100 protein-coding genes (2 of these 100 cut by a window edge) are annotated in these 113,652 nt (G+C 65.2%); 52 read left to right on the forward strand and 48 right to left on the reverse strand.

Annotation, left to right across the window (positions count from 1 at the left end; genetic code table 11):
• The 4 genes from CIT40_RS03600 to CIT40_RS03615 all read left to right on the forward strand — a co-directional run.
• Window positions 1–1,337 carry the 3' portion of an FAD-dependent oxidoreductase gene (locus CIT40_RS03600; protein ID WP_094890872.1) on the forward strand. 28 nt of this gene lie to the left of the window's left edge, so 1,337 of the gene's 1,365 nt are visible here — the last part of the coding sequence; the start codon falls outside the window, past its left edge; its stop codon occupies window positions 1,335–1,337.
• A 35-nt stretch (window positions 1,338–1,372) separates the two neighbouring features.
• Window positions 1,373–2,377 (forward strand): ABC transporter substrate-binding protein, encoded by a 1,005-nt coding sequence (locus CIT40_RS03605; RefSeq protein ID WP_094890871.1) that lies wholly within the window; start codon window positions 1,373–1,375, stop codon window positions 2,375–2,377.
• 181 nt (window positions 2,378–2,558) lie between these two features.
• Entirely contained in the window at window positions 2,559–3,332 is a 774-nt protein-coding gene (locus CIT40_RS03610) for an ABC transporter ATP-binding protein (protein WP_094890870.1), read from the forward strand.
• A complete protein-coding gene (locus tag CIT40_RS03615; RefSeq protein ID WP_162307334.1) occupies window positions 3,325–4,146 on the forward strand; it encodes an ABC transporter permease in 822 nt (273 codons plus the stop codon). The genes CIT40_RS03610 and CIT40_RS03615 overlap by 8 nt, the downstream gene beginning before the upstream one ends.
• A 113-nt stretch (window positions 4,147–4,259) precedes the next feature.
• On the opposite strand, the gene gtdA is transcribed toward CIT40_RS03615, so the two are convergent.
• Entirely contained in the window at window positions 4,260–5,300 is a 1,041-nt protein-coding gene (gtdA, locus tag CIT40_RS03620; protein WP_094890868.1) for a gentisate 1,2-dioxygenase, read from the reverse strand.
• 92 nt (window positions 5,301–5,392) lie between these two features.
• Between gtdA and maiA the strand changes: the two genes are divergently transcribed.
• Together maiA and CIT40_RS03630 are read left to right on the forward strand one after the other, a co-directional pair.
• Window positions 5,393–6,022 (forward strand): maleylacetoacetate isomerase, encoded by a 630-nt coding sequence (gene maiA, locus CIT40_RS03625; protein ID WP_094890867.1) that lies wholly within the window; start codon window positions 5,393–5,395, stop codon window positions 6,020–6,022.
• Entirely contained in the window at window positions 6,012–6,524 is a 513-nt protein-coding gene (locus CIT40_RS03630; protein ID WP_162307335.1) for a MarR family winged helix-turn-helix transcriptional regulator, read from the forward strand. The genes maiA and CIT40_RS03630 overlap by 11 nt, the downstream gene beginning before the upstream one ends.
• 185 nt (window positions 6,525–6,709) lie before the next feature.
• Here CIT40_RS03630 and CIT40_RS03635 read toward each other — a convergent pair whose 3' ends face one another.
• The 5 genes from CIT40_RS03635 to CIT40_RS03655 form a co-directional block, all read right to left on the reverse strand.
• Window positions 6,710–8,323, reverse strand: a complete 1,614-nt coding sequence (locus CIT40_RS03635; protein ID WP_094890865.1) for a benzoate-CoA ligase family protein — start codon at window positions 8,321–8,323, stop codon at window positions 6,710–6,712.
• Window positions 8,320–9,459 (reverse strand): FAD-dependent monooxygenase, encoded by a 1,140-nt coding sequence (locus tag CIT40_RS03640; RefSeq protein ID WP_162307336.1) that lies wholly within the window; start codon window positions 9,457–9,459, stop codon window positions 8,320–8,322. The genes CIT40_RS03635 and CIT40_RS03640 overlap by 4 nt, the downstream gene beginning before the upstream one ends.
• 187 nt (window positions 9,460–9,646) lie before the next feature.
• A complete protein-coding gene (locus tag CIT40_RS03645) occupies window positions 9,647–9,862 on the reverse strand; it encodes a hypothetical protein (RefSeq protein ID WP_094890864.1) in 216 nt (71 codons plus the stop codon).
• 109 nt (window positions 9,863–9,971) lie between these two features.
• Window positions 9,972–10,847 (reverse strand): cysteine rich repeat-containing protein, encoded by an 876-nt coding sequence (locus CIT40_RS03650; RefSeq protein WP_094890863.1) that lies wholly within the window; start codon window positions 10,845–10,847, stop codon window positions 9,972–9,974.
• 155 nt (window positions 10,848–11,002) lie between these two features.
• Entirely contained in the window at window positions 11,003–12,004 is a 1,002-nt protein-coding gene (locus tag CIT40_RS03655) for an NADP-dependent oxidoreductase (protein ID WP_094890862.1), read from the reverse strand.
• A gap of 212 nt (window positions 12,005–12,216) precedes the next feature.
• Between CIT40_RS03655 and CIT40_RS03660 the strand changes: the two genes are divergently transcribed.
• Complete coding sequence (locus CIT40_RS03660) at window positions 12,217–13,515, forward strand: dicarboxylate/amino acid:cation symporter (protein WP_094890861.1); 1,299 nt, start codon at window positions 12,217–12,219, stop codon at window positions 13,513–13,515.
• Window positions 13,516–13,524: 9 nt separating this feature from the next.
• The gene (locus CIT40_RS03665) at window positions 13,525–14,466 is read left to right on the forward strand and encodes an amino acid ABC transporter substrate-binding protein (RefSeq protein WP_094890860.1); all 942 of its coding nucleotides are present in this window, start codon (window positions 13,525–13,527) and stop codon (window positions 14,464–14,466) included.
• Window positions 14,467–14,645: 179 nt separating this feature from the next.
• Here CIT40_RS03665 and CIT40_RS03670 read toward each other — a convergent pair whose 3' ends face one another.
• Window positions 14,646–15,461 (reverse strand): ATP-grasp domain-containing protein, encoded by an 816-nt coding sequence (locus tag CIT40_RS03670; RefSeq protein ID WP_094890859.1) that lies wholly within the window; start codon window positions 15,459–15,461, stop codon window positions 14,646–14,648.
• A 385-nt stretch (window positions 15,462–15,846) separates the two neighbouring features.
• Between CIT40_RS03670 and CIT40_RS03675 the strand changes: the two genes are divergently transcribed.
• The 3 genes from CIT40_RS03675 (at window position 15,847) to CIT40_RS03685 (ending at window position 19,057) form a co-directional block, all read left to right on the forward strand.
• Window positions 15,847–16,620, forward strand: a complete 774-nt coding sequence (locus CIT40_RS03675; RefSeq protein WP_091959787.1) for a ferredoxin--NADP reductase — start codon at window positions 15,847–15,849, stop codon at window positions 16,618–16,620.
• Between the two features lie 380 nt (window positions 16,621–17,000).
• Window positions 17,001–18,713: an FMN-binding glutamate synthase family protein gene (locus CIT40_RS03680; RefSeq protein ID WP_193550901.1), complete on the forward strand. Its 1,713-nt coding sequence runs from the start codon at window positions 17,001–17,003 to the stop codon at window positions 18,711–18,713.
• A gap of 104 nt (window positions 18,714–18,817) precedes the next feature.
• Window positions 18,818–19,057, forward strand: coding sequence for a PilZ domain-containing protein (locus CIT40_RS03685; RefSeq protein ID WP_094890858.1), 240 nt, complete (start codon window positions 18,818–18,820; stop codon window positions 19,055–19,057).
• A 33-nt stretch (window positions 19,058–19,090) separates the two neighbouring features.
• On the opposite strand, the gene CIT40_RS03690 is transcribed toward CIT40_RS03685, so the two are convergent.
• Window positions 19,091–20,386, reverse strand: coding sequence for a hemolysin family protein (locus CIT40_RS03690; RefSeq protein ID WP_094890857.1), 1,296 nt, complete (start codon window positions 20,384–20,386; stop codon window positions 19,091–19,093).
• A 240-nt stretch (window positions 20,387–20,626) separates the two neighbouring features.
• On the opposite strand from CIT40_RS03690, the gene CIT40_RS03695 reads away from it, so the two are divergent.
• On the forward strand, window positions 20,627–22,702 hold the full coding sequence (locus CIT40_RS03695) for a methyl-accepting chemotaxis protein (protein ID WP_094890856.1): 2,076 nt from the start codon (window positions 20,627–20,629) through the stop codon (window positions 22,700–22,702).
• 32 nt (window positions 22,703–22,734) lie between these two features.
• Here the strand turns inward: CIT40_RS03695 and CIT40_RS03700 are convergent, their stop codons facing one another.
• The 5 genes from CIT40_RS03700 to CIT40_RS03720 all read right to left on the reverse strand — a co-directional run bounded on the left by CIT40_RS03700 (window position 22,735) and on the right by CIT40_RS03720 (window position 29,418).
• On the reverse strand, window positions 22,735–24,045 hold the full coding sequence (locus tag CIT40_RS03700; RefSeq protein WP_094890855.1) for an ABC transporter ATP-binding protein: 1,311 nt from the start codon (window positions 24,043–24,045) through the stop codon (window positions 22,735–22,737).
• A gap of 15 nt (window positions 24,046–24,060) precedes the next feature.
• Window positions 24,061–25,797 (reverse strand): ABC transporter permease, encoded by a 1,737-nt coding sequence (locus tag CIT40_RS03705; protein ID WP_094890854.1) that lies wholly within the window; start codon window positions 25,795–25,797, stop codon window positions 24,061–24,063.
• 39 nt (window positions 25,798–25,836) lie between these two features.
• Window positions 25,837–27,867: a carbohydrate porin gene (locus CIT40_RS03710; RefSeq protein ID WP_094890853.1), complete on the reverse strand. Its 2,031-nt coding sequence runs from the start codon at window positions 27,865–27,867 to the stop codon at window positions 25,837–25,839.
• 340 nt (window positions 27,868–28,207) lie between these two features.
• Entirely contained in the window at window positions 28,208–28,471 is a 264-nt protein-coding gene (locus CIT40_RS03715; protein WP_162307337.1) for a hypothetical protein, read from the reverse strand.
• 140 nt (window positions 28,472–28,611) lie between these two features.
• Window positions 28,612–29,418 (reverse strand): creatininase family protein, encoded by an 807-nt coding sequence (locus CIT40_RS03720; protein ID WP_094890851.1) that lies wholly within the window; start codon window positions 29,416–29,418, stop codon window positions 28,612–28,614.
• Between the two features lie 164 nt (window positions 29,419–29,582).
• Between CIT40_RS03720 and CIT40_RS03725 the strand changes: the two genes are divergently transcribed.
• From CIT40_RS03725 to CIT40_RS03755, 7 genes are all read left to right on the forward strand, one after another.
• Window positions 29,583–30,605 carry an ABC transporter substrate-binding protein gene (locus CIT40_RS03725; RefSeq protein WP_094890850.1) on the forward strand — a complete coding sequence of 341 codons (1,023 nt, stop codon included), beginning with the start codon at window positions 29,583–29,585 and terminating at the stop codon, window positions 30,603–30,605.
• 10 nt (window positions 30,606–30,615) lie between these two features.
• Window positions 30,616–31,431, forward strand: a complete 816-nt coding sequence (locus CIT40_RS03730) for an ABC transporter ATP-binding protein (RefSeq protein WP_094890849.1) — start codon at window positions 30,616–30,618, stop codon at window positions 31,429–31,431.
• Window positions 31,428–32,246, forward strand: coding sequence for an ABC transporter permease (locus tag CIT40_RS03735; protein WP_094890848.1), 819 nt, complete (start codon window positions 31,428–31,430; stop codon window positions 32,244–32,246). Before CIT40_RS03730 ends, CIT40_RS03735 begins: the two co-directional genes overlap by 4 nt.
• Window positions 32,246–33,235 (forward strand): 2-hydroxyacid dehydrogenase, encoded by a 990-nt coding sequence (locus CIT40_RS03740; RefSeq protein ID WP_094890847.1) that lies wholly within the window; start codon window positions 32,246–32,248, stop codon window positions 33,233–33,235. The genes CIT40_RS03735 and CIT40_RS03740 overlap by 1 nt, the downstream gene beginning before the upstream one ends.
• On the forward strand, window positions 33,235–33,957 hold the full coding sequence (locus CIT40_RS03745) for an AprI/Inh family metalloprotease inhibitor (protein ID WP_094890846.1): 723 nt from the start codon (window positions 33,235–33,237) through the stop codon (window positions 33,955–33,957). Before CIT40_RS03740 ends, CIT40_RS03745 begins: the two co-directional genes overlap by 1 nt.
• A gap of 26 nt (window positions 33,958–33,983) precedes the next feature.
• A complete protein-coding gene (locus CIT40_RS03750; protein WP_094890845.1) occupies window positions 33,984–34,358 on the forward strand; it encodes a hypothetical protein in 375 nt (124 codons plus the stop codon).
• 230 nt (window positions 34,359–34,588) lie between these two features.
• Complete coding sequence (locus CIT40_RS03755; protein WP_094890844.1) at window positions 34,589–34,900, forward strand: YMGG-like glycine zipper-containing protein; 312 nt, start codon at window positions 34,589–34,591, stop codon at window positions 34,898–34,900.
• 10 nt (window positions 34,901–34,910) lie between these two features.
• Here CIT40_RS03755 and CIT40_RS03760 read toward each other — a convergent pair whose 3' ends face one another.
• From CIT40_RS03760 to CIT40_RS03775, 4 genes are all read right to left on the reverse strand, one after another.
• Window positions 34,911–36,653: a S1/P1 nuclease gene (locus CIT40_RS03760; protein WP_094890843.1), complete on the reverse strand. Its 1,743-nt coding sequence runs from the start codon at window positions 36,651–36,653 to the stop codon at window positions 34,911–34,913.
• 118 nt (window positions 36,654–36,771) lie between these two features.
• Entirely contained in the window at window positions 36,772–37,491 is a 720-nt protein-coding gene (gene radC / locus CIT40_RS03765) for a RadC family protein (protein WP_094891063.1), read from the reverse strand.
• Between the two features lie 91 nt (window positions 37,492–37,582).
• On the reverse strand, window positions 37,583–38,401 hold the full coding sequence (map, locus tag CIT40_RS03770) for a type I methionyl aminopeptidase (RefSeq protein ID WP_094890842.1): 819 nt from the start codon (window positions 38,399–38,401) through the stop codon (window positions 37,583–37,585).
• Window positions 38,402–38,509: 108 nt separating this feature from the next.
• Window positions 38,510–39,826: a mechanosensitive ion channel family protein gene (locus CIT40_RS03775; RefSeq protein WP_094890841.1), complete on the reverse strand. Its 1,317-nt coding sequence runs from the start codon at window positions 39,824–39,826 to the stop codon at window positions 38,510–38,512.
• Window positions 39,827–40,034: 208 nt separating this feature from the next.
• Between CIT40_RS03775 and CIT40_RS03780 the strand changes: the two genes are divergently transcribed.
• Complete coding sequence (locus CIT40_RS03780) at window positions 40,035–41,828, forward strand: potassium/proton antiporter (RefSeq protein WP_094890840.1); 1,794 nt, start codon at window positions 40,035–40,037, stop codon at window positions 41,826–41,828.
• Between the two features lie 135 nt (window positions 41,829–41,963).
• Here the strand turns inward: CIT40_RS03780 and modC are convergent, their stop codons facing one another.
• The 5 genes from modC to mepA all read right to left on the reverse strand — a co-directional run bounded on the left by modC (window position 41,964) and on the right by mepA (window position 45,988).
• On the reverse strand, window positions 41,964–42,626 hold the full coding sequence (gene modC / locus CIT40_RS03785; protein ID WP_094890839.1) for a molybdenum ABC transporter ATP-binding protein: 663 nt from the start codon (window positions 42,624–42,626) through the stop codon (window positions 41,964–41,966).
• A 2-nt stretch (window positions 42,627–42,628) separates the two neighbouring features.
• Window positions 42,629–43,324, reverse strand: coding sequence for a molybdate ABC transporter permease subunit (gene modB / locus CIT40_RS03790; RefSeq protein WP_094890838.1), 696 nt, complete (start codon window positions 43,322–43,324; stop codon window positions 42,629–42,631).
• Between the two features lie 27 nt (window positions 43,325–43,351).
• Window positions 43,352–44,137 carry a molybdate ABC transporter substrate-binding protein gene (gene modA / locus CIT40_RS03795; protein ID WP_094890837.1) on the reverse strand — a complete coding sequence of 262 codons (786 nt, stop codon included), beginning with the start codon at window positions 44,135–44,137 and terminating at the stop codon, window positions 43,352–43,354.
• Between the two features lie 190 nt (window positions 44,138–44,327).
• Window positions 44,328–44,831 (reverse strand): hypothetical protein, encoded by a 504-nt coding sequence (locus tag CIT40_RS03800; RefSeq protein ID WP_244611907.1) that lies wholly within the window; start codon window positions 44,829–44,831, stop codon window positions 44,328–44,330.
• Between the two features lie 212 nt (window positions 44,832–45,043).
• Window positions 45,044–45,988 (reverse strand): penicillin-insensitive murein endopeptidase, encoded by a 945-nt coding sequence (gene mepA / locus CIT40_RS03805; RefSeq protein WP_094890835.1) that lies wholly within the window; start codon window positions 45,986–45,988, stop codon window positions 45,044–45,046.
• 542 nt (window positions 45,989–46,530) lie between these two features.
• On the opposite strand from mepA, the gene CIT40_RS03810 reads away from it, so the two are divergent.
• Window positions 46,531–48,696, forward strand: a complete 2,166-nt coding sequence (locus CIT40_RS03810; RefSeq protein WP_094890834.1) for a putative bifunctional diguanylate cyclase/phosphodiesterase — start codon at window positions 46,531–46,533, stop codon at window positions 48,694–48,696.
• A 190-nt stretch (window positions 48,697–48,886) separates the two neighbouring features.
• Here the strand turns inward: CIT40_RS03810 and CIT40_RS03815 are convergent, their stop codons facing one another.
• Both CIT40_RS03815 and CIT40_RS03820 read right to left on the reverse strand, forming a co-directional pair.
• Complete coding sequence (locus tag CIT40_RS03815) at window positions 48,887–50,851, reverse strand: methyl-accepting chemotaxis protein (protein WP_094890832.1); 1,965 nt, start codon at window positions 50,849–50,851, stop codon at window positions 48,887–48,889.
• Window positions 50,852–51,048: 197 nt separating this feature from the next.
• Complete coding sequence (locus CIT40_RS03820) at window positions 51,049–52,203, reverse strand: acyl-CoA dehydrogenase family protein (RefSeq protein ID WP_094890831.1); 1,155 nt, start codon at window positions 52,201–52,203, stop codon at window positions 51,049–51,051.
• 194 nt (window positions 52,204–52,397) lie between these two features.
• Between CIT40_RS03820 and CIT40_RS03825 the strand changes: the two genes are divergently transcribed.
• Window positions 52,398–53,144: a hypothetical protein gene (locus CIT40_RS03825; RefSeq protein WP_094890830.1), complete on the forward strand. Its 747-nt coding sequence runs from the start codon at window positions 52,398–52,400 to the stop codon at window positions 53,142–53,144.
• Between the two features lie 13 nt (window positions 53,145–53,157).
• Here the strand turns inward: CIT40_RS03825 and CIT40_RS03830 are convergent, their stop codons facing one another.
• Window positions 53,158–54,378 (reverse strand): MFS transporter, encoded by a 1,221-nt coding sequence (locus CIT40_RS03830; protein ID WP_094890829.1) that lies wholly within the window; start codon window positions 54,376–54,378, stop codon window positions 53,158–53,160.
• Window positions 54,379–54,608: 230 nt separating this feature from the next.
• Here CIT40_RS03830 and CIT40_RS03835 point away from each other — a divergent pair, with 230 nt between their 5' ends.
• Together CIT40_RS03835 and CIT40_RS03840 are read left to right on the forward strand one after the other, a co-directional pair.
• Window positions 54,609–55,862, forward strand: a complete 1,254-nt coding sequence (locus CIT40_RS03835; protein WP_244611908.1) for a serine hydrolase domain-containing protein — start codon at window positions 54,609–54,611, stop codon at window positions 55,860–55,862.
• Window positions 55,863–55,996: 134 nt separating this feature from the next.
• Window positions 55,997–56,446: a GNAT family N-acetyltransferase gene (locus CIT40_RS03840; RefSeq protein WP_094890828.1), complete on the forward strand. Its 450-nt coding sequence runs from the start codon at window positions 55,997–55,999 to the stop codon at window positions 56,444–56,446.
• 297 nt (window positions 56,447–56,743) lie between these two features.
• Here CIT40_RS03840 and lepA read toward each other — a convergent pair whose 3' ends face one another.
• Window positions 56,744–58,555, reverse strand: coding sequence for a translation elongation factor 4 (gene lepA, locus CIT40_RS03845; protein ID WP_094890827.1), 1,812 nt, complete (start codon window positions 58,553–58,555; stop codon window positions 56,744–56,746).
• A gap of 114 nt (window positions 58,556–58,669) precedes the next feature.
• Between lepA and CIT40_RS03850 the strand changes: the two genes are divergently transcribed.
• The gene (locus tag CIT40_RS03850) at window positions 58,670–60,295 is read left to right on the forward strand and encodes a glycosyltransferase family 39 protein (RefSeq protein ID WP_094890826.1); all 1,626 of its coding nucleotides are present in this window, start codon (window positions 58,670–58,672) and stop codon (window positions 60,293–60,295) included.
• Between the two features lie 124 nt (window positions 60,296–60,419).
• Here the strand turns inward: CIT40_RS03850 and CIT40_RS03855 are convergent, their stop codons facing one another.
• The 5 genes from CIT40_RS03855 to CIT40_RS03875 form a co-directional block, all read right to left on the reverse strand.
• Window positions 60,420–60,737 (reverse strand): HPr family phosphocarrier protein, encoded by a 318-nt coding sequence (locus CIT40_RS03855; protein WP_094890825.1) that lies wholly within the window; start codon window positions 60,735–60,737, stop codon window positions 60,420–60,422.
• Window positions 60,734–61,135, reverse strand: a complete 402-nt coding sequence (locus CIT40_RS03860; RefSeq protein ID WP_007597752.1) for a PTS sugar transporter subunit IIA — start codon at window positions 61,133–61,135, stop codon at window positions 60,734–60,736. Before CIT40_RS03860 ends, CIT40_RS03855 begins: the two co-directional genes overlap by 4 nt.
• Before the next feature lie 133 nt (window positions 61,136–61,268).
• Window positions 61,269–61,793 carry an HPr kinase/phosphorylase gene (locus CIT40_RS03865; RefSeq protein ID WP_094890824.1) on the reverse strand — a complete coding sequence of 175 codons (525 nt, stop codon included), beginning with the start codon at window positions 61,791–61,793 and terminating at the stop codon, window positions 61,269–61,271.
• Window positions 61,790–63,586 (reverse strand): sensor histidine kinase, encoded by a 1,797-nt coding sequence (locus CIT40_RS03870; RefSeq protein WP_162307339.1) that lies wholly within the window; start codon window positions 63,584–63,586, stop codon window positions 61,790–61,792. Before CIT40_RS03870 ends, CIT40_RS03865 begins: the two co-directional genes overlap by 4 nt.
• A 120-nt stretch (window positions 63,587–63,706) precedes the next feature.
• Complete coding sequence (locus CIT40_RS03875) at window positions 63,707–64,408, reverse strand: response regulator transcription factor (RefSeq protein ID WP_008542552.1); 702 nt, start codon at window positions 64,406–64,408, stop codon at window positions 63,707–63,709.
• Between the two features lie 240 nt (window positions 64,409–64,648).
• Here CIT40_RS03875 and CIT40_RS03880 point away from each other — a divergent pair, with 240 nt between their 5' ends.
• The 3 genes from CIT40_RS03880 to CIT40_RS03890 all read left to right on the forward strand — a co-directional run bounded on the left by CIT40_RS03880 (window position 64,649) and on the right by CIT40_RS03890 (window position 69,956).
• The gene (locus tag CIT40_RS03880) at window positions 64,649–65,398 is read left to right on the forward strand and encodes a HugZ family pyridoxamine 5'-phosphate oxidase (protein ID WP_094890823.1); all 750 of its coding nucleotides are present in this window, start codon (window positions 64,649–64,651) and stop codon (window positions 65,396–65,398) included.
• A gap of 63 nt (window positions 65,399–65,461) precedes the next feature.
• A complete protein-coding gene (locus CIT40_RS03885; protein ID WP_094890822.1) occupies window positions 65,462–68,056 on the forward strand; it encodes a CHAT domain-containing tetratricopeptide repeat protein in 2,595 nt (864 codons plus the stop codon).
• Between the two features lie 283 nt (window positions 68,057–68,339).
• Complete coding sequence (locus CIT40_RS03890; RefSeq protein WP_094890821.1) at window positions 68,340–69,956, forward strand: phosphoenolpyruvate carboxykinase; 1,617 nt, start codon at window positions 68,340–68,342, stop codon at window positions 69,954–69,956.
• Window positions 69,957–70,132: 176 nt separating this feature from the next.
• Here the strand turns inward: CIT40_RS03890 and CIT40_RS03895 are convergent, their stop codons facing one another.
• The 3 genes from CIT40_RS03895 to CIT40_RS03905 form a co-directional block, all read right to left on the reverse strand.
• The gene (locus tag CIT40_RS03895; RefSeq protein WP_094890820.1) at window positions 70,133–70,948 is read right to left on the reverse strand and encodes an acyl-CoA thioesterase; all 816 of its coding nucleotides are present in this window, start codon (window positions 70,946–70,948) and stop codon (window positions 70,133–70,135) included.
• Window positions 70,949–71,043: 95 nt separating this feature from the next.
• A complete protein-coding gene (locus tag CIT40_RS03900) occupies window positions 71,044–73,560 on the reverse strand; it encodes a glycogen/starch/alpha-glucan phosphorylase (RefSeq protein WP_162307340.1) in 2,517 nt (838 codons plus the stop codon).
• A gap of 223 nt (window positions 73,561–73,783) precedes the next feature.
• Window positions 73,784–74,647: a LysR family transcriptional regulator gene (locus CIT40_RS03905; RefSeq protein ID WP_162307341.1), complete on the reverse strand. Its 864-nt coding sequence runs from the start codon at window positions 74,645–74,647 to the stop codon at window positions 73,784–73,786.
• 96 nt (window positions 74,648–74,743) lie between these two features.
• Here CIT40_RS03905 and CIT40_RS03910 point away from each other — a divergent pair, with 96 nt between their 5' ends.
• Both CIT40_RS03910 and CIT40_RS03915 read left to right on the forward strand, forming a co-directional pair.
• Window positions 74,744–75,652 carry a DMT family transporter gene (locus CIT40_RS03910; protein ID WP_094890817.1) on the forward strand — a complete coding sequence of 303 codons (909 nt, stop codon included), beginning with the start codon at window positions 74,744–74,746 and terminating at the stop codon, window positions 75,650–75,652.
• Window positions 75,653–75,665: 13 nt separating this feature from the next.
• On the forward strand, window positions 75,666–76,439 hold the full coding sequence (locus CIT40_RS03915; RefSeq protein WP_094890816.1) for an MBL fold metallo-hydrolase: 774 nt from the start codon (window positions 75,666–75,668) through the stop codon (window positions 76,437–76,439).
• Window positions 76,440–76,598: 159 nt separating this feature from the next.
• Here the strand turns inward: CIT40_RS03915 and CIT40_RS03920 are convergent, their stop codons facing one another.
• The 3 genes from CIT40_RS03920 to CIT40_RS03930 form a co-directional block, all read right to left on the reverse strand.
• A complete protein-coding gene (locus CIT40_RS03920; protein ID WP_094890815.1) occupies window positions 76,599–77,369 on the reverse strand; it encodes a TIGR02186 family protein in 771 nt (256 codons plus the stop codon).
• Complete coding sequence (locus CIT40_RS03925) at window positions 77,366–78,283, reverse strand: sulfite exporter TauE/SafE family protein (RefSeq protein WP_162307342.1); 918 nt, start codon at window positions 78,281–78,283, stop codon at window positions 77,366–77,368. Before CIT40_RS03925 ends, CIT40_RS03920 begins: the two co-directional genes overlap by 4 nt.
• A gap of 338 nt (window positions 78,284–78,621) precedes the next feature.
• Entirely contained in the window at window positions 78,622–82,092 is a 3,471-nt protein-coding gene (locus tag CIT40_RS03930) for a tetratricopeptide repeat protein (RefSeq protein ID WP_162307343.1), read from the reverse strand.
• A gap of 345 nt (window positions 82,093–82,437) precedes the next feature.
• Between CIT40_RS03930 and CIT40_RS03935 the strand changes: the two genes are divergently transcribed.
• Window positions 82,438–83,043, forward strand: a complete 606-nt coding sequence (locus CIT40_RS03935) for a BrnA antitoxin family protein (RefSeq protein ID WP_094890812.1) — start codon at window positions 82,438–82,440, stop codon at window positions 83,041–83,043.
• Window positions 83,044–83,148: 105 nt separating this feature from the next.
• On the opposite strand, the gene CIT40_RS03940 is transcribed toward CIT40_RS03935, so the two are convergent.
• Window positions 83,149–83,739 (reverse strand): PadR family transcriptional regulator, encoded by a 591-nt coding sequence (locus CIT40_RS03940; protein ID WP_094890811.1) that lies wholly within the window; start codon window positions 83,737–83,739, stop codon window positions 83,149–83,151.
• Window positions 83,740–83,931: 192 nt separating this feature from the next.
• Between CIT40_RS03940 and CIT40_RS03945 the strand changes: the two genes are divergently transcribed.
• The 4 genes from CIT40_RS03945 (at window position 83,932) to CIT40_RS03960 (ending at window position 89,776) form a co-directional block, all read left to right on the forward strand.
• Window positions 83,932–84,318, forward strand: a complete 387-nt coding sequence (locus CIT40_RS03945; RefSeq protein WP_094890810.1) for a nuclear transport factor 2 family protein — start codon at window positions 83,932–83,934, stop codon at window positions 84,316–84,318.
• A gap of 40 nt (window positions 84,319–84,358) precedes the next feature.
• Window positions 84,359–86,149, forward strand: a complete 1,791-nt coding sequence (locus CIT40_RS03950) for an acyl-CoA dehydrogenase C-terminal domain-containing protein (RefSeq protein ID WP_094890809.1) — start codon at window positions 84,359–84,361, stop codon at window positions 86,147–86,149.
• A gap of 48 nt (window positions 86,150–86,197) precedes the next feature.
• Window positions 86,198–87,406, forward strand: a complete 1,209-nt coding sequence (locus tag CIT40_RS03955; protein WP_094890808.1) for an acetyl-CoA C-acetyltransferase — start codon at window positions 86,198–86,200, stop codon at window positions 87,404–87,406.
• A gap of 156 nt (window positions 87,407–87,562) precedes the next feature.
• Window positions 87,563–89,776, forward strand: a complete 2,214-nt coding sequence (locus tag CIT40_RS03960; RefSeq protein WP_094891060.1) for an FAD-dependent oxidoreductase — start codon at window positions 87,563–87,565, stop codon at window positions 89,774–89,776.
• A gap of 70 nt (window positions 89,777–89,846) precedes the next feature.
• Here the strand turns inward: CIT40_RS03960 and gstA are convergent, their stop codons facing one another.
• Window positions 89,847–90,461, reverse strand: a complete 615-nt coding sequence (gene gstA / locus CIT40_RS03965) for a glutathione transferase GstA (protein WP_094890807.1) — start codon at window positions 90,459–90,461, stop codon at window positions 89,847–89,849.
• A gap of 126 nt (window positions 90,462–90,587) precedes the next feature.
• On the opposite strand from gstA, the gene CIT40_RS03970 reads away from it, so the two are divergent.
• The 3 genes from CIT40_RS03970 to CIT40_RS03980 all read left to right on the forward strand — a co-directional run bounded on the left by CIT40_RS03970 (window position 90,588) and on the right by CIT40_RS03980 (window position 93,270).
• Window positions 90,588–91,085, forward strand: coding sequence for a MarR family winged helix-turn-helix transcriptional regulator (locus CIT40_RS03970; protein WP_094890806.1), 498 nt, complete (start codon window positions 90,588–90,590; stop codon window positions 91,083–91,085).
• 99 nt (window positions 91,086–91,184) lie between these two features.
• Window positions 91,185–92,555: a glutamate--cysteine ligase gene (locus tag CIT40_RS03975; RefSeq protein WP_094890805.1), complete on the forward strand. Its 1,371-nt coding sequence runs from the start codon at window positions 91,185–91,187 to the stop codon at window positions 92,553–92,555.
• Window positions 92,556–92,667: 112 nt separating this feature from the next.
• Entirely contained in the window at window positions 92,668–93,270 is a 603-nt protein-coding gene (locus CIT40_RS03980; RefSeq protein ID WP_094890804.1) for a PAN domain-containing protein, read from the forward strand.
• A gap of 128 nt (window positions 93,271–93,398) precedes the next feature.
• Here the strand turns inward: CIT40_RS03980 and lepB are convergent, their stop codons facing one another.
• From lepB to CIT40_RS04000, 4 genes are all read right to left on the reverse strand, one after another.
• A complete protein-coding gene (lepB, locus tag CIT40_RS03985; protein ID WP_094890803.1) occupies window positions 93,399–94,178 on the reverse strand; it encodes a signal peptidase I in 780 nt (259 codons plus the stop codon).
• Complete coding sequence (gene tldD, locus CIT40_RS03990) at window positions 94,175–95,602, reverse strand: metalloprotease TldD (protein WP_094891059.1); 1,428 nt, start codon at window positions 95,600–95,602, stop codon at window positions 94,175–94,177. Before tldD ends, lepB begins: the two co-directional genes overlap by 4 nt.
• 213 nt (window positions 95,603–95,815) lie before the next feature.
• A complete protein-coding gene (locus CIT40_RS03995) occupies window positions 95,816–96,694 on the reverse strand; it encodes an AraC family transcriptional regulator (protein ID WP_094890802.1) in 879 nt (292 codons plus the stop codon).
• Between the two features lie 156 nt (window positions 96,695–96,850).
• Window positions 96,851–97,396: an invasion associated locus B family protein gene (locus tag CIT40_RS04000; RefSeq protein WP_094890801.1), complete on the reverse strand. Its 546-nt coding sequence runs from the start codon at window positions 97,394–97,396 to the stop codon at window positions 96,851–96,853.
• A 460-nt stretch (window positions 97,397–97,856) separates the two neighbouring features.
• Here CIT40_RS04000 and coxB point away from each other — a divergent pair, with 460 nt between their 5' ends.
• The 9 genes from coxB (at window position 97,857) to CIT40_RS04045 (ending at window position 104,948) form a co-directional block, all read left to right on the forward strand.
• Window positions 97,857–98,696 carry a cytochrome c oxidase subunit II gene (gene coxB / locus CIT40_RS04005; protein ID WP_094891058.1) on the forward strand — a complete coding sequence of 280 codons (840 nt, stop codon included), beginning with the start codon at window positions 97,857–97,859 and terminating at the stop codon, window positions 98,694–98,696.
• 87 nt (window positions 98,697–98,783) lie between these two features.
• Window positions 98,784–100,403: a cytochrome c oxidase subunit I gene (gene ctaD, locus CIT40_RS04010; protein ID WP_094890800.1), complete on the forward strand. Its 1,620-nt coding sequence runs from the start codon at window positions 98,784–98,786 to the stop codon at window positions 100,401–100,403.
• 61 nt (window positions 100,404–100,464) lie between these two features.
• Window positions 100,465–101,409: a heme o synthase gene (locus tag CIT40_RS04015; RefSeq protein ID WP_094890799.1), complete on the forward strand. Its 945-nt coding sequence runs from the start codon at window positions 100,465–100,467 to the stop codon at window positions 101,407–101,409.
• Window positions 101,406–101,582, forward strand: a complete 177-nt coding sequence (locus CIT40_RS04020; protein WP_094890798.1) for a CoxF protein — start codon at window positions 101,406–101,408, stop codon at window positions 101,580–101,582. The genes CIT40_RS04015 and CIT40_RS04020 overlap by 4 nt, the downstream gene beginning before the upstream one ends.
• A 4-nt stretch (window positions 101,583–101,586) precedes the next feature.
• Window positions 101,587–102,240 carry a cytochrome c oxidase assembly protein gene (locus CIT40_RS04025; RefSeq protein ID WP_094890797.1) on the forward strand — a complete coding sequence of 218 codons (654 nt, stop codon included), beginning with the start codon at window positions 101,587–101,589 and terminating at the stop codon, window positions 102,238–102,240.
• Between the two features lie 79 nt (window positions 102,241–102,319).
• The gene (locus CIT40_RS04030; RefSeq protein WP_094890796.1) at window positions 102,320–103,216 is read left to right on the forward strand and encodes a cytochrome c oxidase subunit 3; all 897 of its coding nucleotides are present in this window, start codon (window positions 102,320–102,322) and stop codon (window positions 103,214–103,216) included.
• A 98-nt stretch (window positions 103,217–103,314) separates the two neighbouring features.
• Window positions 103,315–103,716, forward strand: coding sequence for a DUF983 domain-containing protein (locus CIT40_RS04035; RefSeq protein ID WP_094890795.1), 402 nt, complete (start codon window positions 103,315–103,317; stop codon window positions 103,714–103,716).
• Complete coding sequence (locus tag CIT40_RS04040) at window positions 103,713–104,465, forward strand: SURF1 family protein (protein ID WP_094890794.1); 753 nt, start codon at window positions 103,713–103,715, stop codon at window positions 104,463–104,465. The genes CIT40_RS04035 and CIT40_RS04040 overlap by 4 nt, the downstream gene beginning before the upstream one ends.
• A 117-nt stretch (window positions 104,466–104,582) precedes the next feature.
• Window positions 104,583–104,948, forward strand: a complete 366-nt coding sequence (locus CIT40_RS04045) for a nuclear transport factor 2 family protein (protein ID WP_094890793.1) — start codon at window positions 104,583–104,585, stop codon at window positions 104,946–104,948.
• Here the strand turns inward: CIT40_RS04045 and CIT40_RS04050 are convergent.
• Entirely contained in the window at window positions 104,945–106,285 is a 1,341-nt protein-coding gene (locus tag CIT40_RS04050; protein ID WP_094890792.1) for an ATP-binding protein, read from the reverse strand. The genes CIT40_RS04045 and CIT40_RS04050 overlap by 4 nt on opposite strands.
• An 86-nt stretch (window positions 106,286–106,371) precedes the next feature.
• Here CIT40_RS04050 and CIT40_RS04055 point away from each other — a divergent pair, with 86 nt between their 5' ends.
• The 5 genes from CIT40_RS04055 (at window position 106,372) to CIT40_RS04075 (ending at window position 111,704) form a co-directional block, all read left to right on the forward strand.
• On the forward strand, window positions 106,372–107,016 hold the full coding sequence (locus tag CIT40_RS04055; RefSeq protein ID WP_094890791.1) for a response regulator transcription factor: 645 nt from the start codon (window positions 106,372–106,374) through the stop codon (window positions 107,014–107,016).
• 582 nt (window positions 107,017–107,598) lie between these two features.
• The gene (gene thrC / locus CIT40_RS04060; RefSeq protein WP_162307344.1) at window positions 107,599–109,017 is read left to right on the forward strand and encodes a threonine synthase; all 1,419 of its coding nucleotides are present in this window, start codon (window positions 107,599–107,601) and stop codon (window positions 109,015–109,017) included.
• Window positions 109,014–110,303: a M16 family metallopeptidase gene (locus tag CIT40_RS04065; RefSeq protein WP_094890789.1), complete on the forward strand. Its 1,290-nt coding sequence runs from the start codon at window positions 109,014–109,016 to the stop codon at window positions 110,301–110,303. The genes thrC and CIT40_RS04065 overlap by 4 nt, the downstream gene beginning before the upstream one ends.
• A 39-nt stretch (window positions 110,304–110,342) precedes the next feature.
• A complete protein-coding gene (locus CIT40_RS04070) occupies window positions 110,343–110,930 on the forward strand; it encodes a GNAT family N-acetyltransferase (protein WP_094890788.1) in 588 nt (195 codons plus the stop codon).
• Window positions 110,931–111,053: 123 nt separating this feature from the next.
• Window positions 111,054–111,704 (forward strand): hypothetical protein, encoded by a 651-nt coding sequence (locus CIT40_RS04075; protein WP_094891057.1) that lies wholly within the window; start codon window positions 111,054–111,056, stop codon window positions 111,702–111,704.
• 210 nt (window positions 111,705–111,914) lie between these two features.
• On the opposite strand, the gene CIT40_RS04080 is transcribed toward CIT40_RS04075, so the two are convergent.
• The 4 genes in view from CIT40_RS04080 to CIT40_RS04095 are tightly spaced (at most 60 nt apart) and all read right to left on the reverse strand, a layout consistent with a single transcriptional unit that may run on beyond the window.
• Entirely contained in the window at window positions 111,915–112,400 is a 486-nt protein-coding gene (locus tag CIT40_RS04080; protein WP_094890787.1) for a F0F1 ATP synthase subunit B family protein, read from the reverse strand.
• Window positions 112,401–112,405: 5 nt separating this feature from the next.
• Window positions 112,406–112,969 (reverse strand): F0F1 ATP synthase subunit B, encoded by a 564-nt coding sequence (locus tag CIT40_RS04085; RefSeq protein ID WP_094890786.1) that lies wholly within the window; start codon window positions 112,967–112,969, stop codon window positions 112,406–112,408.
• A gap of 60 nt (window positions 112,970–113,029) precedes the next feature.
• Window positions 113,030–113,260 carry a F0F1 ATP synthase subunit C gene (locus CIT40_RS04090; protein WP_007599451.1) on the reverse strand — a complete coding sequence of 77 codons (231 nt, stop codon included), beginning with the start codon at window positions 113,258–113,260 and terminating at the stop codon, window positions 113,030–113,032.
• A gap of 53 nt (window positions 113,261–113,313) precedes the next feature.
• On the reverse strand, window positions 113,314–113,652 hold the end of the coding sequence (locus tag CIT40_RS04095; RefSeq protein ID WP_094890785.1) for a F0F1 ATP synthase subunit A. The gene runs 411 nt beyond the window's last position; the window shows 339 of its 750 coding nt (coding positions 412–750); its start codon lies beyond the right edge, outside the window; it ends in the stop codon at window positions 113,314–113,316.

The following is a 113,652-nucleotide window of genomic DNA, read 5'->3' on the forward strand; positions in this document are numbered from 1 at the left end:
CACGACAGGTGCCGCTCTATGGCGAATATGAAGTCGTCGTGCTCGGCGGCGGCCCGGCCGGCATCGTCGCCGCGGCGTCAGCGGCGCGCGCGGGGCGAAAGACGCTTCTGATCGAGCGCTACGGCTTCCTCGGCGGCATGGGCACCGCTGCCGGTGTCACCAATTTCTGCGGCCTGCATGGCAATGTCCATGGCGAGCATCGGCGGCTGGTGCAGGGCATGGCGTCCGAGCTCTTGGCGCGGATCGATCGGTTGGGCGGCCTGAACACGCCGCATCTGATCCTCGGCAAGGTCTTTGCCCAGGCCTATGACACCGCGGCCTACAAGATCGCGGCCGACCAACTGCTGGCGAGCCACAATGTGCATATCCTCTTCCACGCGCTCGGCGCGGGCGTGGTGATGAATGGCGATCGCGGCATCGACGCGCTGATGGTCGAGACCAAAGCCGGCCGGCAGGCGGTGCGATCGGAGATCTTCATCGACTGCTCCGGCGACGGCGACCTCGCGGTCTGGGCCGGTGCGCCGTTCGAGATCGGCGATGAGCACGGCCATCCGATGTATCCCTCGATGATGCTCCGGCTCAACGGTATCGACCCTGACAGGGCCGGCGAGGCCTGGCGCACCATTCCGCAATTGATGGAAAAGGCGCTTGCCGCCGGCACCCACACATTCCCGCGCAAAAGCGCCATCGTGCGACCGCAGAAATCCGGCATCGAGTGGCGGGTGAACTTCACGCAAGTGGCGCGCGAGGACGGCCACGCCATCAACGGCGTCGAGCCCGACGATCTCACCCGCGGCGAGATCGAGGGCCGCAAGCAGGCGCTCGCGGCGTTCGAGTTCCTGCGCACCGTGCCGGGCTTCGAAAAATCCTACATCGTGGACCTGCCGCCGCAGCTCGGCATCCGCGAGACCCGCCGCATCAGGGGCGGCTACCAGCTCAGTGGCGAGGACGTGCTCGGCTGCGCCTCCTTCGAGGACTCCATCGGCGTCAATGGCTGGCCGATCGAGGCTCACGTTCCCGGCGACGTCGTCTTCACTTTTCCGCCGATCCCGGAATCCCGCGGCTATAACGAGCTGCCGTATCGGATGCTGGTGCCCGAAGGTGTCGACAATCTGCTGGTCGCCGGCCGTTGCGCCTCGATGACCCATGAGGGCCAATCTGCGGCGCGGGTCTCCGGTGCCTGTTTCGTGATGGGGGAGGCGGCCGGTTCCGCCGCCGCGCTGGCGCTCTCCGGAAACCGGATTCCACGCGACATCCCCATTGAAAAGTTGCAGGAAACGTTGAAACAACAGGGCGCCTTCATCGGACGGGACCAGCCGGTGCCCGAAGGCCTGTAACGGACTGCAAGATAAACGACGGCGGAGGAAGCAGGATGATCGGAATTGCGCGGCTTGCGGCAGCCAGTCTCTTGGCGATCGCGGCGATGGGGACGGCCCACGCCGAGGATGCGCTGAAGGCCAGGATCGGCGTGCTTCGCCTGTCGTCCTCCGCGCCGGTCTTCATCGCGCAGGACAAGGGCTATTTTCGCGAGGCAGGCCTTGAGGTCGAGCTGAAATTCTTCGACGCGGCGCAGCCGATCGCGGTCGCCACGACCTCGGGCGATGTCGATTTCGGCATCACGGCCTTCACCGCCGGCCTCTACAATCTCGCCGGCAAGGGCGTGCTGAAGGTGATCGGCGGCATGAGCCGCGAGAAGGCCGGCTATCCCCTGATCGGCTATTTTGCCAGCAACAACGCCTACGCGGCCGGATTGAAGACGCCGAAGGACCTCGCGGGCAAACGCGTGGCGATGACGCAGGTCGGCTCCTCCTTCCACTATTCGCTCGGACTGCTCGCCGACAAATACGGCTTCAAGCTCGCGGACGTGAAGATCGTGCCGCTGCAATCGCTGTCCAATGCCGCCGCCGCGCTGAAGGGCGAGACCGTCGATGCGGCCCTGCTGCCGATCTCGACGGCGCGAAAGCTCACGGATGAAGGCGGCGCGAAATTCCTGGGCTGGGTCGGCGACGAGACGCCGTGGCAGCTGGGTGCGGTGTTCGCCTCGCCGAAGACGCTGACCAACAAGGCGCTGGTGACGAAGCTGCTCGGCGCCCTGGCGAAGGCCGACCGCGAATATCACGACGTCATCCTCGCCGCGATGAAGGACGGTGTTGCGCCGATCAACGGGCAGACGAAACCGCTGCTGGAGATCATCGCAAAGTACACCAACCTCCCGGTCGAGCAGGTGGTCGGCAATTGCGCCTATATCGATCCCGACGGCAAGCTCGACGTGAAGAACGTCGACAACCAGATCAAATGGCTGCAGGAGCAGGGCTTCGTCGACAAGGGTTTTGACGCGACCGCGATCGTCGCGAAGGACTATGTGAAGGCGGATTGATGCGACGCGCACCACTCTCTCCCCGTCACCCTGAGGTGCCTGTCTTGCGGCTTGCCGCAAGACAGGCCTCGAAGGGCGAGCGGTCCGGATGCGGCGGGGCCGCCCATCCTTCGAGGCTCGACTTGCGGCAAGCCGCAAGCCGAGCACCTCAGGATGACGAATCGAGAGTTGAAGGTGCCGCGTGGACCTGATCGCCAACCACATCTCCCACCGCTTCGGGGACCTCGCCGTGCTCGACGACGTCTCGTTCACCGTCAGCGCGGGCGAGGTGGTGGCGATTGTCGGGCCCTCCGGCTGCGGCAAGAGCACGCTGCTGTCGATCCTCGGCGGGCTGTTGCAGCCGACATCCGGCGCGCCCGAGCTGCGCGGCGCACCGCCGGCGGGCAGCCTCAATCCGCTCACCTTCGTGTTCCAGGATTTCGCGCTGCTGCCCTGGGCGACGGTCGAGGAGAATGTCGAGTTTCCGCTGCTTCATGCGCAACTCTCCGCAACCCAGCGCCGCGCGCTGGTCGAGGACGCCCTCCGTCGCACCGGGCTGACCGATTTTCGCAAGACCTATCCCAAGCAGCTCTCCGGCGGCATGCGCCAGCGCGTCGGCATCTCGCGCGCGCTTGCGGTGAAGCCGGCCATTCTGCTGATGGACGAGCCGCTGTCGGCGCTGGATTCGCAAACCCGTGAGCTGCTGATGGAGGACTTCATCCGCCTGCTCGCCGACGGCGGCATGGGCGCGGTCTATGTCACCCATAATCTCGAAGAGGCGGCGCGGCTCGCCGACCGCATCGTGGTGCTGTCGCGGCGCCCGGGGCGCATTCGCGAGGTCGTGACCGTGCCGCTGTCGCGCGCCGAACGTGGCGAGTCGGTGGCGCGTGAAAGGCTGCTGGCGCTGCAGAACCAGATCTGGTCGCTGATCCGCAACGAGGCGATCGATGCCGAGCGCGAGGTCCAGCATGCTTGATCGCTCGGCGACTGACATTGCGAAGGACGGAGCGACGCGGCGCGTGCGGTTTCGAGGCGCCGGCTTCGTGCCCGCGAGCAGTCGCTATGGCGGCTGGCTCGCGCTCGCCCTGGTGATCGCGCTCTGGCAGGCGGCGGGCAGCACCGGCCTTGTCAATCCGCTGTTCCTGCCGGCGCCGTCAGCGATCGTGCGGGCGATCTACCAGCTCGCGATCTCAGGCGCGCTCTGGCAGCATCTCTCGGCGTCGCTGCTGCGCATCGGCGTCGGCTGGCTGCTCGGCACCGCAGCCGGTGTGGTGGTCGGCTTTGCCATCGGCCTGTCGCGGCTGGCGCGGAGTGTCGGCATCACCTTCATTTCAGCGCTGTTCCCGATCCCGAAGATCGCGCTGCTGCCGCTGCTCATCCTCTGGCTCGGCATCGGCGAAGAGCCGAAGATCGCGACCATTGCGCTCGGGGTGTTCTTCTCCACGGCGATCTCGGTCTACAGCGGCGTCGACGCCGTGCCGCGTAACCTGATCCGCATGGCACAGAGTTTCAACGTTCCCTTCGCGACCATCGTGCGCAAGGTGATCTGGCCGGGCGCGCTGCCGGCGATCCTCGCCGGCTTCCGCATCACGGCCTCCGTGGCGCTGCTCCTCGTCGTCAGCGCCGAGATGATCGGCGCGCAATACGGCATCGGTGCCTTCGTGCTGCAGGCCGGAAACCTGATGCAGACGGACCAGCTCCTCGCAGGCGTGGTGATCCTGTCGGTGTTCGGGTTGGCGGTCGGCAAGGTGATCAATCTTCTCGAAATCAGGCTGTTGCACTGGCGTTAGCCGCAATCACCGCTGCCGTAGGGTGGGCAAAGCGCAAGCGTGCCCACCATTCCTTCATGAGACGCGAAGACGTGGGCACGGCGCTTTGCGCCTTTGCCCACCCTACGAGACCCTCACGCATTCCCGCGATCTTCCCTGAATAGATCCAGCTTCTGCTGCACCGGGCGATCCGAGAAGCTGAACAGCACGGCATCCTCGTCCGCCTCGTGCGTCACCCATTGCCAGCTCGGCACCACGAACAGATCGCGCGGGCCCCATTCGAACACGGCGTCGCCGATCCGGCTGCGGCCACGGCCTTCGATCGGGCAGAACACGGTGGCGTCGGTCGAACGATAGCGCGCGGTCTTGAATCCTTTGGGCAAGAGCTGGATGAAGGTGCCGATGGTCGGCATCGCGAAGTCGCCGGTCTCGGGGTTGCTGAATTTCAGCTTCAGCCCGTGGCAGGCGTCCCACTCCTGGCTGGTGCGGGCCTTCTCCAGCGCTTCGCGCGTATAGGCGTAGGGATAACTGAAGATCGGCGAGGTCTTCGAACTCCGCTTGACGTCGACCGGCAGCAGATTGTGGCCGTAGCGCGCAAAGCTGTCGCCGACAGGCTTCGTGATCTTCTGCTGGTCGTCCTTCGAGCCTTCCGCAAAGGAGCAGTCGAAAAACTGCACCAGGGGAATGTCGAGGCCGTCGAGCCAGAACATCGGCTGATCGGTCTCGTTGGAATGATCGTGCCAGGTCATCGACGGCGTGATGATGAAGTCGCCTGGCTCCATCGCGGTGCGCTCGCCGTCCACCGCGGTATGGGCGCCCTTGCCCTCGAGCACGAAGCGCAGCGCAGACTGGCTGTGCCGGTGGGCGGGCGCGACGTCGCCGGGCACCACCATCTGCACGCCGGCATAGAGCGAGGTCGTGATTTTCGATTGCCCGCGCAGGCCGGGATTTTCCAGCACCAGCACGCGCCGCTCGGCTTCCTTGGCCGTGATCAGTCGGCCTGCCTCCGTCATGTAGTCGCGGATGACGTCGAATTTCCAGAGGTGCGGCCGGCAGGCGCTCTTCGGTTCCGGCGTGATCAGGTCGCTCATCACCGTCCACAGCGCGGTGAGATTCTCGCCGTCGATCTTCTTGTAGAAGGCCTCGCGTTCCGGCGTCTTGGTCACGGCTTCCATGGCGGCGCTCCCGTTCGTTTTGTTGATTGACAGTATACTGACGATCTAGGTAGCGTCAATGTGACGAACAATAGCGAAAAGGGAGGGTTTCGATGAAGCTGCACGGCTATTTCCGCTCCAGCGCCGCCTATCGGGTGCGGATCGCGCTGAACCTGAAGGGTCTCGGGGCCGAGCATCTGCCGCATCATTTGCGCAAGGGCGAGCAATGCGCGCCCGCCTATCTCGCCATCAACCCGCAAGGCCTTGTACCGGCGCTGGAAAACGGCGGTGCGGTGCTGACGCAATCGGTCGCGATCATCGAGTGGCTCGACGAGACCCACCCCAACCCGCCGCTGCTGCCGAAGGATCCGCTGCGGCGCGCCAAGGTGAGGGCGTTCGCGCTGGCGATCGCCTGCGACACCCATCCAGTGCAAAACCTGAAAGTGCTGGCGCGGCTGCGCGAGATCGGGCTGGCCGAAGAGAAGGTCCAGGACTGGGCGGCGTGGGTCAACCGCGAGGGACTGTCGGCCTGCGAGACGCTGATCAGGGACGAGCCCGGGCCGTTCTGCTTCGGCGATGCGCCGACGCTGGCCGATCTCTGCCTGGTGCCGCAGCTCGCCAATGCCCGTCGTTTCGGCGTCGATGTCTCGGCCTATCCGCGCCTGCTCGCGGCGGAAGCTGCTGCCAAGGTAATCGCCGCGTTTGCCGATGCCGCACCGGAGAAGCAGCCCGATGCCGAGTAAGGCTTCTCCACCCATCACGATCGACGCGGTCTATGCCGCGCCGGGCTATCTGTTCCGGCGCATGCAGCAGATCGCGGTCTCGATCTTCATGGAGGAGTGCAAGGCATTCGATCTCACACCGGTGCAATATGCAGCGCTGATCGCGATCCACACCCATCCCGGCATCGACGCGACACGGCTGTCGGCGGTGATCGCCTTCGACCGCTCCACGCTCGGCAGCGTGATCGAACGTCTCCAGGCCAAGGACTATGTCGAACGCAAGCCGGCCCCCGAGGACAAGCGGATCAAGCTGCTCCATCTGACCAGATCGGGCGCCGCGATCCTGCGCGAGATCATCCCCGCGGTCGAACGCGCCCAGGCGCGCATGCTGGAGCCGCTCAAGCCCGCCGACCGCAAGACGTTGATGGGGCTGATGTCGCAGCTCGTCGATCTCAACAACGAGGCGTCACGTGTGCCGCTGCGGGCCGAGGACGCGCTGGAGCATCTGGGGAAGACGGGGTGAGGGAGGTGAGGAAGGCGCCGCTGTTGCAAGAATTGTGGTGTCATTCCCCGCGGAGGCGGGGAATCCAGTACGCTGCGGCCTGTCAGTTCAATCACAACTGTCTCGGAGTACTGGATCGCCCGCCTTCGCGGGCGATGACCGCGGTTGTGTGGCGGCGTGAGTTGCGCTACTCGCCGCGGCCGTCCTTACATCCGCAGCAACGCCTGTCGATCGATCTTCCCCGTGCCCGTCTTCGGCAGTTCGTCGGTGAAGATCACTTCGCGCGGATATTTGTAGGGCAGGAGCTTGCCCTTGACGTAATCCTGTAACCGCCGCGTCGCATCGTTGTGGTCGATCGCGCGGCTGTTCATCACCACCACCGCCTTCAGCGTCATCCGGCGGTCCGGCAGTTCGGCGGCGAATACCGCGCATTCGCGGATGTCGGGGTGGTCGGCAAGGCACAGCTCGACTTCGAGCGGGTAGACCCACTGTCCCGAGATCTTGATGAGATCGTCGGCGCGGCCGCGGAAGAAGTGGAAGCCGTCGGCATCGCGGATGAAGCGGTCGCCGGTGTAGATCCAGCCGCCTTCGCGAATGGTCTCGGCAGACTTTTCGGGCCGGTTCCAGTACAGCGGCGTGTTGGAATCGCCGCGCACCCACAAGATGCCTTCCTCGTTGTCGCCGACGTTGCGACCATCCTTGTCGCGCAGCGCCAACTCATAGCCGGGCACGCGCAGGCCGGCGGCGCCGAGCTTCTTCTGCTCGGGCCTGTTGGAGAGATAGATGTGCAGCACCTCGGTCGAGCCGAGGCCCTCGACGATCTCCAGGTCCGTGAGCGTCTTCCAGCCGTTGAAGACCTCCGCCGACAGCACTTCCGCAGCCGAAAGCGACATGCGCAGCGACGAGAAATCGGTCTTGTTCGCCCCCTCGGCCTTGGTCAAGGACGTGTAGAGCGTCGGCAGACCGAAGAAGACCGTCGGCTTGTACTGTTCGATCGCCGAGAAGATCGTGGCGGGCTTCGGCTGGCCCGGCAGCAGCAGCGTTGCGGCACCGGCTGAGAACGGGAAGGTGACGGAGTTGCCGAAGCCGTAGGCGAAGAAGATCTTCGGCACGGAGAAGCAGATGTCATCGGGCGTCAGCTTCAGCACGTTCTGCGCAAAGGCGAGCTCACTATAGGCCATGTCGTGCTGGAGATGCACGATGCCCTTGGGGCGGCCGGTCGAGCCGGACGAGTACATCCAGAACGCCATCTCGTTGCGATGGGTGTCCGCTTCCGCCAGATCGGCCGGGAATTGCGCGAGCCAATCCGCCGCCGCAAACGCGCTCGGCGCGGCGTGATTGCCCGCCTCTCCATTGACGACGATCAGCGTCCGCAGGCGCGTGTCCTTGCAAGACTCTGCATTGAAGCGGCCACAGAACTCGGCCTCCGCCACCGCAATCTCAGCTCCGGAATCGGCGAGATAGAATTGCAGCAGGTCCGGCGGCGTCAGCGTGTTGATCAGCAGCGGCACGAAGCCGGCGCGCACCGCGCCGAAGAACGCGGCCGGGTAGGCCGGTGTGTCGTCGAGAAACAGCAGCACACGGTCGCCGCGCTTCAGGCCGAGTGACGCAAAGCCGTTGCCCCAGCGGCAAGCCTCGTCGCAGAGCTCGGCATAGGTCCGCGTGCCGGCCGGACCCATGAGCGCGATCCTGTCGCCACGGCCCTTGGCAAGATTGTCGAACAGCACGCGGCTGGCGTTGTAAGTTTCAGGAACGGCAAAGCCGATCTCGCGCGCGCCCCCGCTGTCGGCGGGCACCTGGTCGAAAATCTGGTTGCTCATGCCTCGTCTCCGCCGTTCCTGGCGGCCTCGTAACGCGCCATGAAGCCCGGCGACATGTGGCGCAGGCGTGCATCGTCGATGCGGCCGGAGCGAGTGATGTAGCTATAGGCGAAGTCCATCAGGCCCTGCTGCATGTGCTGGGCAAATTGCTCGTACCAGAAGGCGCTGGTGCGCGCCGCGTTGACCAGTTTCTGCACCACGGGCTTCCGCGCTGCCTGATAGCGGTGCAGCGCGGTCGCAAGATGTGCATCCGATTCCAGTGCCTTGACCAGCGCAATAGCGTCCTCGATCGCGAGTCGGGTGCCCGAGCCGATCGAGAAATGCGCGGAATGCAGGGCATCGCCGATCAGCACCATGTTCTTGAACGACCAGTGCTCGTTCCAGACCCAGGGAAAGTTGCGCCAGACCGATTTGTTGGAGACGAGGCAATGGCCGCCGAGCGTGTCGGCAAACACCTCTTCGCAGACGCCCTTGGATTGCTCGACGTCCTTGTAGGCGAAACCATAGGCCTGCCAGGTCGCGTGGTCGCATTCGACCAGGAAGGTGCTCATGGCCGGCGAGTAGCGGTAGTGATGCGCGTTGAAGGCGCCGCGATCGGTCTTCACGAAGGTCTGCGACAGCGTGTCGAACCGCTTCGAGGTGCCGTACCAGACGAACTTGTTGGAGGAGTAGGACAGCGAGGTGCCGAAATCACCTTCGAAGGTGCGGCGCACCAGCGAGTTCAAGCCGTCCGCGGCGACGATCAGATCATATCCGTTGAGCTGGTCGACGGCCTGAATCTGCGTATCGAAGCGCGGCGTGACGCCGACGTCGAGCGCGCGCTGCTGCAGGAACCGCAGCAGCTCGAGCCGCCCGATCGAGGAGAAGCCGACCCCGTCGATGGCGACGCTGTCGCCGCCGAGGCTCAGCGTGATGTTCTCCCAGCTCTCCATGTGCGGCGCGATCGCGTCGACCGTCTCGGGGTCGTCGGCGCGCAGGAATTCCAGCGCCTGGTCGGAGAACACGACGCCAAAGCCCCAGGTCGCGTCGGCCGGGTTCTGCTCGAACAGGTCGACCTGATCCTCGGGATGACGCCTCTTCCAGAGATAGGCGAAGTAGAGCCCACCGGGCCCCCCGCCAATCACGGCGATCCGCAAATTCTGCCTCCCTAATTGACAGTATACTTACTATCTAGGGGTAGACTAATGTGCTCCAGCGGCCCGCGCCAGTGGAATTATCGGTCGAGCGCAGGCGCGCCGACCGCATCTTCGGATACGCTTGCGCGTGTCCGAAACCGTCAGATCCGAATCATAGCCAAACCGCGCCGGCTTGGCCATCCTGCCGTCAGACGCAGCGCTTTACGTAGACCCCGTTCACCAGGACCCTGGTGCAGCGGACCACCGGAACCGGCTTGCGGACCACGACGGCCGCGTTCGGCCCGGCGCAGCCGGCGCGATAGACCCCGCGCGCGCACACCACCGCATTGGCGTCGGTGGCCTCGAACGTCATGGTGGTGCCGAAGGCGAGGAGGGCAGAGGCGATGAGCAGCAATGCACGCATGTCTTTCTCCCGGTTTGTCGCAATTGAAATCGGATACGGTAAAAGGCTTGTCGCAGCAGGCGCGCGAGACATCATGACGCGCGACGCAAGGTGTGTCGATGCGCGCCGCCTATCGCACAGTAAAGGGCGCCAGCACGTCCCTGCAGGCGGGTGACAGCGAGGCGGCATTGCTGGCAACGCATTGGATGATCCGGCCGCCACCTGGCGTCACGCTGCCGCACAGCGTGCGGACGTCCTCGCGGCATGCGGACTGGACGATGAACAGCTCTTCGCGTGGCCGCAGCGGCCGCAACACGAGCACGGTGGGCGCTGCGGCAGGCGCTGCTGCTGCACCGGCCGCCGGCGTGGCTGTCGTTACTGCGCCGCCGGATGCCGCGCTCAGCGCACTCTGGCAGGACGGTGAGACCTTGGCCTTGTTCTTCTCCAGGCAGTCGAGCGCGGGGGCGCCGCCCGTCGGCACGCCGGCGCATACTTTGGGGTAGTCGCCACGACATGCACTCTTGATAGCAGCAACCTGCGCGCTGCTCGGCTGCTTGGCCGCCGCGGCTTTCGGCGCCGGTGCAGTTGCCGGCTTTGCCACGGGAGCGGGTTCAGCTTTCGGCGCCGCAGGCGCGGCCTTGGGAGCAGCTTCGGCCTTCGGCGCGGCCGGAGCGGTTTCGGTCTTCGCTGCGGGGGGAGCCGGTTCGGCCTTCGGCGCGGCGGGAGCAGCTTCAGTCTTCGGAGCGGCCGCAGGCTCGACCGCGCGAACCGCGGTCTGGCATCCGCCCGACAGGCTCGACATGTTCTTCTTCAGGCATTGATAGGCTTCGACGCCGCCGGGCGTCACGCTGGCGCAGTGCGCCATGAAGTCCGAGCGGCATGCGGAGCGGATGGCGCTCTTCTGGGCGTCGGTCGGCGCTTGCGCGAATGCGCCTGTTGCAGTTGCGAAGAGCGTTGCCGCCAGCACCGCCGCGCGCGTTGACGCATGTTTCAACGTGTTGAACATCTGAGTGAATTTCTGCCCTGTCGGTAACGCCGAAGCCTTGTCAAAAGTGATGCAAACAATCGTCGCGCGTGGTGGCGCGTGAAGCGGCATCTTTGGCCGCTTCTGCTTCTGCCGCAAGTCAATATTGCCCGCGCAATTGCGATGTAACGACGTCGCTAGAGCCTGACCATCCGCTTGCCGCGATTCTCGCCCGCAAGCAATCCGATCAGCGCCTTCGGCGTGTTCTCCAGGCCGTCGATGATGTCTTCCTGCACCTTCAGTCTGCCGGATCTGACCCAGCCCTGCAGCTCGGCGAGCGCGCGCTGGCTCTCCTTCATGTAATCCATCACGATGAAGCCCTGCATCACCAGCCGCTTCACCACGATCAGACCCGGCACGCCGCGCGGACCGTGAGCGGAAGGCGCGCCGTCATATTGCGAGATCGCGCCGCAGCAGGCGATGCGGCCGTAATTGTTCATCTGCGGCAGGCAGGCCTCCAGAATGTTGCCGCCGACATTGTCGAAATAGACGTCGATGCCCTCAGGCGCCGCGGCGCGGAGCGCCTTGAAGACCGCGCCGTCCTTGTAGTCGACGGCGGCATCGAAGCCGAGCTCGGAGGTCAGCCAGTTGCATTTATCTGCGCCGCCGGCGATGCCGATCACGCGGCACCCCTTGATCCTGGCGATCTGGCCGACGATCGAGCCGACCGAGCCCGCAGCCGCGGAAACGACGACGGTCTCGCCCTCCCGGGGTTTGCCGATCTCCAGCAGGCCGAAATAAGCCGTGAGGCCGGCGATGCCGAACACGCTGAGCAGATGCGTCATCGGCTCGAGCTTCGGCATCTTGGTGAGATGCTTTGCCGGCACCGCGGCAAACTCCTGCCAGCCGGTGTCACCGAACACGATGTCGCCCGCCGCAAGCCCTTCTGCCTTCGAGCTGACGACCTCGGCGATGGCGCCGCCGGCCATCACGCTGTTCGCTTCGACGGCGGAGCGATAGGTCGCGCCATGCATCCAGGCCCGGTTGGCGGCGTCGAGCGAAATGTATCGCACGCGCAGCAGGGCTTCGCCGTCGTTTGGCGCCGGCACTGTGCCTTCCACCATCTTGAAATGTTCGGGGCCAAGCTTGCCGCTGGGCTTTTCGACCAGCAAGATCTGGCGATTGACGTTGCCGCTCATGGCGTTTCCCTCTTTGATCGTCTTGACGATTATTGAAGCAGCCGCCGCAAACAAAACGTGCAGGCCGCGTGCGTTGTGCGCTGCATGAAGGCTAGAGCGCGGCGCTTCATTTCACAACGGGAACATCCTGAAAACGCGATCACACGCAAAGCGTGTTGCGTGGCTGTGATATCTGCGACATCATGAAGCGCCGGTGTACGTAGGGGTAAGCGATGTCGAACAGGTTTACGCAATACATTCTGGCGGCGATGGTGCTCGGGATCGTCATGGGGGCGGCGATCTACAACTTCCTGCCGGATACCCGCGGCGAGTGGGCCTCTGCCATCAACCTGATCGCCATGATGTTCCTGCGCCTGATCAAGATGATCATCGCGCCGCTGGTGTTCGCGACCCTGGTCGGCGGCATCGCCCATATGGGATCGGGCTCCAAGCTCGGCCGCATCTTCGCCAAGACCATGGGTTGGTTCATCAGCGCCTCCTTCATTTCGCTGCTGCTGGGCCTCATCATGGTCAATCTGCTGCAGCCCGGCGCGAATTTCCCCGGCACGCTGCCTGCGGCGGGCCAATCGACCGGCCTGCCGGTCTCGGCCTTCTCGATCGAGAAGTTCCTGACCCATCTGATCCCGACCTCGATCGCGGACGCGATGGCGCAAAACGAGATCCTGCAGATCGTGATCTTTGCGGTGTTCTTCTCGGTGGCAATGGGCGCAATGCCCGAGCGGTCAAAGCCGATCCTGGCGCTGATCGACGACATCGGCCACATCATGCTCAAGGTGACGAGCTACGTGATGCTGTTCGCCCCGCTCGCGGTGTGGGCCGCCATCACCGCGACGGTGGCCAAGAACGGCCTCGCCGTGCTCTGGAAGCTCGTCGTCTTCATGGGCGGCTTCTATCTCTCGCTGATGATCCTGTGGGCCATCCTGGTCGTCGTCGGCTTCATCGTGATCGGGCCGCGCTACAGCCATCTCTTGAAGCTGATCCGCGAACCCCTGATGATCGCGTTCTCCACCGCAAGCTCGGAGGCGGCGTATCCGAAGACGCTGGAGGGGCTCAACCGCTTCGGCGCCTCGTCGCGGATATCGAGCTTCGTGCTGCCGCTCGGTTATTCCTTCAACCTCGACGGCACGATGATGTACTGCACCTTCGCCAGTATCTTCATCGCGCAGAGCTACCACATCGACATGCCGCTCGGCACCCAGCTCGCGATGCTGGCGACGCTGATGATCACCTCGAAGGGCGTCGCCGGCGTGCCGCGCGCCTCGCTGGTCGTGATCGCCTCGACGCTGTCGCAGTTCAACATCCCCGAGGCCGGCCTGTTGATGATCATGGGCATCGACACCTTCCTCGACATGGGCCGCAGCGCCACCAACGTGATCGGCAACACGCTGGCGACCTCGGTCGTGGCCAAGTGGGAAGGCGAGCTCGGGCCGGAGCATGCGATTGGCCCCGGCGACGCCGTGCCTGATGACATGATTCCCGGCGAGGTGCCCGCGATGGCCGGCCATGGATAGGAGCGAACCATGGGCCAGATATCGGCGAGGTCACTGACCTCAGGCGGCTTGCTCCTTGCGGCATCGTTGCTCGCGACCTCCTTGTTCGCCACCTCGGCGTTCGCCCAGACCGGCGGCGAAGGGCTCAGCCCGACGCTGGCGGCCGTCAAGACAGCGCACACCGTGCGGCTCGGCTATCGCGAGAGCTCGCCGCCGTTCTCCTTCCTCGACCCGTCAGGCCGTCCGATCGGCTACAGCCTCGAGCTCTGCGAGGCCATCGTCGAGGAGATCGGCGTCGAGGTCGACGATCCCAGTTTGAAAATCGACTACGTCAAGGTCACCTCGGATGACCGCATCGACGCCGTGCTCCAGAACAAGATCGACCTGGAATGCGGCTCGACCACCGCCAATGCCGAGCGCGGCAAGCGCGTCGCGTTCTCGCCGCTGATGTTCGTCGCCGGCACTAAGCTGATGGTGCCGAAAGCATCCAGCGTCCAGGCGCTGGCCGATCTGAAGGGCAAGACCATCGTGGTGACGAAAGGCACCACGAACGAGCAGGCGATCCAGGCGGCGGACAAGAAATTCTCGCTGGGCCTCAAGATCGTCACCTCTCCCGACCACGAGCAATCCTACCAGATGCTCGCCGACGGCAAGGCCGATGCGTTCGCGACCGACGACATCCTGCTCTCCGGCCTGATCGCGCGTCACAAGGCGCAGGACAAGTTTCGCGTCACCGGCGATTATTTGTCCTACGACCCCTACGGCATCATGTTCAAAAAGGGCGAGCCGCAGCTCGCGGCCGTGGTCGAGCGCGCCTTCCGCAAGCTCGGCTCCAACCGCGACCTGGTCCCGCTCTACAACAAATGGTTCACCGCACGGCTTCCCACCGGCGAACGTCTGAACGTTCCGATCTCGCTGCAGCTGGAAGAGGCGTTCAAGGCGATGGACGATTCAGCGGGGGCGAGTAATTGAGCGGCGGCTGTTCGTCGAAGAGTCGGCGGTGTAAATCCCGTCATCCTGAGGTGCGAGGCCCGCGATGCGAATGCATCGCGGGAAGAGCCTCGAAGGATGTGCGGCCGCGCTGTTGCAGCCGGGCTGTCGCCCTTCGAGGTTCGCCGAAGAGGCGAGCACCTCAGGGTGACGAAGATAGATCAGCGCTCTGATTGAACCTCCCCAAACACCCGATCCAGCGCCGCGTCATACGCTGCCTGCACCAGTTGCGGATACAGCTTCCCCAGCGCCTCCATCATCACGCCGGAGTTGATCTCGAGCACGCGCCACTCGCCATCGACGCGCACCACGTCGATCGACGCGAAGGCGATGCCGATGGCGCGCGCGGCATCGGCCGCGAGCTTGACGCAGGCCGCTCGAACTTCGCCGTCCTCCAGCAACACCGGCTTGGCGCCGGCATCGAGATTATGCCGCCAATCCGTGCCGCGCTGTTTGCTGTAGACGACGAGTGGCAGGCCATCGAGCAGCACGACGCGGACCTCGTCCTCGATCGCCACATAGGGCGAGATGACGAGCCCCGTGCTCATCGAAAACACCTCGCCGGCCGCGTGGTCGAGCTCCGCCTCCGTCGTCGCCTTGAACACCGCGCGCCCCGACGTTCCCTCGTTCGGCTTCACCACCACGCCTTGAAGATTTTCGTGAAGCAGCGCGATCATCGCCTGACGCCAGCCGGCGCCAACGACCTTCTCGCCAAGCTTCGGGTTGAGAAAGAGATGATGCGGAATGCAGGGCACGCCGTCCAGCGCCAGCGCCTCTGATGTCGCCGATTTGTCGTTGGCGAGGCGGTGGGCGATGGCGCTGTTGAGGCCGATGTCGTAGCCGAAGGCGAAGCGCCGCTCGTCGCCGCGGCGCATCGCGATCAGCCAGCCACCGGCGCGGACCTCGACCGCGATGCCATGCTCCGCGCCATAGCGCCTGATCGCCTGGACGAAGATTCGCTCGTCGCTTGTCGCCATACGCGTCTGTCGGGTTTCAGGCGTTCCTGGCGCTAAAAGCCGCAAAAATGCGGGAATCGGCGCCAAACCGAGGTGAAAGTCAGAGCTATTCTTAATGAAATTATCGCGAGCGCGACGGAAATTAAGTGCTGCATTCGAACGCCGCAGGGAAAAGAAATTGCCCGCCGCGCGCGCCCGGCAGCAAATTCATTAACAATATGACCAATTCCGCCGCAAATGCCGATTTGACCGGCATCAATTGCATCTGGAACGAGGTTGATTATTGGTCTCAATCGCGTAGATCACACACGCGAAATCCTCCGCCATGGCAATGGTGTCCGCCCGGTTTACAGGGCCGGGCAACGCTTTTGCCCTAAAACCGCAATTATTCGGAATATCGAAAATCATGAGCGCGTTTTACCGAGAGAAGGTTCTTTCCGTCCAGCACTGGACCGACACGCTGTTCAGCTTCCGCGCCACGCGCGATACCGGCTTCCGTTTCCAGAACGGCCAGTTCGCGATGATCGGCCTCGAGATCGACGGCCGTCCGCTGCTGCGCGCCTACAGCATGGCGAGCGCCAACCACGAGGAAGAGCTCGAGTTCTTCTCGATCAAGGTGCAGGACGGCCCGCTGACCTCGCGCCTGCAGAAGATCAAGGAAGGCGACACCATCCTGGTCGGCCGCAAGGCGACCGGTACGCTGATCACCGACAATCTGCTTCCCGGCAAGCGGCTGATGCTGCTCTCGACCGGGACCGGCCTCGCGCCGTTCGCGAGCCTGATCAAGGACCCCGAGGTCTATGACCAGTTCGAGTCCATCGTGCTGGTGCACGGCTGCCGCCAGGTCTCCGAGCTCGCCTATGGCGAGAAGCTGGTCGCTTCCTTGCGCGAAGACGAACTGTTCGGCGAACTGCTCGCGGACAAGCTGATCTACTACCCGACCGTGACCCGCGAGCCGTTCAGGAATCGCGGCCGCATCACCGACCTCATCAACTCCGAGCAGATCTTCAACGATATCGGGCAATCGCCCCTCGACATCGCCACCGACCGCATCATGATGTGCGGCAGCCCGGGCATGCTCGAAGAGCTGAAGGTGATGTTCGAAGGCCGCGACTTCATCGAAGGCAGCGGCAACAAGCCCGGCCATTTCGTGATCGAGAAGGCGTTCGTCGAGCGGTAAGCATCGCTGTCCCGCTCGCGCGGGACGGCTTCGCCGCACACTCTCTCGTCGTCCCGGACAAGCGCGCCTCGAGCGCGCGCCGATCCGGGATTCACACTCCCAGGACGTGGTTGGGCGAAGACCAGCCGTTCGGTATTGCCACCAACTGCGACCGATATATCACGCGGTCTGGATTCCGGGTCTGCGCTTACGCTTGCCCGGGACGACACCGTTCGTGTGTGGCGACAGCTGATCCTTCCTCCCCGCCTCTTTGCTGCACCGCACCCCACCCATCGGGCTGATTGATTTATCCCGGCCGAATTCGCTAGCCTGAAACAAGGGCCGCGTCATATCCGTATGACAGGCGAAGGCGTATCGTACCGCCTCATGCTGGCGAGAGGATGGGAATCGTGGCCGACGACACCAAGACGCAGGACTCCTCCCAACACGCGTCCCACAAGCGCCTGCCGCTGGCGGAGGAGGGGATCATGGAAACCCTGCTACTGCCATTCTCGCCGCGCTTCATCGTGCTGACGATCTGCGCGGTCGTCACCGCGCTCCTGATCGGCATCGGCATCGCCGACCGCAAGATCTTCGACATCCTGCTGGTGCCGATCCTGATCTTCGGCGCGCTGACGCTGCTCGGTGTCCGCGATCTCTTGCAGAAGAGCCACGCGGTGCTGCGCAACTATCCGATTTCGGCGCATATCCGCTTCCTGCTCGAAGAGATCCGCCCCGAGATGCGGCAATATTTCTTCGAGAGCGAGAAGGACGGCATGCCGTTCTCGCGCGACACCCGCGCGGTGGTCTACCAGCGCGCCAAGATGGAGCTCGACAAGCGTCCGTTCGGCACCCAGGAGGACGTCTACCGCGAGGGCTACGAGTGGATGCATCACTCGGTGTCGCCGAAGACGCATGCCGAGGAGAAGTTCCGCATCAGCATCGGCGGGCCCGACTGCAAGAAGCCCTATTCGGCCTCGGTGTTCAACATTTCCGCGATGAGCTTTGGCGCGCTCAGCCCCAACGCCGTGCGCGCGCTCAATGCCGGCGCGAAGAAGGGCGGTTTCGCGCACGACACCGGCGAAGGCGGCGTCAGCCCCTATCATCGCGAGATGGGCGGCGACATCATCTGGGAAATCGGCTCAGGTTATTTCGGCTGCCGTCATCTCGACGGCACCTTCGATCCCGAGGCGTTCGCGCGCGTCGCCGGCGACGACCAGATCAAGATGGTCGAGCTCAAGGTCAGTCAGGGCGCCAAGCCGGGTCATGGCGGCGTGCTGCCGGCGGCGAAGGTCTCCGAGGAGATCTCCAAGATCCGCGGCGTCGCGATGGGCGAGGACTGCATCTCGCCGGCCTCGCACCGCGCGTTCTCGACCCCTGTCGGCATGATGCAGTTCATCGCCGAGATGCGGCGACTGTCCGGCGGCAAGCCGACCGGCTTCAAGCTGTGCATCGGCCATCCCTGGGAATTCCTGGCGATCTGCAAGGCGATGCTCCAGACCGGCATCTATCCCGATTTCATCGTCGTCGACGGCAACGAAGGCGGCACCGGCGCGGCGCCGCTGGAATTCATGGATCATCTGGGCACGCCGATGCGCGAGGGCGTCAATTTCGTCCACAACGCGCTGATCGGGATCAATGCGCGCGACCGCATCAAAATCGGTGCGTCCGGCAAGATCGCGACCGCCTTCGACATGGCCCGCGCCATGGCGATCGGTGCCGACTATTGCAACTCGGCGCGCGGCTTCATGTTCTCGCTCGGCTGCATCCAGTCGTTGAGCTGCCACACCGACCGCTGCCCGACCGGAGTGGCGACACAGGACCCGACACGTGCGCGAGCGCTTTACGTGCCGCTCAAGATCGACCGCGTGCACAATTATCACCACGCGACGCTGCATTCGCTGACCGAGCTGATCGCCGCGGCGGGCCTCGAGCATCCGCAGCAGCTGCGCCCGATTCACTTCAGCCAACGGACGTCCACGACGCAGGTCCAATCCTTCGCGCGGCTCTATCCGGCGCTGCGTCCTGGCGAACTGCTCGAAGGCACCGAAGACCCGCGCTTCCGCGAGGCCTGGCGGATGGCGCAGACCGACACGTTCCAGCCGGCGCTGTAGGGAGGCGTCCACCGCATGATACCGCCGCGTCTTGCGGCGGCACAAATCATCGCGAGCGCACCGTGTCTTAATGTCTGTGTCAGCTTCGGGTGTAGATTGTCCCTATGGACGAGCGACGCGACAAAGCCAGACACCGTGTGCTGAAGTCCGGAACGATCGAGTTCGGCGGCGGCGCGATCGACTGCACCGTCCGCAATTTCTCGGACACCGGCGCGGCGCTCGACGTCACCAGCCCGGTCGGAATTCCCGAACGTTTCACCCTGTTCATCCCGGCCGACGGAACGCATCTGGCCTGCACCGTGGTCTGGCGCAAGGAGAAGCGGATCGGCGTGAAGTTCGGGTGAGGATGAGTTGGTGCGTGCATAAGCGCGCTCGAACTACCCCGTCTCGACCTCACTCAACCGGCTCGCCAGAATCTTGTCGATCCGCCGCCCGTCGAGATCGACCACCTCGATGTGCCAGCCGCCGAAGTCGAAGGCGTCGCCGGTATCGGGCAGCATGTTGAACTGCTGCAGCACCAGGCCCGCCACCGTATTGTAGCGGTGCGGCGGCAATTCGACACCGAGCAATTCGCCGAATTCGTCGACCGGCATCCAGCCGGCGATCAGGAGCGAATCGTCGGCACGCCTCACAAAGGCCGGCTCCGGCGGTCCCTCCTCCGAATGGAACGCGCCGACGATCGATTCGAGGATGTCGGCGGCCGTCACCATGCCTTCAAAGCCGCCGTATTCGTCGTAGACGAAACCGACATGAACCGGTGCGGCCTTCAGGATGGTCACCACGTCGCGCGCGTCTGCCGACGCCGGGATGCCGGGCGCCTCGCGCACGAGCGCGCGCAGATCCGGCGTCCGTTCGCTCATATAGGCGACCAGCAGGTCCTTGGCCTGGAGCACGCCGATCGGCTTGTCGCGGTCGCCGTCGGAGACGGGAAAGCGCGAATGCGGGCTCTTGGCGATGATCTCCTGGATGGCAGCGGGATCGTCGTTCAGGTCGATCTCGTCGACCTCCGTGCGCGGCGTCATCACCGCGCCGACCGGCCGGTCGCCGAGCCGCATCACGCCGGCGATCATCTCCTTCTCACCGGGTTCGAGCACGCCTGCGCTCTCGGCCTCGTTGACGAGGTGATGGATCTCGTCCTCCGAGACCTTCTCCTCCGCCTTGCCGCCGCGGCCGAGCATGGTGAGGATCAGCTTGCCCGAAAGATCCAGCAGAAAGACCAGCGGCAGCGAGACCTTCGAAAGCACGTGCATGGCGGGCGCGACCCTGACCGCGATGCTTTCGGGGTCGCGCAGCGCCACCTGTTTCGGCACCAGCTCGCCGACGATCAGGGTGGCGTAGGTGATGAGCGTGACGACGATGCCGACGCCGACGATGTCGGCAATGCCTGCGGACAGGCCGAACTCGAGCAGCCATTGCGTCAGCCGCTGCCCGAGCGTCGCGCCGGAGAACGCGCCGGAGAGCACGCCGACCAGTGTAATGCCGATCTGCACCGTCGAGAGGAATTTGCCGGGATCGGCGGCCAGCGTCAGCGCCCGCTCGGCGCCGCGCACGCCCTTGGCGGCGAGCAGCGACAGCCGCGCCGGGCGGGACGAAACCACGGCCAGCTCCGACATGGACAGGAGGCCGTTGATGACGATCAGGACGACGACGATGATGAGTTCGACCGAGAGCATTGACATTCCGAGGTAAGCTAGTGTGGCCAAAAGGCCGCGCAGGCTCTTGATATAGGTATTCGGCGAGGAAGTGCTGGCATTTCTGCGCGTTTGTCGCCCAAGGAACCGCGTGCGGTAGCGTTCCAGGGCCCTCCCGCGACAACCTGGCGCTCCGCGGAACTACGGACCGTTGCTTAACGCCCTCTTAGTGGCCGGCGACTAGGTTTTCGACATTGCAGAAATGTATTCAGGGGACCCAGGATGCGCATCGGGAAACTTTTCGCGCTGTCGATGCTGACGGTGACAGTTTTCGCAGTCATCCTCGGCGCCGAGGTGCTGATACCTCAGACGCGCATCTTCACGAACCGCTCCGACGCGATCAAGACCGTCGATGCCTTTGGTGCCATGCTGACGGTCAGCCAGCACGTCGCCGGACTTCGTGCGCCCTACATCTCTCCCATCTTCCAGGAGGGCGTTGCGACGCAGGCTCAGAGCGAAGCTGCCGGGAAGGCTGCGAAGGCGGCCGATGCCGGCTTCGAGGCCGCCCGGCGCGCCATCACCGCACTCGATGGCAGCGCAGCTATGGTCGAAACCCTGGATCGCGCCGCCCGTCGGCTCAAGGACGTCTATACGGCGGCAGATCGCGCGATGAGCGTGCCCCTGGCGCAGCGCGACGGCGCCGTGGTCAAGGGCTTCCTGCCCGGTGTTGCCGAGGTCATCAGCAATATCGAGCCCATCATGAACCGGCTCGAGGGACAGGTCGTCAATGCCGATTCCTCGCTCGCGGCGTTTCTGGGCCTGGCACGGACGGCGCAGGATCTGCGCGTCTCGGCCGGCAGCCGCGCCGCCACGCTGTCGCCGGCGCTGTCGGCACGCCGTCCGCTGGTGGCGGCCGAATTCTCGCTGATGGATCGCATGCAGGGACGTGTGGAAGCGGACCGCGAGCGTATCGAAGCCGGCATGGAAATGCTCGGCAATCCGCCCCGGATTGCCACCGCGCTGAAGGCGGCGACGGAGTCCTATTTTGGCAAAGCCGCGCTGGTCGTCGAAAAGGAGATGCCTGCGGCGAGGGGTGACGGCAAGTACGGTGTCAACGCCGATGAGCTGGCGAAGGTCATCGTGCCGGCCATCCAGATGTTCTACGGCGTACGCGATGCCGCATTGGCCGAAGCGGCCGACCGTGCCTCGGCGGCGCGCGACGGCGCCCTGGCGATGCTCGCGCTCGCTGCCGTGGTGGTGCTGGCGCTGCTCGGGACGCTCGGTGGCGTGACCATGATGCTGCGCAGGCGTGTGGTGACGCCGCTCGGCCGGCTCGCGGACGTGATTGGAACGCTCGCCGCCGGACAGCACGAGGTCGAGATCCCCGCGACGGGCCGCAATGACGAGATCGGCCAGGTCGCGGGCTCGCTGCAGCACTTCAAGGATTCTCTGCTCGCCAAGAAGGCCGCCGACGAGGCGGCCGCGGTCGAAGCCGAGGCGAAGCTCCGGCGCAGCCAGCGCATGGACCAGATCGCGCGCGAATTCGAAGCCATGATCGGCGACGTCATCAACACGGTGTCATCGGCCTCGTCGGAGCTGGAAGTGTCCGCGGGAACGCTGACGAGCACCGCCGACCAGTCGGAGAAGGTCACCGCAACCGTTGCGGCCGCCTCCGAACAGGCCTCCACCAACGTGCAGACCGTCGCTTCGGCGGCCGAGGAGATGGCCTCGTCGGTCGACGAGATCAGCCGGCAGGTGCAGGACTCCGCGCGCATCGCCGGCGAGGCGGTCCAACAGGCCGGGCGGACCAACGACCATGTCGGGGAGCTCGCCAAGGCCGCGGGGCGGATCGGCGACGTCGTCGAGCTCATCAGCCAGATCGCGGGCCAGACCAATCTTCTGGCTCTCAATGCCACCATCGAGGCGGCGCGCGCCGGCGAGGCCGGGCGCGGCTTCGCCGTCGTCGCCTCCGAGGTCAAGGCACTGGCCGAGCAGACCGCCAAGGCCACCGGCGAGATCAGCCAGCAGATCACGGGTATTCAAAGCGCCACGGAGCAGTCCGTCGGCGCCATCAAGGCGATCGGCGACACCATCACCCGCATGTCCGAGATCGCCTCCGCCATCGCCTCGGCGGTCGAGGAGCAGGGCGCGGCGACGCGGGAGATTTCACGCAACGTGCAGCAGGCCGCGCGCGGCACCCAGCAGGTTTCCGCCAGCATCGTCGACGTGCAGCGCGGCGCCAGCCAGACCGGCTCGGCGTCCTCCAATGTGCTGGCGTCTGCAAGGTCATTGTCGGGCGAGAGCAGCCGTCTCAAGACCGAGGTCGGAAAATTCCTGGACGCAATCCGCGCGGCCTGATCGCGGGTCGCGGCGGGTGCAGGATGACGGCTTCAGCCCGGATTCTCCAGGCTGAACGTCTCCGACTGCTCATCATAGGCAAACAGCTCGGCGTAGCGGCCCCAGGACACGATCGTCTTGATCGTGTCGTCCGCATTCTCCTCGGACATGTAGTCCTCGAGCTCGTTGCGGAATCGGGTTGCAGGCGCGGTGTGCGAAGGACGCTCGTCCAGCACGCGTCGGATCAGTCCCATCACCGGCACGTAGGTGACGAGATGCTCGGCGAACAGCTTCTTGCGTGCGTCGGTCTCGATATTGGCAAAGCGCTTTCCCGCGTCCGTGAGCATCAGGTCGCCTTCGCTGAGCTGCGCAAAGCGCAGGAGCTGGAGCGAATCGCCGAGATGAATGATCTCGTCGGCTTCGAACTGGAGCTGGCTCGCGAGCACGGGCAGGTCGGCGTGTCCATGATAGGGCGGCGCGGCCAGCGTCTCGATCAGGCCCGAAAGAACGTTGGATGAGACGTGGTGCAGGACCATGCCGACGCCGGTGCCGGGAATGCCCTCTATCGAAGCTGCTCTCGGCTCGGCGCGCTGGGTCATGCGCGCGTAGATATTGTCGACGAGCTGCCGGAAATACGGATCGAGCCGGTTGCGCGGATGCTTCAGGTCGACCTTGATCTCGGTCGCGACCCGGCCCGGATTGGACGAGAACACCAGGATGCGATCGCACATCAGGACCGCTTCCTCGATGTTGTGCGTCACCATGAGGATCGACTTGATCGGTAGGCGGCCTTCGATCCAGAGATCGATCAAATCGGTGCGCAGCGTCTCTGCCGTGAGCACGTCGAGCGCAGAGAAGGGTTCGTCCATCAGCAGGAGATCGGGATGCACCACCAGCGCACGGGCGAAGCCAACGCGCTGGCGCATGCCGCCGGACAATTCCTTGGGATAGGCCGATTCGAAACCGTCGAGACCGATCAGGTCGATCGCGGCGAGTGCGCGCTTGCGGCGCTCGGCGGCATCAATTCCGAGCGCTTCCAGGCCGAGTTCGACATTCTGCAGCACTGTCAGCCAGGGAAACAGTGCAAACGACTGGAACACCATCGCGACGCCGTTCGGCGGGCCCACGATGGTCTCGCCGCGGCAGGTGGCGCTCCCCGAGGAAGGCGTGACGAGGCCAGCGATGATCCGGAGCAGGGTCGATTTGCCGGAGCCGGAGCGGCCGAGCAGGCCGACGATCTCACCGGAATGGATCGTGAGATCGACCTTGTCCAGCACCAGAAGCTGTTCGCCGCTGCCCTTGGGGAAGGACCGGCAGACGTCGCGGATGTCGACGAGGGCGGATGGCTTTACCTGGTCGAGCATGATTGTCCCTCCTCATCAGCCGAGACGCAGGCGGCGCTCGCCGAAGGCATAGAGTGGCCGCCAGAGCAGACGATTGAACAGCGTCACCATGATACACATCGTGGCGATTCCGAGCACGACCCGCGGAAAGTCGCCTGCCTCCGTCGCCGCGGCGATATAGGCTCCCAATCCTGTGGCCTGCAAATGCGTCTCGCCCCAGCTTGCGACCTCCGCGACGATGGACGCGTTCCACGAGCCGCCGGACGCCGTGATCGCGCCGGTGATGTAGTAGGGGAAAATGCCGGGCAGGATCACCTTGAACCACCAGCGCCATCCCCGGAGGTGGAAGCTGCCGGCGGCTTCGCGCAGGTCGGTCGGGAACGCGCTCGCACCCGCGATCACGTTGAACAGGATGTACCACTGCGTGCCCAGGATCATCAGCGGGCTCAGCCAGACATTGGCGCTCAACCGATAGTGGACGATGATGAAGACGAAGACGGGGAACGCGAGATTGGCAGGGAACGCCGCCAGGAACTGCGCCAGCGGCTGCACGCGCTCGGCGAGCTTGGGCCGAAGCCCGATCCAGACGCCGATCGGCACCCAGATCAGCGTGGCGATGCTGATCAGCACGATGACGCGCAGCAGGGTGATCATCCCGTCGCGGATTGCGATGAAGACGTCGGACAGGTCGAGGCTGGCCGAGAGGTAGCGATAGGTCAGCCAGGCGGCATAGGCCGTGCCGCTGAGGATCACGGCGACCCAGAACGCGTCGACGAGGCGCGAGGGGCGGCTCCGCTTGTTGCTTGCCGAAGGAGACAGCTTAGGCAGCGATATGCGCAAATTCGAGACCATCCTGTTCGCTGCTGTGAAGCGAAGCGTGAGGGCGCGCAGCGCGCGGGTGCGGCGGAACAGGTCGAGCATCCAGGAGCTCGGCGCCTCGCCGGAGGCGGTCTGCTCGAAGCGGAATTTGTCGGCCCAGGCGACGATCGGCCGGAACAGCAGTTGGTCATAGACGATGATGACGAGCAGCATCGCCAGGATCGCGTAGAAGATCGCGGAGAGGTTCTGCTGCTGGATCGCCATCGCCACATAGGAGCCGATGCCCGGCAGCGTCACCGTGGTGTTGCCGACGGTGATTGCCTCCGACGCCACCACGAAGAACCAGCCGCCCGACATCGACATCATCGCGTTCCAGATCAGGCCGGGCATCGCGAAGGGGACGTCGAGGCGCCAGAAGCGCTGCCAGCCGGAGAGATGGAAGCTTTGCGTTGCCTCCTCCAGATCCTTCGGCACGTTGCGCATCGACTGGTACATGCTGAACGTCATGTTCCAGGCCTGGCTGGTGAAGATCGCGAGCACCGAGGCGAGCTCCGCGCCGAGCACTTGGCCCGGAAACAGATTCATGAAGAAGACGACAGTGAAAGTGAGGAAGCCGAGGATCGGCACCGACTGCAGAATATCGAGCAGCGGGATCATCACCATTTCGGCGCGCCGGCTTTTTGCGGCGATCGCGGCATAGATGAAAGTGAAGATCGTCGAGCAGACGATGGCGAGCAGCATCCGCATCGTGGTGCGTAGCGCATAGAGCGGCAGATGGGACGGATCGAGCGACACCGGCGCGCGCTCGAGGTCGGACAGAGGCGCCGTGGTCTGCTCGCCGCCATAGACGATCAGCACCATGGCGCCGACGACCAGGATCAGTGCGGCTATGTCCCAGACATTGGGACGTAGCGCCTGCCCGATCGCGGCGCTACGAAAATCCTGGAGTCTCATGCGGCCTGCCCTTCTGGAAGGTTGGGCTGAAGTGGTGGGCTAGAACTCGGCGTGCAGGCGCCCCGAGAAGATCGAGACCGGCCCGCGGTCGGCGTTGTAGGCCGGATTTGTGATGAACTGGTAGTCGAACGTCATGGTCGTCCAGGAAGTGAGCTTCCAGGCATAATAGGCTTCGAGGATGCGCTCCGGACTGTAGTTGAGCTGTCCGTCGCCGATCAGCAGGCCGGTGCCGCCGGCAGCAAGGAAGTCGCGGTGCGCGGCGGAAAGCCCGTTGACGGCGCCGCCGATGCCGATCGTATCGTCCGGCCGCCCCCAAAAGCTGCCCTTGATCGACAGGCCGCCCGATACGCTGCGGTCGATATCGGTGAAGGACAGGATCTGGTTCTGGCCGTCATTCCAGCTCCCGCGCGCGAACAGCCCGACGTCCTTGACGATCTGCTGCTCGAGGTTGACGTAGAAGCCGTATTTCGAGCGGTCGCGCTGGTTGGCGACGGTGATGTCGTTGATGTCGAGCGCAGGGTTGGCAGCGGCGATCGCGACCACTTCGCGGTAATTGGCAGTATTGCCGCTGTTGTAGAACGCACCGACCCGCAGCTTGCCCGGCTGCTCGAAGATCGAATGGCGCTCCTCGAACTCGACGACCGCGCCGCCCGTCTTGTAAACCAGCGTATCGCTGTTGGGCGCATCGGGGACCTGGAACAGGCCGCCGCGCACCGCCCAATCCCTGCGATTGAGCTCGACCACGGCGCCGCGAGTGTAGCCCGGCAGATCGGCCGGGAAGTCGTAGGCCCCCGACGACCACATCGCCCAATTCATGAAGTCGGCGCGCGGGTCCTTGGCGTAGGAATTGCCGTCGAAGAAATCGCCGACGGCGAAGCGGCCGACGATCAGCGTGACGCGGTCGATATCGCGCTTGCCGGCAAGCTGGTTGGGGGCGTCCGGCACATCCTCCTGCTCGCCGCCGAGGCCGAAGGTCTGCTTGAAATAGTAACGCTGCGCACGGATTTTCGGGAATGGAGCGCCGGCCTTCTGCGCCTCGCCATTGGAGAAGCCGGCAAGGCCGAGCGTGCCGTTGATGCCAAAGCCCTGCGCCAATTCCGGATTGAAATAGAACTCGCCGCCGTCCCACAGCCGCGCGCCCAGGAAGGCCGTGGTCGTCCACGTCGCCTGAAACTGGCCGCTGCCGGGAAGGCTCTGCGGGCTCGCATAGGGCGAGCGGATCGGCCCGTAGCCTTGCGGCAGCAAAGTCGTCTGGGCGTGGACGTTCCAGTCGTTGGACTCGGGGAGTTTCGTCTTGCCGTTGACCGGCGCCATCCAGGGCGTGTCGCCAAACTGGTAATTCAGGCCAAGCTTGAACAGATGAACGCGCGGCTCGACCTCGACATTGGCAAGGCCGAAGCCGCTGAGATCGTAGGTTCGGCGCGACAGCGCGACGTAATCGTACTCGGCCTTTGCGGTCCAATTGCCGCTGACGGCGAATTCGAGGCCGAGTCCCGCCGTCCACCCGGTCTGATATTTTCCGACCGGAAACAGCTCCGAGACGCCATCGGCATCGTTGACGTTGATGTGCGTATGGCCCCAGGCGAAACCGCCGCTGACGAAGGGCATGAAACGGTCGAACGCGTAACCGATGCGGCCGCGCACGGTGCCGACATAGTCCAGCGTGGTGTTGAAGGGCGCGGGGGACCGTTCATGCGCGACGACGTCGCGAGCACCGCTGAACGTGGAGTCCGCTTCGATGCCGAGCACGACACGGTTGGCGAGCTGGCGATTATAGCCGAGCTGATAGCCGCCGCTGAACCCGGTGGCACTGGGCGGCAGGATCACGCCTTGCAGCGGCAATGAATTGGTGCCGGGTCCGAAGCTCGCATCGCCGTAGCCGAAATGACCGCCGGCATAGAAACCGGTCCAATCGTAAAGGGTCTTTGCTGCGCGCGCCTTCAGCGGCAGGTCAGCTGCCTGGCTTGCACACGGAACAACCAGCGCGCCCGATGCAATCGCCGCGGCCGTCCGCAAGTACCTGTAACGGTGACCTCTCAACGTCAACACACGCCCCCAAAACGCAAACATGCCCCAGCCGCCGACATCCCTGCCGATTCGCGGCGATCCTGTCACCAGGTTTGGGTTGGTCACGCGATCGGCCGAGATGATCTATTCGACGTGACGCCGTCCCAAGTCCCCGCAGCTGTTGCAATGTTTATTGCAATTAATTCGCAATAGCAACTATTGAGCATTGCAGCGGACGCTGGTTCGCATCTCTGTGTGACTGGACGGCAACAAATTTCCGCGGCTCCAAACGAATGACCCCGCCCGGGGGGACAGCCGGGCGGGGTCGGGGGCACGACACGGGGTGGATGAGGCGCCCGTGTCGGACGCAGGATCCACGTAAGATCGGCCTCAGGTACTCAGATCAGTAGCAGGTACGAACGCGGCCCATGTACTGGCCGAAAGCGTTGTACTGGGCGACCCAGCCGCAGCGGTGATAGCCGTAGTAATAGGGATCGTTGTTGGCGGCGATCGCGGAGCCGACGACGGCGGCGGTGGCGAGGCCGGCACCGACACCCCAGACCCAACCGGGCGGCTTGGCTTCGGCCGAGGAGGTGGTGGACACGATGCTGCCGGTGACGGCGAGGGTCGCGAGCGCGAGAGCGGCAATCTTGGTCTTGATCGACATATGAAACTCCATCCGGGTTGAGGCGGTCCGTTGTGGCCCGCGTGCCCAGTTTTGACGGAGGCTCCCCGCGTCCGGTTCGAATGCGGCAAATCCGCTCCCGGAGCGAGGAGTTTTCGTGAGTTAATCCAAGAGGATATGAGCTAACCGAGAGGTCCCTTGACGAGCCTGTTCACGTCGAAGTTATCGACCTCGCCCAGCAGCTCGCAAAAAGCACGGGCGCCCTGATCGATGAGTTGCTCGCCCTTCGCCGCCACGGCCAATGTCGCATTGCCGACGGCGCCGCAGGCGTTGAGATCCTGCGCCTGCCAGGCAAACGGCGCGGGCCGTTGCGTCGACAGCCAGCGATATTGCCGTTCCAGCGCGACGCTGCTCGCGGGAAAATCCGCGATCGCATCCTTGCGAACATGATCGGGATAGCGCGCCAGCATGATCGAGGTCTCGACCGCGCCGCCATGAATGCCGTGGCGCACTTCGTCGGCCGGGAACAGTTTGTCGGCGCCTGACAGGCGCGACCACGACGTCGTCACCACGAACAGTTTTTGATACGCGCGCAGATCCTGCGCGATCAGCATCATGGCCGCGCTGTTGCCACCATGGCTGGTGATGATGACGAGCTTCTTCACGCCGCGCCGCGCGACCTCCTCGCCGATGCCGGTCCATCGCTTCAGGGCGGTTTCGGTCGCCAGAGTCTGCGTGCCCGGATAGTCGATATGCTCGGTGGAAATCCCGACCGGTTCAACGGGAAGGAAAATGGCCGGAACACTCGGAGGCAACAGCTCGCGGACACGTGCGAGATAGGCGTCCGCGATCAGAACGTCGGTCTCGAACGGCAGATGCGGGCCGTGCTGCTCGGTTGCCGCCAGCGGCAGCACCGCGATCCAGCGCGACGTGTCCGCGGGGGGCGCATCGGCCCAGCGGATTTCGGTCCAGTCGCGGGATGGCGTCATTGAGTATTCTTTGGAGGTTTCATTGCCCGAATTTGTCACGTAATTTGGGGTATCAGGGGATGCGGGCCCGGCCGGCTCGCGTCCCCTGATGTCATGCGGTTTTATCGCGTTGCGTTCACATGAGCCAGACGCGATTGGCCGGAAGCGATCGACGGAGTGCCATTATGACCCCCTTCCATCTGCGGCGAGCGCTCATTGCGGGCTTGATGGTGGCTTTCGTCTGGTGCGTCGGGGCGCAGGCCGAGACGCTGGACAAGGTGACTTTCGGCACCAATTGGGTCGCGGAGGCCGAGCACGGCGGCTTCTTCCAGGCGGTCGCCGACGGCACCTACAAGAAATACGGTCTCGACGTCACCATCGTTCCCGGCGGTCCGAATGAGAACAACCGGATGCTGCTGATCGCCGGCAAGATCGATTTCTTCATGGCCGCGAACACGCTGATGTCGTTCGATGCGGTTGCCAACAACGTGCCTGTCGTGACCATCGCCGCGATCTTCCAGAAGGATCCGCAGGTGATGCTGACGCAGCCGGATGCCAAGGTCAGCAAGATCGAGGATCTCAAGCCGCTGACGCTGTTCGTTTCCAAGGAGGGCATGGGCAGCTATTTCCAGTGGCTGAAGTCCGAATACGGTTTCAACGAGAAGAACGTCCGCCCCTATAATTTCAATCCGCAGCCCTTCATCGCCAACCCCAAGAGCGCGATGCAGGGCTACGTCACCTCCGAACCGTTTGCGGTGGAGAAGGCCGCCGGTTTCAAGCCCAATGTGCTGCTGCTGGCCGATTACGGCTTCAATACCTATTCGACCCTGATCGAGACGCGCCGCGACGTCGTCGAGAAGAAGCCCGACCTCGTCCAACGTTTCGTCGATGCCTCCATGATCGGCTGGTACAACTATATCTACGGCGACAATTCCGCCGGCAATGCCATGATCAAGCAGCTCAATCCCGAAATGACCGACGATCTGCTGAAATACTCCGTCGCCAAGATGAAGGAGTACGGCATCGTCGATTCCGGCGACTCCGTGAAGAACGGCATCGGCGCGATGAGCGACGATCGTTACACCTCCTTCTTCAACAAGATGGTCAAGGCCGGTGTCGTGAAGGGCGATCTCGACTTCCGCAAGTCCTATACGCTGCGCTTCGTCAACAAGGGCGTCGGCGTCGAGCTGCGCCCGAGCAAGCCGTAGCGCAAGGTCGATGTCGTCAGTCAAAACCTCGCCCGCAGCCGACGCCGGCCTGACGCATCTTGCCGTCAGCCTGCGCGGCGTGACGAAGACCTATGACAACGGCGTCATGGCGCTCGGGCCGTTCGACCTCACCGTCCGCAAGGGCGAGTTCATCTCGCTGCTGGGCCCGTCCGGTTGCGGCAAGTCGACGGTGTTGCGGTTGATCGCCGAGCTCAGCGCGCCGTCCTCCGGCATCGTGCGGGTGGCCCATCGCGAGGGCGTGGTGCAGCCGGGTCACGGCATCGGCTTCGTGTTTCAGGAGCCGACCCTGATGCCCTGGACCAGCGTGCGCGAGAATGTGCGGCTGCCGCTGAGGCTCGCAGGCGTGCCGAAGGCGGAGGCGCGCGGGCGTGCCGACGCGGCGCTGGCCAGCGTCGGGCTCGCCGATTTCGCCGATGCGTTTCCGCGCGAGCTCTCCGGCGGCATGAAGATGCGGGTGTCGCTGGCGCGCGCGCTGGTCACCGAGCCGGATATCCTTTTGATGGACGAGCCGTTCGCCGCGCTCGACGAGATCACGCGCTTCCGCCTCAACAACGATCTGCTCGCGCTGTGGCGCAGCCTCGGCAAGACCGTCATCTTCGTCACCCATTCGGTGTTCGAATCCGTCTATCTGTCGCAGCGCGTTGTGGTGATGACGGCACGGCCCGGCCGCATCCAGGCCGATATCCGCATCGAGGCGGTCGAGCCGCGCGGCGAGGCGTTTCGCACCTCGACAGCCTATGGCGACTATTGTCGCAAGGTCTCCGACGCGCTTGCGCCGTCTTATTCGGGACAGCCGCTGCTATGAACGCCCAGCCCGCGATCGTTTCACGGCCGCCAGCGGCGCAACGCGCGATGCGCCTGCTGCTTCCGGTCATCGTCTTCGCGATCGGCCTGATCGTCTGGGAACTGGTGGTCCGCCGCAAGGGCATCCCCCCTTACGTGCTGCCGGCCCCCTCCGTGATCATCCTGACATTGATCAAGGACTGGGCGGTGCTGTCGCAATCGCTCGCCACCACGCTTCTGACCACGCTCGAAGGGTTCGTCGCGGCCAGCATCGGCGGCATTGCGCTGGCGCTGCTGTTCAACCAGTCGAAATGGGTGGAATATTCGCTGTTCCCCTATGCCATCGTCCTCCAGGTCACCCCTGTCATCGCGATCGCGCCGCTGCTGCTGATCTACCTGGAACAGCAGACCGCGGTCGTGGTCTGCGCCTTCATCGTCGCCTTTTTCCCGGTGCTGTCCAACACCACGCTCGGGCTCAATTCGGTCGATCGCAATCTCGCCGGCCTGTTTCAGCTTTATGGCGCCTCAAAGCCGCAGACGCTGCGGTTTCTGAAGCTGCCCGCCGCACTGCCCTACATCCTCGGGGGCCTGCGCATCGCCGGCGGCCTGTCGCTGATCGGCGCGGTCGTGGCCGAGATCGCGGCGGGAACGGCAGGCGCCGGCTCCGGCCTCGCCTACAGGATCGCCGAATCCGGCTACCGCTTGAACATACCCCGCATGTTCGCAGCGCTGCTGCTGTTGTCGCTGGCCGGGATTGTCATCTATGGGGTGCTGGCGCTAGTTTCGCACCTCGTTTTACGGCGCTGGCATGAGAGCGCGCTTGGAAAGGAAAACTGATGGCTGCCGGTTCGATTTCGTCCGAAAAGATCGACCTTCTGATCTATGGGCCGGTGCGGCCGATCCTCGAGAACGGGTTTTCCGACCATTTCGTCGTGCACAAGGCCGAGACGCGCGGCGACCTCGAGCGCCTGACCCCGGCGATCCGCGAAAAAATCCGCGGCGTGGCGGTGACCTATCACACCGTCCGCGCCGACAAGGAATCGCTGTCGCAGCTGCCCAAGATCGAGATGGTGGCGAGCTTCGGTGTCGGCTACGACCATATCGACGCCAAATATGCCGCCGAGCATAACATCATTGTCACCAACACGCCCGACGTGCTGACCGAGGAGGTCGCCGACGTCGCGATGGGCCTGCTGATCTCCACCTTGCGTGAATTCGTCAAGGCCGACCGCTACGTGCGCTCCGGCCTCTGGCAGACCCAGAACTATCCGCTCAGCGTCGGCTCGCTGCGCGACCGCAAGGTCGGCATCGTCGGCATGGGCCGGATCGGCCAGGCCATCGCGCGCCGGCTCGACGCCTCGCTGGTGCCGGTGGTCTATCACTCGCGCAACCCGTCCAAGGACGTCTCGTACAAGCATTACCCTGATCTGATCGAGATGGCGAAGGCGGTGGATACGCTGATGGTGATCGTGCCCGGCGGCGCGGCTACCAACAAGATGATCAACGCCGAGGTGTTCAAGGCGCTCGGCCCGCGCGGCGTGCTGATCAACGTCGCGCGCGGCTCGGTGGTCGACGAGCCGGCGCTGGTGCAGGCGCTGAAATCCGGCACCATCCTGGCCGCCGGCCTCGACGTGTTCGCGGCCGAGCCGACCGTGCCGGACGAGCTCAAGGCGATGCAGAACGTCGTGCTGCTGCCGCATATCGGCTCGGCCTCGGTGGTGACGCGCAACGCCATGGACCAGCTCGTGGTCGACAACCTCAAATCATGGTTCTCAGGAAAGGCGCCGTTGACGCCGGTCGCCGAAACGCCGTTCAAGGGGCGCTGATGCGAACTCTTCGGGTCGTCGCATTCTCCGTCGCGGCCCAATTGGCCGTGATCGGCGCCGTCGCGGCCTCCCTGGCCGCGATCGGCATCGCGCATGCGCAGGATGCGACGACGCTGAAGAAGGAGATGCTCGGGCAGTGGGAGCTCTCGACCACCGAACGCAGCAAGACCTGCGTCGTCACGATCAAGGGCGACCCGGTCGCGCTGGGATTCAAGCTCGAACTCGAGCCGGCCTGCAAGACCGCGCTGCCCTTCACCAAGGACATCGTCGCCTGGAGCGTCAGGGGCCTCGATATCGTCCGTCTGCAGGATGCGACCGGTGAAGCCGTGATCGACTTCACCGAGGTCGAGGCCGGCATCTTCGAAGGCCTGCGCCAGGGCGAGGGCGTCTACATCCTGCAGGATCTCGCCGCCGCGCGCTCGATGGCCAAGTCGATGGACCAGATGATCGGCGATTGGGCCATGGTGCGCGGCAACGGCCAGCCGGTCTGCGGGCTGACGCTGACCAACACGGAAGCCGGCCCCGACAATTTCCAGGTCTTCCTCAAGCCGAAATGCGACTCGGCCGTCGCGCAGTTCAACCCGACCCAATGGCGGCTCGAGCGTGGCCAGATCATCCTGATGTCGAAATCGGGCGACGTCTGGCAATTCGAGGCCGACGACAACGCGCAGTGGCGGCGCGTCCCCGATACCGCCGATCCCCTGATCATGCTGCGGCAGTAGGCGGCCCATTTCATTGGGATACCCGCATGGCCAAACGCGTCCTCGCGATCGGCATCGAACCCGGCAGTGTCGACTACAGTGCATTCCCGCAGCTCACGCCGGAGCTCGTGCGCAGCTACATCGAGGCGCAGCTGCTACGCCTGCGTGATCTCGGCTTCGAGGTCACGAGCTGCCTGATCGATCTCGACGCCACCGCGGAAGCCGGCGTCGCGGCGGCGCTGCGCGACCAACACTTCGACTGCATCGTGATCGGCGCCGGACTGCGCGAGCCCAGGGAGCGCCTCGTGCTGTTCGAGAAGGTGCTCAATCTCGTCCACCGCCTCGCGCCGGAGGCCGCGATTTGCTTCAACACCAATCCGGCCGACACCGTCGATGCAGTGCGGCGTTGGATCGAGCCTTGAACAGCGGCCGCGCCCGCCCTTGCGTCTTCGGGCCCGGCGAGCCGTGGTGCTGGCAGGCCCGGTATCGGATCCGTGCTTTCCTTTGCGATGGCTCAATAACGGCGGCCGCCGCCCGGGGTAGGTTTTCTTCGATTATCGTGCCGGCCGCCAGTTCCGAAATTGGGGGATGGCGCCGACTTTACTCTGCCCCAGGCGCGACGCATGTGTGCCGGCAAACTGGAGGATTCGGAATGCTTCGCGGAATTGCTCTTGGAATTGCAGCCTGTCTCGCGGTTGCTGTAACCATGCCGGTTCGTGAGGCGGTAGCCCAGGACGCCATCGGCGGCGCCATCATCGGCGGTATCGGCGGTGCGGTCGTCGGCGGCGCGATTGGGGGAGGCCGCGGCGCTGCCATCGGCGCCGTCGTCGGTGCCGGCACGGGCGCTGCGATCGCCTCCGAAGGCGAGCGTCGCCGCTCCGGCTACTACGCCTATCAGCGGGGCTGCTACATGCAGCGCCCGGACGGATACTACGTCCGGGTCAATCCGAGATATTGCTATTGAGCGATCGGGCTCAATTGCATCGCCCGACGGTGCCGCTGGCGGCGCCGGCCTCGAAATCGCCCGGCGCGATCGCGTGCCCGTCGAAGAGCACGCCGATCTGGTTGCCGATTCCGAATTGCTCGGACCCGCGGCGGCGTTGATTGAGCAGCTGGACGATGTTCCACTCGTCGTGGGACCCGGCGCTGAACGTGACCGCAGCGCGCAGTGCATAGTAGTTGCGGAAGCCGCGTTTGCTGAGCCCGCCGGCATTCACGGTCTTCACCAGATCGGGATCTGATCCAAGCCGCCGGTCGAAATAGGCCTCGATCCTGTCCGCATCGCCCGCGCCGGTAAGTCCGAAAAACTGTGCGAAATCGGTCGGACCGGCGAAGTAGAAGAAGTCGATATCCTCGCCATAGCCTCCGCGCCCTTCGAGGATCTGGGTCCACATATACATGTAGTCCGCGCCTGTGGCCGTCTCCGGCAGATTGCCCTCTGCGCCCGGATTGAGAACCCAGGTCGCTGACGATCCAAATCGCTGCTCGATCCGCTCCTTGGTTTTCTGGGCAACATCCCGGTTCACTCCGAAATAGCCGCCGCCCAGCGTCGACAGCGGGATGCTCAGATAGCCAATCATCCTGCCGGTCGCGCGCTGGTCTGCGAGGAGTTGTCTGACCCTTGCGACATTGGCGGCGATCGCGTCCCGATTTGCCGCCGTGACGCAATAACAGACGTTGGTCAGGGTGCAGGCGGTGGTCTTTTCGACAGGCGTCGGCCATATGCTGTTGAGGATCTGCGCAAGACGCGCGCCGCCCTTGGCGAGCTGATCGTGCTTCAATTCGGCCTGCTTGGTCGCATACGCCGCCTCATCGTCAACACGCACCTCCCATCGGCCGCGATTCGCTGCGGCGAAGCTCAGGCCGGCGAATGCCGCATGCGAGACCATGACCGTCTCGCTTGCCCAGGTCGCCGCAAGCGCGTCGATCGGTCCGGGTGTCTTCCCGACCGCTTTCGCCTTCTTGATCAAATCCGGGCTCGCATTCTCGCCGAGGTCTTCCGCAATCGCGTCCCATTGGCTGTGCAGATTGTTCTCGGCAGGGCCGAGCAGGTTGCCGCCCCGCGTCTCGGTCGCGGGATTGAAGTCGCCCTGGTCCGGATTCACGAGCTGGCCGGACTGATCGAGGTAGACGGCGCCAACATGCAGCGGCTGGTGCAGATCGCCGACGAAATGCGCCAGCAACAGCAACGCTTCCTTCTTGTCGCGGATCGAGAACGGCAGCGGCGCCGGATTTCCGCGAAGGACCGAAATCGCGGCATTGATGGCGCCAACGATATCGTGGTCGCTGGTGCCGACATAGCCGCGCTTGTAATCGTCGTGCTGGATGGCGACGTCGGCGAAATGGTAGGCTTCGCCGCAGCCGTGCCCCTTCGCGGCTTCGCAATCCAGCCAGTTGCGCGAAACATAGTCCTCCATGCGTGCTGTCTCGGCCGGCGTCTCGAAGGCCGTGCAGGGAATCCGGTATTCCGGCTTGGTCGGCGCGTAGCGGAAGGTCCCGTCGGGCAACCGCGCCACGCTGCGGACGCAATCGGCCCAGGGGGCCGCGACGCGGAGCTCGAAGCCGAGAATGTTGGCGACCTGCTGCCGCGCGTTGGGACCGAGCAGTTGATCCGCAATGGCGCCGGTCACCTCGTGGCCCTGATAGGCCCAGGCGAAGGCGCGTTCGCTGAAGCTGATGAAGGCGATCACGGCAATGACAAAAATCCGAGCGGCCATGGAGATCTCCAAAAAAGAGCGATCGGAAAAGTGGCCGCGCCTGACGCGGCCGTCTCTGCAATGATACTACCTTACATCGTGTGATGGAATTATTGCAATCCGAGGCCCCGCGGTCCGGTCATCCCTGGATCAGCCGTAACCCGCGCAGGCTTGCGTGCCCGTTCCGGCCGACGATGATGTGATCATGCACGGCAATGCCCAGCGGCTTGGCGATGTCGATGATCGCCTTCGTCATCTGGATGTCGGCTTGCGACGGTGAGGGATCGCCGGAGGGATGGTTGTGCACCAGGATCAGCGCAGTCGCCGATAATTCCAGCGCGCGTTTGATCACCTCGCGCGGATAGACCGGGGTGTGGTCGACCGTGCCGGTCTGCTGCACCTCGTCGGCGATCAGCTGGTTGCGCTTGTCGAGGAACAGCAGGCGAAACTGTTCCTTGTCGGCAAACGCCATGCTGGAGCGGCAATAATCGATCACCTCGTTCCAGGACGACAGCGCGTTGCGGCTGTTGACCTCGCCTTTGGTCACGCGGCTCGCGGCAGCCGCGATCAATTTGAGCTGGTTGATCGCGGCCTCGCCGACACCGTCGACCTCGCGCAGGCGCGCGACAGGGGCGTGCACGACCTCGGCGAACGAGCCGAAAATCTTGATCAGCGCCTTTGCCAGCGGCTTGGTGTCGCGCCGCGGCAGCGCCGGAAACAGCGCCATCTCCAGCAGTTCGTAATCGCTCAGCGCATCCGCACCCGCGCTGTAGAAGCGCTCGCGCAGCCGCTCGCGATGGCCGAGATAGTGCGGCGCGTCGTCAGGCTTGCTCTTGTCGTGGTCCGGCTTGGCGGGCATCGCCGCCAGCATTGCCGGGGACCCGCGTTTTTGCAACCGTCAATTGCGGGGCGGCGAGATTGGTTAGTACCCAGCGGACGCGCCTAAAAGCTCACCCGACCTGCTTCTCGCCGTGCCGCTCCGACAGCGTGAAAATCTCGACGCCCGTCGCGGTCACGCCGACGGAGTGCTCGAACTGCGCCGACAGCGAGCGGTCGCGGGTGACGGCGGTCCAGCCGTCGGAGAGGATCTTCACATGCGGCTTGCCGAGATTGATCATCGGCTCGATCGTGAAGAACATGCCGGGCTTGAGCTGCACGCCTTCGCCGGGCCGGCCGATATGAATGATGTTCGGCTCGTCGTGGAACATGCGCCCGAGGCCGTGGCCGCAGAAATCGCGCACCACGCTCATGCCCTGCGGCTCGACGAAGCTCTGGATGGCGTGGCCGATGTCGCCGGTGGTGGCGCCGGGCTTCACCGCGGCGATGCCGCGCATCATCGCTTCATAGGTCACCTCGATAAGCCGCTCGGCCTTGCGTGCGATCGGGCCGACCGCATACATCCGGCTTGAATCGCCGTACCAGCCGTCGACGATGAAGGTGACGTCGATGTTGACGATGTCGCCTTCCTTCAGCGGACGGTCGCCGGGCATGCCGTGGCAGACCACGTGGTTGAGCGAGGTGCAGGTCGAGTAGCGATAGCCGCGATACATCAGCGTCGCCGGATAGGCGCCATGGCTGAAGGCGAAGTCGCGGACGAACTGGTCGATGCGCTCGGTCGGGACGCCGGGGCCGACGATGTCGGTGAGCTCGTCGAGGCACTTCGCCACCAGCGCGCCCGCCTTGCGCATGCCGGCAAACGCGCTCGGTCCATGCAGCTTGATCTGTCCGGTCTTGCGCAGGGAGGTATCGGAGGCTTCGACGTAGCTCATGCGGGGCTGGTCTCGATGACGGCGGAAAGGCTTGAATTCAGGCCCCAATCTAATGATTGCGGGCTTTCGTGCAAGCCAAGGTTGGCAGCCCTGCGCCCGAAAGCGGGCCTAATTCGGGACTTCTACGGTGGTTTCCACCGGCAGCGCGCCGCCCCGGATGCGGATCTCGCGGACGGGGTAGGGAACCCGGATGCCCTCGCGCTTGAAGGCGTCCCACAGCGCCAGCATCACGTCGCTCTTGACGTTGTCCATGCCGTCGGGGTCCGCAATCCAGAAGGTCAGCGAGAACTTCATCCCGGCTTCCGCGAACTCGGTCAAAATGCTGTTCGGCGGCTTGCCCTTCTGCGCGCGGGGATGGGCGGCCGCGGTCTCGGCGGCGAGCCTGGTGACCAACCTCGGGTCGGCGTCGTAATTGGTGCCGAAGGCGATCTTCACCAGCGTGTTCTTGTCGGTATAGGTCCAGTTGACGACCTTCTGCGTCACCAGGTCCTCGTTCGGGATCAGGAACTCACGGCCGTCGCCGGCGGCGACGGAAATATAGCGCGTCTTCATCGCGCTGATGCGGCCGGTATTGTCGCCGATGGTGACGAGGTCGCCGGGCTTCACCGATTTGTCGGCGAGCAGGATGATGCCTGAGATGAAGTTGGCGACGATCTTCTGCAGGCCGATACCGATGCCGACGCCAACCGCGCCGGAGAACACCGCGAGCGCCGACAGGTCGATGCCGACCGCGCCGAGCGCAATGACGATTGCGATGGCAAGAAGCCCGATGCGGATGATCTTGACCAGCAGCACCTGCACCGACGGCGTCAGATCGGTGGTTGCGTTGATCCGGCTCTCGGCGAAATTGCTCGCGATGTTGGTGGCCCAGAGCGCGATCAGCAGGAGCGCGCCGGCCTTGAGGACCAGCAGCGGGGTCAGCCTGAGGCCCCCGAGCACGATCGCGTAGGCGTCGAGCAGATCGACGGTCGTATCGAGCTGGCCGAGGATGGACAGCGCGGCGACGAACCACGCCGTGATCGACACCAGGCGGACGATGAAGGCATTGCGCAGCACCGTCGTCACCAGCCGGATCACGAGCCAGGCGAAGCCCAGCTTGGCGGCGACCATCAGCAGATAGGAGCGGCTCGGCCAGGTCGCGTGGTACATCACCACGCGGGAGACGATCACGAGCAGCGTGAACACCGCCGTCGAGGCGCTGGAGACCATCACCCGGGCGAAGTGCCGGAGCGGCAGCGGCCAGCGCATCGCCAGCGAGCTCATGTCGACCCGGTTGCGGATGGCGGTGTCCGCGGCATAGGCGATGCCGGCCGCGGCCAGGATGAGACCGAATTGCAGGTAGAACCAGGGCGAGGAGATTTCCGCCCCGACGCTGCGCGCCGTGGTTTGCACGAACTCCATGAAGTCCTTGAGGTCCATGTCCATCGGTCTCGTCGGCAAACAAGGGAGGAATTGATTCGAGGGAGCCGCAGAATCCCACAAAGGGCGCGGCCGGGCCATCGATACACCGGCATGTGATGGGCGTTAAGGCCGTAAAACGCGGGCAGATTGCCGCGAGCGGGAGAAATGGGTTGGCGTGCCCGGGCCGCAACGATATGGAATGCCCCTCCAGCTGTTTTTGCCCGGAAGGTGGATGGCTTCCCTCGACTCCGTCAGCATCGCCATATTGCTCGGTGCCGTCCTCGTGATGGCCGGTATCCTGTCGAGCCTGCTTGCGCTGCGCTTCGGCGCGCCCTTGCTGCTCGTCTTCCTCTTGATCGGCATGCTCGCCGGCGATTCCGGCCCCGGCCAGCTTCAGTTCGACGACGTCCGCACCACCTATCTGGTCGGCTCCGTCGCGCTGGCCCTGATCCTGTTCGACGGCGGCCTGAAGACGCGCTTTGCCAGCATCCGGACCGTGCTCGCGCCGTCCGTGGTGCTCGCGACCGTCGGCGTGCTCTTGACCGCGCTGATCACGGCGCCGTTCGCCAAATACGCGCTCGACCTCAACTGGACGGAGTCGCTGCTGGTCGGCGCCGTGGTGGCCTCGACCGACGCCGCCGCGGTGTTCCTGCTGGTGCACACCCAGGGCCTGCGTCTGCGCCCGCGCGTCGGTGCGACGCTGGAGGCCGAATCCGGCACCAACGATCCTTTCGCGATCTTCCTGACCCTGATGCTGGTCGAATACATTTCGCTGGGATCGAGCTCCGCAGGCCACGTGCTGATGGAGTTCGTCCAGGAGGCGGTGCTGGGCGCCGTGGTCGGCGTCATCGGCGGGCGTCTGGTCGTGCTCGCGCTCAACAAGGTCGCGCTGCCGCAGGGGCTGCACGCGCCGTTCGTCACGACCGCGGCGCTCGTGATCTTCGGCGGCTCGCAGATCATGCACGCCTCCGGCTTTCTCGCGGTCTATCTGGCCGGCATCATCATCGGCAACCGGCCGACCCGCGCGCATAATTCGGTGGTGACCTTCCTCGATGCCGCGACCTGGTTGGCGCAGATCGTGATGTTCGTGCTGCTCGGCCTGCTGGTCTCGCCGAGCCGGCTCGGCGCCAGCATTTTGCCGGCGGTCGGGGTCGCCTTCGTGCTGATGCTGGTGGCGCGGCCGATCGCGGTATTCGTGTGCCTGGCGCCGTTCCGCTTCAACTGGCGCGAAAAGACCTTCATCGCCTGGACCGGCCTGCGCGGCGCGGTCGCGATCTTCCTGGCCTCGATCCCGATGCTGGTCGGCTTGTCCAAGGCCTATCTCTATTTCGACGTCGCCTTCGTCGTCGTCATCATCTCGCTGTTGCTGCAGGGCTGGACCCTGGCGCCCGCCGCGCGCAAGCTGCACGTGGCGCTGCCGCGCGCCGAGCGCGGCCCGCGGCGTGTCGAGCTGGATCTGCCCGGGCAGCTCGAGCAGCAGCTGGTCGGCTATCCGGTGCGGCCCAAGAGCCTGTATTTCCGCCGCGGCCTGATCCCGTCCTGGTCCAAGCCGACGCTGGTGATCCGCAACGAGAACATCCTGACGCCGCTGGAGGCCGACCCGATCGCGCCCGGCGACTACATCTACCTGCTGGCCCCGCCGGAAAAGGCCGAGTCGCTCGACCGCTTCTTCGTCGACATGCAGCCGAGCTCGGCGCCCGATCCGCATCTGCTCGGCGACTTCCTGGTCTCCGGCGAGCACACGCTGGCCGAGCTTGCCGGCATCTACGGCGTCAAGGTCGGCGAGGACGAGAGCAAGCTGACCCTCGCCGACTATTTCGACGTCCATCTCGACCGCGCCCCGAAAGAGGGCGCCGAGCTGCCGCTGGACGAGATCGTGCTGGTCGCGCGCAGCATCTCCGGCGGCCGCGTCAACGTCGTCGGCCTGCGCCTTCCGGAAGAAGACGAGACGCCGCCGACGCCGACGCGCGCGCAGGCGCTGCGGCGCAAGCTGGCGGATGTATGGATTTCGGTGGCGGGGATTTAGGAACGCCCTCGTGTCCCGGACGCGCTGCAACGCGCAAGCGTTGCTGCGCTGAGCCGGGACCCATGGCGCGGCGTGGGGCCCGGCTCTGCGATGCATCACTGCGTGCTGCATCGCGTCCGGGGCACGACACTCTCTTTACGACAGCATCTTCACCCCGCCGAGACTCGTCACCCGTCCCTGCTTCAGCATCACGATCTGGGTGGCGAGCTGGCGCAGTTCGGCGACGTCGTGGCTGACATAGACCATGGGGACATTGGCCTCGTCGCGCAGCCGCACCAGGTAGGGCAGGATCTCCAGCTTGCGGCCCTCGTCGAGCGCGCCGAGCGGTTCGTCGAGCAACAGCAGCCGCGGCTTTGCCAGCAAAGCGCGTCCGAGCGCGACGCGCTGGCGTTCGCCGCCGGAGAGCTTTCCGGGGCGGCGGTCGAGCAGAGCGCCGATGTCGAGCAGCTCGATGACGCGTGTGTGCTGCGCCGGATCGGGCGCGAGGCGGTTCATGCGCCGTCCATAATCGAGATTCTGCGCGACGCTGAGGTGCGGGAACAGCCGCGCGTCCTGGAACACGTAGCCGATGCGGCGGCGCCAGGTCGGCGCATGGACGCCGGCCGCGGTGTCGTCGACGATCTCGCCGTCGATCACGATGGTGCCGCGGTCGGGCCGCAGCAGGCCGGCGATCATGTTGACCAGCGACGTCTTGCCGGCACCGGATGCGCCGAACAGGCCGATGACACGGCCTTGGCTGGTGAAATCGGCCTGGAGCGAGAATTCGCCGAGCTGTTTTTCGATGTCGACCCGCAGCATGGTCAGTTCCCGTGCAGGCGCGCAGTGGCGCGGCGGGCGAACCATTCGGCGGCGATCAGTGCGCCCAGCGCCAGCACGATCGAGACGATCACGAGCCGGCCTGCCGCAGCGTCGCCGTCGGGGGTCTGGATCAGCGAATAGATCGCCGACGAGATCGTCTGGGTCTCGCCGGGAATGTTGGAGACGAAGGTGATGGTGGCGCCGAACTCGCCGATCGCTTTGGCAAAGCCCAGCACCATGCCGGCGAGCACGCCCGGCAACGCCAGCGGCAGCGTCACCGTAAAGAACACCTTCCACGGCGCGGCACCCAGCGTCTCCGCCGCCTGCTCGAGCCTGCGATCGACCGCCTCGATCGACAGCCGCATCGGGCGCACCAGCAGCGGGAACGACATCACGCCGCAGGCCAGCGCCGCGCCGGTCCAGCGGAACGAGAACACGATGCCGAGATAATCGGCGAGGAAGCCGCCGACGAGGCCGCGGCGGCCGAACGTCAGCAGGAGCAGATAGCCGGTGACGACCGGCGGCAGCACCAGCGGCAGATGCACGACGGCGTCGAGCATCGACTTGCCCCAGAAATCGCGTCGCGCCAGCAGCCATGCCAGCGCGACGCCGAATGGCGTCGCCACCAGCGTTGCGATGATCGCGACCCTGAGCGAGAGCAGGATCGCGGTCCATTCGGCGGGAGAGATGTCTGACATCAAGTGATGAATATCAGGTCGCAAGACTTAAGTGATGGGGCTGACCAGGAACTTGAAGCCGTATTTTTCCAGGATGGTCTTGGCGGCGGAGGAGCGCAGGAAGGCGAGATAGTCGCCGGTCCCGTCCTTCGCAATCGTGGTCGCGGCGACCGGATAGATGATCGCGGGATGCGACTCCGCCGGGAAGGTGCCGACGATCTTGACGCCGGGCTCGACCTTGGCGTCGGTGGAATAGACGATGCCGAGATTGGCCTCGCCGCGCGCGACCAGCGTCAGCGCCGCACGCACGCTCTCGGCCATGGCGAATTTCGGCTCGGCGGCCTGCCATGCCCCGAGGCTCGTAAGCGCCGCCTTGGCGTATTTGCCGACCGGCACCGACTTGACGTCCCCGGTCGCGATCCTGCCGTCGCCGGCGAGTTTGGCCAGGTCGAAACCTTGCGTGATGGTGACGTTGTCCACCTTGGAATCCTTCGGCGCGATCAGCACGATGCTGTTGCCGAGCAGGTTCACTCGGGAAGGCTCGTTGATGGTCTTCCTGGAGATCGCGTAATCCATCCAGTCGGTGTCGGCCGAGACGAACACGTCGGCCGGCGCGCCCTGCTCGATCTGCTTGGCGAGCACCGAGCTTGCGGCATAGCTGACCGAGAACTTGATGCCGGTCTTGGCGGTATAGGCCGCGTCGACCTCGTCGAGCGCGTTCTTCATCGATGCCGCGGCGAACACGGTGATGGTCTTGTCCTCGGCGCTGGCGGGCGAGCGGGCCGCGCTTGCGAGGATCACGAAGGCGGCGAAAAGTCCTGAAATACGTAACATGGGAGCGCTCCGTGCGAGTCCGCGCGCGCAGGATGCACGCACAGGTCTGGCGTTGGTGGGTCAGGTCGCGACGGGTGGAAGCGCTGTCCACGGGGCCCGGCTGCGGCTTACGGCCGGCAGGGATATCGCAATCGCGAAGATAGCAGGCTGGCGCCTGAGGTCAAAGGGCGACTGTTGGTCCGGTCATAGGCTATTGCCCGGGCAGGATCGCGATCGAGACTGAATTCTCCTTGGCGCCGCTGATCTGGAGCACGAAGGGCTGCGCCGACAGCTCGTATTTCACGGTCTTGCGGATGCCGTCGCAATCGGTGGCACCGCTGAAGGCCACGGGTTTGAGGACGTGCCCATCCTGGACCACGTCGATCCAGGCGCCGGTGGACAGGCTGATCGTGTAGAGCCCGGCCTTGGCGGACTTGATGCGCGTGAAGCCGGCAAAGCTGCCGTCCTTGGGCGCGCGCTCCGGCGGCGTCGGCAGTTTTGCATCACTTGAGGCCGCCAGCGCCAATTTGACTGCCGCGGACGGCAACGCCGCCTGCTCGCTGCCCGATGCGAGCGTCGCGCGATCTGGAGCGGTGAGCGCGGCACGCTCCCGCTCGATCGGCCATTTGAACTTGTCGCAGCCGCTGGGCTCCTCAGCAGCAAGAGCGGAGGTCGCGCCGAACGAGAGCGCAGCGAGGACGGCGAGGACGCGCATGTGAAATCCCATCGTTGGCCCTGCGAACGGCGCGAGGCTTGCGGTCAGGTTTGTTTGAATGACGGGATGCGCGTCCCGGGGGCCGCGGGCTTACGGCGGAGCGGCCAGCCAACCCTAGCGCACTATTATGACGTGAACCAACCAACGAGTTCGTCATCCCGGAGGCGCGCTTGCCCGGGGACGACAGCATTGGGTGAGGTGGCAGCCGCGCCTTACGGCTTTGCATCCGCCGCGTGCAGCACCACCTTGCAGGCGGCTGGCATCTGCGCCAGCGTCATCGGCGGCTTCGGTTTTGGCGGCTCCGGCGGCGGCTTGGGGTGCAGCACCGCGTCGGAGAACCAATAGGCGAGATCGGCGGGCTTGCAGCCTTCGTCCTCGGATTGAGACGGCTGGCCCTCGCATTCGCCGGCCCCTGCGGGGCAGCGCATGCGGATGTGGAAGTGGTAGTCGTGGCCCCACCAGGGGCGGATCTTCGACAGCCAGGCGCGGTCGCCCTTGGCCTCGCGGCACAGCGCCTTCTTGATCGCGGCATTGACGAAAATGCGCTGCACCGCCGGCTCCCGCGCCGCGTCGCGCAGCACCAGGACATGGCTCGGGGTGAACACCTTTGGATCGACGTCGAGCCGGTCCTGGCGCACCATCATCACCGCCGACATGTCCTCGCGCTCCTCGCGCGAGAGGCGGTGGTCTGGCGAGGGCGTCAGCCAGATGTCGGCATCGAGACCGATCTGATGGCTGGCATGGCCCGACAGCGCCGGGCCGCCGCGCGGCTGGGCGATGTCGCCGACCAGGATGCCGGGCCATCCCGCGTCCTTGTGCGCCCTGGCCGCGAGCCGCTTGATCAGGGCGATCATGTCGGGGTGGCCATAGCTGCGATTGCGCGACAGCCGCATCACCTGCCAATGGTCGCCGTTGACCGGGATCTGCTCGGCGCCGCCGATGCAGCCCCTGGTGTAGGAACCGATGACATGCGCCGCCCCCTTCGACGGCAGCAGCTTGCGCGCGAACAGCTCCTTGGCGGCGATATCGGGGGCGTTGGGATTGGCGAGCGGCGGCAGCGGCTTCGGATTGACGCTGCCCTTGTCCTGGGCCAGCGCGCCCCCGGCGGCCAGGAGCGTCATGACGAGCAGGAGAGGGGTGAGGCGGCGGAGACTCATGCGCAGCCCTTATAACCCAACACGGCGCCGGGGTTAAGAATCGGTCTGTGCTGAGGTGGACGAGCTCACGGCGTCTCGACGCCGTTGCCCCGCAGCGAAGGCGCTCCCGGCATGATGATTTCGGATCCAACAAGGTTGTCCAAAAGTCGTAGTTATTTCGCGGAGTCAGCCGATTTTTAACGGTGCGATAACCGTATCCTGCATTGACCAAAATTCGTGCGCGGGGCCGGGTTCGTTTCCATCCCGTATGCAATCGGGCCCGCGCCCCGGAAATGATTCATGGAGAGCGCGTGCTTTTGCATTCTCTCTCTCTTCGATTGCGATGACGCCGCGGCTTTGGCGGGCCGCACGGCCTGCCTGCGCCTCGTAAACAGGCACGAGCGCCGGGCTTTCGATGCTCGCAAGACGGTGCCGTGGCTGCCGCGGCCACCCAAGATTACTTTTCTTTCAGACACTTGCCCCAAAACTTGCGCCGTTGGGCGCGACTGGGACGAGTGAAGTTGAGTTTGGGGTCTCGAAAAACAAGAAAGCGAAAGCAACGCGTGCTTGCCCGGGCCGGCCGATCGCCGCGCAAGCCGCGCTTCGCGCGCGCGCCGCGCGCCATTTCGGAACGCGAGGAAGTCTTGCGCAGCCGCGCCGAGGCGGAAGCTGCGATCGCGGACGCGCGCAAATCCCATGAGCGCCTGCGCCAGGCCGTCGACATCCTGCCGCAAGGCATCGTGTTTCTCGACGCCGAAGGCCGCTACGTCCTCTGGAACAAGAAATACGCCGAGATCTACAGCAAGACCGCCGATCTGTTCGAAGAGGGCGCGCGTCTGGAAGACACGCTACGCATCGGCGTTGCCCGCGGCGACTACCCCGAGGCCGTCGGCCACGAGGACGAGTGGATCGCCGACCGCCTGCAGAGGCTTTATCAGCCCGGCGCCCGCCACGAGCAGAAGCTGTCGGACGGCCGCGTCATCCTGATCGACGAGCGCCTGACCGAGGATGGCGGCGTGGTCGGCCTGCGTGTCGACATCACCGAGTTGAAGCAGCGCGAGGCCTCGTTTCGCCTGTTGTTCGACGGCAATCCCGTTCCCATGATCGTCTGCGCGCTGGATGACGAGCGCATCCTCGGCGTCAACGACGCCGCGGTCGCGCATTACGGCTACGCCCGCGCCGAGTTCGAGCGGTTGAATATCCGCGCCCTGCAGGCCTTCGAGAGTGAGCCGCCCTGGATGGCGGACCCGACTTGCGAGGAGCAGGCCGGCCGGACCTGGAAGCATGTCAAGGCCGACGGCGGGCTGATCGACCTTGCGATCTATTCCCGCGAATTGACCTATGCCGAGCGGCCGGCGGTGCTGCTCGCGCTGATGGACATCACCGAACGCAAGCGCGCCGAGGCGCGGCTCGCCTTCATGGCCCAGCACGACACCCTGACCGGCCTGCCCAACCGCAGCCTGCTGCGCCAGCAGGTCGACGAGATGCTGCTGCACACGCGGCGCAGCACCGACAAGGTCGCGCTGCTGATGCTGGGGCTCGACAGCTTCAAATCGGTCAACGACACGCTCGGGCATGCGGTCGGCGACAAGCTGCTGCGCGGCGTTGCCAAGAGGCTGCGCTCGACCTTGCGCGAGGAAGACGCGCTGGCGCGGCTCAACTCCGACGAGTTCGCGATCGTGCAGAGCGGCCTGGCGCGTCCCGAGGACGCGGTGATGCTGGCCAAACGTCTGCTTGCGGCGATCGCCGATCCCTATCTGCTCGACGGCCATTCCGTGGTGATCGGCGCCTCGATCGGCATCGCGATGGCGCCGGGCGACGGCGATGATTCCGAAAAGCTGCTCAAGAGCGCCGACATGGCGCTGTCGCGCGCCAAGCTGGACGCGCGCGGCAGCTTCGCCTTCTTCGAGGCCGCGCTCGACGCGAAAGCGCAAAGCCGGCGCAAGATCGAGGTCGAGCTGCGCGATGCGATCCAGAACGACGTGCTGCGCCCCTATTACCAGCCGCTGATCGACCTCCAGAGCGGCCGCATCACCGGTTTCGAAGCGCTGGTGCGCTGGCCCCATGCCGAGCGCGGCATGATCTCGCCGGCCGAATTCATCCCGGTCGCGGAGGACACCGGCCTGATCAATCCGCTCGGCGGGTTGATGCTGCGCCGGGCGTGCCTCGACGCGGCGAACTGGCCTGACGACGTCCGCGTCGCTGTCAACCTGTCGCCGCTGCAGTTCCGCAGCGGCAATCTGCTATCCATCGTGACGGATGCGCTGAAACATTCCGGCCTGCCGCCGCGGCGGCTCGAGCTCGAGATCACCGAGACGCTGCTGCTGGAGAAGAGCGCGCAGGTGCTGGCGACGCTGCACGCCTTGCGCGCGCTCGGGGTGCGCATCTCGATGGACGATTTCGGCACCGGCTATTCCAGCCTGAGCTATTTGCGCAGTTTTCCGTTCGACAAGATCAAAATCGACCAATCCTTCGTGCGCGATCTCGGCGCCAACCGCGAGGCCCAGGCGATCATTCGCTCCATCGTCAGCCTCGGCAAAGGCTTGGGCGTCACCATCACCGCCGAAGGCGTCGAGACCGAAGCCGAGCTCAGCTGCCTGCGCACCGAGGGCTGCGACGAGGGCCAGGGCTTCCTGTTCAGCAAGGCCCGGCCCAACGCCGAGATCATCGGCCTGCTCGCCGCACAGCGCGGCATTGACGGCGACGAGGACGCCGCGCTGGTGGCGTGAGCTTGCGATAGCCGGCCGCAAAAGCGGTGCGCTCCCTCTCCCGCTTGCGGGAGAGGGTTGGGGAGAGGGTGTCTCCACAATCGAGAACCCCCAAGAGGATAGAACCCTCACCCGGCGCTTCGCGCCGACCTCTCCCGCAGGCGGGAGAGGTGCACCGAGTTTGCGGCTCGACCTTTGAAATCAACTTACACTACGCCGCCCGCAGCCCCGCAAGGAACGTATCCACGCTTCGCATCAGCGCCGAGGCGTGCTGCCCGAGCTCGCCGGAGGCCGCCATCACATTGCCTGCCAGCGCCCGCGATTGATCCGCGGCCTGGCTAGCGCCGGCGACGTTGGCGGAGACGTCGGTGGTGCCTGCCGAGGCCTGCTGCACGCTGCGCGCGATCTCGCGCGTCGCGGAGCCCTGCTCTTCGACCGCGGCGGCGATCGTGGTGGCGATGCCGCTGATCTCGCGGATGGTGTCGCTGATCCCGGAAATCGCGGTGACGCAATTGCCGGTGGCGGCCTGGATCGCGGTGACCTGGCTCGCGATCTCGTCGGTCGCCTTCGCGGTCTGGCTCGCCAGCTCCTTCACCTCTGAGGCGACCACGGCAAAGCCGCGGCCGGCTTCGCCTGCGCGCGCCGCCTCGATCGTGGCGTTGAGCGCAAGCAGATTGGTCTGGCTCGCGATCTCGCTGATCAGACGCAGCACGTCGCCGATGCGCTCGGCGGCGGTGGCAAGGCTCGTGACCATCTCGGTCGTCTCCGCGGCCTTGACCACGGCGTCGCTCGCGACCTTGCTGGAATGGGTGACCTGGCGGCCGATCTCGTTGACCGACGAAGCCAGCTCCTCGGTCGCCGCTGCGACCGCATTCACGCTGGTCGAAGCCTCCTCGGAGGCCGTCGCTGCGGCGGAGGCCCGCTGCGAGGTGCCGTTGACGCTGGTAGTGATGTCGCCGGCGACACTCTGCATGCCCTCGGTCGCCCTGGCCACGGCAGCCACCACGCCCTTGACGTCGGCTTCGAAGCGGTCGGCCATCTGGCGTTGCAGGGCGTGCTTCTCGATCTCTGCCCTGGCCTTGTCGGCCTCCTGCGCCTCGCGCATGGTGCCTGCTTCGAGCATGTTGCGGCGGAACACGTCCACCGCCTTGGCCATGGTGCCGAGTTCGTCCGGGCGCTCGCTGCCGGGAATGGTGACGCTGGTATCGCCGCTCGACAGGGCGTTCATGACCGCGGTGATCGCGGTGAGCGGCCGTGACAGGCCGCGCCCGAGCAGCAGCGCCAGCACGATCGCGACGGCGAGGATGGCAACCGTGCCGAGGATCAAATTGCGCTCGGCCGTGGCGAACGCGGCTTCGTACTCGCTGGTGTCCTTGATGATCTCGATCACGCCGACCGGCGCGCCCGCATAGTTCTTGATCGGCCCGGCATAGACCTCGACCGGATGACCGTCGAGCTCGGCCTCGTGCCGGACCGCAGAACCGTCGATCGCGTTCTTCAGCTGATCCATCGTGGTGACGACCGTGCTGCCGAAGGTCGAAGACAGCTTGTTCAGGGTCTTGCCGTCCAGCGAGTAGACCGCGAGGTCGATGCCGAAGCGCTTCTTGGCACGGTCGACGAACTCCTTGCCGAAGGCGGCGCCGATATCGACGTTGGCGACGGCTTTGCCGTCGCGCATGATCGGGGTCATGCCGAAGATGCCGAGTGCCTCGCGGCCCGGCTCGACGCCGACGATCTGCCGGCCGCCCTTCATCGCCTCGACGACGGTCTCGCGGCGCGCCGAAACGTCATCGCCGAACACTTTGGGAGCGTGCACGCGGTAGAACGCCACCGCAGGCGGAACCTGGAAGGTGATGAGCGGGATACCCTGCGCCTTCAGCGATTTGTTGGCCTCGCCGAGCAGCGCGGCCAGGCTGTCGCGGTCGCCCTTGGCGATGGCGTCGCCGACCGGCGGCAGCGCCGCGATCACGGCGGAGACCGCCAGTGCCGAGCGTCCCTCGTAGTCGATCGCCGCGATCACGCTCTCATATTGCAGCTTGAGCTGCTGATCGAGCGCCATCCGGGTCAGCGCCCGTTGTTGGCTGATTGAGAAGCCTGAGACGATGGCGCATGCCACTGCCACCGTGAGGGCGATCGCGAGAATCAGGCGGGCGGCAATCGACTTGATCTTGAACATCAAAAATTCCCAGGCATTTCCAAATCTTGCTTTGGTGGAAGAGTCCCAGAAATTACTTAACAACCAAGCCGGGTCGGCTCCGTGTTTCCACGGAGCAGCTCCCGTTCTTTTTGCATGACTCGATGCGGTGGGCGCATGGAGAGCGAGTTGTTCGCCGGGCAGCAGGGACAACGCGTCGCAGCCGTGCCTGCCGGCGACTAGCGGGTTTCGGTGAGGATCGCCTTCCCCACATCCTCATAATGCGTGTCGCGCGCCTGGATCTGCTGGGCGATCGCGTGCATGTCGCGAAACCGGCGTTCGAACGGGTTGCTGCGGAACACCGCGGTCGCGCCGGCCATGTGATAGGCGGTGTCGACCACCTTTGCCGATTGATGGATGGTCCAGGTCGCGGCCAGACGCACCGCGCGACGGTGCGCGGCGCTGAACTCGCCCGTCGCGGACAAGTCGCGCCACATCGCCTGTGCGGTGGCATGGAGATAGGCGCGTGCGGCGCGCAAATCGCCCTCGGTGCGGCCGATCAGCCCCTGCACTGCGCCGTTGTCGCGCATCGCGCCGGCCGCCAGCGAGGGATGCTTTCCGCGCGCCAGTGCAATCGCCGCATCCAGCGTCGCGCGTGCCACGCCGAGCGACACCGCGGCAAAGCCGAGGCTGAAGGCTGGGCCGGTGCCGATCCTGTAGAGCGGACCGGCCTCGCGCAAGCCGGACGGCACGTCGCGGAACGCGGTGAAGCGCTCGGGAATGAAGACGTCGTTTACCTCGTAGGAATCGGTGCCGGTGCCGGCGAGCCCGATTGCCTGCCAGACGTCATGCAATGTCGCGCTGGCGGCGGGAAACAGAATCGTGCGCACCTCGGGCGAGCCGTCGGCATTGACGCGCGGCGTGCCGTCAGCCCTGAGGATGCGCACATGCGCGCCCAGCCAGCTCGCCTGCCGCGAGCCCGAGGCGAAATCCCAGCGCGCCGTGACGCGATAGCCGCCCTCGACCGCGCGCGCCTCGTGCGCGATCGCGCCCCAGGCGAGGATGCCGGGCGCCGTGTTGAAGATCTCTTGCGCGGTGTCGTGGTCGAGCGAGGCCGCGATCATCGCGCAGACCGTGCACTGGCCGAGGCACCAGGCCGTGGACGCATCGGCCTTGGCGATCTCCTCCAGCATCTGCATGAAGGCTTCAGGCGCGGCCTCCGCGCCGCCGAGGCTCCGTGGGAGGAGGGCGCGATACAGCCCGTTCTCGATCAGCGCCGCGACGACGGAAGGCGTCAGCCGCCGCGTCCGCTCGATCTCGTCCGCTTCGCGCGCGATCAGCGGCGCGACAGCGCGGGCACGTGCGACGAGACCAGATCCGGGGAGTTCCGACATTCGCGTATCCTCGCCCCTTCTGTCGTGAGCGGTGAGGGGAGGATGGTGGTCTATTTGGCGGAGGGGATCAAGGTGCGGGCACCATCCCCGAGCGGCGCGTGAAGGCGCGTCCGTGAACCTTGGCGCAGCGGTGGGCGACCAACAACCGCCATCGCCGCCAACGGCACCGCGTATCGCGCCGGATGAGATTGCCCATGCCGATCGTTCGAATCCTCATCGTCCTGCTCGCGCTCGCTTCGCCGGCCTTGGCGCAGGACGGCGCCCGTGATGCGGCCGCTGCAAGCGAGGCCGCGCGGATGTTCCGGGCCTATGTCGAAGGCGTGGCAAAGAAAGGCGGGCGACCCGACCTGACCCGGCCGGAGACTACCGCGCTGCTCGGCCGCGTCTTCGATGTCGAAGCCCTGCAGGCGCTGCCGCCGGCGAAAGCGAGCGACATGAGCTGGCTGATGGACTGGATGGACGCCGCCAACGCCACCTCCAAACTGTTCGCGCTGTATGGTGCGAAGCCGGGGGCGCAGCCCGATCTTGCGACGCTCCAGCGCAACATGACCGACTATGGCGACCAGTACGCGGCGGCGATGAACTTCGTCATCCGCGGCATGGCGCGCGAGGCGGTGGCGGGCCAGCTGTTCATGGCGAGTCTCGCGCCGGAGCAGCGCACCCGCATTCGCGAAGAGGGGTTTACGGGCTTCCGCCGCAGCTCCGCCGAATTCATCCTGACCACCGTCTGCGCGGCGATCCAGGGCGCGGGCAAATCCGCCAACGCCCGCCTGGTCGCCGCCGCCATCCGCGACACCAGCGAGGTCTGGGCGAGCTTCCTGCTGCCGCAGGACCGCGCCCGCGTGGTCGAGCAGCTTGCCGACCTTCCCAGATGGGCCCCGGACGAGACGGCGCGAACCGATCTCGCCGCCTTCACGGCCGCGCTGCGGGCGGTGAATTGAGTCGCGTCCCTCCTCACACCGCGACGCGGCCGAGGTCGAGCGACGGCCTTCGCCTGGTCGGGAAGCTCAGCGCCACCGCGACGGCAGCAAGCCCGATCGCGAAGGAGCCGGCGTGCAGCCACGTGTAGCGCTGGAAATTGTCGAACACGAGCCCGCCGGCCCAGGGCCCGAGCGCCATGCCGAGGCTGGCGAAGGCCGACACAGCGCCGAATACGGTGCCCATGATGCGCGCGCCGAAATATTCGCGGACCAGCACCGCATAGAGCGGCATCACGCCGCCATAGGCGAGGCCGAACACCACCGACAGCGCGTAGAATTCGCCGAGCTGCGCCACCGCGAGATAGGTCGCGATGCACATCGCCTGCACGAACAGGCCGCCGACCAGCACCGGCTTCGCGCCGAAGCGATCGGCCGCCGTGCCGAGCAGCAGGCGACCGCCGAGCCCTGAGACGCCGGCGACGCTGTAGACCGTCACCGCCGTGAGCGGGGCGATGCCGCAGACCATCGCATAGGACACCATGTGGAAGATCGGGCCGGAATGCGCGGCGCAGCAGGCGAAATGCGCCGCCGCGAGTGCGATGAATTGCGGCGTGCGCAGCGCCTGCGCCGCGGTCAGTTCGACCTCCGGTGCTGCGTTTGAGGTGCCGGCGCTCGCTGCCACCGGTGCCGGCCGCACCAGGAAGCAGGCGGGGATCAGCAGCGCCCATGCCGCACAGCCGATCACCAGCATCGCGGTGCGCCAGTCATAGGCCGTGATCAGCCAGCTCGCGGTCGGCGCGATCGTCACCGGCGACACGCCCATGCCGGCGGAGACCAGCGCCACCGCGAGGCTTCTGTTCTTGTCGATCCAGGCGCTGGCCAGCGCCATCATCGGCGCGTAGAAGCTGCCGGCCGCAACGCCGATCAGGACGCCGAAGCAAAGCTGGAATTGCCACAGGCTCGTCGCCTGGCTCGCCGTGACCAGACCGAGCCCCAGCAGAACGCTTCCCGCGAGCACCACGATGCGCGTGCCGAACCGGTCCGACAGCGTACCCCAAAGGAACGCGGCAAATCCCATGCAGAGGAAATCCAGCGTCGCCGCCGCCGACACGCCTGCCCGCGACCAACCCATCGCCTCCGAGATCGGCTGCAGGAACACGGCAAGCGACAGCATCGTGCCGAACCCGACACAGGTCATCAGCGCGCCAGCGGCGACCACGACCCAGCCATAGTCGAAGCGTGACGGCTTGCTCATGCGTTTCCTCGCGCTGTTGGTTTTGTTGATGCTGCGCAGCAGGGATGGTGGCGCATCCGACGGCGGAGGGCAAGGCTGGACGGGCGCAATGCTGACACCGTCTGGCTCCGATGCTAGCATGTCTCCGCGAATTTGTTCTCTTGAAGCGCACACGCACAGGAACGCGTGAGGAAGCAAGTCCAATGACATTGGAAGCGCTCTGCAAACTGCGTGCTTGCTGCAGGTTTTTCATGCCTGTCATTTTCGCCGCCGCGGTTGCGGTGCCGCTCGCAAGCGCACAGGACAGCCGAAGCGCTCCCGACGAGCCGGGGCCAGTGTTTTCGGATGGCGGCCCCGATGCCGAACTCTACGGCAAGGCATCCGGCTATCCGGCCGGGGCGCGGGGAACCAGCAACGAGCTCGACAAGCTGGTCGGGGCCTACAGCCATTTCGACGACATTTATCCGTCGCGCCGGGTCGGCCGCGCCGCGACGCCCTGGTCGTTCAAGCGCGCGCCGGAGCCGACGATCGCCTACAGTTTCGATAACCAGCGGCTGAGCATCGCGGACTATCTCAAGCGCAACCCGGTGACGGGATTGTTGATCGCCAAGGACGACACGATCCTCTACGAGCATTATCAATATGCCCGGACCGATCGCGACCGCTTCCTCTCGCAGTCCATGGCCAAGACGCTTGTGGCCATGCTGGTCGGAATCGCGGTCTCGGAGGGGCGGATCAAGTCGATCGACGATACCGTCTCCACCTACGTGTCTGGCCTCGCAGGAACGGAATATGGCAGCACGTCCATCCGCGCCTTGTTGAACATGTCGTCGGGCGTGGAATTCTCTGAAGTCTACGACGGCAAGGACGACATAGCCCGGCTTGGACGCGCGCTGTTCGTCGGTGAGCCGAAAGACCCCGTGTCCGTCGTCGCGCAATTCAACACGCGGTCAACGCCGCCGGGGACCAAATGGCATTACGCCAGCGTCGAGACCGAAATCCTCGGCCTGGTGCTGCGCGTGGCGACCGGCACGCCGCTCGTCGACTATCTCCACGATCGCATCTGGAGCGCCATCGGTACCGAAGCGGATGCGTCGTGGGCGATCGACGGCAGCGGGCAGGAGATTGCATTCTGCTGCTTCAACGCCACCTTGCGCGACTATGCGCGCCTGGGCCGGTTGCTCGCAAATGACGGCGCCTGGGAGGGGCGTCAATTGATCCCCCGGCAGTGGCTGCTCGATGCCACGACCGTCAGACCGGGTGATGATCATCTCGCGCCGCGCGTGGCCACACCCTATTTCGGCTACGGCTATCAGGTGTGGCTCCTTCCGGGTGAGCAGCGCAGATTTGCCCTGCTCGGCATCCGCGGTCAGGTCATCCTGGTCGATCCTGCCTCCAAGATCGTGATGGTGCACACCGCCGTTCGCCAGAAGCCGTCCGAGCCGCGCGCCCTGAGGGAGCCGCTCGCGTTGTGGTTCGCCGTGCTTGAGCAGCTCGGGCGGTGATCTTCTGACGAAGCGTTGAACCCTCGCACATTTGCCTCTGGCAAAGTCCGCGATGCATTGCGCGTCGGCTGGCGAGAACGATTGCCGTTTCCTGATAGGATCGCGAGCGAAACCACAATCCCTGGTGTCAGGACATGACCGAAGCCATCATCCGCGCTGCCGTCGAACAAGATCTGCCCGAGGTGTTGAACCTCTATCGGCACCTTCATCCGCACGATCCTCAGCTGGAAATGACTGATGCCGCGCGCGTCTGGTCGAAATTGCTCGCATCCGGCTTCATGACCGTGATCGTAGCGCAGGCAGCGGAGCAGCTTGTTGCGTCGTGCACGCTGGCGATCGTGCCCAACCTGTCTCGGGGCGGTCGATCATACGGGGTGATTGAGAATGTCGTCACCCACGCCGACTACCGCAGCCGGGGGCTCGGTCGACGGGTTCTTGCTCGTGCGCTGGAAATCGGCTGGGAGGTCGACTGCTACAAAGTTCTATTAGCGACGGGATCGAAGCGAGAGAGCACGCTCCGCTTCTATGAGGGAGCGGGCTTTGAGCGTGGAAGCAAGACCTACTTCGAAGTCCGCCGCCCTTAGCGTCAGTTCGACGCGCGCTGCGATCTCGTCATCATGCCCGTGTTTTGCCCGACGAAGCAAATTGAACTCGCAGAATACGAAAACTTCAATCCAAACAAGCCCTCGCCTACTGTGCATGGGGTTGTTTTCGCAGTTTTTGCTTCGGCCGTGGCTAATAGGTTGGACAGGGCCCATCCAGCTCCATCGTCATGGCCGGGCTTGACCCGGCCATCCACGTCTCCGGCAAGCCGCAAAAAAGAAAATGCCCGGGACGTGCCCGGGCATGAGGGTGACTAGCGATCGATCGAAGGCCTCGCCTCAGCTATCCACCTTCAGCGCGGCAATGAACGCTTCCTGCGGGATGTCGACCTTGCCGAACTGCCGCATCTTCTTCTTGCCTTCCTTCTGCTTCTCCAGAAGCTTGCGTTTGCGCGTGATGTCGCCGCCATAGCATTTGGCGGTGACGTCCTTGCGCAGCGCGCGGACGGTTTCGCGCGCGATCACCTTGCCGCCGATCGCCGCCTGGATCGGGATCTGGAACATGTGCGGCGGGATCAAATCCTTCATCTTCTCGACCATGGCGCGGCCGCGCCCCTCCGCACGGGTGCGGTGGACCAGCATCGAGAGCGCGTCGACCGGCTCGTTGTTGACGAGGATCTGCATCTTGACGAGGTCGGCCGGCTTGTAGTCGGTGAGATGATAGTCGAACGAGGCGTAGCCCTTGGAGACCGATTTGAGGCGGTCGTAGAAGTCGAACACCACTTCGTTGAGCGGCAAATCGTATTTCACCATCGCGCGCGAGCCGACATAGGTCAGCTCCTTCTGCGAGCCGCGGCGGTCCTGGCACAGCTTCAGCACGCTGCCGAGATATTCGTCCGGGGTGAGGATCGTCGCCTCGATCCAGGGCTCTTGGATCTCCGCGATCTTGACCACGTCGGGCATGTCGATCGGATTGTGGATCTCGATCTCGGTGCCGTCGTTGAGCTTCATCTTGTAGATGACGCTCGGCGCGGTCGCGATCAGGTTGAGATCGAACTCGCGCGACAGCCGCTCCTGGATGATCTCCAGATGCAGCAGACCGAGGAAGCCGCAGCGGAAGCCGAAGCCGAGTGCTGCCGAGGTTTCCATCTCGAAGGAGAAGCTGGCGTCGTTGAGACGCAGCTTGCCCATCGCGGCGCGCAGCGTCTCGAAATCGTCGGCATCGACCGGAAACAGGCCGCAGAACACCACGGGGATCGCCGGCTTGAAGCCCGGCAGCATCTCGGTGACGGGCTTGCGGTCGTCGGTGATGGTGTCGCCGACGCGGGTGTCGGCCACTTCCTTGATCGCGGCGGTGATGAAGCCGATCTCGCCGGGGCCGAGCTCGTCGACCTGCGTCATCTTCGGCGTGAAGAAGCCGACACGCTCGATGTCATAGGCCGCACCCGTGCCCATCATGCGGACGCGGCTGCCCTTCTTCATGACGCCGTCGACGACGCGGATCAGGACGACCACGCCGAGATAGACGTCGTACCAGCTGTCGACCAGCAGCGCCTTCAGCGTCGCGTCGCGGTCGCCCTTCGGTGGCGGCAGGCGGGTGACGATGGCCTCCAGCACGTCGGCCACGCCGAGGCCGGTCTTGGCCGAGATCATCACCGCGTCGGAGGCGTCGATGCCGATGACGTCCTCGATCTGCTGCTTGACCTTCTCGGGCTCGGCGGCGGGAAGGTCGACCTTGTTCAGGACCGGCACGATCTCGTGATTGTTGTCGAGCGCCTGGTAGACGTTGGCGAGCGTCTGCGCCTCGACGCCCTGGCTGGCGTCGACCACCAGCAGGGAACCTTCGCACGCCGCCAGCGACCGCGAGACTTCGTAGGCGAAGTCGACATGGCCGGGTGTGTCCATCAGGTTGAAGATGTAGTCCTTGCCGTCCTTGGCGTGGTATTGCAGCCGCACCGTCTGCGCCTTGATGGTGATGCCGCGCTCGCGCTCGATGTCCATGGAATCGAGCACCTGCTCCTTGCCCGCCATCTCGCGGTCGGAGAGGCCGCCGGTCATCTGGATCAGGCGGTCGGCCAGCGTCGATTTGCCATGGTCGATATGGGCGACGATGGAGAAATTGCGGATGTTGGAAATGGGGACGGTCGTCATGGGCGCGGGATACCACTCACATCCCCGTGCGGCAACCATATTGCTGTAATTTCAGGGCCTTTCTTCACGCCAAGCTGATTCCACGCGTGCCCAAAACGCGCTAGGCAAGCGCCCATGTCGACCACTGCATTACCTGCCGCCAGAAAGCGCACGAAGGCCCGCCTGAGCTTTGGCCGCTTCCGGGCCTGGCTGGTGGCCTGCGCGGTCCGCCCCGAGGCGAGATTGTGGCTGGTGATCCAGCTCGCCATCCTGCATGCGGTGCTCTGGACCTTCATCCTGATCAATCTGAAGGCAGCGCAGGACGTTCACATGGACGTCGCGGAAGCCTATGGCTGGGGCCAGAAATTCCTGTGGGGCTACGGCAAGCATCCGCCGCTGTCGGGCTGGGTGGCCGGGCTCTGGTTCACGGTGTTTCCCGCCGCGGACTGGGCGACCTATGCGCTGGCGATGGCGACGGTCAGCGCCGGCATGGTGATCTGCTGGCTGATTGCCTTGCGCGTGGTGGATGCGCGGCGCGCGTTCCTGGTCGTGGTGATGGTCGCGCTCTATCCGATCTTCAATTTCAAGGGCTTCAAGTACAACCCGGATCTGCTCCAGCTCGTCACGCTGCCGCTGCTGGTGCTCGCTTATCTCAACGCGTTCGAGAAGCGGAGCTGGCAGTCCGGACTCCTGCTCGGGCTCGCCGGCGCGCTGGCGCTGATGACCAAATATTGGGTGCTGACCATGATCGGCGCCATCGGGCTCGCCGCGCTGATCCATCCGGAGCGGATGAGATTTCTAGGGTCGCCCGCGCCGTGGGTTGCGATCGCGACGATGGTCTTGGCGATGATCCCGCACGTCGTCTGGCTGGCGGATGCGCATTTCGTGCCGCTGACCTATGCCGGCGACACCTACAGCCTCGCGGACAGCGGCCAGCTGCATCAGCTCGTCATCGGCTACATGCTGCATAATCTCGGACTGCTGGCATTGCCGGTGGCGCTCGCCGCGCTGGCGCTGGCGCTGGTGCCGCCGTGGATGACGTTGCTCGTGCGTGCGCCGCTGCGCATCGTCACGCGGGCCTGGGCGCGCGGCGCCAATCCGGGCGTCAATCGCTCGCAGGCGCTGAACGTGTGGATGATCCAGATCATCGTCGCGTTCGGCCCGCCGCTCGGCGCACTCGTCTTCGGCGTCTACCTGAAGACCGATTGGGGCATCTCGCTGTTCTTCCTGGTGCCGCTCGCGCTGGTCGCGATCCCCGCGCTGCGGGTGCAGAGCGCGGCGCTGTTCAACATCGCCGCGATCTGGCTCGTGCTCAGCGTTGCCACGCTCGCCGCCTCGCCCTGGATCGCCGCGCGCGAGATGACGGCGAATGCCGGCAACACGGCGACCTACGGCGCGCGCTCCGAGCTCGCACGCGAGCTGACCCAGGCCTGGCACGCGCGCTTCGCCTCGCGCTGGGCCGTCGTCGCCGGCTCCATGGAGTCGATCCAGCCGATGGTGTTCTACAGCCCGGATCATCCGGCCGCTTTCACGCCGAACGAAGCCTGGGGTTCCGGGCTGACCTCGCTCGACGACGCCAGGAGATACGGCTTCATCGGCGTGTTCGATGCGACCGACGAGCGCCTGCCCAAGTACGAGAAATGGGTTTCGGAGGTCGCGCCGAACGCCGAGCGCATCGTCATGAGCACGCGCCGCTTCACCCACGGCAAGGCCGGCCCGGCGATGAGCTGGAACGTCTACATCGCGCCGCCGGGGAAGTGAGTGACGGTCGCGTAGGGTGGGCAAAGGCGCGTTAGCGCCGTGCCCACCATCTTTCGGCAATCGTGATACGCGTGGGCACGCTTCGCTTTGCCCACCCTACCGCACTGAGCGCTTGGCGAGGGACCTAAATCCCTTCCTCGTTGAACTTGCTCTCAACGAGTTCGGTGATGGCCGCAAGCGCGGCTGCCGCGTCGGTGCCGGCGGCGGCCACGGTGATCGTGGTGCCTGGTCCTGCAGCAAGCATCATCAGGCCCATGATCGAGGTGCCGCCGACCGTCTCGCCGCCGCGCGTCACCCAGACCTGCGCATCGAAGCGCTCGACCGCCTGGACGAATTTCGCGGAGGCCCGCGCATGCAGGCCGCGCTTGTTGATGATCAGGAGGTCCTTGGAGATCGCGCCCGCGGGCACGCCTGTCCCCGCTTGTGGCGCCTCGTCGCTCATTTGCCGGCGAGCACGCGGCTGGCGATGGTGACGTATTTGCGGCCCGCTTCCTGGGCCATCGCGATCGCATCGGGCAGCGGACGCTCCTCGCGGACCTTGGCGAGCTTGACCAGCATGGGCAGGTTGATGCCCGCGAGCACCTCGACCTTGGGCCGGCTCATGCAGGATATTGCGAGGTTCGACGGCGTGCCGCCGAACATGTCGGTGAGGATCGCGACGCCGTCGCCGGAATCGACGCGGTTAACCGCCTCGATGATGTCGCTTCGGCAAAGATCGGAATCATCTTCGGCGCCGATCGTGATCGCTTCGATTTGCTTTTGTGGGCCCATGACATGTTCAAGCGCTGCCTTGAATTCGTCGGCAAGGCGCCCGTGGGTCACAAGTACTAGACCAATCATCGGAAAACTCCTCGCGGGCGCTTTTGGTGCACCGCACGAACGCGCCACTTTGACCATCCAGAGCCCCCGCGCAAGGGGGGATGTTGCGTATCTCCCTGAATCTAGACGGATGGATGAGGGGAGCTGCGCCGGTCTATTCGGTCGCGATAGTGGGGTTCATATGGTTACCATTTCCCTTCAAACAATCGCCTGAAGGGTTAACGGAAGATGAACTCTTGGTAGTGGTCAAGGCCGCGACAACCAGCGGGAGGGGCAAATGGTCGCGGCCAACCGGAATTCGAGGTATTTCGAGACCGGAAATGCTGGTTTTCAGGGATTCGGCCGCCGGCAGGCGCTCCGCATCGGCGGCATCCAGATCGACCACGAGACCGACGGTCGCATGCTCCACGAAGTCGCAGCGGCGGATGCCGAGCCCCCGGATCTCGATCAGGCCGGCCAGGACCGGTGCGGGGCGGACTTCAATTTCATCGCCGACTGTCGCCAGATGGACACGGTCGTCCCCGACCAGAACGGCCGTCTCGATCACGCCCGAACGTCCCGCCATGATCAAATCAAAGGCCAGGCGCGACTTGCCGGAGCCGGAGGGCCCGCGGATCAGCACCGCCAGACGTCCGACCTTGACTGCAGAGGCGTGAATGCTGGGCCCGCCGTCGATCATAACGCCGGCAGCCTCACCACGAAGCGCGCGCCTGCGACCGTCGGGAGGCCCTCGTCGTCCGGCGGGCCTGCGCGGTTCTCGGCCCAGATCCGCCCGCCATGGGCGTCGACGATCTGTTTCGAGATCGACAGGCCGAGGCCTGAGTTCTGGCCAAAACCCTGATGCGGACGATCGGTGTAGAAGCGCTCGAAGATGCGCTCCAGCGCGTCGTCGCGAATGCCGGGGCCGTCGTCGTCGACCACGATCTCGATCTCGCCGCGCGCGCGGCGGCAGGTGAGGCGCACCTTGTTGCCGGCTTCCGAGAACGACTGCGCGTTGGACAGCAGGTTGGAGACCACTTGCCCGAGCCGTGAATCGTGGCCGGTCACGGCGAAGGAATCGGTCGGGCTGCGGCCTTCGAAGCGGGTCTCGACCGCGACGTCGTGGCCGAGCTTGGTTTCGTTGGCAACCGACACCAGCGTCGTCAGCAGCCGGCGCAAATCGACCGGGATCGCATCCTGGCGCTGCAATTCGGCATCGAGGCGGCTGGCGTCGGAGATGTCGGAGATCAGGCGGTCGAGCCGCTTGACGTCGTGCTCGATCACCTCGAGCAGGCGCGCGCGGCTGGTCTCGTTGCGGGCCAGCGGCAGCGTCTCGACCGCCGAGCGCAGCGAGGTCAGCGGGTTCTTCAATTCGTGGGCGACGTCGGCGGCGAACATCTCGATCGCCTCGATCCGGCTGTACAGCGCGCTGGTCATGTCGCGCAGGGCGCCGGAGAGATGGCCGATCTCGTCGCGGCGGCGGGTGAAATCGGGAATCTCGATGCGCGCCTTGATGCGGCGGCGAACGCTCTCGGCACTGTCGGCGAGCCTACGCACCGGTCCAGCGATCGTACTCGCGAGCAGGAGCGACAGCATGATCATGACGGCGGCTGCGACGCCGCCGACCTTCAGGATGGCGAGGCGCTCGGCCGTGACCATCTGGTCGATGTCGTCGCCTTGGGTCGACAGCATCAGCGCGCCGTGGATCGCGCGCGAGCGCAGCACGGGGACCGCGACTGAGACGATCACCTCGCCGCGGGCATTGACCCGCACCATCGAGCGCTTCTGGCCCTGCAGCGCATCACTCACCTCGGCATAACCGTTGCCGTTCTCGGGGCCGAGCTCGCGATAGAGCGGCAGGTCGCCGCGGTTCAGCCAGGTGCGCACCGCGACCATGCCGCGCTCGACGAAGCCGGGCTTCTCGGCCGGCGGCGGCAGGTCGAGGCGCAGCACGTTTTCGAGGTTGCGGCTGTCGAGCAGCAGGCTGCCGTTCGGATCGTAGATGCGGGCGCGCGTCTTGGTCGGCGAGATCAGCGTGCGCAGCACCGGTGCCACGCGCTCCGGATTGATCGGGAAGTCCAGCTGCGAATACTCGTCCGGACCGCCATAGGTCTCGCCCGGCTTGAGGTCGAGCAGCCGGTCGGGATCGATGGTGATGGCGTTGGTCTGCACCGTGGCGGAGGCCGCGATCGCGCCGGCGATGATCTCGGCCTGCACCAGAAGGCTCTGCGCCCGCGCGTCGATCAGGCCGGCGCGGAATTGCGACAGATAGAGGATGCTGGCGACCAGCGCGACGAGGCCGGCGAGGTTGAGCGAGACGATGCGGCGGGTCAGGCTGGAGAAGGACAGCGCGAAGAAGAATTGCCCGGCGCGCTTGAGCCAGTTCAGCGGCCGGAAGCCACGCGGCTTGTCTTCGACGACGTGCTCCGAAACGCCGTCGGATGCGATATCCCCGGCGCTCTGGTTTTCATCAGGCTGCGTTCGGTCCAGCAATGCTTACGTCCGCGTTAGGACAGCTCGTATGAAAGGGTCCCCGCATCCTAGAGCCATCCCGGTCGTGATGGAATCACTACCGGCGACGCTCTCAGTCTTTCGTGAAGGCGCCTCGCGCCCTCAGGCTTCCTTGAAGCGGTAGCCGACGCCGTACAGCGTCTCGATCATCTCGAACTCGTTGTCGACCACCTTGAACTTCTTGCGCAGCCGCTTGATGTGGCTGTCGATGGTGCGATCGTCGACATAGACCTGATCGTCATAGGCGGCGTCCATCAGGGCGTTGCGGCTCTTCACCACGCCGGGCCGGGTCGCCAGCGCCTGCAGGATCAGGAATTCGGTGACGGTCAGCGTCACCGGCTCGTTCTTCCAGGTGCAGGTATGCCGTTCCGGATCCATGCGGAGCAGGCCGCGGTCGAGCGCCTTGGCGTCGTTCTCCTTGGGCGCGACGGTCGGGTCCTTCGGCGCCGAGCGGCGCAGCACGGCCTTGACGCGCTCGACCAGAAGACGCTGCGAGAACGGTTTGCGGATGAAATCGTCGGCGCCCATCTTGAGGCCGAACAGCTCGTCGATCTCCTCGTCCTTGGAGGTCAGGAAGATCACCGGCAGGTCGGACTTCTGCCTGAGACGGCGGAGCGTCTCCATGCCGTCCATGCGCGGCATCTTGATGTCGAGGATGGCGAGATCGGGCTGGGTGGTGCGAAAACCGTCGAGCGCGGAGGCGCCGTCGGTGTAGGTCATGATGCGGTAGCCTTCGGCCTCCAGCGCGATCGAGACCGATGTGAGAATGTTGCGGTCGTCGTCGACCAAAGCGATTGTGGGCATGAGCCTCTGCTTTCTGCTGTCCGTTTGGGTCGTGGCTTGAAACGGCGAGCAATCCACTGATGCGCCGCATACATGGGTGCCGAATTGGCGTTCGAACCTTGTCACCGAGCAATGCAAGCTGGGCTGAAGTGTGACCAAGTTCCACGAAACACGGCAGATTCGCCGCATGTCGACCCATAACCAAGCCCCCGTTTACCCGAAAAATGGCCTCCCTTGCAACCACCTGGACCGAGAAAGCCGATGCAACCGACCCCCGATTTCGACCCCGCAAAGCTCGCCAAATCCCTGCTGCGGCGATCGCGGCAGGGGGCGCTGGCAACCCTCATGGCCGGCAGCGGCGACCCCTATTGTTCCCTGGTCAATCTGGCCAGCCATCCCGACGGCTCGCCCATTCTGCTGATTTCGGGCCTCGCCGTGCACACCAGGAACATCCTGGCGGACAACCGGGTCTCGCTGATGCTGGACGAGCGGGCGGCGGGCGATCCCTTGGAAGGCGCCCGGATCATGCTGTCCGGCCGGGCCGAGAAGGCTGATGACGAGAGAGAGCTGCTCCAGCGGCGGTATCTCAGTGCGCATCCATCGGCGGAGGGCTTTGTTTCCTTTAAGGACTTTTCCTTCTTCCGTATCCGCCCGACGGGAACCCACCTGGTCGCCGGCTTCGGCCGGATCGTCGATCTCGAGCCCGCACAGTTCCTCACCGACCTCACCGGGGCCGAGGATCTGCTGGCGGCGGAGGAGGGCGCCGTCGCGCATATGAATGCCGACCATCGCGACGCCATGGGCCTCTACGCGACCAAGCTTTTAGGCGCGGCCGCGGGCGACTGGCGCTGTACCGGCTGCGATCCGGAGGGCCTCGACATGCAGGATGGCCAGACCGCGCTGCGGCTCGACTTCCCGGAGCGGGTCACCGACGGCACGTCGCTGCGCAAGATGCTGGTGCGGCTGGCTGGTGAAGCGCGCATGAAGATGGACCAGAACGCAAGGATTTGAACGCCGCGACCCATCGCTGCGACCCAAGACGGTCAGGTCTTAAGGCTCGCAGCGAGAGGGTTCATGACGCGTCGTCGATTGGCATTGGCTGCGGGGCTGGCGCTCGCGATTGGCAATTTGCTTGTCACGCCGGCTCTCGCCCAGAAGGTCGATCTCGCCGCGCAGGGCGCGCGGATCAACGCACTCAACCAGGCCGGCAAATATGCCGAAGCGTTGCCGCTGGCGCAGGCCATGGTGGCGAGCCTGGAGAAGGGCGGCGACGGCCGCGAACTCTCCGCCGCGCTCAACAATCTCGGCCAGGTCCATGCCGGCCAGGGCCGCGATGATCTGGCTGAGCCGGTCTACAAACGGGCCATCGCGCTGATGGAGAAGTCGCTCGGCCTCGACACCGTCCTGATCGCGCCCGAGCTGAACAATCTCGCTGCGCTGTATCAGCGCCAGAGCCGCTTCACGGAAGCCGAACCGCTGTTCAGGCGCGCGCTGGCCATTCGCGAAAAGGCGCTGTCGCGCGAGCATCCCGATGTCGGCCAGGCCCTCAACAATCTCGCCACGCTCTACGTCAAGCAGGAGCATTTTGCCGAGGCCGAGCCGCTGTTTCAGCGTGCGCTCGCGATCTATCAGAAGGTCGCCGGGCCCGAGCATCCCGCGGTCGCCACCGTCCTGAACAACATTGGCCAGGTCGATCGCGACCTCAACCGCGATGCGGATGCCGAGGCGCCGATCAAGCGCTCGCTCGCGATCCGCGAGAAAGCGCTGGGGGCGGATCATCCCGACGTGGCGCGTTCGCTGAACAATCTCGCTGGGCTCTACGAGCATCAGCAGCGCTACGCCGAGGCCGAGCCGCTCTATCGCCGCGCGCTTGCGATCCGCGAGCGGGCGCTTGGACCCGACCATCCCGATGTCGCGACCTCGACCAGCAATCTCGCCAATTTCCTTCAAGTGTCGGGCCGGACCGCCGCCGCCTTGCCGTTCGCGGAGAAGACACTTGCCGGCAATCGGGCGCAGCTGCGCGTCGTGCTGCCAATCCTGTTCGCCGCGCGGCAGCAAGCGCTGCTGGCAAGCGACAAGGCGCTCGACGACGCGCTCGCCGCCATCCAGCGCGGCACGCAATCTTCGGCCGCCTCTGCCGTGAACAAGCTCGCGGTGCGATTGGCCGCCGGCAGCGACCGGCTCGCCGAGCTGGTGCGCCGGGATCAGGATCTTGCCGCCGAGGCCGAGGCGCTCGACAAGGCGATCATCACCGCGGTATCGAAGCAATCGGCGCAGCGCGACGTCGCAGCCGAGCAGCGCAGCCGCGCGCGGATCGCTGCGATCGCGAACGAGCGCGCGGGCCTGCAGAAGACGCTCACGCTCGAGTTTCCCGACTATGCCTCGCTTTCCAACCCGCTGCCGCTGGCGGTGAAGGACATCCAGCCGCTGCTGTCGGCGGACGAGGCGATGGTGATCTATTCCGTCGTCGACAAGCAGAGCTATGTCATCGCGATCACGCGCGACGGTGCGGATTGGAAAGAGATCCCGCTCGGTGCGGACGCGATGGCGCGGAAGGTGTCGGCGTTCCGCAAGGGGCTGGATGTCGGCAAGGCGCGCGATGCCTCCGGCAAATCGGGGCTGTTCGATCTCGCGCTCGCCAACGAGCTCCATGTCGCGCTGCTCGGACCGGTCGAGGCGCTGACAAAGGACAAGCGCAATCTGCTGGTCGTGCCGTCGGCGGCGCTGACCGCCTTGCCGTTTCATCTGCTGGTGACGGAGAAGCCGCAGGCCGCGATTCCGGACAAGATAGAAGGCTATCGCGACGCCGCCTGGTTGCTGCGACGTCAGGCCGTCTCGGTGCTGCCCTCGGTGATCTCCCTGAAGTCGCTGCGTGCCTTCGCCCGGAGGGATCAGGGCGCAAAGCCGATGACCGGCTTCGGCGACCCCGTCTTCAACCCCGCAACCGAAGGCCCCGCTGACCGACGCGGGGCGGGCGGCAAGGTCGCCGCGCGCAGCATCGCGACGATCGCCTACACCGATTTCTGGCGCGGTGCCGGCGTCGATCGCGCGCAGCTTGCGAAAGCGCTGCCGCAACTGCCTGACACCGCCGACGAGCTTAACGCGGTGGCGCGGGATGTCGGCGCTGCCGATGCCGACGTCCACCTCGGACGCGATGCCAGCGAGACGACGCTGAAGCGTGCAGCGCTTGCCCAATACGGCATCATCTACTTCGCCACCCATGGCCTCGTGGCCGGCGACGTCAAGGGACTGGGCGAGCCTTCGCTGGCGCTGTCCATTCCCGATCAACCGTCCGAGCTCGACGACGGTCTTCTGACCGCAAGCGAGGTGGCCCAGCTCAAGCTCAACGCCGATTGGGTGGTGCTGTCCGCCTGCAACACCATCGCCGGCGACAAGCCGGGCGCCGAGGCGCTGTCGGGATTGGCGCGTTCGTTCTTCTACGCAGGAGCCCGCGCGCTGCTGGTCTCGCATTGGGCCGTGGATTCGGAAGCCGCCACCCGCCTCACCACCTCGACTTTCGAGTTGCTCAAGAACGAACCGAAAATCGGTCGGGCCGAAGCCTTGCGCCGCGCGATGTTAACGTTTGTCGACGACACCTCGTCGCCGCGCAACGCCTATCCCGCGATGTGGGGGCCGTTCGCGCTCATCGGGGAAGGCGAGGTACGATAAGCCGGCGGCGGAATTGTGCGTTGCAAAAACCCCAATCAACGCCGAATCCCGTATTTGGTTGCGCGATCATCCGTGATTTTTGATGCAGGTGCTCAGAGCTGACATGCGCGACGTTTGGCGCGGTCCTTGAATAAACCAAAACCTATGGGATCGGCTTGGCAACGCCAGCGTTCATCAGTATTAGGTCGTCCAGCCGAGGCCGGTTGGCCTATAAATCACGGTGACCGCGATGGTGCCGAAGTTTTGGTCGCGCTGAATGTCGCGGGTTCTAGGAGGATTTTTCGTGCAAGAGACGGGCGTGCGCAACGGTGCCTTCGGCGCCGACAAATTCGGCTTAAGGAATCTCAAGCAGGTTCACTGGAACCTCGGTGCGCCGCAGCTCTATCAATACTCGCTCGCTGCGGGTGAGGCGGTGCTGTCCGCTGACGGCGCACTCTGCGCCGACACTGGCGAGTTCACCGGTCGCAGCCCGAAGGACAAGTTCACGGTACGCGACGCCACCACCGACAAGAAGATGTGGTGGGCCGGCAACCAGTCCATCACCGCAGAGCAGTTCGAGACGCTCTATCAGGACTTCCTCAAGCACGCCGAAGGCAAGAAGCTGTTCGCGCAGGATCTCTACGGCGGCGCCGACCCGGCCTACCGGATCAAGACGCGCGTCTTCACCGAACTCGCCTGGCACTCGCTGTTCATTCGCACGCTCCTGATCCGCCCCGAGGCGATCGAGCTGTCGACGTTCACGCCGGAGCTCACCATCATCGACATGCCGAGCTTCCGCGCCGATCCGAAGCGCCATGGCTGCAAGTCGGAGAACGTCGTCGCGATCGATTTCGCCCGCAAGATCGTCCTGATCGGCGGCTCCTATTATGCCGGCGAGATGAAGAAGTCGGTCTTCACCACGCTCAACTACTATCTGCCCGAGCGCGGCGTGATGCCGATGCATTGCTCTGCCAATGTCGGCGCCAAGGGCGACGCGGCGATCTTCTTCGGCCTCTCGGGCACCGGCAAGACCACGCTGTCGGCCGATCCCAACCGCACGCTGATCGGCGACGACGAGCACGGCTGGGGCCCGAACGGCGTCTTCAATTTCGAAGGCGGCTGCTACGCCAAGTGCATCAAGCTGTCGAAGGAAGCCGAGCCGGAGATCTTCGCCGCCTCGACCCGCTTCGGCGCGGTGCTCGAGAACTGCGTGCTCGACGACGACACCCGCGTGGTGGATTTCGACGACGGCTCCAAGACCGAGAACACGCGTTCGGCCTATCCGCTCGACTTCATCCCGAACGCCTCGCGCACCGGGCGCGCGCCGCAGCCGAAGAACGTGGTGATGCTCGCGGCCGACGCCTTCGGCGTGCTGCCGCCGATCGCAAAGCTCTCGCCGGCGCAGGCGATGTATCACTTCCTGTCCGGCTACACCGCCAAGGTCGCCGGCACCGAGCGCGGCTTGGGCTCCGAGCCGCAGCCGGAATTCTCGACCTGCTTCGGCTCGCCCTTCCTGCCGCTCGACCCGTCCGTTTACGGCAACATGCTGCGTGACCTCATCGCCCAGCACAATGTCGATTGCTGGCTGGTCAACACGGGTTGGACCGGCGGCAAGTACGGTGTCGGTTCGCGCATGCCGATCAAGGTGACGCGCGCGCTGCTCACCGCCGCGCTCGACGGCTCGCTTCGCAACGTCGAATTCCGCACCGACAAATATTTCGGCTTCGCGGTCCCGACCGCGCTGCCCGGCGTGCCGGCCGAGATCCTCAACCCGGTCAACACCTGGAAGGACAAGGACGAGTTCGACAAGACCGCCCGCGCGCTGGTCGGCATGTTCCAGAAGAACTTCGCCAAGTTCGAAGCCCAGGTCGATGCCGAAGTCCGCGCCGCCGCGCCGGACGTGAAGCTCGCGGCGGAGTAAGATCTTCGCTCAGTCTTCAATTCAAAGGGCGGCCGCAGGGCCGCCCTTTTTGTTTCGTGAGAGCTCCCTCCACGCGTCATTGCGAGCGCAGCGAAGCAATCCAGGATCCCTCCGTGGAGGCAGTCTGGATTGCTTCGTCGCAAGGGCTCCTCGCAATGACGAGTCTGTGGAAGCGCTCACGCCTTGAAATACGCGATCTGCGTCGTGGTCGCGAGCAGCCGGCCGTTCGGTGACCACAGCTCGGCGTTCTGGTCGGCGTAGCTCTTGTGCATGATCTTGGAATCCGCCGTCGCCAGCACGCGCGTGATGTCCTCGGCCGCGAGCCCGTCGCTGTCGGTGTGGAAATAGGTCGTCAGCGACACTGTGCCGAACGGTACCAGCTCGCGCCGCGCGTGGAAGATGCGGCCGAAGAAGGCGTCCGACATCGACATCAGCGACGGCATGTCGAGCTTGCGCGGCTCGCGATCGCTGATCCAGATCTTCGAATAGGTGCCGGCGAGCTCGGCCTGCGGCGGCCCGATCCGCATCTCGCCCTCGACGAAGCGGAATTCGTACTGGTTGGCCCAGGATGCCTTGATATTCGGAAACGGCAGCGTCTCCTCGAACGGTTTGGCATCCGGATATTGCGCCACCCGGTGCTCCCAGGACGGCCGCCGCTCGGCGAACACTGCGGTGGCGAGCGTAGCGACCTCGCCGCCGCCCTGGCTGAGCTCGACGCTCCAGTGCTGGCTGGAGCGGTTGGCCTTCACCAGCCGCACGTCGAGATCGAACGGCCCTTTGGCGATCGGCGCGCAATAATTGACGGTGAGCGCGAGCGGATCGCCGGCGCGTTGCGGATGCTCGATCAGCGCGCGCAGAATCGTCGCGGCGGTGACGCCGCCGAACGGACCGACGAAGGCCCAGTAATCGTCGCTGGTGTGCCCCTGCCAGCTGGAGTCGCCGGCGGTGACGCGGGTGGCGTCGTCGAAGGGGTGGGGAAGCTTGGCGTGCATTGTCTGATCCGGCTTTCAATGTCGGACGTCATATCACGTCCGACGCCGGTTCGCGCAATGACCTCGCACGTAGCCGCTTCCACGCCGCGGAAAAATCAGCCGGCGGCGTCGCGCAGATTGGGCAGCAGCGGCGTGGTCGGGTTCACCGGCACGTTCCAGATCTCCTCGGCATATTCGCGGATGGTGCGGTCCGAGGAGAACCAGGCCATGCGCGCGACGTTGAGGATGGAGGCGCGGGTCCAGGCCGGCGAGACCAGCCAGCGCGCGTCGACGCTGCGCTGCGCCTCGTAATAGGAATCGAAATCGGCGCTGACCATGTAATGGTCCAGATAGCGCAGCGCATGCGCGATCGATTCGAAGCGCCCGGGATCGCCGGGTGAGAACTCGCCGGCGCCGATCGCGTTGATGGCGCGCGAGAGCTTCGGCGAATTGCGGATCAGGTCGGAGGCGTCCAGCCCCTGCTTGCGCCGGATCATCACGTCGCCGGCTTCCATGCCGAAGATCGCGATGTTCTCCGCGCCGACATGGTCGCGGATCTCGATATTGGCGCCGTCGAGCGTGCCGATGGTGAGGGCGCCGTTCAGTGACAGCTTCATGTTGCCGGTGCCGGACGCCTCCATGCCGGCGGTCGAGATCTGCTCGGACAGATCGGCCGCGGGAATGATCACTTCGGCGAGGCTGACATTGTAGTCCGGCAGGAACACGACCTTGAGCTTGCCGCCGATCGCGGGATCGTTGTTGACGACCTCCGCGACGTCGTTGATCAGCTTGATGATCAGCTTGGCATAGCGATAGCTCGCCGCCGCCTTGCCCGCGAAGATCTTCACGCGCGGCACCCAATTGCCGGTGGGATCGTCCTTGATCGCCTGGTACAGCGCGACGGTCTCGATGACGTTGAGGAGTTGGCGCTTGTATTCGTGGATGCGCTTGATCTGCACGTCGAACAGCGCGGTCGGGTCGACCTTGATGCCGAGCCGTTCGCCGATCAGGCGCGCCAGCGCGGTCTTGTTGTGAAGCTTGACGTTGCGGAACTTCTTCTGGAATTCGACGTCGCTGGCGCGCGCCTCGATCAGGCTGAGCTGGGTGGGATCGTCCAGCACCGCCTCGCCGCAGGTCTCGCGCAACAGGTCGGTCAGCTTCGGGTTCGCCAGCATCAGCCAGCGGCGGAAGGTGATGCCGTTGGTCTTGTTGGTGATGCGGCCGGGATAGAGATGGTTGAGATCGTGGAACACGGTCTCGCGCATCAGGTCCGAATGCATCGCCGAGACGCCGTTGATGCGGTGCGAGCCGACGAAGGCGAGCTGGCCCATGCGGACACGGCGCCCGCTCTTCTCGTCGATCAGCGAGACCGAGGCACGGAAGTCGATGTCGCCGGGGGCGCGCGCTTCGGCCAGCGCCAGATGCTGCACGTTGATGCGGTAGATGATCTCGAGATGCCGCGGCAGCAGCCGCTCGAACAGCTCGACCGGCCAGGTCTCCAGCGCCTCGGGCAGCAGCGTGTGGTTGGTGTAGGACAGCGTGGCGACCGTGACCTTCCAGGCCTCGTCCCAGCGGAAATTGTGGAGGTCGACGAGGATGCGCATCAGCTCGGTGACGGCAAGGCTCGGATGGGTGTCGTTGAGTTGCACCGCGACCTTGCTCGACAGGCTGCGCAGCTGGCCGTCGGAGGCAAGGTGCCGCTTGATCAGATCCTGCAGCGAGGCCGAGACGAAGAAATATTCCTGGCGCAGCCGCAGCTCGCGGCCCGCCGGGCTCTCGTCGTTCGGATAGAGGAATTTGCAGATCGCTTCCGCGCGCGACTGCTCGGCGGTGGCGCTGACATAGTCGCCCTTGTTGAAGGCATCCAGCTTCAGCGGATCGGGCGAGCGCGCCGACCACAGCCGGAGCGCGTTGACGTGCTGGCCGCGCCAGCCGACGATCGGCGTGTCGTAGGCGATCGCCTGCACCGTCTCGCCCGGATGCCAGATCGCGCGGTCGCGACCCTTGTCGTCGACATGCTCGACGCCGCCGCCGAAATTGATGTCGTAGATCACTTCGGGTCGCTGCAATTCCCAGGGATTGCCGAAGCTCAGCCATTCGTCCGGATATTCCTGCTGCCAGCCCTGGTTGATGATCTGGCGGAACAGGCCGTAATCGTAACGGATGCCGTAGCCGATCGCGGGGATCGACAGCGTCGCCATGCTCTCCATGAAGCAGGCGGCAAGCCGCCCAAGGCCGCCATTGCCGAGCGCTGCGTCCGGCTCGCATTTGCGCAGCTCCGGCAGCGAGACGCCGAGATCGCCGAGCGCGACCTCGAAGATCTTGAGCAGGCCCATGTTGTTGAGCCCGTCGCTGAAGAGACGGCCGATCAGGAATTCGAGCGAGAGATAATAGACGCGCTTGCGGCCCGCATCGTAGCTGTGCTTCTCGGCCGTGAGCCAGCGATGCACGACACGGTCGCGCAGCGCCAGCGCTGCGGCCTGGTACCAGTCGTGCTTGGTCGCCATGCCCGCATCCTTGCCGATGGCAAGGCGCAGCTTCGCCAGGATCGTGCCCTTGATCTCGGCCAGCGCGAGTTCGTCGATCGGCTGGCCGGGGGCGGGAAAACTGGGCTGGAACGATTGATCTTGCAAAGCCGTCACTTCCTGGTCGAACACACCACTAAACTTTACGCGTCTTGCCCCTGCACCGGAACTGTCGCCGATGCGGCCTTGCACTGCGCTGGCGTAAATTTATGCAAGGAACGGGCCGATTTGGGAACCCGGGCGAGCACGGAGAAACCGGGATTCGGCGGCAGATTGCCGATCAATTCAGCCATCAGTGTGGAGGAATGGTCTGTGAAACTGCCGAGCGGCTTCACGCCGCCTTGGCCTGCACCGCATCGCAAAATTCGGCGAGACGATCCGCAAGGCGCAGCGTTGCCGGGCTCGCATCGGGCGAGGCCATCAGGGCGACCTCGGTCTTGTTGATCGGCGCAAAACCGTCCTTTGCCGTCAGCACGCGGTGGTCGGACTGGATCGACATTTCCGACAGGATGCTCAGCCCCATGCCGGCGGCGACCGCGGCCTGGATGCCCGACAGGCTCGACGAGGAATAGGCCATGTGCCAAGCGCGCCCGACGCTTTCCAGCGCGTGGATGGCGCCGGCCCGGTAGAGGCAGCCGGCCGGGAAGCCGATCAGCGGCACGGACGCGGCGTGGACATCGACCGGATGGCTCTTGCTGGTGACCCAGTGCACGCGCTCCGGCCAAACCGCGATCGCGCCCTTCTCGCCGGCCGCACGCTTGAACAGCGCAAGGTCGAGTTCGCCGCGTTCGAGATCGCGCGCCAGGTGCTTGCTCTGATCGGCGCGCACGTCGAGCCGCAGGCCCGGATGCGAACGCGAGAACGCCCCCAGTAATTTGGTGAGCCGGTAAGCCGCGAAATCCTCGGGGATGCCGAGCCGGATCGCGCCCTCGCCATCCGGCTGGCGCAGCACGTCGCGCGCTTCCTCGGCGAGCGAGAGCAGCCGCCGGGCATAAGACAGCAGCCGCTCGCCGGCCTCGGTCGGGCGCACGTTCTTGCCGTCGCGATGCAGCAGCACCTGGCCGATATCGTCCTCCAGCCGCTTGATCTGCTGGCTGACGGTCGATTGCGTGCGATGGACGCGCTCGCCGGCGCGGGTGAAGCCGCCGGCCTCGACCACCGAGACGAAGCTGCGCAGCAGCTCGAGATCGAGCATGGCGGCCTCCATTCGAAAATCAACTGACGAGGAGTTAATCATTTAATTTCCAAATGACAAGCGGGGTCCCTAGATCGAGGCTCAGGAGAATGCCCCATGTCGCTCGCCCCCTCGATTTCAGTCCCCAGCCGCCGCTTCAACACGTTGCCGCTCGCCATCGGCCTGTTCTGCCTGCTTTGGAGCTACGCCTTTGTCGCCGGCAAGATCGGCGTCACCCATTGTCCGCCGCTGATCCTGCTCGCGGCGCGCTTTTCGCTCGCCGGCATCTTGATCCTGGGCGCCACGCTGATCCGCGGCGATTGGTCGTTGTCGTGGCGCGATACGGTGATCTTCGCGGTGCTTGGGATTGCCAACAACGCGCTCTATCTCGGCCTCGGCTACACCGGCCTGCAATCGGTCTCGGCCGGTCTCGGCGGCCTGATCGTCTCGGCCAATCCGGTCTTCACCGCCGCGCTCGCCGCGCTGCTGCTCGGCGAAGGCATGACCTGGCGCAAGGCCGGCGGCCTGCTGCTAGGCATCACCGGCGTGACGCTGATCGTCTGGCATCGCCTGTCGGTCGGCACGGATTCCCTGCACGGCATCGTCTTCACGCTGGCCTCGCTGGCCTCGCTCGTCGCCGGCACCATCTTGTTCAAGCTGCTGGCGCCGAAAGGCTCCTTGTGGATCGGCAATGGCGTGCAGAACTTGGCCGCCGGCATCGTGCTGACGCCGGTCGCGTTCACCTTCGCAGACGTGCACGCGATCGATGTCACGCCGGGCCTGATCGGGGCCTTCGCGTTCCTCGTGCTCGGCGGCTCCATCCTCGCCTATTGGCTCTGGTTCCATCTCCTGAAAGTGTGCGGCGCGACCGCCGCCAGCGCGTATCATTTCCTGATGCCGCCGCTCGGCATGCTGTTCGCGTATCTGGTCCTAGGAGAGCACGTCGAGGCCCGTGATCTCCTCGGCATCATTCCGGTCGCGCTCGGCATCTACCTGGTGACCCGTCCCGCAAAGCCCGTCGTGTAAGAGGAGAATTCCCATGCCCATTGCCATCACCCTGATCGGCGGTCCGACGGCGCTGATCGAGATCGACGGTTTCCGCCTGCTCACGGATCCCACATTCGATGCGCCCGGCGCCTATCAATTGCCGCATGTGAAGCTGGAGAAGACCGTCGGCCCAGCCATGAGGCCCGATGCGATCGGCCCGGTCGATGCCGTGCTGCTCAGCCACGACCAGCATTCCGACAATCTCGACAATTCCGGCCGCGACTATCTCCATAAGGTCAAGCGCGTGCTGACGACGGAGGCGGGCGCAAAGCGCCTCGGCGGCCATGTCGAAGGGCTCGCGCCCTGGGCGACCGCGCATCTGAAGGACCGCGACGGCAACACGCTGACGATCACCGCGACGCCGGCACGCCACGGCCCGGCCGGCATCGAGCCGCTGTCGGGCGACGTGGTTGGCTTCGTCGTGCAGTCGAGCCGCAAGGACACCAGCGCGGTCTATATCAGCGGCGACACCACCTGGTTCGACGGCGTCGCCGAAGTCGCGCGCCGCTTCAAATGCGGCGTGGTTCTGCCTTTCGCGGGCGCGGCGCAGACGCGCGGGCCGTTCCATCTCACCATGGACACCAACGACACCATCGAGACCGCACGCGCCTTCCCCGATGCGACGATCGTGCCCGTGCATACCGAAGGCTGGGCGCATTTCCGCCAGAACAGCGAGGATCTGCGCAAGACCTTCGACGTGCTCGGTTTCGGGACGCGATTGCGCCTGCTGGAGCCGGGCGTGCCGACGGTGATCGAGGCGCCGTAATCTCCACTGCCTCCGCTGTCATGCCCCGGCTTGACCGGGGCATCCAGTACGCCGCGGCGGATGTTGCAAGAGTGAGCTCCCTAACGCTGGCCTCTGGAATACTGGATCGCCCGGTCAAGCCGGGCGATGACGAGAGAGAACGGCGCGTGACTGCGCCCCTCAATCCTTCCTGAACACGATCGACGCCATCCATCCCGTCATCAGTGCCATCGCGGCGGTGACGAGGCCGTAGATCAGCCCGTTCTGCCGCGCTGTGGTGGCGACGAACTGCTCGAAGCCGACCTTGACGATCTCGAACGCGGTCTCGGTCTTGCCGATGAACGCGCCGTTCGCAAACAGCCTGATCTCGACCTCGTAGGTGCCGATCGGCACCTCCGCCGGCAGCGGAATGCCGGTGCGGAACAGCGTCGGCGTCAGGAACGTCACGGCGCTCGGATCTTCGCGATAGAGCCCGCGCTGGGTGCGCAGGCGAATGAAGGCCGAGCGGAACGCGTCATTCGGCACCACGTCGGCAAAGTCGCCGCTGACCCGCTGCGTCAGCAGCACGTTGTTCAGCCCGATCTGCTGGCGCCGCGCGATCTCGGGCGAGGTGATCGCGTCGAAGGAGCGGTTGGCGAACAGCGCCAGATAGCTCGGCACCTGCAGGAACTGCCGGTAGTCGGTGTTGATCCAGATGCCGAAGGTGCGTTCCTTGCGCCGCGTCACCATGTCGGCGCGCGGACCCATCACGGTGACGACGAGATCGTAGGCGGTGCGATCGGCGGGCGTCGTCGCGTCTTTCTCGACCGAGCCGAACAGCACCAGCTCCTCGCCGGAATAGTTTGGGGTCACCGTGACGCGGTGGTTGGAGACTGACACGATCAGCCGCTCGGCGCGCGCGGCGGAGCCGAGCAGCAGGATGACACAGAAAATGAGAAGCGCGCGCATCATCCGCTCGCCCCCAACTCGCGGATAGTGAAGAGATCCGAGGGTTGGATCACCAGTTCGACCGCGAAGCGGATCCCGACCGAGAGGATCAGAAGTCCGAGCAGCAGCCGCAGTTGCTCGCCGCGAATCTTCTGTCCGGCACGGACGCCGAACTGCGCGCCGGTGACGCCGCCGACCATCAGGATCAGCGCCAGCACGGCATCGACGAGATGATTGGTCACCGCGTGCAGCATGGTCGCGAACAGCATCGTGACCAGCGTCAGCACCATCGAGGTTCCGATCACCGTCGAGGTCGGCACCCGCAGGAGATAAATCATGATCGGCACCAGGATGAAGCCGCCGCCGATACCCATGATGGCGCCGATGAAGCCGATCATGATGCCGACGATCACCACCGGGATGACCGAGAGATAGATCTTGGAGCGCTTGAACCGCATCTTCAGCGGCAGGCCGTGGATCCAGTTGTGGGTGCGTCGCGGCGGCAGCGCGCCGCGCCGGGTCCGCATCAGGGCGCGCAGTCCTTCCGAAAACATCAGGCTGCCGACGGTGGTGAGCAGCACGACGTAGGAGAGCGCGATCATCAGGTCGAGCTGGCCGAGCGCGCGCAGCTGCGTGAAGGTCCACACCCCCAGCGCCGTGCCGGTCACGCCGCCGGAGAGCAACACGCCCGCCAGCGCCGGATCGATCGCGCGCCGCCGCCAGTAGGACAGCGCGCCGGAAAACGAGGAAGCCGCGATGTGGCTCGCAACCGAGGCGACCGCCACCGCCGGCGTGATGCCGATGAAGATCAGCAGCGGCGTCATCAGGAAGCCGCCGCCGATTCCGAACATGCCCGAGACGAAGCCGACCGCGGCGCCCATCGCCAGCACCAGGAAGACGTTGACCGGAAGATCGGCAATGGGGAGGTAGAGCTGCATCGAGAGACCACGCTCCGGCGGGACGGATCGATTGCGCAATGCCCGCCGGATGGTCGGAACGATTGCCGCGTCCTTCAATAGCGGAATTCGGAGCGGGGAGGGACGGGGAATGTCGGGCGTGGTGAATGGGTGAAGAAAAGAGGAAAAAGAGACTCGATCGTTTCGACACCGGTGGTGCGCTCCCTCCCCCGCCTGCGGGGGAGGGTTGGGGAGAGGGTATTTCAGCAGTGGGACTGCCCAGAGGAGAGAACCCCCACCCGCCGCGCTTCGCGCGTCGACATCCCCCGCAAGCGCGAGAGGTGCACCGAGTGCGCGGCTCGTTTCGTTCTATTTAAAGTTTAATGCGCCGCCGAGGCCGACTTCTTGCTTGCAACCGCCTTCGGTGCCGGCTTGGCGCTTGCCTGCGGCGCGCTGTCCCAGCCGCCGTTCGGGGCCGCAACGTTGACGGCGTCGTCGGGCTGCGGCTCGGCGCTGAAGGTCTGGATCGCAAGCTTGGCCGCGGCGAGCGATTGCGGGTCGAGGCGCTTGGCGACGTCGTCGCGCTTGCCGGACGCGTCAGTATCGCCCTGCGCGGCGGCCAGGCTGAACCATTTGTAGGATTCGGCGAGGTTCTGCTCCACGCCGATGCCGCGGGCATAGAGGATGCCGAGGTTGAACTGGCTGTCGGCGACGCCGCGATCGGCGGCCTTGCGGAACCACTGTGCCGCGCTCTTGTAGTTGGCGCCGCGCCCGCCGCCATCGGCGTCGAGTACCGCAAGATTGTGCATCGCCTTGGCGTTGCCGCGCTCGGCGGCCTGGGTGTAGTAGCGGCGGGCGACGTCGGCGTCCTTCTTCACGCCGAGGCCCTTCTCGTAGAGCGTGCCGAGGCGGAAGGTCGCCGGCACCACGCCGGCCTGCGCCGCGCGGTCGTACCATTTGGCCGCTTCGTCGTAATTCGTGGCAACACCCTTGCCTTCGGCAAAGCGCAGGCCGATCTCGTAGGCCGCGGTCGCATCGCCCTTCATCGCGGCGGTGCGCAGCAGCGGGCCGCCGATGCCGTCGGGCAGCTTTTCGCTCGACGGCACCTGGATCATGCCGAGCTTGGCGCGGCTCGTGCCCGACAGCGCGCCGGTGACGTCGCTGCTCGCGGCAGGCGGCGGCACGGCTGCGGCGGGCGCGGGCGGAATTTCAACCGAGGCCGAGCTGCCCGGGGCCGGAGCGGCGTTGTTCTGGGATTGCCGGCCGATCGGCGTCGGCGAGGTCATCGAGGGCGTGACCTGCTCGGGCGTGGCGGGCTTGTTCTCGATCACCGGCGGCGGCGGAGCCTGCGGCGCGGGCTGGCTCAGCGTATTGTCCATGGCCTGCGGCGCCGGCGGCGGGCTGCCCTCCAGCAGGTTCATCGCCATCTTGAAGGTGCCGAGCACGATCACGACCACGCTCGCGCCGACCAGCAGCGAGCGGATCTTCGAAGTGATGGTCGAGCCGCCGTCCTTGCCCTTGTCCTTGGCGCGATCGGCGCCGGCCTTCGCACTGCCCTTGGCACCGCGGGCCGGCTTTTCCGGCTGCGCGGCGGCGGCCTGAGCGGCACGGCGGGCGGCTGCGATGAAGCTCGACGACGACACCGGCTCCTTCGCGGCGGCGGGAATGTCGCTGATCGCGCTCTCGGAGGCGGCGATGCGTTCCGACGGCGTGGCAACGCGCCCACCGGGCCGTGTGCCCGGCTCGAGCGGATGATCCGGCGGCAATTCCGGCGCGAGCGCGGCGCGCGCGGGCACCGTGTGCGGCTCGAGGATCTCGCTGATCGCGCGCGGCGGGACCGGTGGTGCCGATGGCACCGGCGGCGGCGCGGCGGGGGCCGCGGCATGGAATTCACGCGGCGCGGCGGAGAAGGCGCCTTGTGAGAAGGCGCTTTGGCCGTGTTGCTGCGCGGCGGGGTTCGGCAGCTCGGGCTTCGGATCGTATTTCGGCTGCTGGGCCTGCGGCCGCGGCTCACGCGCCATCGGCGGCGCGGGCTCCATGGGAGCGGCCATCGGCATCGGCTGCACTGCAGGGGCCGGCGGCGCGGTGCGCACCGCGCGCAGATCGCCCTCGATCATGGAAAGGCGGTCGACGACATGGCCGAGCGCACTGTGGACGGCGTCGAGCGAGTCCTGGGTGCTGCGGGTGGTCTCGGCCTGGCTGAAGCGGATGTCGGACAGTTCGCGCTTGACCAGATCGACCATTCCGGAATCGGCCGGGGCCGCGGAACTGCGGCTCTCGGCCAGCGCGGAATAGGTCGCCTGCTGCCGCTCGAGGTGCCTGAGGATGTCGTGCAGCCCGTCCTCGACGCGGCTCAAATTGCCGTTGCGCGGATCGGCGGCGGCTTCGATCCGCTCCAGCAGATACGAGACGCGCTGTTCGAGATGGGCAAAGGTCGAGGCCGAATCGTTGCCGACCTGCATGCGGTCGAAGCGGTCCGACAGCGCGCGGATGGCGGATTCCAGGTGCTCGGTGCTCTCGGTGGCCTGCGGCCGCTCGCGCGTTTCCAGCGCCGCGGTGAGCGCCGCGATGCGCTGCTCCAACACCGCAAAGCTGTCGCCCTGGCCGGAGGCGCGGGTGACCTGGTCGACCTTGGACGACAGCATCTGCACGTCTTCGGACAGGCGTGCGAGCGCTTCGTTGGAGGCGACGTTGGAGACGATGCCGCGCAGCGCTGCGATCGCGCTTTCGAGCTGATGCACCGTCGAGGGATCGTCATTGGCGCGCAGGATCAGGTCGAGCTTGGCGCCGAGATTGCGGATCGCCTCGTCATAGCCGGTGAGCTGCTCCGCCGGCGTCAGCGTGCGCAGCACCTGCTTGATGTCGGACAGCGCGTGCTCGATACCCGACAGCACCTGGCCGTCGGTGCCGTTGGAACGCGTCTCGTCGATCCGTCGGTGCAGCGAGCGGATCTCGTTCTCGATCGACTCGATCGCGCGCCGCGGCATCGCCTCGGTGATGGCATTGCGGATCTCGGCAAGCTCGCTGCGGAACGCATCGATCGCCTGCTCGGTATTGTCGGGGCGCTGCAGCGACTCGATCTGGCTCGTGATCTTGAGCAGATGGCGCTCGAGCGCGGAAAAATCCGGCCCCGGCTGCGGTGGCGGCGGAGCATAGGCTGGCGCGGGCGGCGCCATCGGAGGTGCGACAGGGGCGGCCCAGGGAGCGGCGTTGGGCGCGATCGAGGGCGCGGCACGCGGCGGCATTTGCCGCGGCGTAAAGCCGTCGAGCTCGCTTTGCCGCGCGGTGATCTCGGCGACGGCGACGTCGAACGACGCGGGGCTCAGGGGCGGGGCGTTGCGATAGACCTGCGCTGCCGCGCGCTCGACCGCATCGGCCTGGCGCTGGCGCGCGTCGGCCGGCGCGGGGCGCGGAGCCGGAGGCTGCTGCGGTTGAGGCTGCGGCGGCCTGGAGATTTGCGACAGCCGCGCATCGAGCCGCGAGATCGCATCGTTGAGCTGGCGCGCAACGCCCTGCTCGCGCGCGACGTCTGGCCGCGAAGGGTCCTGCCGCGATGAATCCTGTCGTGACGAATCCCGGCGCTGCGCGGGCTTGGAGATCCGTTCGATCTGCTGGGTGATCGCGTCGAGCCGCTGGTGGATGTCGGCGACTTCGCGGCTTTCCTGGCTCGGAGCGGGCGGAGCTTGCGGCCGCTGGTCGTAAGGTTCGCGAAAGTTCGGGGGAGCAGTCTCGCCGAGGGTGGAGTTCAGCCAATCGTTGAGTGACATGCCGGCACGACGCGCAGCAGCTTCGGCCCGCTCCCTGACGGATGGATCGATGCCGTCAACACTCCACGATACGCGCGAATTCATGACTCTGTCCGGTTCCGACTCCGGCGCCCCACCCGGCGCCTCCAGTCTCCCCACGCGTGCCGATTGCAAGACAATCGGATTTGGCGCGGGTCGTCTGCCTCGAAAACCGACTTTTGTCCGTTACGGTAAATAACGGGTTAAGGAACGCGTTGACGGTGTCTTAAAGTTGGGCGGGGGGAACCGGGGGGGCGTTTTCCAGCCGTGACGGGTAGGCCCCCGAGTACGCTAGAGCTTCTCGGCTTCCGGTGGTTTCTCCGGCATGCTGGCCCGACATGAGACTGCTCTCAGGCAGCCTGTACACACGCGGTTTGCGCGAGCCTCTCAAATTGTGTATACAAATTGCGAATGCTTGATATCGAGTTTGACCTGAAAAAGGACGCGTCCAATCTCGACAAGCACGGGATTAGGCTCGCGCGAGCCCGCGAGTTCAGTCCGGTCAAGATCCTGCAGGACGACCGCAAGAACTACGGCGAGACCCGATATCGCGGCTTTGGATTCATCGGCAAGGGTGCCTTTGTCCTCGCATTCACCGTCACGGAGCTGAGGACGGGTGCAAGAGGGTCCGGGCGATCAGCCTTCGCCCCGCCACCGAAAAGGAGATTGAGCAATATGGTCTCACGAAAAAAGGTCGTTGATGATCCGGAGAACCCGGAGTGGACCGCAGCGGATTTTGCTCGGGCGAAGAACCCGGAAGAGGTGCTGTCGCCAGATGTTTTGTCGGTATTTGGACGAAAGCGAGGGCCTCAGAGAGCGCCTAAGAAAGTTCCGGTATCGATCCGCTTGAGCCCTGAGGTTGTTGGCTTCTTTAGGAAGAAGGGCCGTGGCTGGCAGTCGGAGATCGACACGACCCTCAAAAAGATCGTTCTTCGAAGCGACAAGCGCACCCATAAGGACCCGGTCCCAGCTGGAAAGCGGAAAGCCATCACGCCCAAGCGCGCGGCGGGGCGCTGAGGTCTGTACTGGTCGTACCGGTCCCTAGCGGGCGCCGATGTCACCGCGTCCAGTCCGGCAGAGATAGGTCTCGGGCTCCAAGACCCGCTCGCGCCTCGCGAGCGCCTACCCCTTCCCCTCGCGCTTGCCGTCTTCCAACGGCACCACCGTGCCCCTGCCGGTCATCGCCGACAGCGCATCGAGCGTCTCTTCGCAGAAGTCGGCCACCATCTGCTCATGCCGGGCGCCCAAGCGGAGCAGGAGCAGGTTTCCGAGGTCGAGCCGTCCCTCGGCGGTGCCCTCAGGGAAGCGCTTCTTCAGGATGCGCTCGTAATTGGCGTGGCGGTCGCGGTGGTGTTCCAGGCGGGCCATCAGATCGGTGCGCAATGGCTCGATGTCGATGCTGTCGAGCGCATGGAGGCGGACCAGCAGGTCGTCCTTGGTCGAGGCCGGCGTGCTTGGCCGCGCGGCCCAGTGCCGCAGCGCTGTTCGACCCTCCGGAGTGAGCGTATAAACCAGCTTGTTGGGCTTGCCTGTTTGCACGACCTCGCGGCCCTGGATGTGGCCGCGGTCGCGCAGCTTGGAGAGTTCGCGGTAGATCTGCTGGTGGTCGGCCTTCCAGAAGAAGCCGATCGAGGAGTCGAATGTCTTGGCGAGCTCGTAGCCCGTCATCGGGCGTTCCGTCAGGCATGCGAGGATTGCGTCGCCCAGTGCCATGACCGGCCTCCTTCTCCAGTATCGAACTCGCTTGACTTTATGCGTATCCGCGCATATGCGTCAATGTGCATATGAAGCGTGCAGGGCGGTGTCAAAATCCGGCCTGTAAAAGCTCAACGAAATCAATCAGCTCGCTACTGTGCATGGGGTTGTTTTCGCATTTTGATAAGGCCTTGAGGGAGGCACCCGAGAATGACCGGTCTCGACTCCTGGTACGCCTACATGAAGTCTCACGACCGCGCCGCGCTGTGGGACCTGCTGCACCCCGATGCCGTCTTCGAAAGCCCTGTCGTGCATTCGCCGCAGCGCGGACGCGACATCACCTTCAAATACCTCTCCAGCGCCGAGCAAGTGCTCGGCGGTCCCGGCTTCACCTATGTCGGTGAATGGCGCAGCGACAACGGCGCCGTGCTCGAATTCAAGAATGTCATCGACGGTATCGAGATCAACGGCGTCGACATCATCAGCTTCGATGCCGAGGGACACATCACCCATTTCAAGGTGATGGTGCGTCCGCTCAAGGCGATCAACATGCTGCACCGCCTGATGGCGGAGCAGCTTGCCGCCGCCCAATCATAAGCCCAACATCATCCTTCAAGCCCTCTGCCGGGAGACCGCAATGCCGATCTACAAAGCCCCCGTCGAAGACGTGAACTTCCTGCTCAACGACGTCTTCCAGATCGACCGCTACGACAATCTGGCCGGCTTCTCCGACGCCTCGAGCGACGTGCGCGAAGCCATTCTCGGCGAAGCCGCCAAGCTCGCCGAAGAGGTGCTGCAGCCGCTCAATCGCGTCGGCGATCTTGAAGGCTGCAAGCGCGCCGATGACGGCAGCGTCACCACACCGAAGGGTTTCAAGGAAGCGTTCAAGCAGGTCGCGGAGGGCGGCTGGCTCGGTCTGTCGGCGCCGACCGAGTTCGGCGGCCAGGGCCTGCCGGTGACGCTCTCGCAGGCCGTCAACGAATTCCAGATCTCCGCCAACATGGCGTTCTCGATGTATGGCGGCCTCACCATGGGCGCGACCGCGGCGCTGATCGTTCATGGTTCGCCCGAGCAGAAGCAGACCTACGTGCCCAAGATGGTCGCCGGCGAATGGACCGGCACCATGAACCTGACCGAGCCGCATTGCGGCACCGATCTCGGCATGCTCCGCACCAAGGCGGTGCGGCAGGCCGACGGCAGCTTCAAGATCACGGGCACCAAGATCTTCATCTCGGCCGGCGAGCATGACCTCGCCCCCAACATCATCCACCTCGTGCTCGCGCGCATCGAGGGCGCACCCGCCGGCATCAAGGGCGTGTCGCTGTTCGTGGTGCCCAAGTTCCTTGTGAATCCGGATGGCTCAGTCGGCGCCCGCAACGGCGTCGTCTGCGGCTCGATCGAGCACAAGATGGGCATCCACGGCAATTCGACCTGCGTGATGAACTACGACAACGCCACCGGCTGGCTGATCGGCGAAGAGAACAAGGGCATGCAGGGCATGTTCGTGATGATGAACGAGGCGAGGCTCGGCGTTGCCGTGCAGGGCCTCGCGCAGTCCGAGGTCGCTTATCAGAACGCGGTCGCCTATGCCCGCGAGCGCATCCAGGGCCGTTCGCTGACCGGGGCCAAGGCGCCGGACAAGCAGGCCGATCCGATCATCGTTCACCCCGACGTGCGCCGCACGCTGCTCTCGATCCGTTCCTTCAACGAAGCCGCGCGCGCCTTCGTGATGTGGACCGCGCTGAAGAGCGACGTCGCCCACCGCTCCGAGGACCCCAAAGATCGCCAGGCCGCCGACGATCACATGGGCCTGATGACGCCGGTGCTGAAGGGCTTCCTCACCGATTACGGCTTCGCCAACGCGGTGCAGGCGCAGCAGATGTATGGCGGCCACGGCTACATCGCCGAGCACGGCATGGAGCAGTTCGTGCGCGATGCGCGCATCGCCATGATCTATGAAGGCGCCAACGGCATCCAGGCGCTCGATCTGGTCGGCCGCAAGCTGCCGCGCGACGGCGGCCGCGCCATCATGGCCTTCTTCGGCGAAGTCATGGCCTTCGCCAAGGAGAACGGCGGCGACGAGGCGCTGAAGCCGTTCATCACGCCGCTGTCGACCTCGCTCGGCCATCTCCAGCAGGCCACGACCTGGCTGATGCAGAACGCGATGGCGAAGCCCGACAATGCCGGCGCCGCCGCAACCGATTACCTGAATCTCTTCGGCTTCGTCGCGCTCGGCTACATGTGGGCCAAGATGGCCAAGGTGACGAATGCCAAGATTGCCGAGAGCGGGGCGACGCCCTATCTCTCGACCAAGCTCGTCACCGGCCGTTTCTTCATGGAGCGGATGCTGCCGGAGACCGCCGCCAATCTCGCCCGCATCCAGTCCGGCTGCGCCACCATCATGGAATTGCCGGCGGAAGCGTTCTGAGGCTGCTTCCGCGTCTTCGAAATTCGAACATCACATCAGGAGGGCGTCATGCCTGAGGCATTCATCTACGACCACGTTCGGACCCCCCGCGGCCGCGGCAAGGCGGACGGCGCGCTGCACGAAGTCACCGCGCTCGCGCTCGCGACCGTGCCGCTTAAGGCGCTGAAGGACCGCAACAACCTGCCGCAAGACTCCGTCGACGACGTCATCCTCGGCGTGGTCGATCCGGTCGGCGAAGCCGGCTCCGACATCGCGCGCTTCGCCGCACTGAAGGCCGGTCTCGGCGAAGCCGTGCCCGGCGTGCAGATCAGCCGCTTCTGCGCCTCCGGCCTCGACGCCGTGAACTTTGCGGCCGCGCAGGTGATGAGCGGCCAGCATGAGCTGGTGATCGGCGGCGGCGCCGAATCGATGAGCCGCGTCGGCATCGGCGCCTCCGGCGGCGCCTGGCCGATGGATCCGTCGATGGCCGTGCCGGCCTATTTCATGCCGCAGGGCGTCTCGGCCGATCTGATCGCCACCAAATACGGTTTTTCGCGCGATGACGTCGATGCTTACGCGGTGCAGAGCCAGCAGCGCGCCGCGAAGTCCTGGGAGGAAGGCCGCTTCGACAAATCCGTGGTGCCGGTGAAGGACATCAACGGACTCACCATCCTCGCCAAGGACGAGCACATGCGTCCCTCGACGACGATGCAGTCGCTGGCGCAGCTGCAGCCCTCGTTCACGATGATGGCGCAGATGGGCGGCTTCGACGGCGTCGCGATCCAGTCCCATCCGGAGATCGAGCGCGTCAATTACGTGCATCATGCCGGCAATTCGTCGGGCATCGTCGATGGCGCCGGCGCCGTGCTGCTCGGCAGCAAGGAAGCCGCTAGCAAATACGGCTTGAAGCCGCGCGCAAAAATCCGCGCGTTTGCGAACATCGGCTCCGAGCCGGCGATGATGCTGACCGGTCCGGTCGACGTCACCGAAAAGCTGTTCGCGCGCTCCGGCATGAAGAAGTCGGACATCGACCTGTTCGAGCTCAACGAGGCCTTCGCCTCGGTCGTGCTGCGCTACATCCAGGCCTTCGACATCGACAATGCCAAGATCAACGTCAATGGCGGCGCCATCGCGCTCGGCCATCCGCTCGGGGCGACGGGCGCGATGATCCTCGGCACCGTGCTCGACGAGCTCGAGCGCACCAACAAATCCACCGCCCTGGTCACGCTGTGTATCGGCGGCGGCATGGGCACCGCGACCATCATCGAGCGGGTGTGACGAGCAGGTCCGTAGGGTGGGCAAAGCGAAGCGTGCCCACCATTGATATCTCCGCAAGTGACGGTGGGCACGGCGCTAGAGCGCCTTTGCCCACCCTACGAGATCACCATCAACCGCCGCGCCGAACACTGGCTGCTGGCACCGAGGGAGCACCACATGTCGTACAAGAACTTCAGGGTTGAGACCGACGCAGACGGCATCGCGCTCGTCACCTGGGACATCCCAGGCCGTTCGATGAACGTGCTCGACGAGACCTCGACCAGCGAGCTCGACGCGATCGTCAAGGCGACAACGGCCGACGCCGCGGTGAAGGGCGTCGTCATCACCTCCGCCAAGGACGCGTTCTGCGCCGGCGCCGACCTGTCGATGCTCGAAGGCATGAACCAGGCTTACGCCAAGGTGTTCAAGGAGCAGGGCGAGACCGCGGCGAACCAGATGCTGTTCGACCAGAGCCGCCGCTTCTCGCTGGTGCTGCGCTCGATCGAGACCTCGGGCAAGCCGTGGGCGGCCGCGATCAACGGGCTCGCGCTCGGCGGCGGTTTCGAGATCACGCTGTGCTGCCACTATCGTGTCGCCGCGGAGAATCCCAAGACCCGCCTCGGCCTGCCCGAGGTCAAGGTCGGCCTGTTCCCCGGCGCCGGCGGCACGCAGCGCGTACCGCGCCTGGTGCCGCCGCAGGACGCGATGACGATCCTGCTCAAGGGCGATCCTGTCACGGTCGAGAAGGCCAAGGCGCTGAACCTGATCCACGCCATCGTTCCCGCCGCCGATCTCGTCAAGGCCGCGAAGGACTGGATCAAGGGCGGCGGCAAGGCGGTCGCGCCCTGGGACGAGAAGGGCTTCAAGCTGCCCGGCGGCCCGGTGTTCTCCAAGGCCGGCATGATGATGTTCCCGGCCGGCAACGCGATCTATCGCCGCGAGACCTACGACAATTATCCGGCCGCGCGCGCGATCATGAGCTGCGTCTATGAAGGCCTGCAGTTGCCGATCGACGCCGCGCTGCGCGTGGAGTCGCGCTACTTCACCTCGGTGCTGCGCTCGAAGGAAGCGGCGGCGATGATCCGCAGCCTGTTCCTGTCGATGCAGGAGCTCAACAAGGGAGCGCGCCGGCCCAAGGACGTGCCCGCAACCAAGGTGAAGAAGATCGCCGTGATCGGCGCCGGCTTCATGGGCGCCAGCGTCGGCTATGTCTCGGCCCGCGCCGGGCTCGACGTCGTCCTGATCGACCGCGACCAGGAGAGCGCCGACAAGGGCAAGGCGCATGCGCAGAAGGTGATCGAGGAGCAGATCAAGAAGGGCCGCGCCAAGCCCGCGGATGCCGAAGCGCTGCTCGCGCGTATCACGCCGACCGCGGACTATGCGGCGCTGAAGGACGTCGACCTCGTCATCGAGGCGGTGTTCGAGGACCGCAAGGTCAAGGCTGATACCTTCGCCAAGGCGCAGGAGCACATGAAGCCGGACGTGATCTTCGCGTCGAACACCTCGACGCTGCCGATCACCTCGCTGGCCGAGTCCTTCAAGGACCAGGGTCGTTTCGTCGGCATCCATTTCTTCTCGCCGGTCGAGAAGATGATGCTGGTCGAGATCATCAAGGGCAAGAACACCGGCGACCTCGCGCTTGCGACCGCGCTCGACTACGTCCGGCAGATCGGCAAGACGCCGATCGTCGTCAACGACTCCAGGGGCTTCTTCGCCAACCGCTGCGTCGGCCGCTACGTCGCCGAAGGCAACGAGATGTTCCTGGAGGGCGTGCCGCCCGCGATGATCGAGAACTGCGCCAAGATGGCCGGCATGCCGGTTGGCCCGCTCTCGCTCTCCGACGAAGTCGCGCTCGATCTCGGCCTCAAGATCATGAAGGCGACCGAAGCCGATCTCGGCCCCAACGCCATCAACCCCGACCAGAAGAAGCTGATGGTGGAGATGGTCGAGAAGCAGGGCCGCCTCGGCCGCAAGAACAGCAAGGGCTTCTACGACTATCCCGAGAAGGGCAAGGGCTCGAAGAGCCTGTGGCCGGGCCTGTCGGCGCTGCAGCCGAAGCAGCTCGACCCCGACACGCTCAATATCGAGGAACTGAAGCAGCGCTTCCTGGTCGTGCAGGCGGTGGAGGCCGCGCGCACGGTCGAGGACCACGTCATCACCGATCCGCGCGAGGCCGATGTCGGCTCGATCCTCGGCTTCGGCTTCGCGCCGTTCACCGGCGGCACGCTGTCCTATATCGACTTCATGGGCGCGAAGAAGTTCGTCGAGCTCTGCCGCAAGCTGGAAGCGAAGTATGGCTCGCGCTTCACCCCGCCGAAACTGCTCGAGGAGATGGCGGCGAAGGGCGAAACCTTCTACGGCCGCTTCGCGCCGAAGAAGGCGGCGGCCTGAGAGCGCGCGTCCGCAAGATAAAGAAAGGCCGGATCGTCGATCCGGCCTTTCGCTTTTGGAGGAGCCTTGCTTACTTCGCCTGCGCGAGGCCTTCCTTCTTCAGGGCTTCCTGCACCTGCGGGCGCGCCGCGACGCGGGCCTTGTAGGCGGCAAGGTTCGGCATCGCCGAGAAGTCGAACTTCATCCGGTCGCCCCAGGTCAGCATCGTGAACAGATAGCCGTCGGCGACCGTGAACTGCTTGCCCATGAGGTAGTCGCGGCCGGCAAGCTGGCTGTCGATATATTTCAGCTTGCCCATGACGCGGTCTTTGAAGAAGGCCTTGGCCTCGTCGTTCAGGGCGGGTGCGAACATCGGCCCGAAGCTCTTGTGCACCTCGGAGGTGAGGAAGTTCAGCCACTCCAGCAGCTTGTAGCGCTCGGAACTGCCATGGGCGGGTGCCAGCGCCTTGGCGGCAGCCTGATCGGCGATCATCTGGACAATGACCGGACCTTCGGTCACGATCTCACCGCTGTCGAGGCCCAGCGCAGGGACCTGGCCCTTGGGGTTCAGCTTCAGATAATCCTCACCATTTTCGAGCTTCTTGGCCCGGAGATCGACCTTGACCAGTTCGTAGGGCAGGCCGGCTTCCAGGAGCGCGATGTGGGGGGACAGCGAGCAGGCACCGGGCGAGTAATAGAGTTTCATGGAATTTCCTCCTCTTGACGCTTGGTTGGGGCGAAAGAACGACTACATGCGCTTGCATGAAATAGTCAAGATTGATGCAGCTGCATCAAATGGGGTAAGAGACGGGCGACGAGCTTGAGCGGGACCATGAAACGCAAACCATCGACCGAGGCGACTTCCGCCTGGATCCGCCTCATGCGGGTGCAGAGCCGCGTGCTCGATTGCGTCGAGCAGGATCTGAAGAAGGCCGGCTTCCCGCCGCTGGCATGGTACGACGCCCTGCTCGAATTGTCGCGGGCGCCGTCGGGCGAGCTGAGGCCGGTGGAACTCGAACGGCAGATGCTGATCCCGCAATATTCCACCTCGCGCCTGATCGACCGCCTGGTCGACGAGGGCCTGGCTTCGCGGCGCGAATGCAAGATCGACAAGCGCGGCCAGTTCGTCGAGATCACGGAAGCCGGCCGCGAGTTGCAGAAGCGGATGTGGGGCGCCTATTCGGCCGCGATCGAGAAATATGTCGGTTCGAAACTGTCCGATGCCGATGCCGTCAAGCTCAGCGGTCTGCTCGACCGCCTCGGCTGCTCGTGCGGCGAGATGAAACTGCCGCCAGTCGCCAACCTCAACGAAACCTCGCCGTCGCGATGATCGCGCGGCACACCAGCTCGTCCGTGCGCCCGATGGGTTCGCGGACCATCCCGTCACCCGCGCGCGTTCGATCGAAGCGCCTTTTGATTAGAGTTTGATATGGCGCGAGACCAGATCGATATGACGCCGCTGCAATCGCGCGACGAGCTCGTTTCGTGGTTCGAGGCAGGCTGCAAGCCGCCGTCCGAGTGGCGAATGGGCACCGAGCACGAGAAGACGCCGTTCACGCTCGAAGGCCACCGCCCCGTGCCTTACGAGGGTGCGCGCGGCATCGGCGCGCTGCTCGAAGGCATGAAGCTCCTGCTCGGCTGGGAGCCGATCATGGAGAAGGGCAACATCATCGGCCTCTACGACGTCACCGGCGGCGGGGCGATCTCGCTCGAGCCCGGCGGACAGTTCGAGCTCTCCGGCGCGCCGGTCGAGAACGTGCACCAGACCCAGAGCGAGCTGATGGCGCATCTGGCGCAGGTGCGCGAGATCGCAACGCCGCTCGGCATCGGCTTCCTCGGTCTCGGCATGACGCCGTCCTGGTCGCGCGCCGACATCCCGGTGATGCCCAAGGGCCGCTACAAGATCATGACCAATTACATGCCGAAGGTCGGCCAGTACGGCCTCGACATGATGTACCGGACCTGCACCGTGCAGACCAATCTCGACTTCTCCTCCGAAGCCGACATGGTCAAGAAGCTGCGCGTCTCGCTCGCGCTGCAGCCGGTCGCAACCGCCTTGTTCGCCAATTCGCCGTTCACCGAAGGCAAGCCGAACGGCTTCCTCTCCTTCCGCTCCGAGATCTGGCGCGACACCGACAATGCGCGTGCCGGCATGATGCCGTGGGCGTTCGAGGACGGCATGGGCTTCGAGCGCTATGTCGATTATGCGCTCGACGTGCCCATGTATTTCGTCAAGCGCGACGAGGACTACATCGACGTTTCGGGCTCCTCGTTCCGCGCGTTCTTCGAGGGCCGCAACAACAACCTTCCCGGCGAGCGTCCGACGTTGTCGGACTGGGCCAACCATCTCTCGACGATCTTCCCTGAGGTGCGCCTCAAGCGCTATCTCGAGATGCGCGGTTCCGACGGAGGCCCGTGGGGCCGCCTGCCCGCGCTGTCCGCGTTCTGGGCCGGGCTGCTCTACGACGATGTGTCGCTCGACGCGGCCTGGGATATTGCGAAGCACTGGACCGCGCCCGAGCGTCAGTCGCTGCGCGACGACGTGCCGCGCTTCGGCTTCAAGGCGCGCATCAAGGACCGTTATCTGTTCGAGATCGCCAAGGAATGCCTCGTTCTGGCACATGCCGGCCTGCGCCGGCGCGGCCGGATCGACCAGCTCGGTCGCGACGAAACGCGGCACCTGGAGCCGCTCGACCGCATCATCGACTCAGGCCGGACGCCGGCCGAGGAGATGCTCGAAAAGTTCAACGGTCCCTGGCAGGGCTCGGTGGAACCGGCCTATGCGGAATACGCGTTCTAGGCCGATCGGCTGACGACCACGACCTGAGCCGTTCATCGCCCGTACAGGTTTGCGGCGATCAAATGACCGGCTGAAAAAGCTGAGCGTCGTCAATAACTCGAAAGCTGTTCCGATGTGGAAGGGCCGCCTGTCCGGCGCCGTCATGGCAAAGGTCATGGCAAAGGTCTTGGCAAAAGTCCCGGCAAGCGTCGTGGCATGTGCCACGCTGCTTTCGCTCGCATGCGCGGGCGTGCCGGTGCGCGCCCAGACTGCGTTCGACCGGCCCGGCGGCGACTATTTCAGCTCGCCGGTCGCGTCGGGCGATCCCGAGGATTGTGCGCTGCTGTGCGAGCGCGACCGCCGCTGCCGCTCGTGGAGCTTCAGCTATCCCGACGTCGAAGGCGGCGCAGCGGTGTGCTGGCTGAAGAACACCGTGCCGGCACGGGTGCCCGGCAGTTGCTGCATCTCGGGTGTGCGTGGCGCCGGCGTGATCGAGCCGCGGGTCGAGGGCGTGGAGACCTCGATCGACCGCCCCGGTGGCGATCTGCGCAATTTCGAGCTCAAGAACGGCGAGGGCGAAGAGGCCTGCAAGGCCGCCTGCACCGCCGACAACAAATGCCGCGCCTTCACCTACGCCCGCCCCGGCTACACCGGACGCGAGGCGCGCTGCTTCCTGAAAAAGGAAATCAAGCCGCCGCGACGGAAGGCGGGATTCACGTCGGGCGTGGTGCGGTGATGCCGTCGGTAGGGTGGGTAAGTTAGCAGGCGGCTGCGCAAAGCGCAGACGCCTGCGTAACCCACCATTTTTGGTTGCTGCCGGAAACGACAGAGGTGGATTACGCTTCGCCAATCCACCCTACGACTCTAATGCACGGCGGTGAAGAACCGGCCGAGCCGGAAGCCGGAGAGCCAAGTGTATACCGGCTGGCCGCGCATGCCGAGATCCCAGGAGCCGAGCACCGCATCGGCACGGCCGATCAGATTGTCGATCGGCAACAGGCCGACGCCGCCGGACCGCAGCGACACACGGCTGTCGGCGGAATTGTCGCGGTTGTCGCCGAGCACGAAGAGATGGCCGGCCGGCACCGTCACTTCGGGTGTGTTGTCGAGCGGGCCGTTGTCGCGCATCTTGAAGATCAGGTGCGAGACGCCGTTCGGCAGCGTCTCGACATAGCGATAGGCGGGTTCGCTGCCGCCATTGTCGTCCTCGGCGGCGCCGACGCCGTCCGGCTTGAGCTCGGCGGGGCGGTCGTTGATGAAGAGCTGGCCCTGCCGCATCTGGATGCGATCGCCGGGCAGACCGACGACGCGCTTGACCCAGGCCTGCGAGCGATCGCCGGGCCAGCGGAACACCACGACGTCGCCCTGCTTCGGCGTCTCCGCGAAGACGCGGCCGCTCTCGGGCAGGCTGATCTGGATCGGCAACGACGAGGTACCGTAGCCGTAGGGGAATTTCGAGGCGAGCAGCGCATCGCCGATCAGCAGCGTCGGCTCCATCGAGCCCGACGGCACGTAGAACGGTTCGGCAAGCGCGCCCTTGGCGATGAAGACGGCGGCGACGATGCCGGCGAGCTGTGCGATCTGCCCGGCCCAGCCGCTGCTCTTGCGCTTGGGGGTGACTGAGACCTTTTCTTCCATGCTCATGCGCCGGTTCCACCCACGGTGATGCGCTCCATCAGCAACGACGGCTGGCCGACGCCGACAGGCACGCCCTGTCCGTTCTTGCCGCAGGTGCCGATGCCGGTATCGAGCGCGAGGTCGTTGCCGATCATGCGGATGCGATGCAAATCGGTCGGCCCGTTGCCGATCAGCATGGCGCCCTTCAGCGGCGCACCCAGCTTGCCGTTCTCGATCTTGTAGGCCTCGGTGCACTGGAACACGTACTTGCCCGATGTGATGTCGACCTGGCCGCCGCCGAAATTCGCGGCGAAGACGCCATTCTTCACCGACGCCAGGATCTCGGCCGGATCGCGGTCGCCCGCGAGCATGTAGGTGTTCGTCATGCGCGGCATCGGCACATGGGCATAGCCCTGGCGGCGGCCGTTGCCGGTCGGCTTCATGTTCATCAATCGCGCGTTCTGGCGGTCCTGCATGTAGCCGACCAGGATGCCGTCCTCGATCAGCACGGTGCGGTTGGTCGGCGTGCCCTCGTCGTCGATCGACAGCGAGCCGCGGCGCGAGGCCATGGTGCCGTCGTCGACCACGGTGACGCCCTTGGCCGCGACCTGCTGGCCCATCAGGCCGGCAAATGCAGAGGTCTTCTTGCGGTTGAAGTCGCCTTCGAGGCCGTGGCCGACCGCTTCATGCAGCATCACGCCGGGCCAGCCGGCCCCGAGCACGACGTCCATCTCGCCGGCGGGGGCGGGAATGGATTCCAGATTGACCAGTGCCTCGCGCAGCGCGCCGTCGGCGGCATCGCGCCAGTTCTTGCTTTCGATGAATTCGGCATAGCCGGCGCGGCCGCCATAGCCCTTGCTGCCGCTCTCCTGACGGTCGCCCTGGCCGGCGACCACGGAGACGTTGACGCGCACGAGCGGACGGATGTCGCGATAGCTCTCGCCGTCGGGCCGCAGGATCTCGACCACCTGCCAGGTCGCACCCAGGCTGACGCTGACCTGCCGCACCCGCGGATCCTTGTCGCGCAGGTAGGCGTCGATCTCGGCAAGCAGTTTTACTTTTGTCTCGAAGCCCGGGGCATCGAGCGGGTTGTCATCGCCATAGAGCCGTGCATTGGTATGCGGCGGTGGCGCGGCGAAGCTGCCGGAATAGCCGCCACGCACGGCCGCGACGGCATCGGCAGCGCGAATCAGCGCCGGAAGCGACACGTCGGAGGAATGGGCGTAGCCCACGGCATCGTCCTTGACCGCACGCAAGCCGAAGCCTTGCGAGGTGTCATAGGTCGCCTGCTTCAGCCGCCCATTGTCGAACATCAGCGCTTCGGTCTGGCTGTACTCCAGGAACAGCTCACCGTCGTCGGCACCGGAAAGCCCGCGCGCGATCTCGTGGCGAACCTGGTCGCGGTCGAGATTGGCGCGGTCGAGCAGGGAGGTCGTGGCTGGGTTGGTCATGCGTCCGTCCATTAGCGGAAGATGTGGGGCAAGATAATGGTTTCGGACCGCTTCCGCGAGGGGGCGGGGCGTCACATTACGGAAACGATAGGATGGGGTTGCCCGGCGTGACGACACGAGGCGGGGTGGTGCAAGCGATCAAATGGCCTGACTGGCGTGGACGGCGGCCCGTCCGCGCCCTGCGATCGAAAGGGCGAGCCGCCGTCCGAGGTGCTATTTCAGCGGCAGGAAAACGTCCGCGACCGTCTCATGCTCCGGCACCTCCGGAAAGAAGCTCAGCCGCTGGCAATAGATCGGAAAGTCGCGTGCTTCCTCGCCGCTGGCCGGAAGCCAGTCGCGGTAAAGGTAGAGCGCGGCGGGCTCCAGATTGTCGGTGTAGCCGACGACCCGCAGCACCGCGCAGCGTCCGCCGGGGATCTCGCCGATCTTGATCTCCTCGCCATTCGCCTCGATCGGCCGGTCGGTCCCGACACAGAGATCCGTGCTGTAGGCGGCGGGCGAGGAAGGACGTCGCTCGGACCGCCAGACGTTGAAGGTCGGACTGGTCTTGGGGTGCAGGCCAGCGGCCCTGCGCCATGCGATGAACCGCCGGATGGTGGCGCCCAGCGTCGCCGGGTCGCCCCGATGCTCCATAATCGCCACCTTCGTGGGGGCTACGTCGCGTATCGTCACGTCGTCAGTGGTAAAGGTCTTCATGAGCTTGCTCCTCGCGTTGTCGAGAGGCCCGAAGGCCGCAAGCCACGGTTCCCATTCGGGAGAGTTGCGGAACGACGACGGCGATTGCCCGAACCGTTGCCGAAAGGCGCGGGCGAAGGCATCCGGGGCATCGTAACCGGCATCCATCGCGATGTTCGTGACGCTTTGGGCGTCCGCGTAGGCCAGCAGGTAGGAAGCACGCTTCATGCGGGCCAACTGGACATAGCGATGCACGGACAGCCCGAAGGTCGCGGTGAACTGCCGATGGAAATGAAATTTTGAGAAGGCCGCAACGCCGCTCAGCACTTCCAGGTCCAGATCAGCGTCGAGATGCCGGTCGATGTGATCCAGCACGCGCCGCATCCGGGCATGGTAGTGTTCGAGTGCCGCCTTCATCGTTCCTTCCTCCGTGGCGAGGCCAGTTAGGCGCTCACGGACATCGCGTGCTCGACCGATATTGCGGTTCGGACAGATCAAAGGCGGCTGCCGGCAACCGCTCGCGAGCGGCTCAGGATCACGGGATCGACAACGATTATCCGGAAAAAAAGCGTCCTACGGCAGCTTGTCGTAACCCTCGCCGAGCCCATTCAGGCTGAGCGGGAAGCCGATGCCTTCTTCGGGGGTCTCGAAGATGATGAAGGTCGCGGTCTTGGCGGTGCGGAGCTGGCCGAGCAGCTTGTCGTCCATAACGACTTCGGCGACGCAGCCATTAGGCAGGCAGCGGACGAAGCCGGCGCGGCCGACGTCCTGGTTGTCGAGCTTCAGGCCGAGGCCGGAGGGCAGCAAGACCCCCAAGGGTGCCACCACGCGCATCAGGCGGCTCTTCTGGTCGGCGGTCTTGAGCACGATGACGGTCAGGCCGGCGTTGGAGCGGTCTTCGGCTACCACGCTCTGGATCAGGGCGCATTGCTCGGTCTGGGCGCCCGGCGGGGTGTCGCAACGGATCTGCCAGTCGCCATGGACGGAGCGCACTGCGCCCTGCGCATGGGCGAGGCCGGGAAGTGCCAGAAGGGCGATCGCAGCCAGCAGGCCGGTCAGCGCCGGGAGGCGGGTGCCTTGCCTTCTAGCCAGCCTTGCCATCGATCTCGAAAACCCCATCGGGTCGGTCCCTCTGCTCGCCTTCCTCGCACGCGCTTGGCGAACTAATCTGGCGGACTGATACGGGAATGACGGCGTCTTGAAGGCAATTCCCAAGCAAATTCCACGCCGCCTCGTGCCGCCGCCGCCCGCACGAATCAGGTTCCTGCGCGGCCATCTGCCTGTGCCTACCGCGGGCAATTCCGCTGTCAAGCGGCAGCATCCCGGGAAACGGTATTTTTGTTTGATCTTACTAGGAAATATCTTGCGGGTGATCGCTGGCAGTGCGCACTGAAGACTGCATTGCGATAGATCAAAAATTATGGTTTGAGAGGCTTGATTTCGGCGTTCTCACGATCTGGCCCCAATTCCTCTTAGAGGTATTCTTGCGCGGCGGTTGTCAGGCGGGCGGATCGAATAAGCGTTTCCCGCAAACAGGGGGAACGCACTTGGGGTGATTTCGATGGGGAGCGCGAACGGCATGAAGATGTCGATGGGCCGGGTCGGCCGGCACTTGCTGGGATTGGCCGTGGCGGGTCTGACGCTGGCGACGGGCGGCGCCGCATTTGCCGAGCTCGGGCAGCCGAAGCCTTGGGAGTATACTCTGCAGGAGTCCGGCTCCCCGGTGATGGATAACATCGTCTGGTTCCACAACTTCCTGTTCGTGCTGATCACGCTGATCACGCTGTTCGTCCTGGCGCTGCTCGTGGTCGTGGTCGTCAAGTTCAACGCGCGGGCCAATCCGGTGCCGTCGCGGACCACTCACAACACGCTGATCGAGGTGGCCTGGACGCTGGTTCCGGTGCTGATCCTGGTCGGCATCTCGGTGCCGTCGTTCCGGCTGCTGTTCCTCGAGCTCGACGTGCCGAAGGCGGATATCACCATCAAGGCGACCGGCAAGCAGTGGTACTGGTCCTACGCCTATCCCGATAACGGCAAGTTCGAGTTCGACTCGCTGATGGCGCAGGACAAGCAGCCCCGCCTGCTCGGTGTCGACAACGAGATGGTGGTGCCGGTCAACAAGGTGATTCGCGTCCAGGTCACCGGCGCAGACGTCATTCATGCCTTTGCGTTGCCGGCTTTCGGCGTCAAGATCGACGCCATTCCTGGGCGCCTGAACGAGACCTGGTTCAAGGCTACCAAGACCGGCATGTTCTACGGCCAGTGCTCGGAGCTGTGCGGCAAGGACCACGCCTTCATGCCGATCGCCATACGTGTGGTGAACGACCAGGAGTTCGCCTCCTGGGTCGAGACGGCGAAGAAGAAATTTGCGAGCGGCGGCACCAGCACCTACGCCTCCGCAGCCGGCCCGACGCAGTAAGCGTCGGGTGACGGCTTTCAGGGACTGAAAGCGACATAAGGGCGGGACCTCCAGGGGTCCGAACGGGACGCAAGGCAGGATTTGAAAATGGCAACGAGCGCAGCGGCACACGGCGATCACGCCCACGGACACGAAGAGCATGCCCATCCGACCGGATGGCGGCGCTACGTCTATTCGACCAACCACAAGGACATCGGCACGATGTACCTGATCTTCGCGGTCATCGCCGGCGTCATCGGCGCCGCGATGTCGATCGCGATCCGTGCCGAGCTGATGTATCCGGGCGTGCAGATCTTCCACGAGACGCACACCTATAACGTGTTCGTGACCTCTCACGGCCTGATCATGATCTTCTTCATGGTCATGCCCGCGATGATCGGCGGCTTCGGCAACTGGTTCGTGCCGCTGATGATCGGCGCGCCCGACATGGCGTTCCCGCGCATGAACAACATCTCGTTCTGGCTGCTGCCGGCCTCGTTCGCGCTGCTGCTGATGTCGACCTTCGTCGAAGGCGAGCCGGGCGCGAACGGTGTCGGCGCCGGCTGGACCATGTACGTGCCGCTGTCGGCTTCCGGCCATCCGGGTCCGGCCGTCGACTTCGCGATCCTGTCGCTCCATCTGGCAGGCGCTTCGTCGATCCTCGGCGCCATCAACTTCATCACCACGATCTTCAACATGCGCGCGCCGGGCATGACCCTGCACAAGATGCCGCTGTTCGTTTGGTCGATCCTGGTGACGGTGTTCCTGCTGCTGTTGTCGCTGCCGGTGCTTGCCGGTGCGATCACCATGCTGCTCACCGATCGCAACTTCCACACGACCTTCTTCAACCCCGAAGGCGGCGGCGACCCAGTGCTGTTCCAGCATCTGTTCTGGTTCTTCGGTCACCCCGAGGTTTACATCCTGATCCTGCCCGCCTTCGGCATGATCAGCCAGATCGTCTCGACCTTCTCGCGCAAGCCCGTGTTCGGCTATCTCGGCATGGCCTACGCCATGGTCGCGATCGGCGGCATCGGCTTCGTGGTCTGGGCGCACCACATGTACACGGTCGGCATGTCCTCGGCGACGCAGGCCTATTTCGTCGCGGCCACGATGGTCATCGCGGTTCCGACCGGCGTGAAGATCTTCTCCTGGATCGCCACGATGTGGGGCGGCTCGATCGAATTCCGGGCACCGATGATCTGGGCGGTGGGCTTCATCTTCCTGTTCACCGTCGGCGGCGTCACCGGCGTCGTGCTGGCGAACGCCGGCGTCGACCGCGTGCTGCAGGAGACCTACTACGTCGTCGCGCACTTCCACTACGTGCTGTCGCTGGGTGCGGTGTTCGGCATCTTCGCCGGCTGGTACTACTGGTTCCCGAAGATGTCGGGCTACATGTACAACGAGACGCTCGCGAAGGCGCACTTCTGGGTGACCTTCATCGGCGTCAATCTGGTGTTCTTCCCGCAGCACTTCCTCGGCCTGTCGGGCATGCCGCGCCGCTACGTCGACTATCCCGACGCGTTCGCGGGCTGGAACCTGGTCTCGTCGGTCGGGTCCTACATCTCCGGCTTCGGCGTGCTGATCTTCCTCTACTGCGTGTTCGACGCCTTCATGAAGAAGGTGCCGGCCGGCGACAATCCGTGGGGTGCGGGTGCGACCACGCTGGAGTGGACCTTGCCCTCGCCGCCGCCCTTCCACCAGTTCGAAGTGCTGCCCCGCGTGCAGTGATCGATCTCCCGCGGCGCTCGTGACGGGCGCCGCGGCTTTATAACGAAGCGAGTTGAATTTAGTGTCCGTCCTCGACCACAACGCCATCGACATCAATCCCCGCATCTCCGAAGCGGAGGTCGGCGACTACGTCGCGCTCTTGAAGCCGCGGGTGATGTCGCTGGTGATCTTCACCGCGCTGGTCGGGATGGCAATGGCGCCCGGGCGTTTCCACTGGGTGCTGGCGATCACCTCGCTGCTCTGCATCGCCGTCGGTGCCGGCGCCTCCGGCGCGCTCAACATGGCGCTGGAAGGCGACATCGATTCCAAGATGTCGCGCACCGCGAACCGGCCGATTCCGCGCGGCCGCATCACCCGCCCCGAAGCCATGGCGTTCGGCCTGACGCTGTCCTTCTTCTCGGTGATGACGCTCGGTATCCTCGTCAACTGGATCGCGGGCGCGCTGCTCGCCTTCACCATCTTCTTCTACGTCGTGATCTACACGATGGGCCTGAAGCGCTGGACCGCGCAGAACATCGTGATCGGCGGTGCCGCCGGCGCGCTGCCGCCGGTGGTGGCGTGGGCGGCGGTCACGGGCACGGTCGACGTCGAGCCGCTGCTGTTGTTCGCCATCATCTTTTTCTGGACGCCGCCGCACTTCTGGGCGCTGGCCCTGTTCCGCTCCGACGATTACGCGCGCGCCGGCATTCCGATGCTGCCCAATGTCGCCGGTCCCGACGCGACGCGGCTGCAGATCCTGCTTTACACCGTCGTGCTGATCGCAGTCGCCGCCGCGCCCTGGGCGCTCGGCTATTTCGACGCCGTCTACGGCATCGTCTCGCTGATCCTCGGCGCCGGCATGCTGGTGCTCGCGATCAACGTCTACATGCGCCGCGAGCGAACTGCGTCGCTGCGCGCGACCCGCAAGCTGTTCGCCTTCTCGATCCTCTATCTGTTCGTGCTGTTTGCGACCCTCTTGCTCGAGGTCGTATTCCGCGCGCTGGCTCCTATGGTCTGGGGCGTATGATCACCGCGATGGCCGACAAACCCGAGCTAGATGGAATCGTCCTCACCGAGGCGCAGAAGAAGAGCCGTCGTCAGCGCTCGATCGCGATCGCGCTGGCGCTCGGCGTGCTGGTGGTGCTGTTCTTCGCCGTCACCATGGTCAAGGGGCCGGCAGTTCTCGTGCGGCCGATGTAGGAACATGGATCACGAGCCCACCATATCGCAGGATGTCAGCGTCAAGCCGGCCAATCGTGAGCCGGCCAAGCGCCGCGGGCTCGGCCGCGACGTGGTGGTTGCTTCCATCTGCGGCGGCGTGGTCGCGCTGATGGTCGGCGCCTCCTACGCGGCGGTGCCGTTCTACAACTGGTTCTGCCGTGCCACCGGCTTCAACGGCACGACCCAGGTCGCGACCTCCGCGCCCGCCACCGGCCCGATCGCGCGGAAGATCTCGGTGCGCTTCGATTCCAACGTCGCGCCCGGCCTGCCCTGGAAGTTCGAGCCGGAGCAGAGCGAGATCGAGGTCAATATCGGCCAGGTCGTGACCATCTTCTACACCGTGACCAACCAGGCCGCGCGCACCACGTCCGCGCAGGCCGCCTACAATGTCGCGCCGCTGACGGTCGGCTCCTATTTCCAGAAGATCAACTGCTTCTGCTTCACCGAGCAGACCATGGCGCCGGGCGAGAAGCGCGAGATGCCGGTGGTGTTCTACGTCGATCCGTCGATCGCCGACGATCACGATAACGACGGGCTTAACACCATCACGCTGTCCTACACGTTCTATCCGGTGAAGGATCCCGTGGTGAAGCCGCTGGCATCGGGCGAAGGCGACAAGCGCAAGGGAAATCTCTGACCGCCGGGCTCACGCCCGGAAGGTTGGACACAAGGGGATAAGTGCCCGACAGGCACGGGATTGAGGAGAGAGACCGCAAATGGCAACGGCGCACACCAAACATCACGACTATCACCTGGTCGATCCGTCGCCCTGGCCGGCCGTCGGTTCGGTCTCGGCCTTCATCATGGCGGTCGGTGCGATCACCTGGATGCATCACATGTTCTCGGCTGCGCCGATCGTGTTCGGCGTCGGCACGGTGGGCGTGCTCTACACCATGGCGAGCTGGTGGGGCGACGTGATCAAGGAAGCCCAGTACAAGGGCGATCACACCCGCGTCGTGCAGCTGCACCACCGCTACGGCATGATCCTGTTCATCGCCTCCGAGGTGATGTTCTTCGTCGCCTGGTTCTGGGCCTATTTCAACGCGGCGCTGTTCCCGGCGGACGCGGTCCACGCCACGCGCGATGCAGTGTTCGGCTGCGGCCTCGGCACTGCGGCCGGCGCCTGTGCCGTCCCCGGCACCTGGCCGCCGCATGGCATCGAGACCTTCGATCCCTGGCACCTGCCGCTCCTGAACACGCTGATCCTGCTCACCTCGGGCACCACGGTGACCTGGGCTCACCATGCGCTGCTGGAGAACGACCGCCAGGGCCTGAAATACGGCCTGATCCTCACCGTCGTGCTCGGCGCGCTCTTCACCTGCGTGCAGGCCTATGAGTACAGCCATGCGGCGTTCTCGTTCGGCGGCAACGTCTATGGCGCGACCTTCTTCATGGCGACCGGCTTCCACGGTTTCCACGTGCTGGTCGGCACCATCTTCCTGCTGGTGTGCCTGTTCCGCGCCTATGCCGGGCATTTCACGCCGACGCAGCATCTCGGTTTCGAGTTTGCCGCCTGGTACTGGCACTTCGTCGACGTGGTCTGGCTGTTCCTGTTCCTCTGCATCTATGTCTGGGGACACGGCGCCGAGACCATGGCCCACGGCGCGCACTGAACCGCGACGCTTGGATCAGAAAGGGCGGCCGCCGGGCCGCCCTTTCGCTTTTCGGGCCGCCGGAAAGTTTCGGCGGAAACTATGATAGAGTCACTTTCATGAACGACACCGCCGCCAAGCCCGAGCCTGAAACCACCGTCCTGCAAAGCGCGCTGCGCGGGCTTGCCTGCAGATGTCCGCGCTGCGGCCAGGGCAAGCTCTATGCGGGCTTCCTGACGCTCGCGCCCGCCTGCGACCGCTGCGGTCTGGACTACGCCTTCATCGATACCGGCGACGGGCCGGCGATCTTCATCATCATGCTGGCCGGCGGGATCGTGGTGGCGGCCGCACTCATCGTCGAGGTCAAATACCAGCCGCCTTACTGGCTGCATGCGGCGCTGTGGTTGCCGCTGATCCTGGTCACCACGCTGTTGCCGTTGCGTGCGATGAAGTCGCTGCTGATCGCGCTGCAATTCCATCACAAGGCGGCGCCGGGCCGGTTGGTCGACCGCGCGAAATGAACCAGCCTGCGCGCAAGCCCCGCGTGGCCGGCTTCGCGCTGTTCACGCTGTTCCTCGCGGCCGTCTTCGTCGCGCTCGGTGCCTGGCAATTGCAGCGCCGGACCGCAAAGCACGCGCTGGTCGCAGCCCTCACCGAGCGCCTCGCAGACGTGCCCATCGCGCTGCCGCCGCCTTCGCAATGGGCCGCACTCAATCCCGCGCGCGACGAATTCCGCCGTGTCAGCTTCACCGCGACCTACGCGGCCCTGCCGGATGCGATGGTTTATTCCTCGGGCTCCGCGGTGCGCAAGGACGCCTCCGGCCCCGGCACCTGGGCGTTCCTGCCGGCGCGACTTCCCGGCGGCGAGACGGTCGTGATCGATGCGGGCTTCGTCGAGAACACGATGCAGGATCGCAGCGTCGAGGATCGCGCGGTGAAGAAGCTCGTCACCGGACAGCCAGTCGCGCTCACCGGTTATCTGCGCTTTCCCGAGCCGCCCGGCTGGCTGACGCCGGCGGAGAACCGCGACAAGCGGCTCTGGTTCGTGCGCGATCATCCGGCGATCGCAAACGCGCTCGGCTGGGGCACGGTCGCACCGTTTTATGTCGACCTCGAGCAGCCCGCGCCCGAGAACGGCATTCCGCGCCCGGGGCCGCTCGACGTGCATCTGAAGGACGATCACCTGCAATACGCCGTCACCTGGTTCATGCTCGCAGGCGCCGTGCTGATCGCCTTCGCCGTGTGGGCACGAGGCCGGCGGCAGAGCTGAACTCGTCCGTAGATTCCCCGAGGGAACCCGGTATCGCACGGGGTTTACCATTCAGCACACATTCACGAGTGTGGTCCTAAGCCGCGACCGATTTTCCGCGGCAGACAGGATTGCGGCGTGAGTGATTTCGACCAGATGGGAATTGTCGTCGATTGGGTGGACGCCTGCCGGAAGGGCGACCTTAGGACGTTGCTCGACCTCTATGCGGACGACGCCCAGGTCGAATGCACCTGCAACGGCGCGCAGAGTTATCGCGGCCGCAGCGAGCTCGAGGCCTATTGGGGCCCGCGGCTCACCGCATTCTCCTCGGCGGGCTTCGGCCTTGAGGAGATCAATCCCGTGCCGAACGGCGTTGATCTCGAATATTCCGTCGCGGGCTCACTGCGCATTCACGCCTCGTTTCGCTTCAGTGCGGAAGGCAAGATCGACAGAACTCTGTGCGAGCCGGCGCGACAGAACGCGCACAAGGGCTGCGTGTGTTAGGGCAGGGCTGATGGGTCGTGCGCATCTCCGATGGGCAGGCGGCAGCGCACATAGGTTCGTCCGTCCGCGCGCAGCAGTGACAGCGATCCGCTGAGCGCGCGTGCGCGCTCGTGCATGCCGGTCAGGCCGCGGCCGAAGACGTTGTCGGCGGGAAAGCCGCCGCCGTCGTCGGAGATCTCGATCGCGAGCATATCACCGGTGACGGCCGCCTTCACATCCACGCTGCTCGCTTCGGCATGGCGCAATACGTTGGTCAGCGCCTCCTGGATCACGCGATAGACCGTTTGCGCGAGCGGCCCGTCGACGCCATTGAGGTCGGAACCGATCGTGTCCGTCAGGACGATATGCGGTGCCTGCTTGCGAAAGTTCTGGAGCAGCGTCTGCACGCTGGTCTCCAGCCCCAGATCCTCGATGTAGAGCGGCCGCAGCCGGTCGAGGATGCGGCGGTTGGTCTGCTGGAGCGCTTCGACCGATTGCAGCATCTGCTCGGCCGGATTGCCGAGATTTCCCGCCTGCGGTGCGGCGTCGACCAGTGCGATCGTACTGGCGCGGATGCTGAACAGCAGCGGCCCGAGCTCGTCGTGCAATTCGCGGGCGAGATCGCGCCGCTCGTCGTCCTGCAGCGACACCAGGCGGTGCATCAGATTGCGATTGTCCTGGCTGAGTTGCGCCAGCGTTGCCGCCAAGGCATTTGCTTCCTCACAGCTTTGCCGGATTTCGGGCGGTCCTCCCACCGGGATCGGAGTTGCGTAATCGCCGCGCCGGATGCGGGTGAGCCCGCTGCCGAGATGTTGCAACGGCCGCAAGGCCGAACCGGCGAAGAGATAGGCAATGGTACCGGTAAGCAGCATCAGCGCGGCGACGAGGCTGGCCAGCGCGAGGAAGCCGATCCACTTCTCGAACAGGTCGGCGGAGAGGTCCGGGAGGAACACGAGATTGCCTACATGCTTGCCGTCAATCACGACAGGCGAGGCACTATCCATGTCCGGTATGGTCAACAGGTTGACGAACCAGCCTGGAACCAATTTCAGGTTGCGAATGTCCTCCCTCGGGGAGGGCAACGGACCCTCTTCGACACGACGGAATTGAATATTGGAGGACGTGTCCAGCAACTGGACGAAGGCATCCAGCGTCTTCTGCGGATTGTCCGAGGCGCTCAGCGTGTTGTTGAGCGCGGCGGCGACGATCCCGGTGGAGCGTCGCGCCGGCTCGCTTTCATCGGCCAGCTGAATTGTTGCAAAAAGCTGCAACAATATACCGCCCAGGATCAGCGCGACGAGAAAGCTCGCGCCGAGCGGAAGAAACAGTTGCGTTCTGAACGAGAGTCGTTGCCACATTAGGTCAATTCTAACGCGCATCGGCGGGATTTGCTCTTTCCATTTGTTCCCGCCGGTCTATGAGTCGAAAAACAAGAGAGTGCGCGATGCAAGATACTGCCAAACCGGGGACCCGGGTCCTGATTGTCGACGACCATCCCGTGGTGCTGTCCGGTTGCCGCACCCTGTTCGCTTCGGACCATTCGATCCGTATCGATGAGGCGACCGACGCCAAATCCGGCCATCGCGCCTATGTCAGCAAGCGGCCCGATGTCACCGTGATCGACATCAGCCTGCCCGACGTCTCCGGCTTCGAGTTGATGCGACGCATCCGCAAGGACGATCCCGACGCCAAGATCATCATGTTCAGCATGAATGACGATCCGGCCTTCGTGGTGCGGGCGGTTGAGCTCGGGGCGCAGGGCTACGTCTCCAAGGGCGACGATCCCCGGATCCTGCTGAAAGCGGTGCGCAAGGTGGTGGCGGGCGACAATTTCATCTCACCGCAACTCGCGGAAGCCGTGACGTTCTCCGGCGCGGCGATCAAGGCCAACCCGGCCTCGCAGATGACGCCGCGGGAACTCGAAATTCTCCGCCTGCTCGGACGCGGCGACAAGATCGTCGAAGTCGCCGAGGCACTCGGCATCTCCTACAAGACCGTCGCCAACACCACGTCCCTGCTCAAGCAGAAGCTGGGGGCCAAGAACCATTCCGACCTGATCAGGATCGCGGTCGAAATCGGGATGAACTGAATCTACATTTGCTCGCCCGCGCGTTTCCCGGGGCTGACACCCGCGCACCGAACCGGCTGCTCCAGGACGCAGCCGGTTCGGCGCGGATTGATGTCGGCGCGCAGCCGGGCAATGCATGAACATCGCCGACACCCGTCCGCCGGCCCAGCGGGGAGCGCCGAGATGCGTTCCGCGACACGTCGAGGCTTCAGGAAAAAGTGGCAAATCTTTCAAGTTTTCTCCCAGTGTTAGGCTCGCTCAAACTCGATTTGGTCGGGAAAACCTGGAACATTCTGGCACGCTCGTCGTTTTCGCCCTTGACGGTTTCGTGACGGGCGACGCAAGGTTGCGGGAACAGTTTTCGACGGGTCGGCGACCCGGACGAGGAAACCGGTCTGCACACAATAACGACAGACCTTCCAAGAGGAGGGCTGCGGCATCGCCGCAGCCCTTTTTCGTTGGACCGGGCAGAGGCGGGAAGCGGTTTCCTGATGCCGCAAAACACTTTATGGTGGCCCAAAGCCTCTGGCTGTTGACAAGTAATTTCGTAAAATCAAAGGCTTAGCAAGTGGGCTCAGGTCCGGTCGGCCTTTGGAGGGCAGTTTGACTCGTTATATCTCGACCCGGGGCGAGGCCCCCGAACTCGGCTTCTGCGACGTGATGCTGACCGGGCTTGCCCGCGACGGCGGCCTGTACGTGCCGACCATCTGGCCGCAGCTCTCCACGGAAGCCATCGCCGGATTCTTCGGCCGCCCCTATTGGGAGGTCGCGGTCGACGTGATCCGTCCGTTTGTCGGCGGCGAGATTTCGGATGCCGAACTCGGCCGCATGGCGAACGAGGCCTATGCAACCTTCCGCCATCCGGCGGTGGTGCCGCTGCGCCAGATGTCGCCGCACCAGTTCGTGCTGGAGCTGTTCCACGGTCCGACGCTCGCCTTCAAGGACGTGGCGATGCAGCTGATCTCGCGGCTGATGGACCATGTGCTCGCCAAGCGTGGCCAGCGCACCACCATCGTGGTCGCCACATCAGGCGACACCGGCGGCGCCGCGGTCGACGCCTTCGCAGGGCTCGAGAATGTCGACCTCATCGTGCTGTTTCCGCACGGCCGCATCTCCGAGGTGCAGCAGCGCATGATGACGACGACGGGCGCGGCCAATGTCCACGCGCTCGCCATCGAAGGCAATTTCGACGACTGCCAGGCGCTGGTGAAGGGGATGTTCAACAACCATCGCTTTCGCGACGCGACCTCGCTGTCGGGCGTCAATTCGATCAACTGGGCGCGCATCGTCGCCCAGGTGGTCTATTATTTCACCTCCGCCGTCGCAGTCGGCGCACCGGCGCGCGCGGTGGATTTCGTCGTGCCGACCGGCAATTTCGGCGACATCTTCGCCGGCTATGTCGCCAAGCGGATGGGGCTGCCGGTGCGGACCCTGCGCATCGCCGCCAACGTCAACGACATCCTGGCGCGCACGCTGAAGACGGGGATCTACGAGGTGCGCGAGGTGCATGCGACGGCATCGCCCTCGATGGACATCCAGATCTCGTCGAATTTCGAAAGGCTGCTGTTCGATGCCGGCAAGCGCGACGCGGCCGGCGTGCGCCGCCTGATGGATTCGCTGAAGCAATCCGGACGTTTCGTGCTTCCGGATGCGATGCTGGCCGCGATCCGCGAGGAGTTCGACGCCGGGCGCGCCGACGAGACCGAGACCGCGGCTGCGATCCGCGCCGGCTGGCGCGAGGCAGGCGAACTGATCGATCCCCATACGGCGGTGGCGCTCGCCGTCGCCGACCGCGACATCACCAACACGCGGGTGCCGAGCATCGTGCTCTCCACTGCCCATCCGGCCAAATTCCCCGATGCCGTCGAAGCGGCGTGCGGCCAGCGGCCGCAACTGCCGGCCTGGCTCGACGGATTGATGACCAAATCCGAACACATGAAGGTGATGAAGAACGATCAGGGCGAGGTCGAGCGGTTCGTGCTGTCGGTCAGCCGCGCCGCAAAGCAAGGAGTTGCCGGATGAGCGTCGAGATTTCCAAGCTTGCGTCCGGCCTGACCGTCGTCACCGACAAGATGCCCCATCTGGAGACTGCGGCGCTCGGCGTCTGGGCCGGCGTCGGCGGACGCGACGAGAAGCCGAACGAGCACGGCATCTCGCATCTGCTCGAGCACATGGCATTCAAGGGCACGACCAAGCGCTCTTCGCGCGAGATCGTCGAGGAGATCGAGGCGGTCGGCGGCGACCTCAATGCCGGCACCTCGACCGAGACCACGTCCTATTACGCGCGGGTGCTGAGGGCCGACGTGCCGCTGGCGCTCGACGTGCTCGCCGACATCCTCGCCAATCCCGCCTTCGAGCCCGATGAGCTCGAACGCGAGAAGAACGTCATCGTGCAGGAGATCGGTGCCGCGCAGGACACGCCCGACGACGTCGTGTTCGAGCACCTCAACGAGCTCTGCTATCCCGACCAGCCGATGGGCCGTTCGCTGCTCGGCACCGCCAAGACGCTGCGCGCCTTCAATCGCGATTCGCTGTGCGACTATCTCTCGACGCATTATCGCGGGCCCGACATGGTGGTGGCCGCGGCCGGCGCGGTCGATCACAAGCAGGTGGTCGCCGAGGTCGAGAAGCGCTTCGCAAGTTTTGAGGGAACGCCGGGTCCCAAACCGCAGGCGGCTATGTTCGGCAAGGGCGGTACCAAGGTGGTGCATCGCGAGCTCGAGCAGGCGCATCTGACGCTGGCGCTCGAGGGCGTGCCGCAGAACGATCTGTCGCTGTTCTCGCTCCAGGTCTTCACCAACATCCTCGGCGGCGGAATGTCGTCGCGCCTGTTCCAGGAGGTCCGCGAGAAGCGCGGCCTCTGCTACTCCATCTATTCGTTCCACGCGCCCTATACCGACACCGGCTTCTTCGGCCTCTACACCGGCACCGACCCGGCCGATGCGCCGGAGATGATGGAGGTCGTGGTCGACATCATGAATGATTCGGTGGAGACGCTGACCGAGGCCGAGATCGCGCGGGCCAAGGCGCAGATGAAGGCCGGCCTCTTGATGGCGCTGGAGAGCTGCTCGTCCCGCGCCGAGCAGCTGGCACGCCACGTGCTGGCCTATGGCCGGCCGCAGACGGTCGAGGAGCTGGTGGGCCGGATCGATGCCGTCAGCGTCGAATCGACCCGGGATGCTGCGCGTGCGCTGCTGTCGCGCAGCCGGCCTGCGGTTGTCGCATTAGGCAGTGGCAGGGGTCTGGACACGGCGGTGTCTTTTGCGGAAGGATTGACGCGGGCACGTGCCAAGGCGCGGCTGCATTAGGAGTCGCGTGCGGGCCGAGCTGCCCCGGGAAGCATCACCATGGCCCTCTTTCGCCTGCCGTCCAGTGGACCCGCCGCCCTCGCGCCGCGCGGCAACGGGCTGTTGCTGCGCGCGCCGCAGATGTCGGACTTCCTGCAATGGGCGCATTTGCGCGAAACCAGCCGCGATTACCTGACCCCCTGGGAGCCGATCTGGCCGTCGGATGACCTGACCCGCTCCGGCTTCCGCCGCCGACTGCGCCGCTATTCCGAGGACATTTCCGCGGACCGTTCCTATCCCTTTCTGGTCTTCCGCGAGCTCGATGGCGCCATGGTCGGCGGCATCACGCTGGCCAATGTCAGGCGCGGCATCGTGCAGGCCGGCACCATCGGCTATTGGGTCGGGCAACCCCATGCCCATCGCGGCTACATGACGGCGGCGCTCCGGGTGCTGCTCCCGACGCTGTTCGGCGAGCTCAATCTGCACCGGGTGGAGGCCGCCTGCATCCCCACCAATGCGCCGTCGATCCGGGTGCTGGAGAAGTGCGGTTTCTCCCGCGAGGGCCTGGCGCGGCGCTATCTCTGCATCAACGGGGTCTGGCAGGATCATCTGCTGTTTGGCCTGCTGCATGAGGACTTCCGCGGCTGAGCCGCTCGATTGATGTGGCCAAATCCCCCTTTTTGCTGCCTTGGGTTCGCCGATTTTGGCGATATAACCCCGCATGTCCTGGCCGGTGATCGGCCGGGATCTTGTCATGGAGTACGGGCTTTGGTGGTGAAGCAGCTTCGGTCATCGGGGAATGTGCTGCGGCGGGTGCCGGCGATCGCGCTTGTCTTGTCGATGTCGTTCGCGGCGGCTTCGCCGGCGGCCGCCCAGTCCTTGACCGACCGCTTCAAGAACCTGTTCGGCGGCAAGTCGGATGAGCCGGCACCCCCCAAGCCCGCCCCCGCGCCTGGTCAGCCGGCGGAAGACGACCTCGATTGCCCGCAGGTGACAGTGCGCGCCGGCGCATCGACCTACGCGGTTGGGGTGACCGGCAAGCCGGCCGTCGGCAACGAGATCCGCTTCCAGGCCTCGATCACCAAGATGGCGCGCGAATGCGCCCGCAGCGGCGCCGGCATCACGGCCCGGATCGGAATCCAGGGCCGCGTCATCGCCGGTCCCGCCGGCGCGCCCTCCACCGTCGAGGTCCCCTTGCGTGTCGCGGTGGTGCAGGGCGGTGTCGGCGAGAAAGTGATCGCCTCGAAGGCTTACCGGACCACGGTCGAGATGACGGATGGCGGCAGCGTGCCGTTCTCCTTCATCGTCGAGGATCTGTCTTATCCGACGCCCTCGGCCGCGGTTGCCGATTCCTATGTCTTCTATGTCGGCTTCGACCCGCAGGCGCTCTCGCCCGAGCCGAAGGGGCGGAAGAAGAAGTAGGCGAGGTCTTGCGGCAAGCTGAGCTGTCATTGCCCGCGAAGGCGGGCAATCCAGTATGCCAGAGGCCGCAGTGCTTGAACCGAGAAGCCTCGGCGTACTGGATCACCCGCCTTCGCGGGTGCTGACGCCGCGATCGTGGATGCTGTTACCCGACAAATAAAAAAGCCGGCGCTCATCGCGCCGGCTTTTTGATTGGTGAAGGGGAGGCCTTCAGTTCAGCTTTTGCCGGACCTCGGTGATGCCCTTGGCGAGCAGGTCGTCGGCGACCGAGCCCTTGACCGACTGCGACAGGATGGTCGAGGCGGCCTGGACGGCGGCTTCCGCGGCTGCGGCGCGGACATCGGCGACAGCCTGGGCCTCGGCGAGCGCGATCTTGCTTTCCGCGGTCTTGGTGCGGCGGGCGACGAAGTCTTCCATCTTCGCCTTGGCCTCGGTCGCGATGCGCTCGGCTTCGGCCTTGGCGTTGGCGATGATGTCGGCAGCTTCGCGCTCGGCCGTGGCACTGCGCGCCTTGTAGTCGGCGAGCACCTTGGCCGCTTCCTGCTTGAGGCGCGTCGCGTCGTCGAGCTCGGCCTTGATGCGGGCGGCACGATGGTCCAGCGCAGCCATCGCTTTCTTGAAGACCCCGAGATAGCCGAACAGGACCATCAGGATCACGAAGGCGATGGCGACCCAGGTTTCAGGATCGAAGAACATCTCGACTAACCTTTCAGGGACGCATCGACCGCGGCATTGACCGACGCAGCGTCGGGAACGACGCCGGTAAGCTGCTGCACGATCTGACCTGCCGCATCGGCCGCGATGCCGCGGACGTTGCTCATGGCGGTGGCGCGGGTCGAGGCGATGGTCTTCTCCGCCCCGGCGAGCTTGGCCGCCAATTGTTCTTCCAGCGTCTTGCGCTCGGCTTCCGCCGCCGCATTCGCCTTGTCGCGGGATTCGTTGCCGATCGCCTGTGCCCGCGCGCGCGCCGAAGCGAGCTCGGTTTCATAGGCTTTCAGCGCCGCGTCGGACTGGTCCTTCAGCTTCTGCGCCTCGGCGAGGTCACCCTCGATCTTGTTCTGACGCGCCTCGATCGCACCGCCGACCTTCGGCAGAGCAAGCTTGGACACGATCACGTAAAGCGCGACGAAGAAGATCGCGAGCCACACCAGCTGCGAAGCGTAGGTGCTGCTCTCGAACGGCGGAAAACCACCACCATGACCGCCTTCGGCCCCGGTGTGGGCGCCCGCCGCCGGACTTTTCGCCCCGCCATGACTTTCAGCCATGGATTACTCCTGTTGCCGTCATGCGCGCCGCTTCGGTTGAAGCGGCGCGAAACTTCGTCCTCAGAGCGGAACGAACAGCAGCAACAGCGCGATCAGCAGCGAGAAAATGCCGAGCGCTTCGGTCACGGCGAAGCCGAAGATCAGATTGCCGAACTGGCCCTGAGCGGCCGAGGGGTTGCGAACGGCTGCGGCGAGGTAGTTGCCGAAGATCACGCCGACGCCGACGCCCGCGCCGCCCATGCCGATGCATGCGATGCCCGCGCCGATAAGTTTTGCTGCTGCCGGATCCATTTTAGACTCCTTGGAAGAAAGATTGGGTTGTGGGTGGAAATTCCCCGGACCGCTCAGTGTCCCGGATGAATGGCGTCGTTGAGGTAGATGCAGGTCAGGATCGCAAACACATAGGCTTGCAGGAACGCGACCAGAATCTCGAGCGCGTACAGCGCGACCGTGAGAGCCAGCGGCAGCACGCCGCCGACCCAGCCCAGCGCCCCGAGCGAGAAGCCGAGCATGGCGACGAAGCCCGCGAACACCTTCAGCGCGATGTGGCCGGCCAGCATGTTGGCGAACAGACGGACGCTGTGGGAGACCGGCCGCAGGAAGAACGACAGGATCTCGATGAACATCACCAGCGGCAGGATGTAGCCGGGGACGCCGTGGGGTACGAAGATCGAGAAGAACTT

This window comes from Bradyrhizobium amphicarpaeae (genome assembly GCF_002266435.3).
Taxonomy (GTDB): domain Bacteria; phylum Pseudomonadota; class Alphaproteobacteria; order Rhizobiales; family Xanthobacteraceae; genus Bradyrhizobium; species Bradyrhizobium amphicarpaeae.

What these genes read in the sequence shown, in the direction of transcription:
- CIT40_RS03980 (WP_094890804.1), top strand. Translation starts at nt 92,668, where the DNA reads ATGTGGAAGGGCCGCCTGTCCGGCGCCGTCATGGCAAAGGTCATGGCA.
- CIT40_RS03950 (WP_094890809.1), top strand. Translation starts at nt 84,359, where the DNA reads ATGCCGATCTACAAAGCCCCCGTCGAAGACGTGAACTTCCTGCTCAAC.
- CIT40_RS03860 (WP_007597752.1), bottom strand. Translation starts at nt 61,135, where the DNA reads ATGATTGGTCTAGTACTTGTGACCCACGGGCGCCTTGCCGACGAATTC.
- gstA (WP_094890807.1), bottom strand. Translation starts at nt 90,461, where the DNA reads ATGAAACTCTATTACTCGCCCGGTGCCTGCTCGCTGTCCCCCCACATC.
- CIT40_RS03710 (WP_094890853.1), bottom strand. Translation starts at nt 27,867, where the DNA reads ATGTTTGCGTTTTGGGGGCGTGTGTTGACGTTGAGAGGTCACCGTTAC.
- CIT40_RS03750 (WP_094890845.1), top strand. Translation starts at nt 33,984, where the DNA reads ATGGCCAAACGCGTCCTCGCGATCGGCATCGAACCCGGCAGTGTCGAC.
- CIT40_RS03705 (WP_094890854.1), bottom strand. Translation starts at nt 25,797, where the DNA reads ATGAGACTCCAGGATTTTCGTAGCGCCGCGATCGGGCAGGCGCTACGT.
- CIT40_RS04055 (WP_094890791.1), top strand. Translation starts at nt 106,372, where the DNA reads ATGCAAGATACTGCCAAACCGGGGACCCGGGTCCTGATTGTCGACGAC.
- CIT40_RS03675 (WP_091959787.1), top strand. Translation starts at nt 15,847, where the DNA reads ATGAGCGCGTTTTACCGAGAGAAGGTTCTTTCCGTCCAGCACTGGACC.
- CIT40_RS04050 (WP_094890792.1), bottom strand. Translation starts at nt 106,285, where the DNA reads ATGTGGCAACGACTCTCGTTCAGAACGCAACTGTTTCTTCCGCTCGGC.
- CIT40_RS03925 (WP_162307342.1), bottom strand. Translation starts at nt 78,283, where the DNA reads ATGCAGCTCTACCTCCCCATTGCCGATCTTCCGGTCAACGTCTTCCTG.
- modB (WP_094890838.1), bottom strand. Translation starts at nt 43,324, where the DNA reads ATGTCAGACATCTCTCCCGCCGAATGGACCGCGATCCTGCTCTCGCTC.
- CIT40_RS03835 (WP_244611908.1), top strand. Translation starts at nt 54,609, where the DNA reads ATGCCTGTCATTTTCGCCGCCGCGGTTGCGGTGCCGCTCGCAAGCGCA.
- CIT40_RS03680 (WP_193550901.1), top strand. Translation starts at nt 17,001, where the DNA reads ATGGGAATCGTGGCCGACGACACCAAGACGCAGGACTCCTCCCAACAC.
- CIT40_RS03660 (WP_094890861.1), top strand. Translation starts at nt 12,217, where the DNA reads ATGTCGAACAGGTTTACGCAATACATTCTGGCGGCGATGGTGCTCGGG.
- CIT40_RS03820 (WP_094890831.1), bottom strand. Translation starts at nt 52,203, where the DNA reads ATGTCGGAACTCCCCGGATCTGGTCTCGTCGCACGTGCCCGCGCTGTC.
- modC (WP_094890839.1), bottom strand. Translation starts at nt 42,626, where the DNA reads ATGCTGCGGGTCGACATCGAAAAACAGCTCGGCGAATTCTCGCTCCAG.
- CIT40_RS03825 (WP_094890830.1), top strand. Translation starts at nt 52,398, where the DNA reads ATGCCGATCGTTCGAATCCTCATCGTCCTGCTCGCGCTCGCTTCGCCG.
- CIT40_RS04020 (WP_094890798.1), top strand. Translation starts at nt 101,406, where the DNA reads ATGATCACCGCGATGGCCGACAAACCCGAGCTAGATGGAATCGTCCTC.
- CIT40_RS03730 (WP_094890849.1), top strand. Translation starts at nt 30,616, where the DNA reads ATGTCGTCAGTCAAAACCTCGCCCGCAGCCGACGCCGGCCTGACGCAT.
- coxB (WP_094891058.1), top strand. Translation starts at nt 97,857, where the DNA reads ATGAAGATGTCGATGGGCCGGGTCGGCCGGCACTTGCTGGGATTGGCC.
- CIT40_RS03635 (WP_094890865.1), bottom strand. Translation starts at nt 8,323, where the DNA reads ATGAGCAACCAGATTTTCGACCAGGTGCCCGCCGACAGCGGGGGCGCG.
- lepB (WP_094890803.1), bottom strand. Translation starts at nt 94,178, where the DNA reads ATGAGCATGGAAGAAAAGGTCTCAGTCACCCCCAAGCGCAAGAGCAGC.
- CIT40_RS03875 (WP_008542552.1), bottom strand. Translation starts at nt 64,408, where the DNA reads ATGCCCACAATCGCTTTGGTCGACGACGACCGCAACATTCTCACATCG.
- radC (WP_094891063.1), bottom strand. Translation starts at nt 37,491, where the DNA reads ATGCCCGCCAAGCCGGACCACGACAAGAGCAAGCCTGACGACGCGCCG.
- tldD (WP_094891059.1), bottom strand. Translation starts at nt 95,602, where the DNA reads ATGACCAACCCAGCCACGACCTCCCTGCTCGACCGCGCCAATCTCGAC.
- lepA (WP_094890827.1), bottom strand. Translation starts at nt 58,555, where the DNA reads ATGACGACCGTCCCCATTTCCAACATCCGCAATTTCTCCATCGTCGCC.
- CIT40_RS03815 (WP_094890832.1), bottom strand. Translation starts at nt 50,851, where the DNA reads ATGTTCAAGATCAAGTCGATTGCCGCCCGCCTGATTCTCGCGATCGCC.
- CIT40_RS03945 (WP_094890810.1), top strand. Translation starts at nt 83,932, where the DNA reads ATGACCGGTCTCGACTCCTGGTACGCCTACATGAAGTCTCACGACCGC.
- CIT40_RS03655 (WP_094890862.1), bottom strand. Translation starts at nt 12,004, where the DNA reads ATGAGCGGCAACGTCAATCGCCAGATCTTGCTGGTCGAAAAGCCCAGC.
- maiA (WP_094890867.1), top strand. Translation starts at nt 5,393, where the DNA reads ATGAAGCTGCACGGCTATTTCCGCTCCAGCGCCGCCTATCGGGTGCGG.
- CIT40_RS03665 (WP_094890860.1), top strand. Translation starts at nt 13,525, where the DNA reads ATGGGCCAGATATCGGCGAGGTCACTGACCTCAGGCGGCTTGCTCCTT.
- CIT40_RS03855 (WP_094890825.1), bottom strand. Translation starts at nt 60,737, where the DNA reads ATGAGCGACGAGGCGCCACAAGCGGGGACAGGCGTGCCCGCGGGCGCG.
- CIT40_RS03760 (WP_094890843.1), bottom strand. Translation starts at nt 36,653, where the DNA reads ATGGCCGCTCGGATTTTTGTCATTGCCGTGATCGCCTTCATCAGCTTC.
- CIT40_RS04030 (WP_094890796.1), top strand. Translation starts at nt 102,320, where the DNA reads ATGGCAACGGCGCACACCAAACATCACGACTATCACCTGGTCGATCCG.
- CIT40_RS04085 (WP_094890786.1), bottom strand. Translation starts at nt 112,969, where the DNA reads ATGGCTGAAAGTCATGGCGGGGCGAAAAGTCCGGCGGCGGGCGCCCAC.
- CIT40_RS03615 (WP_162307334.1), top strand. Translation starts at nt 3,325, where the DNA reads ATGCTTGATCGCTCGGCGACTGACATTGCGAAGGACGGAGCGACGCGG.
- CIT40_RS03840 (WP_094890828.1), top strand. Translation starts at nt 55,997, where the DNA reads ATGACCGAAGCCATCATCCGCGCTGCCGTCGAACAAGATCTGCCCGAG.
- CIT40_RS03670 (WP_094890859.1), bottom strand. Translation starts at nt 15,461, where the DNA reads ATGGCGACAAGCGACGAGCGAATCTTCGTCCAGGCGATCAGGCGCTAT.
- CIT40_RS03830 (WP_094890829.1), bottom strand. Translation starts at nt 54,378, where the DNA reads ATGAGCAAGCCGTCACGCTTCGACTATGGCTGGGTCGTGGTCGCCGCT.
- CIT40_RS03970 (WP_094890806.1), top strand. Translation starts at nt 90,588, where the DNA reads ATGAAACGCAAACCATCGACCGAGGCGACTTCCGCCTGGATCCGCCTC.
- CIT40_RS04040 (WP_094890794.1), top strand. Translation starts at nt 103,713, where the DNA reads ATGAACCAGCCTGCGCGCAAGCCCCGCGTGGCCGGCTTCGCGCTGTTC.
- CIT40_RS03800 (WP_244611907.1), bottom strand. Translation starts at nt 44,831, where the DNA reads ATGCGCGTCCTCGCCGTCCTCGCTGCGCTCTCGTTCGGCGCGACCTCC.
- CIT40_RS04070 (WP_094890788.1), top strand. Translation starts at nt 110,343, where the DNA reads ATGGCCCTCTTTCGCCTGCCGTCCAGTGGACCCGCCGCCCTCGCGCCG.
- CIT40_RS03650 (WP_094890863.1), bottom strand. Translation starts at nt 10,847, where the DNA reads ATGTTCAACACGTTGAAACATGCGTCAACGCGCGCGGCGGTGCTGGCG.
- CIT40_RS03725 (WP_094890850.1), top strand. Translation starts at nt 29,583, where the DNA reads ATGACCCCCTTCCATCTGCGGCGAGCGCTCATTGCGGGCTTGATGGTG.
- CIT40_RS03880 (WP_094890823.1), top strand. Translation starts at nt 64,649, where the DNA reads ATGCAACCGACCCCCGATTTCGACCCCGCAAAGCTCGCCAAATCCCTG.
- CIT40_RS03780 (WP_094890840.1), top strand. Translation starts at nt 40,035, where the DNA reads ATGGCTTCCCTCGACTCCGTCAGCATCGCCATATTGCTCGGTGCCGTC.
- mepA (WP_094890835.1), bottom strand. Translation starts at nt 45,988, where the DNA reads ATGAGTCTCCGCCGCCTCACCCCTCTCCTGCTCGTCATGACGCTCCTG.
- CIT40_RS04080 (WP_094890787.1), bottom strand. Translation starts at nt 112,400, where the DNA reads ATGTTCTTCGATCCTGAAACCTGGGTCGCCATCGCCTTCGTGATCCTG.
- CIT40_RS03920 (WP_094890815.1), bottom strand. Translation starts at nt 77,369, where the DNA reads ATGATGCGCGCGCTTCTCATTTTCTGTGTCATCCTGCTGCTCGGCTCC.
- CIT40_RS03850 (WP_094890826.1), top strand. Translation starts at nt 58,670, where the DNA reads ATGTCGACCACTGCATTACCTGCCGCCAGAAAGCGCACGAAGGCCCGC.
- CIT40_RS03940 (WP_094890811.1), bottom strand. Translation starts at nt 83,739, where the DNA reads ATGGCACTGGGCGACGCAATCCTCGCATGCCTGACGGAACGCCCGATG.
- CIT40_RS03690 (WP_094890857.1), bottom strand. Translation starts at nt 20,386, where the DNA reads ATGCTCTCGGTCGAACTCATCATCGTCGTCGTCCTGATCGTCATCAAC.
- CIT40_RS03645 (WP_094890864.1), bottom strand. Translation starts at nt 9,862, where the DNA reads ATGCGTGCATTGCTGCTCATCGCCTCTGCCCTCCTCGCCTTCGGCACC.
- CIT40_RS03915 (WP_094890816.1), top strand. Translation starts at nt 75,666, where the DNA reads ATGCCCATTGCCATCACCCTGATCGGCGGTCCGACGGCGCTGATCGAG.
- CIT40_RS03745 (WP_094890846.1), top strand. Translation starts at nt 33,235, where the DNA reads ATGCGAACTCTTCGGGTCGTCGCATTCTCCGTCGCGGCCCAATTGGCC.
- CIT40_RS03700 (WP_094890855.1), bottom strand. Translation starts at nt 24,045, where the DNA reads ATGCTCGACCAGGTAAAGCCATCCGCCCTCGTCGACATCCGCGACGTC.
- CIT40_RS03895 (WP_094890820.1), bottom strand. Translation starts at nt 70,948, where the DNA reads ATGCACGCCAAGCTTCCCCACCCCTTCGACGACGCCACCCGCGTCACC.
- CIT40_RS03715 (WP_162307337.1), bottom strand. Translation starts at nt 28,471, where the DNA reads ATGTCGATCAAGACCAAGATTGCCGCTCTCGCGCTCGCGACCCTCGCC.
- CIT40_RS03630 (WP_162307335.1), top strand. Translation starts at nt 6,012, where the DNA reads ATGCCGAGTAAGGCTTCTCCACCCATCACGATCGACGCGGTCTATGCC.
- CIT40_RS03775 (WP_094890841.1), bottom strand. Translation starts at nt 39,826, where the DNA reads ATGGACATGGACCTCAAGGACTTCATGGAGTTCGTGCAAACCACGGCG.
- CIT40_RS03865 (WP_094890824.1), bottom strand. Translation starts at nt 61,793, where the DNA reads ATGATCGACGGCGGGCCCAGCATTCACGCCTCTGCAGTCAAGGTCGGA.
- CIT40_RS03685 (WP_094890858.1), top strand. Translation starts at nt 18,818, where the DNA reads ATGGACGAGCGACGCGACAAAGCCAGACACCGTGTGCTGAAGTCCGGA.
- map (WP_094890842.1), bottom strand. Translation starts at nt 38,401, where the DNA reads ATGAGCTACGTCGAAGCCTCCGATACCTCCCTGCGCAAGACCGGACAG.
- CIT40_RS04035 (WP_094890795.1), top strand. Translation starts at nt 103,315, where the DNA reads ATGAACGACACCGCCGCCAAGCCCGAGCCTGAAACCACCGTCCTGCAA.
- CIT40_RS03960 (WP_094891060.1), top strand. Translation starts at nt 87,563, where the DNA reads ATGTCGTACAAGAACTTCAGGGTTGAGACCGACGCAGACGGCATCGCG.
- gtdA (WP_094890868.1), bottom strand. Translation starts at nt 5,300, where the DNA reads ATGGAAGCCGTGACCAAGACGCCGGAACGCGAGGCCTTCTACAAGAAG.
- CIT40_RS03720 (WP_094890851.1), bottom strand. Translation starts at nt 29,418, where the DNA reads ATGACGCCATCCCGCGACTGGACCGAAATCCGCTGGGCCGATGCGCCC.
- CIT40_RS03755 (WP_094890844.1), top strand. Translation starts at nt 34,589, where the DNA reads ATGCTTCGCGGAATTGCTCTTGGAATTGCAGCCTGTCTCGCGGTTGCT.
- CIT40_RS03695 (WP_094890856.1), top strand. Translation starts at nt 20,627, where the DNA reads ATGCGCATCGGGAAACTTTTCGCGCTGTCGATGCTGACGGTGACAGTT.
- CIT40_RS03995 (WP_094890802.1), bottom strand. Translation starts at nt 96,694, where the DNA reads ATGAAGGCGGCACTCGAACACTACCATGCCCGGATGCGGCGCGTGCTG.
- CIT40_RS03905 (WP_162307341.1), bottom strand. Translation starts at nt 74,647, where the DNA reads ATGCTCGATCTCGAGCTGCTGCGCAGCTTCGTCTCGGTGGTCGAGGCC.
- CIT40_RS03930 (WP_162307343.1), bottom strand. Translation starts at nt 82,092, where the DNA reads ATGAATTCGCGCGTATCGTGGAGTGTTGACGGCATCGATCCATCCGTC.
- CIT40_RS03735 (WP_094890848.1), top strand. Translation starts at nt 31,428, where the DNA reads ATGAACGCCCAGCCCGCGATCGTTTCACGGCCGCCAGCGGCGCAACGC.
- CIT40_RS04090 (WP_007599451.1), bottom strand. Translation starts at nt 113,260, where the DNA reads ATGGATCCGGCAGCAGCAAAACTTATCGGCGCGGGCATCGCATGCATC.
- CIT40_RS04000 (WP_094890801.1), bottom strand. Translation starts at nt 97,396, where the DNA reads ATGGGGTTTTCGAGATCGATGGCAAGGCTGGCTAGAAGGCAAGGCACC.
- modA (WP_094890837.1), bottom strand. Translation starts at nt 44,137, where the DNA reads ATGTTACGTATTTCAGGACTTTTCGCCGCCTTCGTGATCCTCGCAAGC.
- CIT40_RS03955 (WP_094890808.1), top strand. Translation starts at nt 86,198, where the DNA reads ATGCCTGAGGCATTCATCTACGACCACGTTCGGACCCCCCGCGGCCGC.
- CIT40_RS03935 (WP_094890812.1), top strand. Translation starts at nt 82,438, where the DNA reads ATGCTTGATATCGAGTTTGACCTGAAAAAGGACGCGTCCAATCTCGAC.
- ctaD (WP_094890800.1), top strand. Translation starts at nt 98,784, where the DNA reads ATGGCAACGAGCGCAGCGGCACACGGCGATCACGCCCACGGACACGAA.
- CIT40_RS04025 (WP_094890797.1), top strand. Translation starts at nt 101,587, where the DNA reads ATGGATCACGAGCCCACCATATCGCAGGATGTCAGCGTCAAGCCGGCC.
- CIT40_RS03885 (WP_094890822.1), top strand. Translation starts at nt 65,462, where the DNA reads ATGACGCGTCGTCGATTGGCATTGGCTGCGGGGCTGGCGCTCGCGATT.
- CIT40_RS03975 (WP_094890805.1), top strand. Translation starts at nt 91,185, where the DNA reads ATGGCGCGAGACCAGATCGATATGACGCCGCTGCAATCGCGCGACGAG.
- CIT40_RS03605 (WP_094890871.1), top strand. Translation starts at nt 1,373, where the DNA reads ATGATCGGAATTGCGCGGCTTGCGGCAGCCAGTCTCTTGGCGATCGCG.
- CIT40_RS03910 (WP_094890817.1), top strand. Translation starts at nt 74,744, where the DNA reads ATGTCGCTCGCCCCCTCGATTTCAGTCCCCAGCCGCCGCTTCAACACG.
- CIT40_RS04065 (WP_094890789.1), top strand. Translation starts at nt 109,014, where the DNA reads ATGAGCGTCGAGATTTCCAAGCTTGCGTCCGGCCTGACCGTCGTCACC.
- CIT40_RS03740 (WP_094890847.1), top strand. Translation starts at nt 32,246, where the DNA reads ATGGCTGCCGGTTCGATTTCGTCCGAAAAGATCGACCTTCTGATCTAT.